The following is a 115343-nucleotide window of genomic DNA, read 5'->3' as shown; positions in this document are numbered from 1 at the left end:
CAATGATCCGGCAACAGCCCATTTAAGGTTTGAGCATATAGCAGCCCCTCGGGTAGCACAACAGAATAAAAATGTATCTCAAATGTACTATGCTAAACAAGGCATTATTACCCCTGAAATGGAGTATGTTGCACTTCGCGAGTCTCTTGGTTTACAAGAGCTTAAAAAAGATCCCGCTTATCAAAAATTACTGAAACAGCATCCGGGCACTTCTCGTGGGGCGAACCTACCAGAGGAAGTAACCCCAGAATTTGTAAGACAAGAAATTGCAGCTGGAAGAGCAATTATTCCTGCGAATATCAATCATCCTGAAGTAGAACCAATGATTATTGGTCGTAATTTTAGGGTAAAAATCAATGGCAACTTAGGTAACTCTGCCGTAACATCATCAATCAACGAAGAAGTTGAAAAAATGATTTGGTCTATTCGTTGGGGTGCAGACACGATTATGGACTTATCCACTGGTGAGCATATTCACGAAACTAGAGAGTGGATTATTCGTAACTCACCAGTACCAATTGGTACTGTGCCAATTTATCAAGCCTTGGATAAAGTGGGTGGTATAGCGGAGAACTTAACTTGGGAAATTTTCAGGGACACCCTGATTGAACAAGCTGAACAAGGTGTAGACTACTTTACAATCCATGCGGGTGTATTGCTGCGCTATGTTCCACTGACAGCCGATCGGATTACTGGAATTGTGTCACGTGGTGGATCGATTATGGCGAAATGGTGTCTCGCCCATCATCAAGAGAATTTTTTATATACCCACTTTAATGAAATTTGTGAAATCATGAAGGCTTATGATGTTTCTTTTAGTTTGGGTGATGGTCTTCGTCCGGGTTGTATTGCTGACTCAAATGATGCCGCTCAATTTGGTGAATTACACACCCTAGGTGAACTCACCAAAATTGCATGGCAACATGATGTCCAAGTCATGATTGAAGGACCGGGTCATGTACCGATGCAAAGAATCGAAGAAAACATGACAGAAGAGTTAGATCATTGTTTAGAAGCTCCTTTTTACACACTTGGACCGCTAATCACTGATATTGCGCCTGGTTACGACCATATTACTAGTGGAATTGGTGCTGCACAAATTGGTTGGTACGGCACCGCTATGTTGTGTTACGTAACGCCTAAGGAACATTTAGGCTTACCTGATAAAGAAGATGTGCGTGTGGGTATCATTACTTATAAGATTGCTGCCCATGGTGCTGATTTGGCCAAAGGCTTGCCGGGTGCTCAGTTAAGAGATAACGCTCTATCGAAAGCACGCTTCGAATTTCGTTGGGAAGATCAATTTAATTTAGGCCTTGATCCAGAGCGCGCGCGTGATTATCATGACGCCACTCTTCCGGCAGATGGCGCCAAGATTGCGCATTTTTGTTCGATGTGTGGACCTAAATTCTGCTCGATGAAAATCACGCAAGAAGTTAGAGATTATGCAAGTCAGTTAGACAAAAACCCTCGTCAGGGTATGGAAGAAAAATCAATTGAATTTAGAAAAAAAGGCAGTCAAATCTATCAATAAATTTTTACGTTGAACACCTTCTCAATTGATTGAATCCAAGTGACTAAAAAACAAGTCATTATTCTCGGTGCAGGGCTCATGGGGCGACTCATTGCCCTTGCCTGCGCTAAAGAAGGCTTTCGCGTTAGTGTTTATGATCAAGGCGGTTCAGAGGTTAAAGATTCTGCCGCCTATACGGCAGCAGCGATGCTTGCGCCTTTAGCCGAGTCGGTCGCCACCGAAAATAATATTATTGAGATGGGACTGTACAGCTTAAATCGATGGCCGGAATTAATTAAAGGTTTATCCAAGCCAGTATTTTTTCAACAAAATGGTAGTTTGATTGTCTGGCATGCCCAAGATCAATCATTGGGAAAACATTTTTATTCACAATTAAATAAAACTCAAAAAATTTTTCCAGCACAATTTCAGCATGAAAAAATTACCCATGAAAAATTAAACCTATTAGAAAATCAATTGGATCATCGTTTTCGTGAGGCTTTGTATTTACCTCATGAAGGACAACTTGATAATCGAGAATTATTAGATGCCTTGTTAATAGATGCCCAACTTTATGGGGCTCAATTTTATTGGTACTCCCCCAGAGAGTTAAGCGACTTTCCAGAGTCAAGTCACTTTAAAATCATTGATTGTCGTGGTTTAGGCTCCAAACAATCGATCACTCCGCTCAGAGGCGTCCGAGGGGAAGTTATTAGAGTCTATGCTCCTGAAGTAAAACTGCAGCGACCTATTCGCTTACTCCATCCACGCTACCCAATCTACATTGCCCCAAAAGATAACGATGTGTACGTCATTGGCGCAACAGAAATTGAATCTGAAGATATGTCAGAAGTAAGCGTCCGTTCTGCCCTTGAATTGCTAAGTGCAGCGTATTCGCTACATAGTGGTTTTGCTGAAGGACGTATTTTAGAGATGAACGCCCAGTGTCGCCCAAGCTTACCGAATAACGCTCCCATCATCCTCAAAACTAATGAACGGATTATTTCGATTAATGGTCTATATCGTCATGGTTTTATGATTTCCCCGGCCCTTTTAGATGCAGCCATGGAGATGATACTGACCGATCAATCTAATTTAGCACAACAATTTTCTATAGAGTCATCCTTACCCCATGCAAGTAATCATTAACCTGAAACCGTTCCAAACCTCAGCAAAACATCTGCAGGAATTATTGGCTGAAATTAGCCCTAAGCGCCCTTTTGGGATTGCCCAAAATGGTACCTTTATTCCTAAAAGTGCCTATGATTCGACACCAGTCGCTGAAGGTGACAAGATAGAAGTGATTTCTCCCGTTACAGGAGGTTAAAAAATGACCATTGATCAGCCTGATTATCTAGAGTTATATGGCCAACAATTTTCTTCGAGATTATTGCTTGGCACTTCGCGCTATCCGTCCCCAAGCATTTTAGAAAGTTGTATTTTAGAAAGTCAGCCAGCCATGGTGACTGCTTCATTACGAAGGCAAGGGGCGAATCCAGAACCTATATCAAGTGGTTTCTGGGAAATATTAAAGAAACTACAGGTCCCGATCCTACCAAATACTGCAGGCTGTCATCGCCCAGATGAAGTGTTTCAAATCGCCCACATGGCACGGGAAGTTTTTGAGACAGATTGGATTAAATTAGAACTCATCGGTGATGATTACACCCTGCAACCAGATACCCTAAACTTAGTCCCTACCGCTGAGCGATTGATTAAAGATGGGTTTAAAGTCCTACCTTATTGCACGGAAGACTTAATTCTCTGTCAACGACTCGTAGATGTTGGTTGCCAAGCGATTATGCCTTGGGCAGCCCCGATTGGAACGGGTAAAGGTCCAATCAATCCTTACGCATTGCAATTATTACGCGAAAGAATTTCTGTACCTATGATTGTTGATGCTGGTATTGGTTTGCCCTCTCATGCCACAACCGTATTAGAGTGGGGATTTGATGCCGTTTTACTCAATACGGCAGTGGCACTTGCGCATGATCCCATCAAAATGGCATCTGCCTTCGCAAGTGCAGTGAAGGCAGGAAGAAGTGGCTATTTAGCAGGAGCAATGCCACAACTCGAGCAAGCGCAAGCGAGTACACCTAACGTAGGAATTCCATTTTGGCATCAAAATTAAATTCACAACTCCCTAAACCTTACCTCACAATACGTGATCAACTTATTGCGCAATATCACCCTCTTCAAATTGAGCAACGAGAACACCACACATTTTGTAATTTTTCAGATACGAATCCCGTTTACCAAATTGTAAAAGAGGCTTGTATCGAGTTAGGCTTCATTGAAATTGATGCGGAGGCCATTGCCCAAGCTTGGCAAAAAAACAATCCATTGATCGATCAATTCAATCATTTGGATTGGCCAGTGACCCCGGATTTATTTCAGATTAAAGGACCAAATTCCGAAACCTCATTCCCAACTTGCCCTAAAAAATTAGGCCTTTATGTGGTTGCACCAACTGCAGATTGGATTGAAAAACTCTTCATCGCAGGTGTCCCCACAGTGCAATTACGCTTCAAATCGGACAATCATCATGCGATTCGACAAGAAGTAAAAAAGGCCGTTGAAATTGCCAAGGAATTTCCAGGTCAACTCTTCATTAATGATTTTTGGGAACTCGCCATAGAATTTGGGGCATATGGGGTTCATTTAGGACAAGAGGACTTAGATACAGCCGATTTTAATGTGATCAAAACAAATGGTCTGCGCTTAGGCATTAGCACTCACGGCGTGGCTGAAATGCAGCGAGCTGATCAAATTTCACCTAGTTATATTGCCCTTGGCGCTATTTTTCCAACGAATTTAAAAATTATGCCAACCGCCCCTCAGGGATTAGCAAGATTAGATTTCTATACAAAACTAGTAGGCTCTTATCCCTTGGTAGGGATTGGTGGAGTCGATGAAACTAATTTAGACGCTGTATTAAAGTGTCGGGTAGGTTCAGTAGCAATGGTTCGATCGGTCATTAATGCACCGGATTATCGAGCGGCAATTAGCCAACTACAAGCAAAGATACAGACGACTCAAGTCGACATTTAGTCAATGGGATATTGCTTAAATGCATGCCATAAAGAGCCATGTCCTGTCCCAAGTTCCTGTTTGGCTACTCGACTAGCAGCGATGATAGCCCTCTGAGTATATTCAACCCCTTGTGCTACCGCATCTTGTAATGGCATTTTGAGGGCTAGTCCACAGGCAATTGCACTAGATAATGTACAACCCGTACCATGAGTATTTTTGGTGCTGATCCGTGGATGATGAAACTCTGTAACAACTGTCTGTTGACCAATTTTCTCGACTAGGACATCCTTTAATAGATCGTTAGATAAATGCCCACCCTTTAACAAGACTGCTTTAGCACCAAGTTTTAATAATGCATGAGCAGCATCTATCATCTCACTCGCTTGAATATCGCTAACATTTAAAAAGGCCTTTGCTTCGATTAAATTGGGCGTGATTAAGCGGCTAATGGGGAATAATAAATTAGCAATCGCATCTTGAATATTGCCCTCTCCGAGGATGGCGCCAGAGCTTGCAACCATGACTGGATCTAACACAATGTTTTGTCGAAGAGGCCCCAACAACTGACTCAACAGTTGAACGGTATGGGTGTTACCAATCATCCCGATTTTTAACGCATCAATTCGGAAATCATTCTCTATGGCTCTAAATTGAGAACTCACCAGGTTCTCTGAAAGTTGTTCAATTTGATCAACCCCTAAGGTATTTTGAGCAGTCACAGCGGTTATCACTGTCATCCCATAACAACCTAAAGAGGTGATGGTTTTCAAATCCGCTTGAATTCCTGCGCCGCCGCTACTATCGGACCCAGCGATGGACAAAACTTTAGGAATATAGCTGTTCAAATGGCAACCCATCATCTTAAAAATGTTTTCAAAACCTTAACATCAGCGCTTTAATCGATCGAAGGATTTACAATAGGCAGATTGAAAGCGTTAAATTTAAAAGGAGACTAAACATGATAAGACATTTATTGAAGAAACAAAACTTCCTCTATTTTCCAATGGTTTTTGTTGGACTTTTACTCTCTTTGATAACGCTCAATAGTGGTTGCATTCAGGCTCAAGAAATATGGCCGACTCGACCAATCACGATGGTCGTACCATTTCCTCCCGGCGGAGTAGCTGATACCGTTGGTAGACCGATCGCCGAAGCCTTAGGCCGACAATTAGGTCAACCCGTTATTATTGAAAATAAAGCTGGTGCTGGTGGCGGAGTCGGTATGGCGGCCGTGTCTAAAGCAAAGCCTGATGGTTACACAATACTAATGACACTTTCTTCAATTTCAATTATTCCTGAAGCTGACAAAATTTTAGGTAAAGAAATTTCCTATCGCACGAATCAATTTGCACCCATTGCCCGCTTCACCGCAGATCCGACCGTCCTTGTAGTAAGAGCAGATAGTCCTTGGAAGAACTATGCTGAGTTTGTCGCTGGCATGAAGAAAACCCCAGGAAAATTCAACTTCGGATCTTCAGGTAATTACGGCACAATGCATATTCCGATGGAAATGATTAAATTAAATAATCAATTTGAAATGGCCCATATTCCTTATACCGGCGCTGGTCCTGCGATTGTCGCATTATTGGGTGGTCAGGTAGATGCTATTGCTACTGGACCAGCTTCTATTGTTCAGCATATCAAGGGGGGCAAAGTTAGAGCACTGGCACATTGGGGTGATGGCCGCCTTGCCAGCCTCCCCGATGTTCCTAGTTTTAAGGAACTTGGTGAAAAAGTTGAATTTGCACAATGGTCTGGATTATTTGTACCAAAAGATACTCCACTGCCAATTGTCGAGAAACTTCGCGCAGCTTCGAAAGCGGCTGTAAATGATGAAAAAGTGAAGATGGTTTTAGAAGGTGCCGGTTCACCAATCCAATTCCTGGACGCGCCAGAATTTCAAAAGTATTGGGACAATGATGCAAAAAAAATGTCTGATATCGTGAAAAAAATTGGCAAAGTTGAATAAGGCATGACGAAATCAATCGATTCATTGAATTGGCAGGACGGGTTCTTGCAACTTGGTAATGCATTTTTTACTCAGTTAAAGCCAACTCCTTTACCGGATCAGTTTTGGGGATCCACCTCAGCAGAGGTCTCAAAACTGATTGGCCTGTCGCCTGATTGGGAACAGGATGAGCAGAACTTAAAAATACTCTCAGGTAATGCCGTTTTAGAAAATAAACCAGCTTATTCAACGATTTACTCCGGCCATCAATTTGGCGTATGGGCTGGTCAATTAGGTGATGGTAGAGCGATTCATCTCGGTACAGTGCAGCATGATGATCAAACGTTCGAAATTCAATTAAAAGGTGCTGGTAAAACACCCTATTCAAGAATGGGAGATGGTCGTGCTGTCTTGAGATCATCGATTCGAGAGTTTTTATGTTCAGAAGCCATGGCCGGTTTAGGTATTCCCACGACGAGAGCGCTTGCTATTACCCACTCTACCGCACCAGTACTTCGTGAAAAATTAGAAACTGCCTCAGTTGTCACTCGAGTTGCACCCTCGTTCATACGGTTTGGACACTTTGAACACTTTGCATCGAATCAACAATATGATCAACTTGCTCAGTTAGCAGACTTTGTCATTGAAACACAATATCCGCATCTCAAAGATGGGGAGGATCCCTATTTAGAGTTACTCAAAGAGGTGATCAGCAAAAGTGCCGATTTAGTAGCTAAATGGCAAGCAGTTGGATTTTGCCATGGTGTTTTAAATACAGACAATATGTCGATTATTGGCCTTAGCTTAGATTACGGTCCATTTAGTTTTATAGATGCCACGGATTTAAAGTTTATCTGCAACCACAGCGATAGTGCTGGTAGGTATTCTTACCTCAATCAACCCAATGTTTTTCACTGGAATTTAGTACGCTTAGCTGAGGCACTTCTACCTCTCATTGCCGCTAGTGATGATGAAGCTGTAATTGATGCTAAAGTCGAAATTTTAAAGGAAATACTTTTTGCCTTTCCGAAAAAGTATGAGCAATTCTATCAGGAAGCTATGCGCTTAAAACTTGGTTTGCCGCAAGTTGAAAATGCGCTAGTGGAAGAACTAGTTTTACTGTTAGACCGAAACAAAGTGGACTACACCTTCTTTTTCCGTGCACTATGTAATGTGGTTGACCGGCCTTCCATTCAAACAATTAGTGTTGTCAAAGATTTGTTCCTCGACCATCAAGGCTTTGACCGTTGGTTACAAAAATACCTGAGTTATATTCCCAGTGAACAAGCTAGTACAATCGCTGCGCAGATGCGCCGCCACAATCCAAAATATATCTTACGTCAATATCTTGCGCAAGAAGTGATAGAAAAAGCCGAACAGGGTGATTTTAGTCTTCTTGAAAAATTGCAGACTTGCCTAAAAAAACCATTTGATGAACAGCCAGAGTTTTCTGAGTTTGCACGCCTACCACCAGACTGGGCTGCTCAAATTAGCGTATCATGCTCTTCCTAACCTGAAAAATAGACTAACTCAAGATGCAAAATAGCCATAACAACATGACCGATGAATATGATGATGAGGACTACGGTCCAAGTAAATCAGAAATTAAACGGCAAATGTTAGCCAGACAAGATTTAGCAAAAACGCTATCTGAGTTGAGTAGTGAACAAATTAAGTCCTTGCCCGTTGATGAAAAAATGAAAGAGAAACTTCTAGAAACGGAAAAAATCAGGTCTTTTGGTGCGATTAAGCGTCATAAGCTTTTTTTGGGTAAGTTAATGAGGGCTTTGGATGAAGAAGAAATTGCTGCTATCGAAGCACGCTTAGAGGCAATTAAAGGCGTAAACAAGGTAGAAATTGCTAAATTTCATCATTTAGAACGCTTGAGAGATGATTTACTTGCTCATGATGCCAGACTAACCCAGTTAATCAATGAGAATCCCAATAGTGACTTACAAAACTTAAGAACGCTGATTAGGAATGCTAGAAAAGAAAAAGCTGACAACAAACCTCCTAAAGCTTTTCGAGAAATATTTCAAATTCTTAAAGCTCTTGAGAACATGAAACAATCTCCACTGGTTGATGAAGACGAGGTTGAAGAATAATGTTTAGTGATTGATCAGCTCCCCATAAACATAATCTTTTCTGCCTCAACCTGAACCCTTAAGGGAATCAATTTTGCCCCCTTAGGACAAGGGCCGTGAACACAGATACCGGTATCGATTTCATACAAAGCATAATGAGTAGAGCACACAATGTGCGAAAAATCCTCATCAAAAAAAATCCCCGGATTCCAGTCCATTTCCATGGGTAAATGTGCACAACGATTTAAATAAGCAACAATGTGTTCATCTTTACGAAGCACAAATGCAGGTAAGTAATCTTCAGGATCAGCATTCATCCCTACAAAAGGCAATATGTCAGAACAACGAATCTGAAAACGCCTTGCTTGATGACTTGGTAAAGCCTCTAAAAGGCAGATCATTTCGCCTTTACGAACGATCAAATCAGTTGGGATCTCACTCATTACTTCCTTTAGCCATAAAGTGGTTAAAATTGTTAAAGTAAAAAAACATTTATTCAGACAACTTATTCTTACTAATTACCATTATGACAAAACAAATTATTCCTTATTTACCGATTGACCTAGTAGAGCCAAAAGAAATTGTCGATGCTGTACGCGCACGTCGCGGCGGTACTTTGCTTAATTTGGACAGAATGCTGCTGAACAGCCCAGCCTTGATTAGAGGATGGAATGCTCATTTAAAAGAAATTCGTGAAAACCTTACACTCGACGATAAATACAAAGAAATTGGTATGTGTGGTGTTGCCATTTTAAATCGTGCTGAGTACGAGTTTATTCATCATGCGCCTGAATTGCTAAAAGCTGGTGGCACTCAAGCTCAAGTAGACGAATTGAGAAAAATTGACACAGCCGCATTCAATACCAGCTTATTTGATGCAACCGAGCTAGATGTAATTGCTTTGACGGTTGCAATGACTAGACATATTGAAGTTCCAGTCGAAGTCATGGAACGCCTACAAAAGACCCTTGGCAATCAAGAAACCGTTGAAATGGTAGCCGTTGTTGCAACCTACAACATGGTTTCTAGATTTCTAATCGCAACAGGCGTATCTCCAGAAAATCATTAATTGGAATCAATTGAATCCTTGTTTTACACTGAAGTACACCACAGCATCAGAGACATTCCGGCTGTGGAGTGGAATCAATTAATCACTGACCCAGACGCCTCACCATTCATTCGACATGAATATTTGGCGGCTCTGGAAATCAGTGAAAGCGTTTCGGTAAAAACGGGTTGGCAACCTTGTCATTTTACTGTTAGAAGCCGCCAGAATGGGGCATTACTCTGTGCTATGCCCGCATATTTGAAAAAACATTCCTACGGCGAGTACGTGTTTGACTGGGCCTGGGCTAATGCTTACCAACAAAATGGCTTGGAATACTACCCAAAACTCTTGAGTGCCATCCCTTTTACGCCCGTGGGAGGCTCACGCCTAATTGGCAGTCATCAGCAGGCACAAGAGATGATCATTGCCAGTGCATTGGCATGGATTAAAGAGCAAAAAATTTCTTCAATGCATCTGCTTTTTCCACTGATTGGAACAGAGGAACTTCTAAAAAAATTCAATTTTTTACGGCGAGAATCCATTCAGTTTCATTGGCAAAATCAGTCCTTAGATAGACCCAATGAACAACTTCAAGATTTCAATGAGTTTGTGTATACCCTCAATAAAAAAAGAAGAAATAATATTCTGCGAGAACGTCAAAGTGTATTAGACGCTGGCGTATCCTTTGAACACAAACCTGGCGCAACACTAGATAGCAAAGATTGGGATGATTTTTATACTTTTTATGAATCTAATTACATTAATCATGGTAATGCCCCCTATTTGACACGATCATTTTTTGAGTTGATTGGTCAATCGATGCAAGAGTACATCCACATCATCTTTGCCATCAAAAATAATCGTCGGATTGCAAGTTCCCTGCTCTTTAGAAACCGTGAAAAATTGGAGAGAGCCTATGGCAGATACTGGGGAAGCACAGAGTATGTAAGTAATTTACACTTTGAAACTGCTTACTACCAAACCATTGAATTTTGTATAGCTGAGAAAATTAGTGTTTTCGAAGGTGGCGCTCAAGGTGAACATAAGATTCACCGAGGACTATTACCTGTCAACCTCTATTCGATGCACTATTTAGTCGATGATCGTTTTGCGAATGCCATTGAAGATTTCCTGCAACGAGAAGGAAACTCGATGCATCGATACCTAAACGAATTAGTAGAACACCAACCTCTTAAAAAAATCTAAATCACTTCATTGGATCCGTCAACGATTAATTAATCAGACTCATCGGGTCTCGCATTCAATAAACGACTATTTTTTGGCAAATTAGCCGCTAAAAACTCCATTTGATCTGCCAGTATATTTCTACCTTTGAGAATCATATCCTCATAGAGGCTAGGAATATAAGGTGCATACATTAAGGACATTCCAGCATTTTCTGGTAGGCGATTGCCCTTTTTTTGGTTACAGGCTCGACAAGCAATCACTAAATTCATCCAAGAATAATGTCCGCCTTTCGAGGCCGGCACAATATGTTCCGCCTCCGCATCGGTCTCATAAACGACACTTGCGCAGTAGGCACACATTCCTTGATCTCGTTTATAAAGCTTTACTTTCGTAATGGCGGGAATGACTTCAAAGAGATTAATGCGAGAACTGCCCTTCGTGGCAATAATGGAGTGCAATTCAATCACCGATTGCTGCCCTGTGAGACGAGAAATGCCTCCTCGCATGACAGCGATGGGTGGCCCTAAAGTCCAAGCAATACTACCTTCTGCATAGTGTTTAGTGGCATCTTCAGCATGAATCCAACTCTGAGGAATACCACTAACGTCAAGCTTCAATATATGGAGCACGTTTAACCTCAATAATTTTTTAAAAAAATCTAGTGTCACGAATCATCTTAATAGAGAATTCATGAAATTGTTAAGATATTTTTAGTTTGCCATTACAGGAGCAAAAAAATTATTGAAGAAATTGGTGCTCCAGCAACTTAACGTTGACCTATTTTGAGTGTTTTAAACACATTTTGGTGCTCCCTAGGCAAACATCTCCAATATTGCGGAGCTGCTTCCACTTGCCCACCAAGGGCTGCGGCGGCTTCCCAAACCCAACGTGGCTTATATAAGAATGCTCTCGCTAGGGCAATTAAATCAGCCTGACCTTGCTGAAGAATCTCTTCAGCCTGAGTTGGCTCAGTAATCAAGCCAACCGCAATCGTAGGTAAACCTGTTTCTGCCTTTACTTTTTGCGCAAAATCAACCTGATAGCCTGGTTTAATCGTGATTTTTTGAGCATTGGATACGCCACCACTAGAAACGTGAATATAAGACACGTCATAGGCCTTTAAGGCATTACACAAAATTACAGTTTCTTCAGGTGTCCAACCATCGGTAACCCAATCACTGGCAGATAGTCGAATGCCTAGAACACCCTTGTAGACATTACGAATAGCCGCAAAAATTTCTATTGGGAAACGCATTCTATTTTCTGATGAACCACCGTATTCATCGGTTCTTTGATTGGCAACGGGTGATAAAAACTGATGAATTAAATAACCATGAGCACCATGGATTTCAATAAAATCGACGCCAATTCTTTCTGCTCTAATGGCAGCTTGCACAAATGCAGCTTTAATCTCTTCGAGACCGGCTTGATCTAGCGCAATAGGAAGCACTTCACCAGGGTTCTGTGGAATAGCGGAAGGTGCTCTAGTTGGCCATCCATTCGGTTGACTTGGTTCAATGAGCGCACCACCCTCCCAAGGAGCTGCACTAGAGGCTTTTCTGCCCGCATGACATAACTGAATCCCCACTTTTACAGCTGGTGCTAATGCTTTTGCCCGATGAAGACGATCTGTAATTGCAGTCTCACAAGCATCGTTATACAAACCTAGGCAATGTGGAGTGATTCTGCCATCGGCAGTAACACCAGTTGCTTCAATAATCAAGGCTGATGCACCACTATTCAGCAGGTTAGTCCAATGAAATAGGTGCCAATCATTTGCTAAACCATCAATTGCCGAATACTGACACATGGGCGCAATCATCGCTCTATTTGCTAAGGTAAAACCACCATTGGGGGCTGGGAGGGAAAACTCTGAAAAAAGTAGGCTCATAATTAATTTTTATTCGTTAGGGTTTTACTAAATTATCTAAAAGTGAATGCAACAAACACAAGTTTAATTGGAATGTTAGTATAAAGGGATTAATCGTTAATTTCGTTAATGCAAACTTTCCCTCTCAATGAATGGTCAGCTTATCCAATGAAAAACACCCCCTCTTCCTCTTTAATTCTCCCTAGTGAGATCACAGATAAAACTTTTTTTGATCATCGTCGCCAATTAATGAAAGTCGCCGCGGTTAGTAGCGTCGGTGCCTCGATGGGAGATTGGTTTACTCGGCAAGCATTTGCCCAAACCCCTGGTAATAAACTGAGTAGTATCCCGAATCCGGCCTTATCGGTGTTGGATAAAAAAACCAGTTATGAGGATGTGACAAGTTACAACAATTTTTATGAATTTGGGATGGATAAAAGTGATCCTAAACAAAACGCAAAAAGTTTGCAAACTACTCCGTGGAAAATCAGTGTTGAGGGACTAGTCAATAAACCAAAGGTTTTCGATTTGTCCGATTTATTAAAACTAGCTCCCATCGAGGAGCGTGTTTATCGGATGCGTTGTGTTGAGGGATGGTCAATGGTCATTCCATGGTTAGGCTACTCACTAGCCAACCTAATTAAGCAAGTCGAGCCTCAAGGCTCGGCAAAATTCGTGGAGTTTATTTCACTTGCTGATAAAAAACAAATGACTGGCCTTGGTAGTGAGGTACTACATTGGCCCTACGTAGAGGGCTTGAGACTAGATGAGGCGATGCATCCACTAACCCTTCTCACCCTTGGACTTTACGGAGAGGTGTTACCTAAACAAAATGGTGCGCCAGTAAGACTCGTTGTACCTTGGAAATATGGTTTTAAAAGCGCAAAGTCGATTGTAAAAATTCGTTTAGTTGAAAAACAGCCCGCCAATAGCTGGTGGTTAGCCAACCCTGGAGAGTACGGTTTTTACTCCAACGTAAATCCTGAGGTGGACCACCCCCGCTGGTCTCAAGCAACAGAGAGAAAAATTGGCGATGAAAAAGGATTTTTTGGTCCAAAACGCAAAACCCTCATGTTTAATGGTTACACGGAGCAAGTAGGATCAATGTATGCAGGTATGGACCTTAAAAAGTACTATTAAAGAATATGGCCGGTATGCCATCTACCTTTTTTGTGCTTTTCCGTTTCTTCGATTACTAGGACTCGGTTTTACTAATTCTTTAACGGCTAATCCGATTGAGTTCATTACACGTTATACCGGTACTTGGGCTATTGTTTTCTTGTGTTGTACATTAGCAGTCACACCGATTAGAAAATTATCGAATATGAATTACTTGGTCCTCTACCGAAGACCTTTAGGATTGACTTGCTTTGCCTATTCACTACTGCATTTTCTTACTTGGTTGGTGCTAGACCACCAATTAGAGTTTTCAGAAATTATTCCTGATTTTTATAAAAGAACCTACATTACAGTTGGTTTAGCGGCATTTTTACTCTTGATTCCACTAGCTTCTACCTCAACCCATCGCATGCAACGACTCTTGGGCAGGAAATGGCAGAAGCTTCACCAATTAATTTATCTGATAGCAATCTTAGCGCCCCTTCATTACTGGCTGCATAAAGCCGCTAAAAACAATTTATTTACAGTCAAAATTTATGTCGGTATTATCGGCACACTTCTAGGCTATCGCTTTCTCAGTTGGCTAATTAAAAAATATCAGCTCTCATTTTCAAAGATGAAGATTCGGTAGAGATATCCTTAAATCCTAAAAAACCATCAAAAACTGATATGATTGAGGGTTTATAGCCTTGAGAATGAGTTGTTTTGACTGAAGCAATTGCTCATCATTCATCCGACTTTCGGATTGTTTTACTAGCAAAGTACTGAACCCATCCAAAACTTTGACTGAAATTCGATTCAAACTCACGATTCAATCTCACTTAACCTTGATGCACCATTAATAGCAAATTCTTGAACTGTTGGCATGACGTCTTTTAAACCTCCCTATACCCCTCTAACAGAATTAACTGACACTCTTTTACAAAGAGGTTTTGCACTTCTAAAAAATCAGGATTTTTATTCTTTTTCACACACTAAGGAGACTCAATGGGACGATTTAAAACCAGAATGGGCCACACTGGAGTCTGATCAATATTTAAAAGATGGTGGTACGTATCGTAAACGTAAGCATGCCAGTGTGATTGTTTGTAATCAAGAAGTTAAATCCGTTAGCTATCGCCCGCATTTCCAACCTATTTCTTATAATGCCCTCCATGGTGGCATGCAACGTTGGTTTACTGAATGTTCCACGAATTTTCTAAAAAGCACACCCTTACACAATTTATTAAGTTCTCTTACACAGTTATTTGACCAAATAGAATCATCTCAAACTAATCAAGTACTGGAACCCAATCGTTGGTTTACCGAAGTTCATCAATTTAGGATTGATACGGCAAACGGCATTGGCAGACCCACTCCAGAGGGCGCACATCGCGACGGCGTTCATTTTGTAGCCGTTCTTTTAGTGGACCGCCACTCAGTCAAAGGTGGTGAATCACGGGTCTTTTCTGCCGATGGTCCCCATGGAGAACGCTTTACCTTGGAAGAGTCTTGGACACTATTAATTCTTGATGATTTAAAAGTTTTACACGAAACCACCCCCATACAACCCCTCGACAGACTTCATCCCGAAAGAACTTGGCGTGACACGCTCGTCTTAACCTTTAGAAAAGATAACTTTTTGGAAGATTCACTAATAGCCCAAAACCTCACACCTTTCAATCAGGACCAGCCACTATGTTAAGTCCATTCTGGATGAGACTTTCCATTTTCTCCATTGCAATCTCCTTTTTCATTCATCTTTTTTTTGGGTTTTATCTAGATTTTTCAGTCGATGAAGCGCATTACGCGCTCTATGGACTGCATTTAGACTGGAGTTACTTTGATCACCCCCCCCTAGTTGGTTGGGTCCAAGCACTACCAATTTATCTGCAATTTTCAGTAGGATTTATTCGACTGCTCATTCCAGAGCTTCTTTGGCTCTTCAGTCTGTTAGTGACAATGTCGTTAACACGACTGATCTTAGATACCTTTTTTTATTTTTCTGGTGATATTCACTTTAAATCTGCCCCCATCTGGTCAGCTTTATGCGTGGTCAGCTCCCCTCTTATCCACGTCTTAGCGGTAGGACTTCTACCCGATACGCTACTCATGTTAATCGTTCCTATGATGATGTGGTTGACGGTGAAGCTCCACCTGCAGATCAGTCAACGATACCCTCGTGACACATTACTTTGGATTGGCTTAGGGCTTGTTTTGGGTCTTGCAGCACTCACCAAATACACATCCCTATTTTTCGCCCTAGCAATTCCAATTTGTTTAATGATTTGGCATGGCGTGAAGATGTTTAAGCGCCCCGGATTTTGGATTAGCATCCTCATTGCAGCCCTCTTGACGTCGCCCATTATTTTTTGGAATATGGAACATGAGTGGATTTCATTTACTTACCAATTTAATCATGGTACGGGTGGAGAGTGGAAATTCAAACGACTCCCGATATTTCTACTAAATCAAATCGTTTGCTTTGGTATTTTGGGTCTTTTAGGTATAACTTGGACCTATCGTCGACACCTCAACACACCGACACCATTATTGTTGTTTTTTATTATTCCATTTTGTATTTTTTTATATTTTTCAGGCGGTGGCTCTAGCTTACCGCACTGGACTACGCCAGCTTGGATTGCCCTCACGCCAATTGCCGGCATTGGGCTTGCGAATGCCTGGGGAATGGGGAAAAAATTCTGGATACGGCTCTTTCTGATCATCCAACTCTCTATCTGCTTACTTGGGTTTTCCTTATTATTAAGTGGCGGCATTCCTCAAGTAGCAATGCAAGACCCACTTGGCAAGAAAAACCCAATTGCAGATTTATACGGTTGGTCAGATGCTGGTGAAAAAATGCTTTCCCTCGCTAAAATCAATCAAATTGAACATCTGGTAGTTCAAAACTGGACCTTAGGCAGTAGGCTCGCCTGGTATGCGAAGCCTCTACCGGTTCATGTTTTAGATGAACGTACCGATCAATTTGATTTATGGTTTGGAGATTTACCAATTGGTTCTAATGCATTACTGCTCAATTGGTCTCAAATGTCCTTTGTACCACCGGTTGGAGATACAGGCTTTCAGAGTTGCGAAAAAATAGATACTATGGTGGTTCATCATTTCGGTCGAGACATCTCTCAATTTGATTTTTTGTTGTGCAAAGACTGGCAAGGATCATTTAGTTCACAAAGAAATGACTTTGACTTTGGAGTACAGACCTCGCCAACATTAAATCCTTCTATAGAGCCAATCGCAGAACCAATTATTTCTGAATCAGAAGTAAAAACAATAAAATGATGCAAATTTAACGTTTTAACCATTTATCATTGCTCTATATCAATCGATTTAATTTATCATTTTGACGAAACCTATCACTAGAACTTGGCAGCAAAAATTCTTCTCTTGGCTAAGAGTCGTTATTTCGCTACTTCTTTTACTCAGAGCCTTCACACTCATCGATTGGCAAAGTATTCAAAGGGCGCTACCGACTATTCAGTTCGAATGGCTTTTCTTAACGCTCCTGTTGCTATGGGTTAGTAATGCAACATCTGGATTACGTTGGGGGAAAATTATGCAAGCGGGTGGTTTCTCAAACCCTTTAATTGAATATGTAAGATGGTATTTCTCTGGTGGGCTCATTAATCAAGGATTACCCACGACTCTAGGGGGTGATAGTTACCGTGCCATCAGTGCCCTTCAGCATACCGAGAGCAATCTCTCTCTGCAGACTAGCCAGACACCCAACCTAAAATCCGCCTTTTACAATGTAGCCTTGGATCGCTCTTTAGGTTTTGCTGGAAACAGTATTTTAGGAGCGATTGGTCTCGGACTTGGTGGTTATATTTTCAATGATTGGCTTGGTACGACGGGTTGGATATTAGTTGGTGTGATGATTTCAGGTGCTGGCTTTATCTCTTTCCTACTTCACTTTAAAGCTAGTAGAACACTCATTCAAAAGACATTGGAGCGACTACAAATTCATCATGGAATGCAAGCCACGATGAATGCATGGGGTTGGCCTAACATCATTGTCCAAATTCCTTTTGCGGTCCTCATTCATGCTTTAACGCTGGCAGCTTATTGGGGATGTCTTAAAGCTTGTCATGTTGATGCCCCCATTGAATCTTTATTGATTGGAATTCCAGCAATTAGTATCTTAATGATTTTACCGATTAGTATTTCAGGATGGGGTTTAAGAGAAACCTCTTTAGCCAGTATCCTAGGTTTATGGCATCTTGATACTAGTCTAGTGATTCTAAGTTCCCTTTTGTATGGTCTGATTACACTCATTACTTTTCTTCCAGGTTTATTCAGATTAGTAGTAAAAAAAACTCCACCTGAGATAATATCCTTATGACTATTCGTGTAGATACTATGCGTCGTATTGACCACCTTGCTGGTGTTCCTTTGTGCGCCATCTTAAGTCCCTTTGTGATTCTTTTTGACTGGTTTCGTTACCAGCTGGGCAAAAGCAATTTATCCCCAAAGAAAGTTTTATTTATTGAACTATCCGAAATGGGGAGTGCGATTCTTGTTGACCCAGCAATGAGAGAAACGATTAAACGAGGCGCAGAAGTCTATTTCCTCATTTTTAAGAGCAATCGAATTAGTCTCGAACTCTTAAATACCGTTCCTAATCATCGAATATTAACTATTGATGCGAGTGGCCTTCTTCCTCTAATAGTGAGTACAGTCAAAGTATTGTGGCAGATTCATCAATTAAAAATAGACACGGTTATTGACCTAGAGTTATTCTCGCGTTTTACTGCACTATTGACAGGCTGCTCCCTTGCTCAACGCAGGGTTGGTTACCACATCTATCATGGTGAAGGTCTATGGCGTGGAAAAATGTTAACGCATGCAGTTCACTATAACCCGCATATCCATATTTCAAAAAACTTTATGTCACTCGTCCATGCGGCATTTAGTCAAGAGCTGGAAATTCCCTTTAGTAAAACACTAATTAAAGACGAAGACATTGTTTTAGCTCAAGCTCAAGTAAGCGATGATCAACGAGACCATGTCAGAGAAAAGATCTTAAATTGTTTGAATGAGTCTTCAATCGATGATGAGTTAAAAAAGAGTTTCCCCAACCCCCTGATTCTTATTAATCCAAACGCGAGTGATTTGTTGCCGCAGAGGCGTTGGGCACCTGCTCGCTTTTCTGAACTAATTACTCAAGCCGCAGAGAAATGGCCTAGTGCAATTTTCCTGATAACGGGTTCTCCAGAAGAGCGACAATATGCCCAAAATGTCATGGATGGTGCTAACTGTACCAATGTCATTAACTTTGCTGGTCAAGTAAAGTTCACAGAATTACCAGCCTTGTATCAATTAGCTGACATCATGGTGACAAATGACTCTGGGCCAGGACATTTTTCTTCAATTACGCCGCTCGCAACGATTGTCTTGTTTGGACCAGAAACTCCTGCACTTTATGGCTCTTTAGGAAATTCTATTCCAATTTTTGCAGGACTAGCCTGCTCGCCATGTGTTAGTGCTGCGAACCATCGTAAGACGCCATGCCTGGATAATGTTTGTATGCAGGCAATCAAAGTACCACAAGTAATTAACGCGATGGAGAAACTATTAAACTCTCCTACCAATGAGGTTGTAGTTAACTTTGAATAAGCCTCCAGAACATACGCATGCAATCAAGGAAAAAATTCCTTTTTCGGCTTGGTATTTAATTTCTTTACCCTTGTTCATTTGGGTCATCTTGTACCAGAACAATTGGACTACTGATGTCTTTTTATTTTTAAATCAACAATTTTCTGTTTTGCCCGATTTATTTTGGACTACCCTGTCTTTAGGTGGTAACGGTTGGTTTATTTTTGTAATTTTATTACCAGTGATCTATGTAGCGCCGAGAGTGATTTTTTCCGCTCTTCTTTCTGGAATCATCACTGGCATTGTTTCTAACCTAGCCAAATCTTTTTTTGATACCCCAAGACCTGCTTTTGTCCTTGACCAAGCTAGCTTTCACATCATTGAATCTCCACTGCTTCACTCGGCAATGCCCTCTGGCCATACCATGACTGCCTTTGCTATCTGTACGTCCATCATTTTTACGATCTCAAGGCAAAATCGTAAATATGTTCATTTACTTTGGTTCTTGGCGATAGGAACTGGCCTTTCCAGAATTGCCGTTGGAGCCCATTGGCCATCGGATGTTTTAATTGGCGCTTCTTTCGGAATTTTTTGCGGCTTAATGGGTACAAGCTTCATCAATAGAATGGCAGCCACAAAATTTAAAACTTATTCGAAGGCTTCCCTTATCGTGAATCTGATGAGCCTAGTTAACCTTTATATTTTGTTAAATCAAAAACTTGATTTTGCAATCAACCAACCGGTCCAATATCTGACGGCTCTCTTTTTAACGGTAAATTTTATTATTTACTTTATTTTCTATTTCAAACATCAGCGCTTATTAAAAAATCATGTTTAGTTATCGTCATGCCTTTCATGCAGGAAATCACGCAGATGTGCTTAAACACATTACTTTATTGTTCGGCCTCAAGTTATTACAAAAAAAAGAGACCGGTATCTGTCTCATTGATACTCATGCAGGTGCCGGCATTTATAGCTTGGATGGGGAATATGCTTTAAAAAGTGCTGAGGCAAATGAAGGTGTTTTACGATTGAGTACTTATTGCTCAGAACATCCAAACGCGATACCAGAGTCTGTCAGTGATTATTTCGCACAAATCGCTTTACTCAACCCACCTAAATCAATCAAAACCTATCCAGGATCTTCTCAATTGATGCTTCAGGTGATGAGAAAACAGGACCAATTAAAGTTAATGGAATTACACTCTACCGACTTTCCTTTTTTGGTTGAAAACATTGCAGTTTCTCAAGAAAACTATCGTCCAAAAAAATCAGTTCAAATCAATCAAAAAGATGGCTTTACTCAATTGAAAGCCTATCTCCCACCACCAACCAGAAGAGGTCTTTGTTTAATTGATCCATCCTATGAAAATAAAGATGACTATCAATTGGTACTAACAGCACTTGGAGAATCAATTAAAAGATTTGCTACGGGCGCTTATTTTATATGGTATCCGATCCAACAACGACGTGATGCTACTGAGCTCCCCCAGCAACTTGCACAATTTTGTGAAGACCACCAATTACCTTACTTACAAGCTGAATTACAGATTAAAAGCCAAATACTGACCGAGGGATTGGCGGCAAGTGGTATGTGGGTAATCAATCCACCATGGCAACTAAAAGAGCAATTGGCAGAATGTCTACCGTTTTTGGTCAAGGCGCTTGGACAAGATGATTACAGCCGCTTTGAATTGAACTCACAAGATTAAGAGACTACACTTTAAGCTTAAATGGGTTAAAGTTAGTTTGGTGATCGAAATAATCCTCATTCTCTTTTTGCTTTAAAAAAGCCACAATCTTGTAAGTTACAGGAACAGCCAAGATTTCCCAGGAGGTTTTCAAAATATATTGGACGATGGCGACTTTGATGACCTGTTCTGTCGGCCAAATCGCGTAAAACGCAAGCATATAAAACAGACTCGAATCCACTAGTTCGCCAAGGGCTGTAGATCCAATCATCCGAAACCAAAGGTGTCTACCATTGAAATAAATCTTCATCTTGGCCAACACATAAGCATTCACTAAACTGCCTGACCAAAAGGCCACAATAGAGCCAAAGACAATCCGCCAAGTATTACCAAAAACAGACTCAAGTCCCTCTTGTAAATGTTGGTTATATTCACCAGGTGCTGGATCAAGATGAATCACAACCTGAGACATCAGCGCAGCAAAAATGAGGGCTGCAAAGCCACACCATACAGCACGCCGATCATAGGCATAACCATACACTTCCGTCAGAATATCGCCAAATGCATAAGATATAGGGAAAAACAAGATCCCCGCACCGAAAACCATCGTTCCTAATATTGGTAATTCAATTTGTGCTGCTTTACCCGCTCCGATGAGATTAGAGCAAAGTAAAACGGTAACAAACCCGACCAACATTAAATCGTAATATTTAAACGACCTTTTTGCAGGTGAGGCTTCTAAAGGAAAAGCCAAGCTAGAGTTTTTTTCTTTAATCATCTTTTTAAATTTAGTCTAAACTAATACGAATATCATTTTTTTATCTTATATAGATTATGTCAAATAAAACAAGATTTCAGTGGGACGACCCTCTTTTAATTGCACAACAATTAACCATGGAAGAGCGCATGATTACTGATGCTGCTCGTCAATACAGTCAAGAACGATTGCTACCGAGAATTCGTGAGTCTTTTCATAACGAAGTTACCGACCCAGCCATCTTTCGGGAAATGGGTGAGCTAGGTTTTTTAGGCTGCACAATCCCCAGTGAATACGGTGGTGCTGGACTGGGATATGTTTCATATGGAGTAATTGCTAGAGAAGTTGAACGGGTTGACTCCGGTTATCGCTCGATGCTATCTGTGCAGTCATCACTTGTGATGTTACCGATTAACGAATTTGGTTCAGAAGAGCAAAAGCAAAAATATCTACCCAAACTTGCCAGCGGTCACTATATCGGCTGTTTTGGACTAACTGAGCCAGATCATGGCTCTGATCCTGGCAGCATGGTTACTAGAGCAAAGTCTGTCCCAGGTGGTTTTGAACTGACCGGCTCAAAAATTTGGATTTCCAATGCACCTTTCGCTGACGTTTTTGTTATTTGGGCAAAAAATGACGAAGGTGTCATTCGTGGCTATATTTTAGAGAAAAACATGAAAGGCCTGTCTGCTCCTATCATGCACGGCAAAATGGGGCTACGTGCTTCGACAACGGGCCAAGTATTTATGGATCAAGTGTTTGTTCCTGCAGAAAACGAATTACCTAAGGTATCTGGCTTAAAAGGCCCTTTTACTTGTTTGAATTCAGCGAGGTACGGAATTGCTTGGGGTGCAATGGGTGCTGCCGAGGAATGTATGCGAATTGCTCGCCAATATACTTTAGATCGTAAACAATTTAATCGTCCATTAGCTTCTAATCAGTTGATTCAGAAGAAATTGGCCGATATGCTTGCCGAAATTAGCCTCGCCCTCCAAGGAGCATTACGACTTGGAAGAATGAAGGAAGAAGGTATTGATTGTCCTGAGATCACCTCCATCATGAAACGTAACTCAACTGGGAAAGCGCTAGAAATCGCTAGAATGGCTCGGGATATGCTTGGCGGTAATGGTATCTCCGAAGAGTATGATGTGATTCGACATTTATTGAACTTAGAAGTTGTCAACACCTATGAAGGAACTCATGACATTCATGCGCTAATTTTAGGCAGAGCAATCACAGGAATTTCTGCGTTTTAAAGCAATCTCAGTTTTAATGCAAATCACTTAAAAGCACTAGGCGAATACCTAGTGCTTTTTTTAGATCTCAATTTTGGCGCCAAGTTCCACCACTCGATTGGTTGGAATCTGGTAAAAATCTGAGGGCTTAGCGGCATTTTGATACATCCAAGCAAAAACTTTTTCACGCCAAATTGCCATTCCAGGAATAGCTGATGGAATGACGGAGTCCCTAGCCAAGAAAAATGAGGTATCCATGCTGTCACACTCAATTCCATAAGCCTTTAAATCATCAATCACATGCAAGACATCTGGCGTTTCTTTAAAGCCGTAAATAGCACGGACTAAATACATTTCACTGCCAAGATCTTTAAAGGTAATTCTCTTTTCCTCTTCAACAAAAGGGACATCCCAAATACTTACCTTTAAAAAAATGACGCGCTCATGCAATATTTTGTTATGTTTTAAATTATGAAGCATGGCAACTGGCACATAATCAACGTGAGCGGTTAAGAAAACGGCAGTTCCTTCTACTCGAAGTGGAGGATGGTTTTTTAAGGAATCGATGAAGCCAAGCAATGGGATACCATTCTCAATCGCTTTTTCTCTTAATAGCTTCCGACCTAAGTACCATGTCATCAGCAAAACAAAACAAACTGCACCAAGGGTTAAGGGGAACCAGCCTCCTTCGGCAATTTTCAACAAATTAGCTGCGAAGAAGGCAAAGTCAACGGTGATAAAAAGTCCAATAATTACAAAAATCAATACCGGATTCCAACGCCAGACAAAGCTCATTACAATTGCAGATAAGATGGTCGTAATGATCATGGTGGTCGTGACGGCAATACCGTAGGCCGCGGCGAGATTAGCCGAACTCTTAAAAGAAACGACTACACAGATCACAATCACTAACAACATCCAATTAATTGCTGGCATGTAAATCTGACCTACTTCTTTTGCCGAAGTATAAAAAATCCTCATTCTAGGCACAAAGCCTAACAAAATTGCCTGACTTGTCATCGAATAAGCGCCTGAAATCACGGCTTGTGATGCTATCACTGTTGCAAAGGTAGCCAAAATCACTAAAGTCAGAGTAAAGGCCTCGGGCACCATCAAGAAAAAAGGGTTACTAATTGCCTCGGGGCGGTCTAACAACATTGCCCCTTGTCCAAAATAATTCAATAGCAAGCATGGCATTGCTATAAAAAACCAAGCGTATCGAATGGGTTTCACACCAAAATGCCCCATGTCAGCATACAGGGCCTCAGCCCCCGTCAGCACCAAAAAGACCGCTCCCAGCACAATAAATGCTTGAAGAGAATGCTCCAATAAGAAACTAACTGCATGTAAGGGATTGATTGCACTAATAATCTGAGGGTTATCGATAATGTTATAAATACCCATCAAGCCAAGCACAACAAACCAAACCACCATGATGGGGCCAAACAAAATCCCTACGGTTGACGTACCCTTCTTTTGAATAAAGAAAAGTAAGATCAAGATGACTAATGTGATGGGGATCACATAAGGTTTAAATTCTTCAGATACAACTTCAATCCCTTCAACAGCCGAAAGTACTGAAATTGCCGGAGTAATTACGGCGTCACCATAAAACATACAGGCACCAAAAACTCCAAGCATGATGATTGCACTAGCTCTCTTTGAGCCTACTGGAGCTGTTCGAAGTGCAAGCGCCATCAGGGCTAAAATTCCTCCCTCACCATTATTATTGGCCCGCATAACGAACATCACATACTTGAGTGACACTACAACCAAAAAAGCCCAAAAGACCATCGAAATGACACCGAAGACTGCCTCCGGTGAAAAAGGAATGCCATGTTCGGGACTAAAACACTCTTTTAATGCGTACAAAGGACTAGTGCCAATGTCACCAAAAACGATCCCAATGGCGGCCAACATCAAGGTTGAGGTATTACCACGGGAATGGTGGGTATGAGATTCAAGGTTAATCGGGCGAAGAATCTTTGATTCTGAAAACTGGGGGTTACTTAAGGACATTTTGTACCTTGTTGGTGATCCATTGGTAAAAATTATATACCTTTAAAACTACTGATACATTAAATTTCTAATGGTTTACCCATCCATGAACCCATTCCTAGTGCATTTTGCTCGATGTCTAATTCCAGCAATTCTTGAATCTTGAAATCACCGAGTTGTGAACCATGATTTCTGAGGGCCTGAAGGTAGATATTCAGTAAGCCCTCTTTTAAAAAGTCATGACGACTTTCGGCTGTTTTCAGTTTTTTTCCCAAGCTCTCCACTTCATCGAGCATCTTTAACATGCCCTCATACATTCTAGCTACTGGCCCTACGCGCCCAAAATGAGTTAAATAAAGACAATCTGGTCTCAAAGCCATGATTTTTTTGAGAGACATTCTTAGTGCTTTGGGGTCGAATTGACTTGGGGTTGTAGCAGGCAAAATAAAGGGACCTTGGGAAGTATCTAATTCTCGATAAGATAAACCAAACGTATCCCCAGTAAAAACTCCTTGAGTGAGCTCATCCCAAATACAAATATGATGTTTCGCATGACCAGGAGTTTCTAAAATAGTTAAGATTCTTCCGGCAAGATTAATTAAAGTACCATCACCAACTTCAAGAATTTTTTTAGGATGGATCGGCACTAATTTGCCATAGTCTTGATTCACCTGACTTTCACCATAAGCAGAAACGGCGCTAGCGCGAAGTGCACGAGGGTCTATCATATGACGAACACCTCTTGGATGAACCACAAGTTTGGCATTTGGACAATATTGCATGAGTAAGCCTGCTCCACCCGCGTGATCCAAATGAACATGCGTCAAAATAATGTAACTCACTTGTTCATAATGACATCCTAAATCTTTAATCGTTGCTAAGATCCTAGGAACTGAAAAATTAGTTCCCGTGTCAATAATGGCTAGTCGATCACCAGAAGGTGCTCTTTGCGAAATAATGTAAGCCGCATCAAATTGAGGGCGAACGAAACCCGTATCTACCAAGACCACTTTATTACCAAGGTCAATTCCGTAGCGAAGGCTTCCATTATTCATTGATTTTGTTCGTTTGATTGGATGAGGACTAATCAATAAATAATACTTGAAACTAAACTAGAATATGTTATTACCCTCAGAAAAAAATCATGAAAAACCCATTCATTGCCTTGCTCAAAAAATTTAATTTAGATGATTACGTTGATTGGTTAGATTTTCTTGTAATCGTTTTTGACATAACGATTATCTTATTTGTCGCTTGGTTCATTTCACGCATTGCTAAAGCGGTCATTCGGGATATTGAAATCAAAATGACAGAGCATACTTCGGAGGATGAAGCAAAAAGAATCAAAACTTTATCTAGAGTGATTCGTTATGTAACCTCCGTAGTAATCTTTTCATTGACCGTAACCACGACTCTCTCTTCTTTAGGCGTACCTGTAGCCCCTTTACTTGCTACTGCTGGTGTTGCTGGAGTAGCAATTGGTTTTGGTGCCCAATCCTTAGTTAAAGATTACTTCACAGGATTTGTGATGTTGCTGGAGAATCAAATTCGGCAAGGTGACATTGTTGAGATAGCTGGGAAAATTGGTACTGTCGAAGAGGTTACGCTTCGGTATATTCGACTCAGGAATTATGAGGGCGTGGTACATTTTGTGCCCAATAATGCCATTTCCGTAGTTACCAACCGCTCAAGGAACTTTATTTATGCAGTCATGGATGTCTGTGTTGCCTACAAGACGGACTTAAATCACTTAAATAGCACGCTTAAAAAAGTAGCAAAGGAACTGCGCGAAGACCCTAGGTTTATGAGTCATATTTTAGATGATCTCGAAATTGCAGGACTTGAGAACTTTGGAGACTCATCCATTGTAGTCAGATGCAGAATCAAGGTTGACACTAACTCTCAAATGTTGGTTAAAAGAGAGTTTCAAGGCAGGCTGAAGTTAGCTTTTGAACAAGAAGATATTGAGATTCCATTTCCACAATTAGTGATTCAACAACAGCCTATTAAGCACCCGTCAATAACATAAATTTTCAAAGGGTTTGCTATTCCCTGTTAAACGTGTTATAGTTTATCTCTTAGTACAGAACAGACGCGGGGTGGAGCAGTCTGGCAGCTCGTCGGGCTCATAACCCGAAGGTCATAGGTTCAAATCCTATCCCCGCAACCAATTAAAGGCTTCTAATTTAACGATTAGAAGCCTTTTTGCATTTCTGGAGTCATGCGTGGGAAATTGCAATCAATTTAAAATTCATGAATTGTTAACAGTATTTGCATTACTTTTGAATAACTTGGTCTTTTTCAATCTGAAACGTCATCAAATCTTCGCCAATCACCAATGGCCCAGAGTAGGTTTTTCTTGCCCTATCAAACACTTCTTTTTCAGTGACCGCGGGTATGCCAGGACCTCCGAGCAACACAAAGTGATAAAAAACTGCAAGTTGAGGTTTAACTTTACTAAAAAGAGTACCAGCCTCCTCTGGAGAAGTGTGGTGATCTAAGATTACTTTAATCGCTGGATTTTTTAGTAAAGCTTCTTTTGCTGCAGCTACTTGGTGAATGATCAAATTAGAACCCATGGAGTATTTGATCAGGTTTTCACTATAACGTGTATCGCCAGAGATTGTGACCGATCGATTGTCATAATCAATACGGTATCCAAACGCAGGTTTTAGTAAGTCACCATGATCGACTTCAATGGCGGTCACCGTGAGACCATCTTTTTTATAGACAACACCCGCATTAACTTCAGTGACGACTGATTTGATGTTTTCTGGTTTGAGTGCTTGATCAGCGATTCTTGCTTTGATATCCCACTCATAGGCTTGTTCCAAGCCATTCATTAATTGTTGACTACCCTTAGGCCCATAAATAACAAAGGGACCATTTCGCTGTGCGTAGTTAGTCTCTAACCATCCTGTAAGCCATATGTCGGGTAGCCCCACCACATGATCAGAATGAAGGTGTGTGATAAAAACTGCATCGATCAAGCCCAGCTTAATACCCAATTGCCAAATACGCTGAGTTGTTCCACGACCACTGTCAATTAACAAATGTTTTCCGCCCGCTTGTATCAAGACACCTGGACCAAAACGTGCCATGGACGGCGTTGGACTTCCAGTCCCTAACAAAGTAACACGAAATTCTTGCGGCTCTAAGGTCGGTAGTTTACTTTGAGCTTGCGCAAAAAATCCGACTAAAGAAAAAAAAAATTAGAGTGGTGCGCAACATTTTGACCCTTTAATTGATGTTCAATAACTTGACTAAAAATAACGAGCTAGGTTGTTATTTTTAAATGGTATGACATGAGAGAAAATTTTAAGCTGTTCATCCATTTTCGGGTTTTCATTCCATGGCATAGGTTAGCCCTCCTCACCATATGCCTTCATCGGTAAAGTATGTCTCAGGTGATACAGACTTCTCATTCTACGAATTAGAAACCTTTAGTCTCTTTTAGACTTAGGAGTTCTCATCATCATTTCACAGCCTAAACAGCACAATCCAATATTCTTTTTCATTCAATTGGATGCAAGCACCATTAAACCATCAAGACCGGTCGAGTAATATCACCTTCTAAATTGAAAAGAAAAACTCTTTAAAGAAATACAAACTGCAATTTTTAGGTTTTTTTAATCATTTAATTTCAAGCCAGACTGCTGAATCAGATTTCCCCATTTAATGGACTCCATTTTCATAAATTGCTTAAAGTCATTGGAACTGGAACCTATAGTTTCCATACCCTGCTGAAAAATGGACTGCCTAATTGCATTGTCCGAAAGTATTTGTTGAACCGCTCGATGAAGATCATTGATCACGGGTAGTGGTGTTGCGCTTGGAGCTACTAATCCAGTCCAACCCTGAATCACAACTTCCGGGAAACCAAGCTCTACTAGGGTTGGCACATCGGGAAACTGCTGTACTCGCACAGGTGATGCAATCGCTAATAAATTTAATTTGCCGGACCTAATATGACTGATGGCAGAGGCCAAAGGTACAAACATTAAATCAGTATGTCCACCCATCACGTCAAGCATACCAGCAGCATCTCCACGAGCAGGAATATGAGTGAATTTAATATTTGCATTCGCAGAAAATAATTCAGCAGCTAAATGTCCTAGATTACCAACACCAGCTGAACTAAAGTTTAAAGGACGCTCATTTTTTTTAGAAAATGAAATAAGATCATTGGCATTTTTGAAAGGAAGTTGGGGGTTGGCGACCAGAGCAAAAACAATCGAAGTGGTTTGAGTAATGGGCACTAAATCCTCTAAGGGTCTAAACGGCATATTTTTATAAACATGTGGATTGACGGTCATCAGACTAGGCACAACCAGTCCCAATGTATATCCATCGGGGGGAGCTTTAGCAACCATATCAATGCCGACAATGCCATTTGCACCTGGTTTATTTTCAACCACCACATTCCATTTAAATGACTCAGACAGACCGGTAGCAATAATTCTTGCCATCACATCTGCAGATGAACCTGCGGTATTCGCAACCACTAGTCGAATCGGTCTAGAGGGATATTTTTCTGCTGCTATTACATTTGATAAAAATAGGACCAACATCAAATAAATACTAAACCGTCGAATAGTTTTCATGTAAGCTACCTCAAAATGACTTCAGGATTAATTAAACGTAAACTCTCTTTGTTAAGATAACGTACTACTTGCTCGAATGCTTCTCCAAAATAAAGTTCGAAGGTATCAATGTCCGCCCAGCCTAAATGCGGCATACAAACGACGTTTTCCATTGATAAAAAAGGGTGATTACCATCCAGAATTGGTTCATTCTCATAAACATCAACACCTGCAAAACCTGGCTGACCCTGTCGTAGAGCTTTCTCTAGAGCGCCCTCTTCTACCAACTCCGCCCTTGCAGTATTAATAAACAATGCCGTTGGCTTCATCAAACTAAGATCAGCATAGGACACTGAATTAGCTGTGTCTTTGTTGTAGCGTAAATGTAGGCTTAATACATCCGCTCGTGTAAATAAATCTGCTTTACTCTGTGCAATCTCATATCCAAGTTCTTTTGCCTTATTTAAAGAAGCCTCTCGACCCCAAACTAGAATTTGCATACCCATTGCCTGCGCAGCTTTTGCCACAATCTGACCAATAACGCCTAATCCATAAATACTTAAAGTCGAACCAGCAAGCCTGTGGGACAGGGTGATAGGGAATTTACCTTCTTTCATTCTGGTTGCCTCAAGTACCACATTTCTCCTTACAGCAAGCATCAGCGCCAAAGTTAATTCAGCTGGTGCTTCTGGTGAAGAAGAAATACCATGCGTCACAGCAACACCATATTTCGTGCAAGCAGCATAATCAATCGTTTTACTATGTCGCCCCACCAAAGAAATTAATCGTAGTTTAGGTAGTTGCCTTAATAATTCTTCATCAATCGAAATACGTTCCCGAATAATGACCAAAATATCGGCATCCTTCAGTCGATCAATTAACTCATCACGATGCTGAACCGGCTCTACATACACTTGCACTTGATGCTCAGATAACGTCGCATAGCAATTTAAATCTTTTACACAATTCTGATAATCATCAGCAATGACTATATTCATAAAATTAATCCAATATCTTTCAAAAACAATTTAAAAAAAATCTATTATTAAACGAGCGCTCACCGCATTACAAAAGGATTCCCACTCACTGCCCCACTATTAATCCAAACGCTCTTGACTTGGAGATATTCCTTGATGGCATCCTGACCATTTTCACGGCCCAACCCGGAATCTTTATAGCCACCAAATGGTGCCATATAGCTGATAGCTCGGTAAGTATTGATCCATACCGTTCCAGCCTTCAATTTTTCAGACATACGAAGCGCCCTACCAATATCCTTAGTCCAAGCTGCGGCAGCTAACCCAAACCGAACATCATTGGCAATTGCAACCGCATCTTCTTCATCCTTGAACTTGATGATGGATAGTACCGGTCCAAACACTTCTTCTTGCGCGATTCGCATATGATTTTTAACATCTCCAAAAATAGTTGGCTCAACAAACCAGCCTTTTTCACAGCCAGGAGCCCTGCCAGGTAAACCTCCAAGCAATAAAGTTGCCCCATCTTTCTTGGCAATTTCAATGTAATCGAGGACTTTTTGATATTGTGGCAAAGTAGTCACTGGACCAACCTGAGTGGTCGAGTCCATCGGATTACCCATTTTTGCTGTTCGCGCAATCTCTAGTAATTTGTCTACCACTTCATCGTAAACACTTTCTTGTACCAATAACCTTGAACCGGCAATACAAGTTTGTCCACTGGCAGCAAAAATGCCAGATACAGCTCCGTAAATAGCCTGTTTAATGTCAGCATCCTCAAAAATAATATTAGGCGATTTGCCCCCTAACTCCATGGAGGTATGCTTTAAATGAGCAGCTGCTTGTTGATTAATGAGTTTGCCCGTTGTATCAGAGCCAGTAAAAGTGATCTTGCTGACCAAGGGGTGTTCAACGAGCGCAGAGCCAACCTCGGAACCAAACCCTGTAATCACATTGATGACCCCTGGGGGGAATCCTGCTTCTTCAAATAGTCTAGCAAACTCGAGAGTAGAAACGGAAGTAAATTCAGAGGGCTTTATAACAATCGTACAACCTGCAGCCAAGGCTGGTGCAATTTTCCATGCGGCTAAAAGTAATGGAGAATTCCAGGGTGTTATGGCTGCGACAACCCCAATAGGTTCATTACGTGTAAAACAAAAATATCCTTTTTTATCCAATGGCAATGTACTGCCCTGAATTTTATCGGCCAAGCCTCCATAATAGTAATACCACTGAGGAATGTAATTTAATTGCGCAGACATTTCAGCAAATAACTTACCATTGTCTTGAACTTCGATCTCTGCCAACTTTGTAGCATCACGAGCAATCAACGTCCCAAGCCGATGCAAGAGCATCCCTCTTTGACTAGCAGTCATCTCTGCCCAGGCACCTTTAGTCAGAGCAACATGAGCTGCATTTACGGCCTTATCAACATCATTGGCCGTACACCTTGGAATCTCAGCCCAAACTTCTCCGTTAAATGGATTTTTACTTTCAATCCAAGCATCGCCAATTGGATTGACCCACTCTCCATTGATTAATAATTGAAATCGTCTCATATATAGTTATTATTGAATTACACCTGACCTTAATAGATTTTTTATTAAAAATTCACTAAGCACCAATAGTACTTTTAAAGTTTTAATAGAAAAACTCAAGTAAGTCTATTGGGGAAAAGCATGAGGAAGACTGTTTATTTTTGATTTTATTCACCATCTTTTGCACTCCTAAGCACTAAGATGATGATTATTAATCAAATATTTATTATTCCGTCGCTTTTTTGTCATCAAACTCCCCTAGAATATAAAAATGACAAAGCAATTTCCAAATATTGATGTAGATGGCGATCAATTGAGATTTGCCAGAGAGGCCAAAGGTCTAACTCTCAAAGAGTTAGGATTAAAGGTTTGCCTATCGCATCAACACATTGCCCAATTAGAAAACAATCAAGCCACTATATTTTTTACACCATCTCACAAAATACAAGTTGCAAAAAAAGTGGGGGCTGCTTTAGGCTTGAAAGAGAATGATTATCTGATTGAGCTTCCCGAAAATAAAGATGAGGTTGAAACACCTTTACCAACAAATAATCAAGCGCCGTTAAGTATTGAGCTATTGACCAAATCAAAGCAAGAAAAAAAATCCGCTTTTGGCCTTCATACTCTAGCGTTCAGTATCCTGATCATTGCTGTTGGTAGCATGATGTTTTTTAATGAGTCAACCAATCTCTATGTAAGACAACTGGTGGGTTCAGACTATCCAATCGTTATTGAACCTATCCCAAGCAACGACAATCTCTCGATTGAAAAAATTGAGACCACTATGCTCACCTCTCAGGAGCCAATAGAAGCACAAAAAGTATCGACAGTTACCGCTGCCAATCCATGTGCTTATGAAAAACAAAACGCAATGACCTATCGCACGGCCAACCCAAGTAAATCAGGGGAGATGGTCTACATGATGAGTAAAGAAACACAAACCATCTGCGTAATTGATAGCCAAAATAAAATGACCACCTTCAACCTGGAAGCTGGTCAATCCAAAACTATTTTTGGACAGGCTCCATTCACGATTGTCAGCTCCGACTTAGAAAAAATTGAGTTGTACTTTCAAGGATGGAAAGTTAAACCTCAAACGAATGAAACAAATATCATTCGTTTGGAAGCCACTGACCTTGCGCAAAACTAGGTAACACTTGCCACCACTGCAGTGAGTCCATCTAGCCCAGCGCAGCTTTAGGATCCGCGCTGCACTTCGTTTCAAATTTTTAATCCTAAAACTCGTACCGCGTTTGCACTAAGAATTGCAATCCGCTCATCGTCAGAAAGATCGGGGGTTTCCATAATATGATTCACCGGCTCTTCAGACCACGGAATCGGATGATCCGACCCAATCATAATTTGACTTGCTCCCACTTGCGCTTTCAAGTGTCTTAGGGCCTCAGAGGTAAACACCAAAGAGTCAAAATATAGTTGATTCAAATACTCAGTTGGTTTTTTCTTCAACACAATATTCGGATCACACATCGTCGGAGATACCAAACAACTATGATCTGAACGTGGTGCGTAGGAGGGTAAATACCCTCCACCATGGGCAGCAATAATTTTAATATTTGGGAACTTGTCTAAAGTTCCATCAAAAATCAAATGTTGTAAGGCAATTGTGGTGTCAAGTGGATTACCAATTAAATTAGAGAGCCAACCATTGCCTTTAAATCTAGAAGCTAATTGAGGGGTACTTTGTGGATGAATAAATAAAGCAACATTTAACTCTTGGGCTTTAGCAAATACGGGATGATACTTAGGATTTGAAAAATCATCACCGTTCACGCTGCCACCGATTGCTGCCCCAACTAAATGATATTTTTTAACGGCTTCTTCTAACTGCTTTACCGCCAAATCAGGGAATTGCATGGCAATGGATGCAAAGCCAGCAAAATGATCAGGATTCTCACCACAGAGTTTAGACATATTGAGATTATTGATCTGGCAAATGGCCTCAGTAGTTTCGCGATCTTTTTTATACCAATAAGGATTAATACTTAACACTTGCATATCGATGCCCTGCGCTTGCATGTTACTTACGCGCTCAGAAACATTAATGAAATTTTTGGTTTGACCTCGAGTGGGTGCTAATACATTCTTACCCTCTGGCCCCATCAAATCAATGGCCTCTTGAAAATAACAATGGGCATGGATATCAATTGCTTTAATTTTCTTACCAGCTATCACTATTGGTGGACGTTTAACCGGAAGATTTTGTGCATTAACGTTACTCAGTAAATGACAAGAACAAAAACTAAGCCCACCAAGGATTGCGCTACTTTGTTTTAAAAAATGACGTCTAGTTGACATGTTCTTCTCCTATCATGAGTGAAATGGATACACAATTTAAAAGTCTCTGAAAATTTTATTTATTTTTATCTAGAGTAACATGTTCGTAAATACTAAATTCAAAGAAATGTTTAATCTACCAAATTTTCAATGACAACCTTAAAAGATCGCTTACTCCTTCTTCTCCTAACAATATGGGTAGGATTTGTATTAAGCTCTTGCAGCTCCATTCAATTAGCCTATAACCAATCGGATTACCTTTTAAAGTGGTGGCTTGATGATTACATTAACTTAACCGATGAGCAAGAGAAAATATTTGATCAAGCATTACCTCTTTTAACCAAGAAACATCGCCAAGAGGAACTGCCAAAATCACGTCAAGGACTCCAACAGATTAGGCACAAACTAGATCAAGCCATCAGTGAAGAAGACGCAATCTTAGTGGTTCAAAAAGTGAAATTTTTATCAAAAGAGTCAATCTATTTAGCACAAGATGATCTTGCCAAATTAGCTGTAACACTGCAACCAAAGCAACTAGTACATCTCGAAAACACCTTCAATAAACTCAATAAGAAATTTCAATCAGATTATCTAAAAGGCTCACCAGAAGATCGGCTTAATAAACGAGTCGAAAAAATTATTGAAAGAACGGAGTCTTTTAGTGGCGACCTCTCTAAATCACAAAAATTACAACTCAAAGAAATCGCCAAAGAGAATCTTTTGGATATGCAACTGGTTTATGAAGCGAGGCTCTACAAACAACAATTAATCTTAAATAGTTTAAGAAAAATTAGTTCAGAGCAACCATCTATTGTGCAAACAAAAGCGATCCTGACCCAACTTTTCAATGATATTGAATTTGGCACTACTCCAGAACAAAAAGAATTTGAGAAAAAAAGAGATGTCCGTAGTGGCATCATTCTTGCCAAAACTACAGCTCTCTTTAATCAAAGCCAGCGGAAAAAAACGCAAGAAAAAATTAAATCCTGGGAAGATGATTTACAAGTTTTAGCTCAACAGAAAGCCAAAGATTAATCATCCTTTGTTTAAATACCAAATTCTCAGGGCTCAATCTTCAGGAATATCACCCGCTTGCAAACCTTTTTCACGAATCTCGTCCCGTGTTGGGATCGCTTTGGTATAACGCTTACCTAGCCAAGCATATTCATTACCATAAAGACGTGCAATTGGAGAGTAGTTCTCCGGGATAACGCGTCTAGTCATTGGATCAAAAATTTCATCCTTAATATGAATGGCTAAAACCTCACCTAATACCAAGGCTCTTCTTTCAGTAAGGTCCTTAATTTCAAAAACTTTGCACTCCAAACTAACTGGCGACTCAGTGATGCGCATCACATCAACCGCTTGACTAGGACTGAGATCAATGCCAGCAAAATCAATTTCACTTTCTTCAGGTAAAAAATCAGCGGAGGCAATATGCATTGCACCAATAATACTTTTATCAATCATGTTCACCACAAATTGTCCACTTGCTCGAATATTGTTGATGGTGTCTTTACTTCTACCGTCGGGACGATGACTGAAACCTAAAACAACTAATGCGGGATCTTCGGAGAAAAGATTAAAAAAACTAAACGGAGCAGCATTATGTTTACCCTCGGCATTTTTTGTAGTTACAAATGCCACTGGACGAGGAATGACTAACGCTGATAAAAATTTATATCTTTCGTATTGGGATAATTCATTAATTTTAAAATCCATTTGGAACCTTGATGTGAATAATTATTTTGTTGATTTTTTAAGAAAGGACAGGTTAATTACATTTTTACTTCAGTCGATGTATTAACTAGATTGAAGAGGCATCGTCGATTAGTTAGCTTGCTCATCAATGAATTGCCAAAGTGGGAGACGGAGATTCTCGGCCTTCCACTGCAAAATAAGTTCTAGTTTGTGCATAGCTGCCAATGACATTTGGTCTCCTAATTTTTTAATTATTGATTTATTTTGCTATCTTAATATAGGAGTTTTTAACTTTTAAAATTTTTGATATTTTTATCATCCTTAATTAAAAATAATAGTGGATAACCCCTATTTTTCCATTCATTAACTTCAATTTCTGATATCGTTTGAGGATAAATTTTTCATAACAAAAAAGAATGAGACAAAAAATGATTGGCAACTCCTCCCTATCCTTTAAAACTATTCGTTCAGTATCCTGTGGCATTATCTCTTGCCTCATACTCGCCATGACAAATGGCGTAACTGCTCAAAATTTAACACCCATCAGAGCGGCTTATGTGCCCGTAGCCACATGGTTACCAGCATGGGTAGCAAAAGAGAAAGGAATCTTCAAAAACAATGGTTTAGATGTAACCTTAACGCCAATTCAAAATGTTTCTTTACTGCCCCCTACCATGGGAAAACAATTTGATGTGGCCGCATCCACCCCACCTGATTTGATTAAAGCGGCAGCCAATGGCATTGATGTAGTTGCCATCACAGGAGGCGTGGTTGAGTCCTCAAGTCATATGAGTATGCAATTTGTTGTGAAGAAAAATGCTGGCATTAATAGCATTAAAGATCTCTCAGGTAAAACGATTGCAACGCCTACCATCGGGTCGATCATGCATTTAGCAACACTTACTTGGTTGAAAAAAAATGGTGTTGATCCTAATTCAATCCGCGCCGTTGAAGTCCCCTTCCCGAATATGGTGGATCAACTCAAAGGCTCTCGAGTTGACGCCTTAGAACTACTCCAACCCTTTGTTGGTCAAATTTTAAGCCAACCGGAATTTATGACGCTCGGCGACCCTTTGTTATCGGTTGATGATCCAACCCTGTTCGTGATGTGGATTGCAAACGGTACTTGGGCTAAAAACAATAAAGAAGCAGTGATGAAGTGGAGCCAATCGATTGCTGAGGCTAAAGAGTTCATTGAAAAGAACTCCGCTGAATCAAGAGCAATTTTAGGAAAATATACCAACTTACCACCTGCCGTTACGGAAAAGATTCCATTGCCTTATTACGATGCCTCCATCAAGTCTTCTCAAATTGAAGTTTGGGTTAAGGCTTTGCGTGACATCGGCGCATTAAATTTACCAGTTGATCCCAATAAAATCGTATTTAAAAATTAAGCCTGCAGTGAATCTAATTTATGAAATAAATGAGCTTTTTCTAGAGCTACCAGTTGGTAAATCAAATGAAAAGCGTTCCATCTTAAAAAATATTAATTTAACGATTGAAGCTGGAAAAATTTATACGATTGTCGGTGCCTCTGGGTGTGGCAAGACCTCTCTTTTGCGAATATTGGGGGGGTTAACCAATAAAAGTACGGGCCAGGTTTTCTTTCAAAATACCGAAGTCACTGCCCCACCAGCGGAAGTGGCCTTTGTCTTTCAAGACTATGCCAATGCATTACTACCGTGGCGTACCGTAGAAAAAAATATCTCTCTACCGATTGAAGATCGTTTAAACCCAGAGGAATGTGCAGCTAGAGTGAAAGAAGCCATTCGTCAAGTCCATTTAACGGGGCGTGAACACGATTACCCCTGGCAACTATCAGGTGGCATGCAACAACGTCTTCAAATAGCACGTGCGCTTGCAACGAAACCCAAAGTACTACTCATGGACGAACCTTTCGCGGCCTTAGATGCTATGACGAAAGCAAGTATGCAAGACGAACTACTAAAACTCAGAGATGAAACAAATCTATCGATTGTTTTTATTACACACGATATTGAAGAAGCTATTTACCTCGGCGATCAGGTATCCATTATGCGGGGTCCCCCAGGGGAAATCTCTCAATCAATCGAAATTTCGTTATCCCAACATCGTGATCAACTAACTACACGTGGTCTGCCTGAATTCTTGGAATATCGTAAGTCCATTCATGAATCCATCAAGGTAAATTAATGACTTTTTTAAAAAAGTCCTCCCTATCAGGGAGGGGACTAGCAGGTGTCTTCATTTTTTTATTACTCTGGGAAGGCGTCATCCAATTTCTAATTAAGTTTGATAATCTGCCAGCACCATCTGCCATCTTTTTTTCATGGCTTGACCTACTCGTATCAAAACAATATTGGGAAGAAATTTTCCATACGCTTTTTGCCGCCTTACTCGGGTGGACAATAGCCTCCTCCCTAGGGGTCTTCATTGGTATCGCTCTTGGTTTATCAAAAACCTTTTACAAATATACCTATACCAGTATTGAGGTAATAAGACCTTGGCCTGGAGTCGCTTTTGCACCAATTGGTTTACTGTTGTTTGGTTTTTCACTACAAATGGAACTGGTTGTCATCGTTCTACCAGCTCTTTGGCCAGTCCTAGTCAATACTATGGGCGGTATCCGCAATATTCCCAACTCGCTATACGAGGTCGTCTCCTCCTTACGATTAAACAAATATTCTAGGATCTATAAAGTTTATTTACCCTCAGCCAAAGCTTCGATCCTAGTCGGCTTACGTATCAGTCTTTCACTATCAATTATTATGGCAGTTGTTGCCGAGATGATTGGAAGCCCTAATGGAATGGGCTATGCCATTGTGCGAGAACAACAAGCCATGCATCCCACAAATATGTTTGCTTACATCTTTACGATAGCGTTATTGAATGTGCTAATTAATTATTTATTAAACAACATCATCAACCAACTAACACCCGGTCAACGTAAAAAAAATACGATTGGAGCGATGACAACATGAGATCTCATCTGCTGCAAACACTCATCAGATGTGTCTTGGGTCTACTGCCCATTGCTATCTTACTTACCCTCTGGCAACTTCTATCCAATGGTCCCTCACCCCACTTTCCGGCACCTTCATTTTGGTTAAGTGCCATCACACAACTCTGGAATAATGGTCAACTTCAAAATGGTATCAAAGAGACCTTTTGGATATTTGGCATCGGTTTATCCATCTCCATCACGATTGGTTTTTTCCTAGGCATCATCATTGGCGTGAGTAAACTATTTAGGGAATGGACCACGTACCTTTTTGAATGTTTTAGAGCGATACCTCCCCCAGTGATTATTCCTATTGCCGTTCTTTTGATGGGCTACAGTGATTCGATGAAGGTATTGATTATTGTGTTTGCTACGATTTGGCCGATCTTACTCAATGTGGTTTCGAGTGTTGACAGTATGAGACAAGGTACTTTAGATATGGGCAAGGCATTACATTTAACTCAAATGCAATTCATTTTCAAAGTGATTATTCCTTCCGTAATACCCAATGCAATTATCGGTATCCGCGTAACCATCCCCTTAGCGATTGTGATTACTCTGCTCACAGAAATGCTTACCGGTAGTAATGGATTGGGCGGACTCATGATTGCAGGACAACGAAACTATAACTCAGCACAGGTTTTTGGCATTTTGATAATCGTTGGGATATTGGGCTTATCGATTAACCTATTGAGTAATTCTTTAGAAAAATATTTGACTAGAAGTTGGCCTCCGAAACAATCACTTTGATTAGTCCTCACTTGCTTTGAAAGTTACCTAGTTATGAATCCATTACAAAACACACAGATTGCAGAGGGGATTACCTCCTTTCCAGAGGGAGTCGTTCTCGATAGAAATCAAGGAGTGATCCTACTCACAATTGATCGGGAAGATGATTTCAATCGGATAAATTGGGATGTTTTAAAGAGAATGGAGTTCATTACTGAGCTCTTGAAAGAAGACCGCTCTGCGAATGTATTAGTAATTACTGGAAGGGGTAAAAGCGTATTTTCATTGGGCCTATTGAATCCAAAATTAAGGGCAGAAATGACGAAGGATTCGGTTGTGCAATTGATCAGATATGCCAATCAAGTATTTAACAACATAGAAACTCTTCCCCAAATAGTTATTTGCGCCATTAACGGGAAAGTGATTGCGGGTGGTTTCGAACTTAGCTTAGCATGCGATTTAAGATATGCTGCTAACCATGTCACGATGCAATTACCGGAAGCTGGTTGGGGAGGATTTCCCGGGGCAGGTGCTCCATTTAGGCTGCCTACCATCGTTGGTGCAGCTCGTGCACTCGAAATTATTTGCTTAGGCAATGAGTTAGATGCCACGGCATTGAAAGATTTAGGCATTGTGCAGAATGTTTTTGCAAGTGATCAATTTCTTGAAAAAGTCATGGAGATTGCCAGTCAGATCAATGAAAAAGGTCCTTTAGCAATTAAAGGGACTAAGAGTATCATTCGAGCAAGAATGCAAAGTGGCTTGGCAGAAGCTGCTGAGCTTTCTAAAGTTTTAAGGCATTCACTCGAATGGAGTGCCGATGTAGATGAGGGCATGAAAGCGCATACGGAAAATCGTAAACCAAAATTCGAGGGGAGATAACATCCGTTAGCTCCTGCCAAATTCGTGAAAAGACTTACTCAGTCAACCTAAAAATACTAAATGAACTGACCACCCAACGCTTGATGAAGTGATATGCGGTTGAGTAAATGGTCGCTTTGTATTCTCAGTAAATTAGCTTGCGAACTGTTGGCATTTAATTGCTGCTGGAGATACTGAAACATATCTCCTTTGCCGACTTCTTTTTGTATCAATGCATATTTTACAGAGGACTGTAACGCCTGTAATTGTGCTTGTAGGATCAGCTCTCTTTGCCGCAGAAGTCGATCATTAGCAAGCCCACTCTCTACTTCAGATAATGCATTTAAAGCTGATTTTTGATATTGAGCAAGACTTTGTGTTTGGCTTGCCGTTTTTGCTTCCACCTGAGCATCTAATTGACCACCTAAAAAAAGTGGCATCAATAATTGGGCGGTCAGTGAAGAGATCGGATTACTAATGGCATTCGACAACTGAATCGCAGAGTTTTCAATATAACCGATTCCACCAGTGATTTTAATGCTTGGTAATTTAGCTCTTTTAGCTGCCTCAACATCTTGGAAAGATGCCTTAAAACGTTCCTCAGCAGCAAGCACATCAGGTCTTCTCGATAGAATTTGGGAAGGAATACCAGCTGGCAATTCACTTACAATTTTAGGGAATGTTTGCCCAGCTTGAATTTGAGTAGAAGGATATCTACCTAAAAGAATTTCTAGAGCACGCTTGGCATTACCTAAAGATTGTTGATTTGCAATTAACTGGCTTTGATAATTCCTCAAGAGTGATTCATTGAGTAATATCTCTTGTTGCGAATTACGCCCAACGTTCAAACCAACTTTCATTAGATCAAGTTGTTGATTAGCGATTGCGACCATATTTTCTGATAATTGAACTTGTTGCATTAATTCACTAATAACGATCCAAGACTTAACCACCTGAGCAGCAATCGACTGCTTCGCAAAGGCCGAGTCAAGTTGCGCAGACATTAATCGTGCTTGTGACGCACTTTGATCTGACCTCACTCGCCCCCACAAGTCAAGATCCCAAGAAGCAATGAGGCCAAAGCCAGAAATAGCGGATGTCGAAGTGGGAAGCGTTGATGTGCCTGTTTGCGCACCTACACCAACATTTGGTAACAAACTACCGCCAACCGACTTTAATACTGCCCTGGATTGATCGATGCGAGCGGATGCAATTTTCAAATCAACGTTGTAAGCAATCGCCTCTTTCATGAGGGCTTGTAACTCAGGGGAAACATCAAAACCGAGTGCCTGCTGGTCAAACTCTCCCGCTGTTTTGGTGGCTTGCCATGCTACTGGTATCGCGGTTTGATTAAATGCATCCGCCACAATTTTTTCTTGCAAGGGCGCAGTCGAAGTGCAGGCATTCATACTTAGCATCAACCAACACGGAAAAGTTACCAAGAGAAATTTCTTCATCATTTCTCTTTTAAGGTAATTTAAAAATTAAATAATTGATCTTCGCATCTAAGCGAAGTACCACCATCCGCAAAAGATGCAAAGGCTTAATATGATCGGTATAAACTGCACCGACACCACGCGCACCCATTGCTAAGTAAGGTGCATCTTCAGCGTCTTCGTGATTTAACTTCAAACGCACTGCATATTTTTGTGGCAAAGGAGCATGGAGGTGTTCCATCGGTGTATTTGGAATAACGCCGGACTGGACAGACTGCCCTCCCCCATTGGCCCAAATAATCGATTCTACTTTTGCATATAATACTTTACCAGGGATGGTTCTCATCGCAATTTCCGCTTTGTCACCTGGTTTGACAAGACGTAATTCGTTTTGATCAAAGAACGCAATAATACGCTGTTCGTTCTCCACAAAACTCATCAATGGTCTAAGCGGCATTGCCACGGCATAATTGCCCGGACGCACCATGACATTAACGGCAAAACCATCCGCTGGCGCACGCACAACACAAGACTCCAAATCATATTGGGCAGCTTCTAATTGAGCTTTAACGCTAGCGACAGAAGCATTATCGTCACCAACTACTGCAGTTAGTTTCGAATTTGCTTTCACTTCATTGGCTTTAGCCGTATTCAACGCAGCTAAAGCTTTTTGTACTTCGGATCGATAAGACTCTACATCGTACTGATTGCCAGCTCCCGCTGTAGCTAATTTGGTGGACTCATCTAAGCGAAGAGTCATTAAATCAAAATGAGCCTTAGCCGATAAGGTGCCATTTTTAGCAGACTCAAGATCTTGCTTAAGATTATTCGCATTCGCCTGTACATCAGCCAATTGCGCTTTTAATTGGTTTACTTTCAGACGATATGGGGTGTCATCAATTTCAACTAAGACATCCCCTTTTTTCAGCATCACATTGCCTTCTACTGCAACGCGTTTAACTGTTCCAGGAACTCTAGTGGTTACTTCTGACACCATATTAATGACTCTGACATCTTCAGAAACAGGGGTAATCACATTTACCGTAAAAATAATCGTTGCGGCTAAAAACAAAGCTCCAGCAACAGCTCCTAACTGAGATTTAATATTCCATGGTAATAGTTTTAGCTTGATAAAAACCAACCAAATGATGGCTCCATAACCGGCAATAATGATCTCAAGCATGATGGTTATCCTTTGTTGGAGTCGAAGTTTGCTCAGAGGATCGAATTTTTTGAATTAAATCGCGTTTTTGGTTCAAGCCTGCTAGCTTTTCTTCTAATTGCATAATTTCATCATTGACAATTGCTAAATCAATCGGCGCACCCGCATGCTCGACCGCATGATGGGTGTAGTATTCATCGGACTTATCAGTACCATAAGCCATTTTATAAAAAACCGGCTTCGAATAAGCCAAGAGCCAAGCTAAAGGCCAAAATAGACCACCAAAAGCAATGGACAGAAAACACAAAACTTTGATAGTGTTAAGGTGCGGGTGGTGAACTTTTTCAGCATATTTTTCAGGAAGAATATGTATCTTCCAATAACCATACAAAAAGGCAATTGGCATCACAATAATAATGAGCCAAACCATTTTGTCTGCAATGGCCTCTTCCATCCCCTCTGGCATGGCAAATGCAGAATTAGAGATTGAACATAAAAAAAGGCCACTAAATAAAGTTAGCCAGATCTTTTTAGTTTGATTACCCAAAATACACCTCGAATGATTTTTTTAATACTTTATACGAGTTTTTAAAAACACGCGAAGTGTTCTTAAAAAAACCGATGAGGACCCTTAAGACGAGCTTAAAGGTCCTAAACGATTACTGCTTAATCGAGATTGATTTTAAGTTTAAATAGGCTTCTAAACCTTCAATCCCACCTTCTGAACCATATCCTGAATCATTAATTCCACCGAAATGCATTTCAGGCCAAGCCATTGGCGGTTGGTTTACCCAAACCATACCAACTTGCAAGTCTTGCGTAATCTGATGGGCATTCTTAAGAGAGGATGTGAACGCGTAACCAGCCAAGCCATAAGCAAGACGATTTGCTTCAGTAATTGCTTCATCTAAATGGGTGAAGGTTTTCACTGCGGCAATCGGTCCGAAAGGTTCTTCATTAAAGACTCTAGACTGCGGTTGAATATTGGTTAACACCGTTGGCGCAAAGAAGTTGCCTACCTCACCAATGCGTTGACCACCAGTGGCAATTTTAGCGCCAGTTTGTACTGCATCTTCAACAAATTGAGTAATAGCATTTAATCTTCGACCATTCGCTAATGGGCCCATCGAGGTACCATCAGCAAGACCATCTCCAACCTTAATCGTGCTAATTTGACCAACTAAAGCTTTTACAAATGAAGCTTCAAGATCTTGATGAACCAAGAAACGGGTAGGTGAAATACAAACTTGACCAGCATTCCGGAATTTTGCACCAGTGATTGCTTTTGCAGCTAATTCAACATCGGCATCCTGCGCAATAATAACGGGAGCATGCCCCCCCAATTCCATCGTGGCACGTTTCATATGCAAACCAGCCATGGCTGCTAATTGTTTGCCCACTGCAGTTGAACCAGTGAATGTGATCTTACGAATAATTGGATGTGGAATTAAATACTCAGAAATTTGTGCTGGATTACCATAAACGAGGTTAATCACACCAACAGGCACACCAGCATCTAAGAAAGTTTGAATTAAGGCAGCAGGTGATGCAGGCGTTTCTTCTGGGGCTTTCACAATAATCGAGCAACCGGTAGCAAGTGCGGCAGCGAGTTTACGAATCACTTGGTTAATTGGGAAATTCCAAGGCGTAAAGGCAGCTACTGGACCCACTGGTTGCTTAACTACACTTTGATTCACACTAAAGTCACGCGGGGGTACCACTCTACCGTAAACTCTGCGTCCCTCTTCAGCGAACCACTCAGTAACTTCAGCAGCCATCACAATTTCACCCTTAGCTTCACCTAAAGGCTTACCCTGTTCAAGGGTCATTAACGTACCAATTTCAGTTGCTCTTTCACGCAACAGGTTGGCTGCTTGACGCATGATTTTGCCTCGCTCTACCGCAGGAACCTTCTTCCACAGGTCAAAGCCAGCTTGCGCAGAAGCTAAGGCGCGGTCTAAGTCAGCAATGGTGGCATGGGCAACACGACCAATTTCAAGTCCAGTCGCAGGATTAACGACGGGTAAAGTTTTACCATCACTGGCATCACACCATTGGCCATTAATATAAAGTTTTGTGTCTACATAATTCATAATTTTTATTCCTGAAGATATAGTTACTTCGATGAAAGAGTTAAGTTAGTTAAAGTACTGCAATGCAAGAGCATCCTTATCAATCTCATTGTTTTCCGATTTAAAAGCCATTACCTAAAGTGCTTAATTCTTGGGGTCTTTTTTTACCAACGATTGTTTTAAAGCCTTGTTCGATGGTAGGACCGGTTAATACCTTGAAAGTGAAACCACAACGATGCGCCATAAACAGGTTTCCATTGGGCTTGAGAATTCGAAAAATTGCCTTTAGCGCTAATGCCACCTCATGCAGATACAAATGTTCAATATTGTGTGATGAAAATACTGCATCAACTGAATCAGCCTCTATAGCAGACATATCAGTTAGGGTTCCAATCAAATCTGGTTTGACTGATGAGTCAATATCAAAGCGAATTTCATGCCAATCAGATGAATCAAAACCCTTTATTTGCAGAATAAATTTTTTGACCCACAACCAATATGTAGAAGTTTTTTCACGATACGTTCAAGTTTATGTTTGGATATCTAAATTTTAGATTGAAAAATATTTCAAAACATCACCTTGACGTATCGCACAAACCACCACATTGATTGTGGGTAATCAATCAATTACTTTAAAACAACTGGGTTGATTGGTGATCCAACACCGCCAGTAATTGGCAATGGAGGGGCAGTAAATAAGAATTCATAGACTTTATCTTCTGCACAATCATCGGCTAATTCTTTCAAATTAAAAATTTCGCCCATGGTCATTCCCATCATTGGAATTACAATCCAGTGCCAAGGTTGACTAACACCTTGAACTTCATTTGGACGAACTTCACAACCCCAAGTATCTAGACAAATGGCGGCAACTTTCTTTTCTTGAATCCAACGACAAGTTTCAAAGCGCACGCCAGGAGCATCACCAGCCGCATAAGAATCCCAGTCTTTTCTAGCAAGACGCTCTTCCATCATGCCAGTACGAATGATGACAAAGTCACCCTGTTTGATCTCTACGCCTTGTGCTTTTGCACAGTCGTCTAAGTCTTGATTGCTAATACCATAGCCGTCAGCCAAGAAATCACCACCTTTAAAACGTGCGATGTCTAAAAGTACGCCGCGACCAATCATCTTGTCTCTCGTCTTTTCAATACCATTCTTCTTGGCACCAGTTGAATCAACCAAAGCTGCATCGTAGCCGTTCCACATTTTGTCACCGTAGAAAATGTGTCCTAAAGCATCCCATTGTGTACCGCATTGCAAAGGCATAGAAACCATATCATCAGCATATCTCAAGCCCATGTGATCTTGGTTACCTGCAACAGCATCAGTACCCGTTGCTAACATGGTGTGAATCGGGTTAAAACGGTTACCCCAGCCTGTAGTCTGTGGTCCAAACATATCAAAGTTCAGTCCTAAAGAAATAGCTTTGCCTTTTTTAACTAATTTAGCGGCTTCAACTAACTGCTCAGGCCCAATATAGTTAAGTGTTCCGATTTCATCATCTGGCCCCCATTTTCCCCAGTTACAAACTTCTTTCGCCATCGCTTCGATGTCGGCTTTCGTTAAATTTCTTGGAATATCATTTGCCGGTACAGCTTTCATACCAGGTGCAGTAGCTTTTTGCGTCATACTAATCTCCTCAGTGAGTTGTTATTATTAAATTGATACAGAATATTTCATAAAATTTACAACTAAAAATTTCAAATAAGTATAAATCTAAATTCAATTTAAATATTTATTTGATGCCCAAAAAATACCCATTAATACAATTAAAACCTACCGTTAAGGGTAAATACCTATTTAAATTTTAATCATTTGATTAAAAAATAGAAGCTATCAAAAGTAATCATAATTTAACAATATCAACATTACTAGATTGATGTGAAATTAGAAAATTGCGAGTGGAGGAGACATGCTATTTTCTGGGATATCTGTATTAACAGATCTCGCAAGGCATTGTTTTCTCGCATCAAAAAGTTTTATTAAAGAAGAAAGCAGATCACTATGACAGCCCCACAGAAAAAAGTAATTGTTACCTGCGCGGTAACAGGTGCCATTCATACACCAAGTATGTCACCATACCTCCCCAAAACACCTAAAGAAATTGAAGATGCTGCTGTAGAAGCTGCAGAAGCTGGTGCCTCGATTGTGCACTTGCATGCACGCCATCCTGTGACTGGTCAACCAGTACAGACGGTCGAAGCATTCATGGAATTTTTACCGAATATTAAAGCACGTTCTAACGTCGTCATTAACATTACTTCTGGTGGTTCACCTGCGATGTCAGTTGAAGAGCGCTTAAGACCTCACTTGACTCTCAAACCAGAAGTGGCCTCTCTAAACATGGGTTCGATGAACTTTGGCTTGTACCCAATGTTAAAACGTAAAAGAGAATATCAATACGACTGGGAAGTTCCTTATTTAGAAGGTTCAGAAGATCGTATTTTCAAAAATACTTTTAAAGATATTCGTTACATCTTAGAATCTTGCGCAGAAAATAATACGCGCTTTGAAGTTGAATGTTATGACATTGGACATCTTTATACATTAGCTCACTTCTTAGATCGTGGACTCATTAAAGCTCCCCTCTTAATCCAATCTGTATTCGGTATTTTGGGTGGTATTGGTACTCATCCAGAAGATGTTCAAATGATGAAACGCACAGCTGACCGACTCTTTGGAGATCAGTATTACTGGTCAGTACTCGGCGCTGGTAGAAGCCAAATGCCGATTGCTAGCATGTCATTGGCCATGGGTGGCAACGTACGGGTTGGCTTAGAAGATTCTTTATGGGATGGCCCAGGTCAACTCTCTAAATCCAATGCTGACCAAGTCAAACGTATCGTTGGCATCATTCATGCACTCAATCTTGAAGTAGCTACACCTGATGAAGCAAGAGAAATGTTACAGCTCAAAGGTGGCAATAACGTAAATTTCTAAGCAGCTTAATATAAAAATGTCCCCTTTACTAACGTATTGGGGACATTTTTATTTCATGGTCAATTATCTAAATGGCAGAAATAACAAATAAGCCAGTAATTGATAACATCCCAACTAACCAGCACAAACTTCTTAGACTCGCTTTGTCCAATAAATAACAAGCAATATAAGAAGCTCTGGCCAGCAAATAAGTAATCGCCAGCAAATTAATATCGACTTGTGGGGCCTTCATATAAGTTGCGACCAAAATAGCTGCGGCAAAAAAAGGAAAGGATTCAAAACAGTTCGCTTGCGCTGCATTCGCACGTGCTCTGAAACCAGTTTGATTGGCTAACCATTGCCTAGGGTTGTTATTGTCGTAATTTTCAAAACCCCATTTAGCAAAAGCTGTTGCAAAATAAGGTAATAAACCTGCACAAAAAATACTCCAAAGTCCTAAAGTCATGATGGCTTCCTTAAAAGATAATTATTTGATTTTATACTTCATTTTGTCGAAAAAAGTCGTATATTGAATAATACGTATCAACCATTTCTCCCAAAAAGGTAATTATGCAATTTCAAGATGCCATTAAAACTTGTTTTAATAAATATTTACAATTCGAAGGCCGTGCCAGTCGCTCGGAGTATTGGTGGTTCTTCCTTTTTATGATTTTAGCGATTATTGTCGCGGAAATCTTAGGTCAAAATATTGGTACGATTGTCGGACTTGGCTTGATGTTGCCGCATTTAACGGTAGAAGTTCGTCGCTTGCATGACATTAATAAGTCTGGTTGGTGGGTATTGTTAAAGTTAATCCCCCTACTCAATTTACTGCTTTTATATTGGTTAATCAAAAGAGGTGATCCAAAAATCAATCAATTTGGCGCACCATCGAATAATCCATTACATGAGGTCAGCTAACCGACATTTTCAGACCATGATCCATCGGCAATTTCCCCGAATTTTCATCTCAAATGAGAAGAAAAAGCCATCCTCAGATCAAAATAAATCAATGCACCGATTTCAGTAGCTTTTTCTTGAATTGAATTCCCCGACTGGGCTTACAATATAGGTACTAATTGTAATTTTGTGATTTTTAATCACTTCAAAGACAATTTAAAATATTAGTAAAAATAAATTTTCGTTGTAAATTTTTCAGGAGAAATCGATGTTAGAAGCTTACCGCGCCCATGTTGCAGAACGTGCTGCATTGGGTATTCCCCCGTTACCATTGTCTGTAGCCCAAACGACCCAACTCGTTGAACTACTCAAAAACCCACCAGCAGGTGAAGAGACAACTTTGGTTGATTTATTAACCTTCCGTATTCCAGCGGGTGTGGACGACGCAGCAAAAGTAAAAGCTGAGTTTTTAGCAAAAGTTACTACTGGTGAGATGACTTCTCCCCTCGTGAGCAAAGTAAAAGCAACTGAGTTGCTTGGCACGATGTTAGGTGGTTACAACATTAAGCCTTTAATTGATCTATTAGCAGACGCTGAATGTGGTTCAACTGCTGCAAAGGCACTCAAAACGACTCTACTCATGTTTGATTATTTCCATGACGTACAAGAGTTAGCTGAAAAAGGCAATGCGAATGCGAAGGATGTAATGCAAAGCTGGGCAGATGCTGAATGGTTTACAAGCCGTCCAGAACTACCAGCAAGTTTAAAAATCACCGTCTTCAAAGTTTCTGGTGAAACGAATACAGATGATTTATCTCCAGCGCCAGATGCTTGGAGTCGCCCTGATATTCCATTACATGCCGTTGCCATGTTAAAAAATGCTCGCCCTGGTATTACCCCAGATGAGCCTGGTACAAAAGGTCCATTGAAACTCATCGAAGAACTCAAACAAAAAGGCAACTTGATTGCTTACGTTGGTGATGTGGTTGGTACTGGATCCTCACGTAAATCAGCAACCAATTCTGTCCTTTGGTATACAGGTCAAGATATTCCATTTGTACCAAATAAACGCTTTGGTGGTGTTTGTATTGGTAACAAAATTGCGCCAATTTTCTTCAACACGATGGAAGATGCTGGTGCATTACCGGTTGAGATGGATGTTAGCCAAATGGAAATGGGCGATGAAATTGAATTACGTCCTTTCGAAGGCAAAGCATTTAAAAATGGACAAGAAATTGCTAGTTTTGCACTCAAGTCCGATGTGATTTTTGACGAAGTTCGTGCTGGTGGTCGTATTCCTCTGATCGTTGGTCGTGGTTTAACGATGAAAGCGCGTAATGCCTTGGGACTCCCGGCATCTACTGTCTTCCGTTTGCCTCACGCACCGGCTGGTGATAACAAAGGCTTTACATTGGCACAAAAGATTGTTGGTCGCGCATGTGGCTTACCAGAAGGTCAAGGCGTACTGCCTAATTCCTATTGCGAACCCCATATGACAACCGTTGGTTCACAAGACACAACTGGTCCAATGACACGTGATGAATTAAAAGATTTAGCTTGCTTAGGCTTCTCTGCTGATTTAGTCATGCAGTCATTCTGTCATACTGCAGCTTATCCAAAACTCGTGGATGTCAAAACACACCGCGAATTACCAACCTTCATGACAAACCGTGGTGGTGTTTCTTTGCGTCCAGGCGACGGTATTATTCATAGCTGGCTCAATCGCTTATTACTTCCAGATACAGTCGGTACAGGTGGCGATAGTCACACACGCTTCCCAATTGGTATTTCTTTCCCGGCCGGTTCTGGTTTAGTCGCTTTTGCTGCTGCTACTGGCGTAATGCCACTCGACATGCCTGAATCTGTTTTAGTACGCTTTAAAGGCACAATGCAGCCTGGCGTTACTTTACGTGATTTAGTGAATGCCATTCCGATGTATGCCATTAAGGCAGGCTTACTCACTGTTGAGAAAAAGAACAAAAAGAATATTTTCTCTGGTCGTGTTCTAGAAATCGAAGGTTTACCAGACCTCAAAGTAGAACAAGCATTTGAATTATCTGACTCATCTGCGGAGCGTTCTGCAGGTGGTTGCGTAGTCCAACTCGGCCAAGAACCAATCATCGAATATATGCGTTCAAACGTTACTCTCATGAAGTGGATGATTGCTAATGGCTATGAAGATGCTCGTACCCTAGGTCGTAGAATTAAAGCGATGGAAAAATGGATGGCAAATCCACAGCTCCTCAAAGCAGATGCAAACGCAGAGTACGCTGCTGTGATTGAAATCGACTTGAACGATATTAAAGAACCGATTCTCGCTTGCCCGAATGACCCAGATGACGTCAAATTTTTGTCTGAAGTTGCCGGTAACAAGATTGATGAAGTATTCATTGGTTCTTGCATGACAAACATCGGTCATTTCCGCGCGGCTAGCAAAATTCTCGAAGGTCGTGATGATTTACCAACGCGTTTGTGGATTGCTCCACCAACTAAGATGGATGCCATGATTTTGACAGAAGAAGGCTACTATAGTACTTTTGGTAAAACAGGTGCCCGTATGGAAATGCCTGGTTGTTCACTTTGTATGGGTAACCAAGCGCAAATTCGTAAAGGATCTACTGCCGTTTCAACCTCTACACGTAACTTCCCAAATCGTTTAGGTTTAGATACTCAGGTTTACTTGGCTTCAGCCGAACTTGCGGCAGTATGCGCTTTGCTCGGTAGAATTCCAACGACCGCTGAATACCTCGAAAAACATCATATTTTGATTAGTCAATCTGCAGAGATTTATCGTTATATGAACTTCGATCAAATCAGTGAGTTCAAAGAGTTAGCTGACACTGTTACCGAGTAAATCAACAATCTTAATTGTTGCTTATAGTAGTTGATGTAATTTCATAGGTTTTGGCATATACTGTATAAATAAACAGTATATGCCATGCCAAAAACTCTCAAATCCGAACTCTATCCCCTTTTTAGTTGCTCTATTTCAGCAGGATTCCCTTCGCCTGCGAGTGACTATATTGACCAACGTCTAGATCTCAATCAGTATCTTGGAATGCATTCTGAAGCGACATTTTTTTTGCGCGTTCAAGGTGACTCCATGCAAGGTGCCGGTATCTTTGATGGCGATTTACTGATCGTAGATCGATCAGTACAAGCAAAATCAGGTAATGTAGTCATTGCTGTTGTTGATGGTGAGTTCACCGTTAAACGCCTACAACGGCGTGGCGGTATCACTTGGTTAAAGGCTGAAAATCCAGCATACCGACCGATTGAATTCAAAGATGGTCAAGAGCTAGAAATTTGGGGAGTCGTTTCCCATGTGGTACACAAGCCATGATCTTTCCGACAAAAAAAGCCATCGCTCTGATTGATGGCAATAATTTTTATGTCTCTTGCGAACGTGTATTCAATCCTAGCTTAGAGAATAAGTCGTTAGTGATTCTCTCGAACAACGATGGCTGCATCGTCTCTCGGAGTCAGGAAGCAAAAGATTTGGGCATTGGTATGGGTATCCCCTTTTTCAAGGTAAAACCTCTCATCGCCAAAAATCAATTGCAATGGCTGAGTTCCAATTACACACTCTATGGCGACATGAGCGCCAGAATGATGGCAACTTTAGCCGAGTTTGCACCTGAGCAAGAGATTTACTCGATTGATGAGTGTTTTTTAAATTTATCAGAAGTGATTAGTCCAGATGAACAGATTCCTTATGGAAAAAAAATTCGGGCGAGAGTCCAGCAGTACTTAGGCTTACCTACCTGCGTGGGGATTGGACCATCCAAAACATTGGCAAAATTAGCCAACCACATTGCCAAAAAAAATCATCAGTTTGCAGGTGTTTTTGCTTGGGCTAGCTTACCCTTCACTGAGCAAATTGACTGGTTACAAAAAATCGCCGTTACAGAAGTTTGGGGGGTAGGTAGAAAAATTGGCGCCAGTTTAGAAAAAATGGGAATTCAGACAGTTTATGACTTACAACAAGCCGATAGTGAAATGATTCGACGTCGATTCTCCGTCGTGATGGCTCGAACCGTCAACGAATTAAAGGGCATCTCTTGTATTGCGATGACCGACATTGTTGACACAGAAAGAAAGCAACAAATTATTTCGAGTAAGAGTTTTGGCTCTCCCGTCCGAGAGCTCTTACATTTACAAGAAGCAGCGGCAAGTTATGTGAGTCGTGCAGCTGAAAAATTACGGTTACAAAATAGCGTTTGTCACTATGTCACCGTCTTTATTCACACGAATCCATTTAAATCGCAAGAACCACAATACCGCAACCAAATTACGGTTCCTCTCTCGATTGCTAGTGCGGATAGTCGACGCCTGATTAAGGCCGCACTATTTGGTTTACAACAAATTTACAGAGCAGACTTTACCTATAAAAAAGTAGGCATCATTCTTTCTGATTTAAGAGATGCAGCGCACCATCAAAACGACTTATTTACGCAGATTGATGAAACGAAATCACACCAAGTCATGCAAACGATGGACTTACTCAACCAACGTTTTGGCGCAAACACATTAGCTATCGCAGGTACCGGCATCATGGCAGCTGGCAATCAACACTGGCGCATGCGTGCCAACCATAAAAGTCAACGCTTTACCACCTGCTGGCAAGAGATACCAATCGCACGTGCTTCCTAATAGCTTCAAGCCAACTACAACTATACTAAGTAATGACTAAAAACGGCTAAAATCAAAGTAATTCTGTAAAAAATGTTAATCCAATTTTTTCGCTAAACTATTTCACTAAATTATTCCTCATAGGACCTACGTAATATGCAATTTTCTGTTATCACTAAAATACTCGGCAAACAGTTCGCTAAACTAAGCCTTGCAGCTCTTGTCGCTGGCAGCCTTAGTTTATCAATCGCCTATGCACAAAGCGCTAAGTCACTCCCACAGGTTCAATTCACAACCAACATGGGGCAATTTACCGTAGAACTAGAGCCAGAAAAAGCGCCTAAAACTGTTGCAAATTTTTTAGCCTATGTAAATAGTGGTTTTTATACGGGTACCATTTTTCATCGTGTCATCAATGGGTTCATGGTACAAGGCGGTGGTTTCACGAAAGAATTAGTACAAAAACCAACACGCGCACCGATCCCAATTGAGTCTGATAACGGCTTAAAAAATACGAAGTACTCCATTGCGATGGCTCGGACGAGTGATCCTAATTCTGCCACAGCTCAGTTTTTTGTAAACGTCAAAGACAATGCGATGCTCGACTACCCAAGTCGTGATGGCTTTGGCTATACTGTATTTGGACGCGTGGTTGCAGGGATGGAAACAATCGATAACATTAAATTTGTGGATACCAATGTACATATTCCAACGCGTATGAGTGACGTACCAGTCAAAGCAATCGTGATTGAGTCAGCAAAAGTAATTAAATAAAAAAGCACATGAAATACTGTTCTCTTTGCGGCAACTCTGTAGAATTTAAGGTTCCACAGGATGACAATCGCTCCCGCTTTATTTGCCAATCCTGTGGTGAGATTCACTATCAGAATCCTAAAAATGTCGTTGGAACGATTCCTATTTTTGAGCAAAAAATTTTACTATGCAGGCGTGGTATCGAGCCTCGCAAAGGTATGTGGACATTACCAGCCGGCTTTTTAGAGTTAGATGAAACCACAGCGCAAGGTGCGCATCGCGAAACGATTGAGGAAGCTGGTGCAGAAATCGAGATTGGCCCTCTCTTTTCCATTTTGAATGTCGCACATATTGGACAAGTCCATTGGTTTTATCTAGCAAAAATGACTAGCCCCCACTTTAGTCCGTTCACTTCTGAAAGTTTAGAAGTCGCGATGTTTGATGAAGAAACAATTCCATGGGACGACATCGCATTTTTGACAGTGAAAACGACTCTTCAATGGTTTTTTGCTGACAGAAAAGCTGGGAAAATTATTTTTTCAGACGCCATGCCAACGCATCAAATTGATTTAAAGCCACTAATTCGCATGAATGAATGAGTATCCAATTTACTTAAGCCCAGATGACCCCTTACCACTGCCAAGGCGCTTTACATCGAATCCTCAGTTCCCTGATGGCTTAATTGCCGTCACTGACTCCATAAGCCCTGAACGACTCATTGAGGCTTACCATAAAGGTATTTTTCCTTGGCCGAGTGAAGACTTTCCTATTCTTTGGTGGTTTACTTCTCCAAGAATGACATTACGTCCAGAGAATATGACGATTCGACGTAGCTTGAGAAAAAAAATTCAACAAGTTTTACACAATGCGGAGTGGGAAATCAAAGTGGATACGGCATTTGAAGAGGTGATCAGCTCCTGTGCTAATAGCCCAAGATACGGACAGAATGGCACTTGGATTACCCCAGAAATCAGAGCAAATTATATTGAACTCTCTCGCCAAGGAATTGCCCATAGCGTGGAAACCTGGTACCGAGGAGAATTAGTGGGTGGCCTCTATGGCATTAATTTAGGTCAGATGTTTTATGGTGAGTCGATGTTCATGAAAATAGCCGATGCCTCAAAAATTGCTTTAGCGGCACTCTGTGCCAAGTGTATCCAAGTGCAAATTCCATTAATAGATTGTCAGCAAGAAACCAACCACCTGACGTCATTAGGGGGCCAATTAATGGATAAAACCTCATTTTTAGATACGATTGAAGTATTAACTACAAAACCATCACCACAGTGGGGGTTTGATAAACAAGTATTGGCATATTGGCTGTAATACTTGGTAAAATCATTTATGACGAATCTTCATGACTTCCCGATTAAATCGTTGCAGTTTTATGCAACGTCCCCTTATGCGTGTAGTTATTTACCCAATTTAGAAGCTAGATCACAAGTCGTCACCCCAGCCCAATTCATTACTACCGAGGTTTATAACAACCTTATTCTCGCAGGCTTTCGTCGGAGTGGTCATTTCACCTACCGACCGTACTGTGACCATTGCAAAGCCTGTATTGCCTCCAGAGTCAGAGTAGATCAATTCAAAGCAACTCGGAGTCAAAAAAGAGCCTTTCATAAGCACCAACACTTAACTGCACACATTCTACCTTTACAGTTTGTTGCCGAACACTTTCAACTGTATCAACAATATTTAGCAACTCGCCATACCCCGATGGACGATCAGACACCACCAACAAGTACGAGTGATGAAGAGGAGCAATATCGACAATTTCTCATTCAATCTCATATAGACTCCTATTTAGTAGAATTTAGAGAGGGCTCTACTCTACGAATGGTCAGTGTCATCGATCAAGTAAAAGATGGTATCTCCTCCGTCTATACTTTTTTCGATACAACGCTCGCACATAGCAGTTTTGGTACGTACGGTATTCTTTGGCAAATTGAATATGCCAAAAAACTCAAGTTGCCCTATGTCTATTTAGGATACTACATTGAACAAAGCAAAAAAATGTCCTACAAAATGCAGTATCAACCCTTAGAGGGTTTAATTGATAATCAGTGGACGGTATTAGCTCATCAACTAGCCTAAATTTATCAGCTTCAAGTACAAAATCCATTACACTAAACACTATGGATCCATATTCGTTTATTCGCCCTATTTTATTTCGTTTTGCCCCTGAAAACGCCCACCATCTCAGCTTAGATAGCTTATCTTTTTTACATCGACATCAACTCTTAAGCCCATTTATTCATCAACCGAGCTCTGTACCTACGAATTTATGTGGCTTACAGTTAGATAACCCGGTTGGTCTTGCCGCTGGTTTAGATAAAGATGGCAAATATATTGATGCACTAGCTGCACTAGGTTTTGGTTTTCTAGAGATTGGTACTGTTACACCGCGCCCACAGGCTGGGAATCCTTTACCTAGGATGTTTCGACTGACTAAATCAAAAGCAATCATTAACCGCATGGGATTTAATAATGATGGTGTAGAGGCTTGTATTAAGCGAGTTGAAGCTTCTTCCTTCTACCAGGAAGGTGGCATTCTAGGATTAAATATTGGGAAGAATGCTACGACGCCAATTGAAGAGGCGCACACTGATTATGTGATTGGATTGAGGTCCGTATACCCTTACGCATCCTACATCACCATTAATATTTCTTCACCGAATACAAAAAACCTTCGACAACTTCAATCAAATAATCAGTTGTACTTTTTGTTAGAGCAAATTTCAATTGAACGAGAAAAACTCATTCAACAATTCGGCAAACGTACGCCTATCTTCTTAAAAATTGCTCCAGACTTAAATCTAGAGGAAATAGATACCATTGCTCAATACATTGAACAATTTCAAATTGATGCGCTGATTGCGACCAACACAACGATTTCGCGCGACAAGATTGCCGGTGAGAAACAACAAGCAGAGGCTGGAGGTCTCTCTGGCGAACCTCTGTCAGAGCTATCCAACAAAATCATTAAACAATTCCACCATTTACTCCACGGTAAAATTCCAATTATTGGCGTCGGTGGAATTATGACTGGCACAGATGCTCTCGAAAAGAAATTAGCTGGAGCGAACGTCATACAACTTTATAGCGGATTAATTTATCGGGGTCCCCACCTCATCCAAGAGTGTATTTCAGCGATGGACCCAAATTAAAGAAAGAACCATCAATACCGAGAATTAATCATTTCAAACTTTTTTATCGTGAGTTGACCTTTCATGATGTGCAATTTTCTATAATGAAGTTACAATAAATGAATGATTAACGTCAACTCAAATTTCAACTATGACTACCGGTAAGACTGCAATACAAGTCATCGAAAGAATGATGAACTTGTTGGATGTTTTAGAAACTTTTGACGAGCCTTGCTCTTTAAAAATTTTGGCTGAATCCACAGGGTTACACCCCTCTACAGCCCATCGAATATTGAATGACATGGTTGCCTGTCGATTAGTAGATCGATCTGAAGGTGGGTCTTACCGACTAGGTTTGCGTCTTCTAGAGCTCGGTACACTCGTTAAGGCACGCTTATCAGTACGGGATGCTGCTCAACTGCCAATGAGAGCCTTACATAAATTAACCGGTCAAACCGTTAACTTGTCTGTGCGGCAAGGTGATGAGATTGTTTACATTGATCGTACCTATAGTGAGCGATCGGGTATGCAAGTTGTCCGTGCAATTGGTGGCCATGCCCCACTACATTTAACCTCAGTAGGAAAGCTATTCTTAGCACAAGATGATACGTCTCGAGTACGTGCTTATGCGACCAGAACTGGACTAGCTGGGCACACAAGAAATAGCATTACTCAGATAGCAGAATTAGAAAAAGAACTGGCTGAAGTCATGAAAAACGGGTCTGCTAATGACGATGAAGAATTGGAATTAGGGGTTAGTTGTATGGCCGCAGGTATTTATGACGATAGCGGTAAGCTAGTTGCCGGGCTATCCCTGAGCGCCCCAACCGATCGACTCCAGCGGGATTGGAATAAACCTTTATTAGAGACTGCCTTACAGATCTCGAAAGGGATCGGATTTAAAATTCGCGACGACAAATAGAACCTAAAAATCATGATAAAAATATATTCTTCAACTGCGTTTAAATCAATACTCCCTACTTTACTCAATGAGTTTGAGAAACAGAACGGTATTTCAACTTCCGTTGATTTTGGCACATCGAACAACATTCTCGACCGCCTTCACCAAGGTGAATCTGCCGATTTAATGATCTTGACGCATGAAGCAATCAATACCCTGATTGACACAGGTTACTGTAAAAAAGGAACCTTGAAAGATCTTTGCAAAACCAGTATTGGCTTAGCAATTGCGGCAGAAGCTAGCACACCAAATATTCAAACTACCGAAGATTTTGTCCAGGCAATTTTAGCAACATCGAGTATCGCTTTTACGACAAAAGGTGCCAGCGGCGTTTATTTTAGAGGTTTAATTGAACGCCTAAATGTTTTAGATCAAATCATACCCAAAGCGATTACTCCTGAAGGAGGCTTAGTTGCAGAACTAATTCTTGCTGGCAAAGCACAGATGGCAATTCAATTAATCAGTGAACTCAAAGCGGTACCTGAGGTTCAACTCGTTGGTCCACTACCTCCAGAGATCAATCAAACCACCGTATTTACGGCTGGTATTGGTATTCATTCAGTTCAAACCGAAGTGCTTGAAAAGCTTTGCGCCTTTTTAACCAATTCGTCAAATCAAACGCTTTTAATTGAAAAAGGCTTACATCCAATTTAAGCTCCATTTGATCTTCAAACACTGGTAGCAAACGCATGGCAGCAGTTGTAACGCATGCCCGCGTTAGTGGTTGTTTTGTAAGAGACTCTCAATCGTCTGATGACTAAACGGCTGACTAGCAGGGGTAGATGTATTCGATAGACTCGGCATCAAACTACTCGAGCCAATGCTTCCACTCCCCTTTAAGGCCAATTTACGCATCGCCTTTACATCTGGCTGATCATCAATCCACTGTTTTACACGAACTGCATCGGCAAAGCGCGACTGACTACCCTGTGAGTCTAAAAAAACCATAATGTAGGGCTTATTATTCACAAATGCTTGCATCACCAAACATCTACCAGCCTCAGAGATGTAACCAGTTTTCTGGAGGCCAATGAGCATATTCCCAGAACGGACTAACCGGTTACTACTAATAAAATCTTGCATGCGGTTATTAATGAACTTCGAATACTCTGGCGTAGTAGAAAATTCCCTGATCATTGGGTACTGTGACGCCGCATGCACCATGAGCGCTAGATCTTCCGGAGAGGACACATTTTTACTCGTTAATCCAGTCGGATCTTGAAAGGAGGAGTGTGACATCCCAATTTCTTTCGCTTTACGATTCAGTGCATCCATAAAGGCATCGATACCACCTGGGTAATTCCTTCCCAAGGTATATGCAGCGCGATTTTCTGATGACATTAAGGCTAATAAAAGCGCTTCTCGACGAGTTAGCTCTGTGCCCTTGACCAAACGTGATTTATGATAAATGGCTACATCTTCATCATTAATTTTTAGGGTTTCGTCTAAATTTAAATGACTATCTAAAACCGTCATCGCCGTCATTAGTTTAGTAATAGATGCAATTGGTAAGATTGCATTTGCATTTTTTTCAAATAGAACTTCTTGGTTCAGTTGATCAACCACAATCGCAGCATTTGATTTAAGATTCAGGACATCAAAATGCTTGCCTAAACCCATGGCAGTGCCTAAAGAAACTCTCTTTGTTAGAGTATTTGAAGTTTCTCGAGGTAATACTGAGGTTCTAACCTCCCTGACATTTTTAGGTCTCTTCTCTGCTTTCTTACGTTCAGTCGACTGTTTTGTATTGGTTACCTGCTTATTTTTAGTTGGCGCAGTATCTTCCGCTGATTTCGATAAACCAGGTATGGGGAAAATTACGGTAAGGCAAACGGTAAGTAGTACAGGAAGGATTAAATATTTTTTTTTCATTCGCTCATCAAATGTATTAAGAAAACTACGGTGCAATTTTAAACGCGAAACAAGATTCTTTTTAAATTTTGTAACGAAATATTCTGATTCACGATTAAAACCCCTAACATGGTGATAAAAGTCCCAATGATAATCAAAATAGAGAGTTTTTCATCAAATAAAACCCAGGCCATTAAAGCAGTAGTAGGCGGAGTTAAATACATTAAGCTACTCACCTTCGTCGCATTCCCCTTTTGAATTAGAAGAAATAACAATGTCATTGCTCCAATCGAAATACAAACAATACCCCACACTAAAGCACCAATCATGGAAACTGTCCAATCAATTTGCCTGGTTTCAAATAAAAAAGCACCGATCGTTGCGAGCAACGCACTGGTTGCAAATTGAATCGTCGAACCAGTCCGCAGATCAAATTGCGGACAAAATTTCTTTTGATACATAGTGCCACCCGTAATGGCTATTAAAGCAACCGCATTAAAGAGTAAATTCATCACGGAAACACCTGCAGTATCAATCTTTGCATAAACCACCAAAAAGACGCCTAATAAGCCAAGCATGAGCCCAACCCATTGGGTTCTGGAAACTTTTTCGGCTAAAAACGAAGCAAAGACAGCCGTTAAAATCGGTTGTAACCCCACAATAAGAGCCGATAAACCAGCAGGCATGCCCTGCCGAACCGACATCCATACACCGCCTAAATAAAAAAATTGGATAAGGGCACCTGCCACCGCAAGATGCCTTGCTTGCTTCCAAGTTGGCCAAGGTGCCTTAAACCACAAGATAAAAGGAACTAAAATCAGCAACACACCAGTAAATCGAAGAGCTAAAAATGTCATCGGTTCTGAGTATGGCATACCGTATTTTGCAATGATAAAGCCAGTACTCCAAATAATAATAAAGACTGGGGCAAACCAATTAGGATTTTTTATTTCCACAAATTTCCAATAGCAAGTTCAATTGTTTTTGTATGTATCGCAACCGTCTCTCTGATTTCTTTACCATAACCTCCGGCCATTGCTACGGCAATTGGCAATGACAGCTCTTTAGCCCAATCGAAAACTAGACGATCTCTCTGCGCCAAACCCTCAAGAGATAAATTTAAACGCCCTAATCGATCTCCAGCATAAGGGTCTGCACCAGCTAAATAAATAACAAATTCAGGACAGAATGATTTTACTTGATGGAGTCCTCTCTTTAACTCACTGAGATAAAAAATATCATTACAACCATCTACCAATGGAATATCTAAATCACTCAACTCTTTTCGAAAGGGAAAGTTTTTTTCACCATGCATTGAAAAGGTAAAGATCGAAGGGTCCTCTTTTAAAATCGAAGCAGTACCATTCCCTTGATGCACATCTAAATCGACGATAGCAACTCGCAAGGCATGCCCCAGCTCATCGGACAGATTTTTTTGCATGACTCTAGCGGCAATCGCGGCATCATTAAAGACACAAAACCCACTACCTTTATCTGCGTATGCATGATGAGTACCGCCAGCCAAATTAGCAGAAACACCGTCATACCAAGCGGCTTGGCAAGCGGCAAGGGTCGCCCCTGCGGATCTTGCCGAACGTACCACCATTTCTGGGCTCCAGGGAAAACCAATTTCACGAATTTGAGCATCAGATAAAGTTCCGCCAAAAACAGCATCTATGTAATGTTCATCATGCGCTAGTGCAATTTGATCTCGCGACGCCAATGGTGCCTCGACCATTTGAATTGGTGATAAATCCTCGACAGATTTGCGCAGTAAAGCATATTTCTCCATCGGGAATCGATGACCATTTGGTAAGGGTAGTACAAACTGATCCGTATAAAAAAGAGAAATTTTGCGCAATGGAGTCGAATTTTAAAGAAATGTTGATAGATAGGATGAAGGTCTTTAGATTATTTTCCCATATTCACGGTTTCAGTATTACACTGAGGTGGTATATAAATCAATCTTGTTATCCTTGTTCATCTAATTTCAAAGGACTTATGATGGTTCTCACGCCAGAACAAATCATTGCAGCGAACAAAGCTAACTTAGAAACGCTCAATAGCCTAACTAAAAATGCTTTTGTTGGCGTTGAAAAACTTTTAGAGTTGAATTTGCAAGTTGTCAAAACGGTGATTCACGAACACCTAGAGCATATTCAAGCAACCGCCAATGTAAAAGATGCACAAACATTACTCAGTATGCAGGCACAATTTCTGCAGCCCTTCGCAGAAAAAATGACGTCGTATAGTCGACACCTTCAAAACATTAGTAATGAAACGCAATCTGCAATGCGATCGACAGCTCAAGAAGAAATGAGGGCACGCTCAACTAACCTTAAAAATTTAGTTTCAGAAATCTCAACGACTCCTCCGACCAGTGGTGAACAGATGGTCGGATCCATCAAGCAAGCGATTGCAAATGCGAATCAAGTGTATGAGTATTCGCAACAGGCGATTCAGCAAGTGATTGAGATTTCGTCTCAACAGAGACAAACATTAAAAGATACGGCCTTCAAAGTAAGCGAAGAGTTTTCCAAATTAACGACCAAAAAATAAATAATTCGTAACTCAAGAAGGTAAAATTTCCAAGCGAATTTGATAGGTAGTTATCGGTAATTGCTCTTTTTCCCAAGGTCGAATATTGTGCCATTGCAAGACATAAATACCCGGGCAATTATTTGCTAGTATTTCCCATTCCTGTAGTCCCGGAGCACCAATTTGTGGGATTGAATGATTACTTGGCGTATCTTTCACAAATACACCATCTCTCAATACAATCAAACAGTTCGCAGCTTTTGGCGGCAAATTTAAGAACCATCGAAAACCTGTTGAAGGATTACTAGGTACTTGAATCACAAGGTGCGATGTTGCAGACAGCACCACGGTTGAGATGCCCGAGCCTAATAATACGGGGCCAGTTGGTCGATACACAAGAGACTTTCTACTATTCTCAAAACTAGAGCATGAGCCCAATAAAACTAGCACAATCAAGCAAATAGTTAGTCTGCTCATGATGTTTTCATTAAACCGATGGCTTTTTGTATCAGTAATCCACGATAAATCATATACCCGCCAGCGAAGGTAAAAACAGTTACAAACAACTGTTCAATGAACATCGGCGATTGAATGACATAAAAATAAATATAAAAAGTGAAGCCAAGAAGGAGAACACCCAAACTTAAATTTAGCCACCAAATGGAACTATGTTGTGAAATGTTTTGAGTATGATTTTTAAAGCTTAATACATGTAGTTGACCATTTTTTTCCGTCCCACAGACAGAAATTTGATCCCCATTTTTAATCATGACTGAATCTGAAAATTCAGCCACAATTTGTTTTCCTTGAATTCGAAATTGAGCTCGATAAGTTGTTCGAATACTATCCATTGTCGACGGATCGTTTGAACTCGGATCTTTTTGAATTTCAATGTCTTCTGAAAAATGATCAACAGTCCCTGAGTAAACTAAAAGAGATGATCCAGTTAAAAGTTCAGGGTTAAAAAATTTCACAAAAATTCCTAATAATGGTAATCGATTTGAAAAACCCTTATTTCAGCATTTAAGGACTTGATGGCTTCACAGTTTGGATACTAGCACTTGCCAATTTAGCAACTTCTCGCGCGCGATCAGTATCCTCGGCACTCGCCAAAGCAACACCCATCCGACGTTTTAAAAATGCCTCTGGTTTGCCAAAAAGTCTAATGGCAACTTTTGGTAAGGAAAGCGCTTTTTCAAGGCCAGAAAAGCCAATCCCTTTTTCATTCATACCACCATAGATTACTGAACTAGCGGCTGGAGTTTTGATTGAAACATCAACTGGGAGACCTAATATCGCCTTCGCATGTAATTCAAACTCACTCTGCGTCTGACTAGCTAGGGTAACAAGGCCGGTATCATGGGGTCTTGGACTCACTTCGGAGAACCATACATCATCACCTTTAACAAACAATTCCACCCCAAATATACCTCTGCCACCGAGATTATCTGTCACCTTTTTAGCAATTTCTTGCGATTTTTTTCTAGCTGATTCAGTCATCTGCATAGGCTGCCAGCTTTCCACATAATCACCATTTTTTTGTACATGACCGATTGGCTCGCAAAATGCAGTAATCGCTTCACCACTCGCATCCAAAGTTCGAACGGTTAATTGTGTAATCTCGTAATCAAAATCAATCATCCCTTCCACAATGACTTTACCAGCATCTACTCGGCCTGCAGAAGCCGCATATTCCCATGCCTTCGCAACATCTTCAGGACCATCTAATTTTGACTGACCTTTTCCTGACGATGACATGACTGGCTTCACAAAACATGGATAACCAATACCGTTGTCAATCGCCTGCTGTAATTCATTGAGACTAGAAGCGAAATGATATGGTGAAGTAGGCAAGCCCAACTCTTCGGCGGCAAGCCTTCTGATCCCCTCACGATTCATCGTTAAAAAGGTTGCTCGTGCGCGAGGAATCACTTCAACCACCCCTTCTGCCTCTAATTCCATTAAAGTTTGTGTAGCAATGGCCTCAATCTCAGGCACAATCATATGGGGTTTTTCAAGCAGAACCAAAGCCTTTAGAGCCTGACCATCAGTCATATCAATCACATGTGAACGATGTGCTACTTGGTGACCAGGTGCATTTGGATATCGATCAACGGCAATCACTTCAATGCCAAAACGTTGCAATTCAATAATAACTTCTTTGCCAAGTTCACCACAGCCCAACATCATTACACGAATAGCATTCTGAGTTAATGGAGTGCCAATGATTGGAAAACGCGGATAGGAATGTTCAGCCATGATATTTCTCATAAAAAAAAGACATGAGGTTATTTTCCCATGTCTTTACTGACAACATTCAATTTTCGAGTACTTCACACCATTTAGAGCACTTATCCGTTGTTATTTCTTCCGAGTTGGTGGTAAATCCGTACAGGAACCATGAGCAACTTCAGCCGCTAATCCCACTGACTCACCCAAAGTCGGGTGCGGATGAATGGTTTTACCAATATCAACAGCATCAGCGCCCATTTCAATTGCTAAACAGACCTCTCCAATGAGATCACCTGCATTGGTACCAACAATCCCGCCACCAATGATGCGATGAGTTGCCTCATCAAACAAGAGTTTGGTGAAACCCTCACTCCGCCCATTTGCAATTGCACGGCCACTTGCAGCCCAAGGGAATAGACCTTTGGTATAGGCAATCCCCTTCTCTTTACATTGTTCTTCAGTTAGCCCTGCCCAAGCCACCTCAGGATCTGTATAAGCCACAGATGGGATTTGCTTGACCTCAAAATAAGACTTGAGCCCGTTTGCAGCTTCTGCAGCAACATGCCCTTCATGTACAGCCTTGTGAGCCAACATTGGCTGACCAACAATATCTCCAATCGCAAAGATATGCGCTACATTGGTTCTCATTTGCTGATCAACTGGAATAAAGCCACGCTCATCAACCAATACGCCGGCTTGATTCGCAGCAATTTTTTTGCCATTTGGCGTTCTACCAACAGCTACTAATACGAGGTCATAACATTGTGCATCTGAAGGCGCCTTATCCCCTTTAAACTGCACCCAAATACCATCTTCTTTCGCGGTAGCAGAGGCGGCACTAGTATTTAACATGACTTGATTAAAACGGCTCAAGTTCATTTTTTCCCAGACTTTCACTAAATCTCTATCAGCGCCGGCCATCAGTGTATTGGATAATTCGACAATATCAATTTTGGCACCGAGGGAACTATAGACGGTAGCCATTTCCAAGCCAATAATTCCTCCACCAATGACTAACATACGCTTTGGAATAGATGAAAGTTTTAAGGCACCGGTACTATCAACCACTCTTGGGTCAACTGGCAAGAAAGGTAACACGACAGATTGACTACCAGCCGCAATAATCGCTTTCTCAAAGCGCACTACTTCTTTCTTCGTTGTTAAATCCCAGCCACTACCTTCAGTGAGAGTCACTTCAAGGTGATTGGCATCCAAAAACACCCCAACACCACGAATCGTCTGTACTTTACGCGCCTTCGCCATCCCAGCCAGACCCGAGGTCAATTGACCAATAACGGCATCTTTATGAGCTCTTAAAGCATCTAAATTCACCTGCGGCTCGCCATATGAAATACCGTGGCTAGACATTGCTTTTACTTCTTCCATTACCGCTGCGGTATGTAATAGGGCTTTGGATGGAATGCAACCAACATTTAAACAAACGCCACCCAAGGTTGAGTAGCGTTCTACCAAAATTGTTTTCATTCCAAGATCAGCAGCTCTAAATGCCGCACTATAACCACCAGGACCAGACCCTAAAACCAGTAATTGACATTCATGCTCAACAGGACCTTGGTAAGCACCAGCTTGAGCTACAAAAGTTGCAACTGGTATAGGGGCAGTAGGCGTTGGCGCAGTCACAGTTGTCGAATTAGGAGTCGCTGTCGCAACTGCCGGTTTACTTGTGTTAGTTGTTGCCTCTTGACTTAAAGGCTCAACATGAACTACCACTGTGCCCTTACTAATTAAATCGCCAATTTTCACATCAATGGATGTCACTTTACCAGCAACATCACTTGGTACTTCCATCGTCGCTTTATCTGATTCAAGCACCATTAAAGGCTGCTCTACTTGAATCAAATCACCGACTTTTACTAATATTTCTATCACCGGTATCTCGGCAAAATCCCCAATATCTGGTACTTTAATGGCGAAAGATTCCATAATGATCCTTATAAGGTAACGCGACGGAAGTCACTTAAGAGTTCAGCGATATAGGCATTAAAGCGCGTCGCTAACGCACCATCAATCACTCGGTGATCTGCGGTCAACGATAGCGGACAAATTAATTTCGGATTAAATTGTTTACCGTCCCAAATGGGCTTCATAGCGGCTTTGCTCACACCTAAAATGGCTACCTCTGGCGCATTAATAATTGGTGCAAAATAAGTACCACCAATACCACCTACCGATGAAATCGTAAAACAAGCTCCCTGCATCTGATCCGGTTTTAACTTACCATCTCTAGCTAATTTCGCCAATTCACTTGTTTCCTGGGCAATTTGCATGACACCTTTTTTGTCTACATCCTTAATCACAGGAACAACTAAGCCATTCGGTGTATCTGCAGCAAAACCAAGATGAAAATACTTCTTCAAAATTAGCTCGTCACCATCTAAAGAGCTATTAAACTCTGGATATTTCTTAAGGGCTTGTACACAAGCCTTCATTAAAAAGGCCAAGAGGGTTACCTTCACACCAGACTTCTCATTGCTCTTATTCGTCTCAACCCGAAAACTCTCGAGCAAAGTAATATCAGCATCTTCGTGATAGGTCACAGCAGGAATCATCGCCCAGTTTCTGGCCAAGTTAGCCGCAGAAATTTTCTGAATTCTTGATAGTGGCTTGGATTCAATTTCACCAAACTTTTTAAAATCAACTTTTGGCCAAGGTAGTAAATTTAACCCTCCAGACGCAGGAGTTGGACTCGTTGCGCTGGTCGTTTTTGGACTTGTTAAAATTTGTTTTATAAAATCTCTTACGTCATTTTGCGTAATTCTGCCCTTTGGCCCCGTACCAGTAATTTGACGAATATCAGCGCCTAACTCACGAGCATATTTTCTAACCGTTGGACTAGCATGACTTACCGTTGCATTCACAACAGGCATAGAAGTCACAGCCGTGGTTCCAGATGTTGCGACTGGAGATGACTGAACTTGCACGACAGGTACTGGCGGCTGGTTAGCTGATGGGTTTGCCACATTCACAGGAGCAATAGTAGGCGCAGGTGCTGCCGAGGTACTAGATGCTGCTGACTCTAAAAGAATTACTACACTTCCTTCGGATACCAAATTACCCAATTGCACTTTCACTTCTTTAACAACCCCAGATGCTGAACTTGGCACATCCATCGTAGCCTTATCAGACTCCAAAGTAATCAGTGATTGTTCAGCTTTGACAACATCTCCAACTTTGACATGAATTTCAATGACGGGAATATCTTTATAGTCCCCAATATCAGGCACACGAACTTCGATTGCTTGATGAGCTGTGGAAGCACTTACGGCCTGTGCAGAAGGCACTGCGACTGGAGCCGCCTGCACGGGAGTTGCAACTTGAACTGTAGCACTTACTTCCTCGAGGACTAACACAACAGTTCCCTCAGAAACATTATCACCAAGTTTGACTCGTAATTCTTTCACAACCCCAGATGCTGAACTTGGCACATCCATAGTTGCCTTATCAGACTCGAGGGTAATGATGGATTGCTCTGCCTTTACAGTATCGCCCACCTTGACATGGATTTCGATCACTGGAATATCCTTGTAATCGCCAATGTCAGGTACTTTGATTTCGGTTAAATTCGTCATGACTATCACTCCTTAAACGGACATTGGGTTTGGTTTACTAGGATCTAATTCATACTTAGCAATCGCTTGCGCCACCACTTTGGCTTCTAGTTTGCCATCATCAACCAACGCCTTTAAGGCAGCGACAGTAATCCAACGACGGTCAACCTCAAAGAAATGTCGTAGATTCTCACGGGTATCCGATCTACCAAATCCGTCAGTTCCCAAGACTGTATAACGTTTACCAGCTTGTTGAATCGCTGGACGAATTTGTTCTGCAAATGCACGAATGTAATCAGTAGCTGCAATCACCGGGCCAGCATGATCCTTCAAACAGGATTCGACATGAGATAACACCGTTGGCTCAGTAGGGTTTAATAAATTGGTTCTAGCGACCCTTTGAATATCTCGTCCTAATTCGGTAAAGCTTGGACAACCCCAAATATCGGCAGCAACGCCCCACTCTTCTAATAACATTTCAGAAGCGAAAATTACTTCTCTGAAAATGGTGCCACTACCTAATAACTGTACCTTTAATTTAGCTTTTGCAGTCCCAGTACTTGATAGGTGATACATACCTTTCAAAATGTCTTGCTCAGCGCCCTTAGGCATTGCTGGATGAGCATAATTTTCATTCATGAGAGTAATGTAGTAATACACATCCTCTTGTTCAGTTAGCATTCGGCGCATACCTTCTTGAATCACCACTGCTAATTCAAAGCTAAAGCTTGGGTCGTAACTCACGCAGTTAGGAATTGTGGCACTCCATAAATGACTATGGCCGTCCTCGTGTTGGAGACCTTCACCATTCAAAGTTGTTCTACCAGCAGTACCACCTAGTAAGAACCCACGTGAACGCATATCAGCCGCAGCCCATGCTAAGTCGCCAATCCTTTGGAAACCAAACATTGAGTAAAAAATATAAAACGGCAACATCGGTACGCCATGAGTTGAATAGGAAGTCGCTGCAGCAATCCAATCGCACATGGCCCCGGCTTCATTAATCCCCTCTTGTAATATCTGTCCAGTTTTATCTTCTTTATAGAACATTAACTGATCACGGTCTTGAGGTTCATATAGCTGACCAATATGACTCCAAATACCTAATTGACGGAACATACCTTCCATACCGAAAGTTCTAGACTCATCCGGGACGATTGGTACTACCCGTTGGCCAATTTCTTTGTCTTTGATGATCATATTCAGCATACGGACAAAAGCCATCGTCGTAGAAATTTCTCTACCCTCTACTGTAGCCTGACACAGCGCTGCAAACGTTTCTAAGGTAGGCACATTCATGGATTCCGCTTTAGAACGTCTTTGCGGTAAATAACCACCTAACTCCATCCTGCGATTACGCATGTACTCCAACTCTGGACTACCTTCAGCAAATTTCAGATAAGGTACGTTTTCTAAATCCTCATCTTTTACTGGCAAACGAAAACGATCTCGGAATGCTTTGACATCTTCCATGCCCATTTTTTTCTGCTGGTGAGCAATATTCATCGCCTCGCCAGAACTTCCCATGCCATAACCTTTGATTGTCTTAGCAAGAATCAAGGTTGGTTGACCTTTATGATTTGCAGCGGAATGAAATGCCGCAAAAACCTTATGGGGATCATGTCCGCCACGATTCAAATTCCAAATATCTTCGTCGCTCCAATCAGCGACTAGTTCTGCTAGCTCAGGAGTATTAAATACCTTAGCTCTTACATAAGCACCATCTTTAGACTTTAAAGTTTGATACTCACCATCAACGATTTCACCGAGTCTTTTCATTAAGATACCCTTTTTGTCTCTTGCAAAAAGCGCATCCCAATGCGTACCCCAAATCACTTTGATGACATTCCAACCGGAACCGCGAAACTCTCTTTCTAGTTCCTGAATAATGCTACTATTTCCGCGGACTGGACCATCAAGTCTTTGCAAATTGCAATTAATCACAAAGATCAAATTATCCAAATGCTCACGACCAGCCATACCAATGGCACCTAAGGATTCAGGCTCATCCGTTTCGCCGTCGCCTAAAAATGCCCAAACCTTACGGCCTTCTGTTTTCGCTAAGCCACGGTCATCCATATACTTCATGAACCTAGCTTGATAGATTGCCATGATCGGACCAAGGCCCATTGAAACAGTTGGAAACTGCCAGAAATCAGGCATCAGCCATGGATGAGGATAACTAGAAATGCCTTTTCCGCCGACTTCTTGACGGAAATTATCTAATTGCTCCTCAGTTAAACGTCCCAACATAAAAGCTCTGGCATACACGCCAGGAGCAGAATGGCCTTGAACAAAAATTAAATCACCACCATGTTGCTCAGATGGAGCATGCCAGAAGTGGTTATAACCGACATCATAAAGAGTTGCTGCCGACTGAAAAGAAGAAATATGACCACCCACATTAGTCGATTTATTAGCCCGCAACACCATCGCCATGGCATTCCAGCGGGTATATGATCGAATCGTATGTTCAATTTCTTGATCGCCAGTAATACGTGCTTGTCGTTCTACCGGAATTGTATTGATATAAGGAGTCTCGGCATGAAAGGGTTGGTCTACACCATTAATCCTCGCATATGAAATTTGTTGATCAATTAGAAAAGCAGCTCGACTGGTACCCTCAGCTTGAATGACCCCCTGAATGGCTTCTAACCACTCTTTTGTTTCTACTGGATCAATGTCAGACTGATTATCAATTGAGCCCAATTGCTCTGGAATTGTTGCCATTTTAATCTCCACTTTAAGTTGTTGAATTAGTCTAAGATTTGGTAAAAAAAAACACAAGAACTATTTCACATTCCGAAGTTATTTTTTATATTATGAAATATAACTATTATTCAATGAAGTTATTCTTTGCATCTTTTGAAAAAAACTTCTCGAAGATTCGCGAATGAAGCAAAATGACTAGATGATATTTAAACTTAAAAAAATACTGCCACTTAGGCTTTGGTCGAAGCGAACAAAATCAACGCAACTTTTTTCACATCAATCCGTAGATTATCTTTACACACCTATTATTGCAAGCATGCTTTTTATGGTTGCGATGTTTACTATTTTGTGGACACTCAACAATCAAGAAACTAGACAAGTAGAAATCACTTTATTTCGAGATGTTGATTATTCAGAACAAAGAATTCAAGTGAACTTTGATGAAAACGAAGAAGAGTTTTTAATCCTCAGTAAGGTATTTAACGAAAACGTCTCCAGTTCAACCATAGAGTTTTATCAACGCACTGGAGATTTACTCTCTAGACATACTGAAATTTTACAAATTAGAGCAATCTCTACTGATAATACGAGCACTCTTAAATACCCAATTAATGGTGCAGCAGATTGGACTACCGGACCTGTAGTCAAAAACATCATCCAAGATAACTATCAGGAAACTCTTCAAGAGGCATTGAAGTCAGGCAATGGGCAATATGGGCATCTATTTAGCCTTGACTCAGTCAGTTCTAATCAAGCGATTAATCGTAATCGTTCATTAGTCTTTTGGTATGTCCAACCAGCTCAAATATTTAGTACTACAAACCACCATATTGCTGTTTTGTATTCTATGCCAGCACTTTTAAACCGTATCATTCCCAAAGATATTTTGAGTCGTCATCGCTTCACGGTGTTGAATGAGAATCGCCAACCGATCTTAAGTTTGTCTGAAAAAAACCTAGCAAAGGTGCATGCCAGTCATCAAGTTCGATTATCTAAGTTTCCAGAAAGTATTGCACTCCAAGCCGAAAGCTACCCCTCTCCAAGTAATATTAATTATCAAATGCTCTATTGGTTGGTGATCGGCTTAAGCGCTTATGTAATATGGAGTTTTTGGTCAATCTGGCGACACATGAAGTCACGGCAGGATATTCAAAAAAACCTTATCAAGGAAACTAATTTTCGACGTGCTATTGAAGAGTCCAACCCTGTTGGGTTAAGAGTACACGACATGGACGGGAAAATTAATTATGTAAATCCTGCATTTTGCAAAATGGTTGGCTGGACTGCAGAGGAACTATCCGGAAAATATCCCCCTTTCCCATTTTGGTCCAGTGAAGAAGAAGTTAGCAATAACATGCTGAAGCTTGATGATGCCTTTAAAAACAAAACTGGCTCGGTAAAAGGAATTGAAGCTACGATTACAGCTAAAGATGGTAAAAAAATTGCTGTCAGAAATTTTGTATCCCCCATGATCGATGCAAGAAATCGTCAAACGGGGTGGATCAATTCCTTAATTGATATTTCTGAACCACAAAGAATTCGTGAAGAATTAGCGATTTCTCAACAACGATTTATTACGGTACTGGAAGGTTTAGATGCCGCCATTTCAGTAATTAATCCTAAAAATGGTGAATTATTATTTACGAATGGCTTATATCGAGAAATGTTTGGTAACTCGGCAAAAGCGCATATGCAATTAATTGGGAATGAGTCGAACCTAATCAACAATGATTTGGCGGATGACGATAGTATTGATATTTATGCTGGCTTACCATCAGTTATGCTGACACCAATTACGGGGGACTCGATTGAAGTTCAACTGCCATCCCATAATGAAAACTGGTATGAAGTACGCAGGCGGTATATCCCCTGGACCGATGGTCATTTAGCTCAATTGCTAATTACAACGGACATTACCCTGAGGAAACAGACGGAAGAAAATTTAAGGAAGCAAGAAGAAAAACTGCAATTCTCTAGTCGTTTGACAACCATGGGCGAGATGGCTTCATCGATTGCCCATGAGTTAAATCAACCTCTCGCGGCTATTAATAATTACTGTATGGGAGTCATTACACGGGTAAAGAACTATGCAGATCCCACGTTTCAGTCAGAGATATTACCCGCCCTCGAAAAAGCTTCCGCACAAGCATTACGTGCTGGGACGATCATCCAACGTATTAGAAATTTCGTAAAAAGAAGTGCTCCGCAAAGAATTATTTGCCGAATCGAAGATATTATTCAACAATCTATTGAACTTGCAGAAATTGACTCCAAAAGGTATAACCTAGAAATTAGGTCACTGTTACCTACTGATTTACCAGACTGTTTTGTTGACCCTGTTCTCATTGAACAAGTCATTGTCAACTTGCTAAAAAATGCGATCGACTCGATGCGGAGTTCAACACCTGTGCATCTGAGATCCATGTCACAACCAATTTATTTAATTGTCGATTTCGATAAGTCATCACCCCATGAAATGTTAAGAATTCGAATTGTCGACAATGGTCTAGGGATCAATTCAGCTTTGATTCCCCGTATTTTCGAACCTTTTTACAGTACTAAAACTGAAGGTATGGGCATGGGCTTGAATATTTGTCGCTCAGTGATTGAGTCTCACCAAGGTCGCCTTTTTGTGGTCAATAATAACGATGAGGCAATTCAAGAGGTTAATTCGGAAAGTTATTTAGCCCGCGAGAGTGGCTGTACTTTTGTGGTGCTCTTACCAACAGAGACTATTTCTTAACAAAAAATACTTCAATGTTTAAGGCTTTAAGTAAATGCAGTTGTTTTATGTGGTGTTTTTTTTAACAATTTTTCAAAATCGTTTTAAACTAAGGTTAAATTCACTCTAAATCATATTAAATATGTCGACAAATGAAAAAACGCGTGAAATCATTTATGTTGTAGATGATGATGAAGCAGTCCGTGATTCCTTAAGCTGGTTACTAGAAAGTAGTGGCTATTATGTAAAGTGCTTTAGTAGTGCTGAGCGTTTTTTACAAACAGTCGTTGGGAATGATCGTGAGATTACTGCTTGTGCCATTTTAGATGTTCGCATGCCTGGCATGTCAGGCCTAGAGTTGCAAGAACATTTATTGGCTGAGTCCATACCAATGCCAATCGCTTTTATTACCGGTCATGGCGATGTTACTATGGCCGTCTCAACGATGAAAAAAGGTGCGATTGATTTCATTGAAAAACCTTTTAATGAAAATGAACTCCATACTTTAGTTGAGAAAATGCTCATTCAGGCACGCTCTTCCTACAAAAACGCGAATTTACAAAAAAATAATCAAAATTTACTGAGTAAACTCACTGGACGAGAAAGACAAGTTTTAGAAAGAATTGTTGCTGGTCGATTAAACAAGCAAATTGCCGATGATTTAACCATCTCAATTAAAACTGTCGAAGCACACCGAGCCAACATTATGGAGAAACTCAACGTGAATACTGTAGCTGACTTACTGCGCTTAGCGCTGTCAGAAAAAACTTCTTAAAAATGAAACTATGCCCGCAAAAATAATAGATGGTAATGCCCTATCGAAACAACTACGCACTGAAATAGCTACAAACTCCGCAATATTAACTGCAAAAGGAACAAAACCAGGATTGGCTGTAGTTCTGGTCGGCAGTAACCACGCAAGTCAGATTTATGTCAGAAATAAAATCAAGGCCTGTCACGATGCCAATATTTATTCTGAACTAATCAATCTTGATGAAAATACATCCCAAGTAGATTTACTCAGAATCATTCATGAATTGAATGAAAATCCCAGCATTCATGGCATTTTGGTACAACTTCCACTTCCGGCTCACATTGACTCTTATTCCGTTCTTGAATCGATTAGCCCCAATAAGGATGTTGATGGCTTCCATGTGGCTAATGCTGGGGCGTTAATGACCGGTAAACCATTATTTATCCCTTGTACACCCTATGGCTGCATGAAGATGTTGGAAAGCATTGAATACCCGATTCGTGGCGCAAGGGCGGTAATTGTAGGCGCTTCCAACATCGTTGGGAAGCCAATGGCAATGTTACTGTTACAAGCTGGGGCAACAGTCACGATCTGCAACAGTAAAACCAAAGATTTATCGGCTCACACCAAGGAGGCAGATATTCTAGTGGTGGCGACCGGCAAACCAAAAATGATTCTTGGTCAGATGGTCAAACCAGGAGCTGTTGTGATTGACGTAGGCATTAATCGTTTACCGGATGGCAAACTTTGTGGGGATGTAGATTATGATGAAGTGAAATACGTTGCTGGTTGGATCACCCCAGTACCAGGTGGCGTTGGACCAATGACCATCACAATGCTGTTACAAAATACGCTTGAAGCCGCTGAACACTTTCATCAAACAAGATAATCACTATGCAAAACCCATTACTGGCAATTGGGCGGGGTGTACCTGCCTATGATCAAATTCTTCCAGAACACATTCAACCAGCTATTGGTGAATTACTGAGTAAAGCTTACGATGTTTTAAAAACAATAGAACATTTAGAAGCAAAACCAACTTGGACAAATTTGATTTCACCCATGGAAGACATCAATGAAGAACTGGGTAGAGCTTGGGGAGTAGTAAACCATTTAACGAGTGTCCTTGACTCACCAGAGTTACGCACAGCCCATGCTAAGATGATCCCTGAGGTGACCGCATTTAGTAGTTATTTTTCCCAAAATTTAACTATTTTTGAAAAAGTAAAATCACTGAAAAACTCATCTGAATGGCAAACGCTTAGCGCAGCCCAACAAAAAAGTATTAACAACACCATCAGAGATTTTCAATTAGGTGGCGCAGAATTAACTGATGATATAAAACCGATTTTTGCAAAAAATTCTGAAGACCAAGCGAATACCAGTAAAGACTTTTCTGATCATGTTTTAGACGCAACTGATCAGTTTATTCATTTGGTCACCAACCCAGATGAGCTAGCTGGACTACCCGACGATGTGTTAGCCGCTGCAAAGGAATTAGCTACTGAAAAAGAATTAACGGGGTGGGCTTTTAGTCTCAAATTTCCGTCGTACTTCCCCGTTCAACAGTTAGCCAAGAACCGCGCTCTTCGTCAAACTTTGTATCAAGCCTATGTGACCAGAGCTTCAGAATTAGGGGTGACTTTTGGGCAAGGCAAAGCGGAATGGGATAACACGCAATTAATGCTCGAAATCTTGAGGTTACGTCAGCAAGAAGCCAATTTACTTGGCTACCCAAACTATGCTGCACTCAGTATCGTTCCCAAAATGGCTGAACATGTTGATCAAGTTAGCAACTTTTTAAACGAGTTTGCAAAGCGTGCACATCCCAAAGCACTATTAGATCTCCAAGAACTGGAACAATTTGCTCAAGCAACTTTTGGGATTGAGCAACTAGAACCATGGGATATCTCCTATGTTTCAGAAGCATTGAAAGAACAAAAATATTTATTTTCAGAAAATGAAGTAAAGCAATATTTTCCAATCGACCAAGTATTGAATGGTCTCTTTAATGTTATCGAAACCGTATTGCAAGTTAGGATTGAACCGATTGAATTGCCTAAATGGCATGCCGATGTGAAGTCCTTTCAAGTTCGTAATGAACGCCAAGAAATAGTAGCGTATTTTTATTTAGATGCCTATGCTAGAACAGGTAAACGTGGCGGTGCCTGGATGGATGACGCTCGGGGACGCCAATTACTTCCGAACGGAACCGTGCAAACCCCAATTGCCTATCTTGTATGTAATTTCCCTGCCCCACTCAAGTCAACCGATGGCATGGTAAAACCAGCCACTATTTCTCATGATGATGTGATTACGTTATTTCATGAATTTGGGCATGGGCTTCACCATATGCTCACTCAAGTCGATACGCTGGGCGTATCAGGCATCAATGGCGTCGAATGGGATGCCGTAGAGTTACCTAGCCAGTTTATGGAAAATTTCTGTTGGGATTTCGAGGTAATTACTAAACTTTCTAAGCATGTTCAAACAGGTGAAACATTACCTAAAGAGTTATTTGAAAAAATGCTCGCTGCGAAGAACTTTCAAAACGGCCTATTCACCCTCAGGCAAATGGTACTCGCCTTATTTGATTGGGAACTCCACGCAAGCTTTGACCCCAATACACACAATGCAACAGATATCCTAGCACTGTCAAAAAATATCAATGAGCAAATTCATGTATTGCCGCAAGCTGAGATCTCGCGCTGGCCAAATACTTTTAGCCATATTTTTTGTGGTGGATATGCAGCTGGTTACTATAGCTATAAATGGGCCGAGGTTTTATCTGCTGATGCATTTGCAGCATTTGAAGAACAGGAAGCAAGCTATGGCTCTGTACTCAACCCTGAAGTCGGAATTAGATATCGACATGAAATTTTAGAAGTTGGGGGCAGTCGATCTGCAACCGAGTCATTCTCTGCCTTTCGTGGAAGAGCTCCAACGATTGATGCGCTATTGAGACATGGTGGCCTAATTTCTGAAAGTGAAGGGTCGTCTCTGTGAATCAATACAGAATTGCCACATGGAATGTAAACTCTATCAAAGTCAGACTGCCACATCTCTTGCAGTGGCTTGAGCAACAATCTGCCAAAAATCAGCCTATCGATATCATCGGCCTGCAAGAACTGAAGCTTACCGAAGATAAATTTCCTTTTGATGAGATTGAAAAAGCTGGTTATTACAGCATCGTATCTGGTCAAAAAACATATAACGGCGTCGCCATCTTAGTTCGTAAGGAAGCGCTTTCTCTGGTAACTCAAGATCGGGAAACGGCCTTCCTCGATTTCCAAAAAAATATTCCGGGATTTGAAGATGAACAACAGCGACTCATTGCCGCAACGATTCACCTAAAAAATATCCAGCCATTGCGTTTTATCTGTGGCTACTTCCCGAATGGGCAAGCGGTTGGCTCAGACAAATTTAGCTATAAATTAAAATGGCTTGAAGCACTTCAGTCCTATTTGCATGCGCAATTATTGCAACATAGTCGCCTACTTCTGGTTGGGGACTACAACATCGCTCCGAAGGATGAAGATGTTCATGATCCCGCTAAGTGGATAGGTCAAAACCTGGTGTCAGATGACGAGCGAAAGTACTTCTTCCAGATGGAAGAAATGGGACTTATCGATAGCTATCGCCTATTCGATCAAATTCCAAAGTCATTTAGTTGGTGGGATTATAGGATGATGGGTTTTAGGCGTAATGCAGGACTTCGCATTGATCATATCTTGATCTCACCCGCTCTAAAAGAAAAAGCAGCATTATGTGCTATCGATAAAACACCTAGGACATGGGAGCAACCATCAGATCATGCCCCAGTCATTATTACGATTAATCAATAACTTCTATACCTTTTTTGAAAATTTTTACGATACAAGTACCACCTTATTCAGGTAGTACTTGTAGAAAATCAATCGGCACCAAAAAAATCGAAGTTAATCTATATTTAATTCCTGCAGTTTTCGAGTGATTGTATTACGACCAATCCCCAAACGCTCAGCGGCTTCTACTTTTCTGCCCCTGGTAACTTCTAATGCAGTTTCAATCAATGATTTCTCAAATTTGTTCAATAACTCCTGATAGACACCCTCGTTATTTGCTTCTAACATTTTTTTGGCAACTGACTTTAAGCCTGTTTCCCAAGGAGTATTCTGCTGATTAATGACCGGAATTGGTGCAGAAGGAACTGGAGAAATCATTTCTGAATGCACATACTCGGTTTTTTGCACTCCAACTGTACTTGGGGGCAATTGATTGAAGTCTTTCGGCAAGTCTTTTGGCATGATTTCTTGGGAAGAAACCATAACCGTTAAACGATGACAAATATTTTGAAGTTCGCGGACATTGCCAGGGAACTGCATCATCGAAAGAATATCTAAAGTGAGAGGATTCAAAATTTTAGGTTTGACGTTTAACTCTCGTGCACTCATCATTAAGAAATGCTGTGTCAAAATTGGAATATCTTCCTTACGATCTCGCAGTGCTGGCAACCTTAAACGAATTACATTCAGCCGATGAAATAAATCTTCTCTAAATTGTCCACTAGCTACCAATGCCTCTAAATTTTTAAAACTAGAAGCGATAAACCGCACATTACATTTCAGCTCTTGCTGACCACCGATACGATAGAACTTGCCGTCCTCAATCAATCTGAGTAGAGTACCTTGTAATTCAAGCGGTAAATCACCCACTTCATCTAAAAAGAGAGTACCTCCATCCGCTAGCTCAAAACATCCACGCTTCATCGTTGGAGCATTGGCAAAAGCACCCCGCTCATATCCGAACAACTCAGCCTCAATCAAGTCTTTTGATATTTTCGCCAAATTAAACTCTATAAATGGTGCAGCTGATCGATCACCATGACGATGCAGAGCTCTAGCAACCAACTCTTTACCCGTTCCAGACTCTCCAGTAATTAAAATACTTGCATTGGATTGGGCAAGTCTACCCACAGCTCTAAAAATTTCTTGCATTGAGGGCGCTTGGCCAATTAACTCTGGTGGCATCGTGCCACTTGCAACCATATTGGGAGCAAATTGCGTCCTGACCACTTCTGAGCTAAGACTCTCATTAATCGCACGAGTAATTAATGCAATCACATCTGCGATGTCAAATGGTTTAGTGATGTATTCAAAAGCGCCACCTTGAAACGCAGAAACAGCAGATTCCATATCAGAGAAAGCCGTCATAATGATGACGGGAATCTTAGGGAAGTCCTGTTTAATTTGTTGCAACAAAGTGATACCACTACCTTTGGGCATACGGATATCAGAAATAATTATTTGGGGTTTCTCTTTTTCTAGAAGATCTAAAACATCATCAGGATTAGAAAAACTTTTATACGGAATTCCCTCTCTTGCTAAAGACTTTTCTAAAACCCAACGAATTGATTGATCATCATCTACAATCCAAACCGCTCTCATTGTGAACTCCTTGAATCAATACTTGTTATAAAATCTGCTGAAGTATACGGAATTTGAATATGAAATTCCGTCTTACCTGGAATACTTTGGACGCTTATAAAACCTCCATGCATCTGCACAAAAGACTGTGCTAACGTAAGGCCTAATCCACTCCCAGAAGGTCTACCGGAGACTAATGGTAGAAAAATTTGGTCAATAATTTCTGAGGGGATACCTGGTCCGTTATCAATAATGTTGATATTTAGGGCCAACTTAAAACGTTTTTTTGCAATCGTAATATTTCTGGAGATACTTGACTGCAGTTGAATTAATGCATCTCCATCACGTATTCGATCTTCAAGTATTTGGGCAGCGTTATGAACAATGTTTAAAACTGCTTGAATCAACAATTCTTTATCACCAATGAAGTCTGGCATGCTCACATCATAAAAGCGCGTAATTTGCAAACCTTTTGGAAACTCCGCTAAAACGATGCTTCGAACTCGCTCTAGAACCTCATGAATATTGACTTGAGTAACTTGTTTTTGCCTTTTCTGAGGAGCCAAAAGACGATCCACCAACAGTTGTAGACGGTCAACCTCTTTAATCATGACCTTGGTATATTCTTTTAATGAAGGGTCAGGTAACTCATAATCAAGTAATTGTGCAGCACCCTTGATACCACCTAGAGGGTTTTTAATCTCGTGCGCTAAATTCCTCATCAAATCTTTATTGGCCCTTGCTTGCATGATCAGACGCTCTTCTCGAACACTTTTATTACGCTGATCAATTTCAAACCATTCCATTAAAAACAAATCCGAACCTTCCATGGGAGCCAAAATCAAATAGGCAAGACATTCCTTTTGATCTAAACGCAGCGATCCGATTCCTAATAACACATCCACCCGTTGAGTAATACCAGTTTTCTGAAAGATTTCTAGGGACTTATAAAAAGCACCATCATCGCCAAATAAATCACGAATTTCAAAACCAATAAATGACTTTCTCGATAATTTAAGGAAGACTTCGGCAGCCGTATTTGCATAAAGCACAGCCATCGTCTTCTTATCAATGATAAGAACCGAGTTAGGCAACTGATCTAGAGCCTCTTGGGGATTAAAAAGGGCAGCCGAAGCTGCCCTAGTCGGTAAAATGCGCATGGGCGCTGTATTCGAAAAATTAAAGTGAATAATACATATCAAACTCAACTGGGTGAGTCGTCATACGGAAACGTGTGACTTCTTCCATCTTGAGTGCAATATATGCATCAATCATTGAATCAGTGAATACTCCACCACGAGTTAAAAACTCACGATCCTTATCAAGATGCTCCAAAGCTTGATCTAAACTGCTACAAACTGTTGGGATCTTTGCATCTTCTTCAGGAGGTAAATCATACAAGTTTTTATCTGCAGCTTCACCAGGATGAATCTTGTTTTGTACACCATCAAGACCCGCCATTAGCAATGCGGAGAAAGCTAAATATGGGTTTGCAAGTGGATCTGGGAAACGAGTCTCAATACGACGGCCCTTAGGATTAGCAACGTAAGGAATACGAATTGAAGCAGAACGATTACGAGCTGAATAAGCGAGTTTTACTGGAGCTTCAAAGCCTGGAACTAAACGCTTATAAGAGTTTGTACCTGGATTTGTAATCGCATTCAATGCACGTGCGTGCTTGATAATTCCACCAATGTAATATAAGGCAAATTCTGATAAACCTGCATATCCATTACCTGCAAAAAGATTAATACCATCTTTCCAAACAGATTGGTGAACGTGCATACCAGAACCGTTATCGCCAACTACTGGCTTAGGCATAAATGTTGCAGTTTTACCATATTGGTGTGCGACGTTATGAACAATATACTTTTGGAGAATTGTCCAGTCAGCGCGTTGAACCAAAGTGCTGAATTTAGTACCTAATTCATTTTGACCTTGACCAGCTACTTCGTGGTGATGAACTTCGACAGGAATTCCTACAGATTCCAAAATCAAGCACATTTCAGAACGCATATCCTGGAAAGTGTCCACTGGAGCAACTGGGAAATAACCACCTTTTTTACCTGGGCGATGACCAGTATTGCCACCTTCAATTTCCAAACCTGATGACCATGGAGCTTCTTCAGATTGGATCTTGTAGAAAGAGCCTTGCATATCAGTATTCCACTGAACACCGTCAAAAATGAAAAACTCTGGCTCTGGTCCAAAATAAGCTGTGTCACCTAAACCTGTGCTTTTTAAATAAGCTTCGCAACGTTTAGCGATTGAACGAGGATCACGATCATAACCCTTGCCATCTGAAGGCTCAACAACATCACAAGTCAACACAAGTGTTGGCTCTTCATAGAATGGGTCTACATAAGCAGTTGTTGGATCTGGCATCAACAACATATCAGATGCTTCAATACCTTTCCAACCAGCGATTGAAGAACCGTCAAAAGCGTGACCGCTTTCAAATTTGTCTTCATCAAATGCTGATACCGGAACGGATACATGCTGCTCTTTACCTTTGGTATCGGTAAAACGGAAATCAACAAAAGTGATTTCTTTGTCTTTTACAAGCTTAATAACATCTGCTACTGCTTTACTCATTTAATTCTCCTAAAAACATTACAACTAGGTTAAATAATTCTTAATCTATTAAAACAAATTAAGGTCTTGCTCGAAACTCCTTAGGCACTATTATCGTGCATATTTAAAAACATGCCCCAAAATCGTACCAGGCTTACTACTCGATATCATGAGTAATGGAATTTAAGGCCTCAACCCCATTCCGCAACTCAATTAAAGATTTTTCTACCAAATCAGCACTTCCCTTGACTCCTAATTCAATATGGCGTGATGCATAAATACCACCTCGAGAAGGATCACCAAGCGAAGGCAAACTAAATACCTTAATTCCGGGATACTTCGCTTCAATGTGCTCCATGACAGGAGTAATCGTAGCTTCAATGGCACCTTGCACAATAAAGCTCTTCTCTACATAATCATCTTTGTGAAACAAATGACTATAGAAGGTGTCCAATACCCAAGTCATCATGGGGTCTGCCATCACTGGAAAACCGGGCATAAAGTAATGCTCTTTAATGTAAAAACCTGGTATTTTATTATAAATATTAGGAATGATATGACTTCCTACTGGAAACTCACCCATCTTGAACCGATGCTGATTGCCTGGTGTGCTCAAATCCGCTTTAACTGGATCCCCTTCCGCCATGTCAATAATTCTTTGCCCAATTAACTCTTTTGCCTCTGGATGCAAGGCCAAGTCTAAATGCAAGGCTTTTGCCACACATGCTCGCGTATGATCATCAGGCGTAGCCCCGATTCCTCCCGTACTAAAGACGATATCAGTCGTTGCAAAGGTACGTTGCAGTGTTTCTACAATCCGCTTTGGATCATCCCCAATATACTCAGCCCAAGACAACTGCAATCCCCTAGCAGATAGATGCTCTACTAATTTAGGTAAATGTTTATCAGTCCTACGACCTGAAAGGATTTCATCCCCAACGACGATTAATCCAATTTTTTTTAAAGCATTACTCAAAGACTTTCTCCTCTTAACTGTCGATCAACTCTTAAAGCGAACAATAAATAATGACCAAACCATAATGATACAAATATAAAAATTACAGAATACACCCACATCATAAACAAAGAAACAAATGGAAATAAGATTAAAACAAAAATTGAAGTTAGCCAGAAAAAAGTAGGAATCGCTCCTAACAAACCAGACACAATCCCCATGAAGAGCAAGCCATAACGTTTTTCATAACAAATCCTAACCCTCTCCTGCCTATCTGCATGCGTGATTAACACGTCGTAACCCATTAATTTTGCAGTAAACCATCCCCAAATACAGGGAGGTATTATCGAAAACAATGGTGGAATCCACCATAATGGAAAGGATACCAACATCAAAAGTAATGCAAAAAAACTTAAAACTACCGTATTCCAAAGACTACCTAGGAAAGATCCTCCTTGGGCTCGACGGATCCCTTGATAACTTTTCTGCCGTTCTAAGAATTTTATGACGGCCGTCATAGATGAATAGGAAACGACAATAATTAATGTAACAACAATCAATGGCATTAATATTGCAACTGCCAGATAGGGGCTTAAAACGGTCCTAACACCTTCCCAACCAACATTCGTTGAGATTTTACTAATCCATAAAGATAACCAAGACTGCGTAATAGTGAATTTTGTCCAATCCAATAAGGGATTCCAAGTAAACCAAAGAATGAATGACCAAAGCACACCCGTGATGACAAAAGGTCGTGTAGTCAACCATAACATCCTAGGGTTCAATATATCTCGGCAAGCGAGAAGGAACGCTCTACTGACATCCCTCATAAGGTCCCTTTTTGACTCAGGCTCTTTTTAATCTCATGCAAACTTCTTTGAAAGAACTGCAACTGCTGTTTCAAAAGATTGTTTGCAGGCTCGATTGAATCCACGCCAGTAGGATGATACGAAGAATCGAAAACGGCAGTTTGAAATAAAAGATCCCACCATGGAAATAACACACCAAAATTACATCCACCTAAAACACCTGGTTTTCCCGGTAATTCATAACCAAGGCGCATTGCATGATGGTATCGATGAAAGCTCGGAGTGACAATTAAATATTTTAAAAAGTGAAATTTACTTAAAAAATAACCATGTTGCCAACTTTGGATTAAATGACTCAAGGCAAGGAGTAGCACAAATTGACTAGGCTCGATACCAATCATTAAGGCGACGCTTGAAAAAACAACGGCTTTGAGTAAATCATCGATTAGGTGGTTTCGATTATCAGACCAAGTGGTCAAGTACCGTTGACTATGGTGTAAGGCATGCAATTGCCACCACCAATTAAAACGATGAGAGAGTCGATGGTACAAGTAGTCCACAAAATCCAAAATAATCAAATAAATTAAAAAACTCAATAAAGGTAAAGAGCTAATTCCAGGAATGAGATTTTCTAGATTAAGACGTTGAAATCTTAAATCATGTAATAAGGAGCCAAATCCAATAAAAATCGGCTCCAAAGTGAGAAAGAAAAAGAGCCGAAACAGCCCTAATCGATGAAAAAAAGAATAAATAATATCGGACCGTATAGCGATTTCACCTCGGCCATCCATACCTGATTGCTTCAACTCTTTTGTTTCTAATGGCCTAAAAATAAAGGCAATGATAATTAGCTGAATCACCCCAAGCATGAACCAGTCAAGCCCTAGGCTACTTTCCTCGATATAGTTCATTAAATCTAAGTCAAAAAAAAGAGGCGCAACAATTTGTTGCATTAACCATTCGTGTAAATCATCATAGAAATTCATCATGATTTCTCGCCAATTTTTTTAAAACAAAATCCCTTACTTTTCAAACCAATAATTAATGGTTCAAGAACTGCAGGTGCCCATGGGTCTTTACGGGACCAAATTCCTAAATGCGCCATGGTGATATCGTTATTCTCTAGATGAGCCAAAGCACGCTGCAGCAAAAAAGGATTCGGGAAATCATCCGAAGGTAGTTCATCCCCTAAAAATCCAGCTTTAGACCAGCCAATGTGATCAAAACCACATGTTTTTCCATACTCGACTAAACGAGGAGATGTTTTCCCCCCGGGGGCTCGCCAAATTTTATCCAACCCCCTACCGGTTAAAGTCCGAAAACGCTGATCCACCGCAGTAATTTGTTGGCAATACGCGTTGTTTTGCATTTGAATAAGTTTATTAGCATCAGGCCCAAATTGAGACTTGACTAAAACTGTATCTTTGCCAAGATCTTTTTGCCAATAGGTATGGTGGAAAGTATGACTGCCAAACGCATGTCCATCTTGTACAAGAGTATTCCAAAATGGTTTCCAAGCATCGTCTAAGGCAAAGTCATGACGAAAAGTCTTCTCATTTGCTAAAAAAAAAGTTGCTTTTACTTGGTGCCGATGCAAAATCTCGGATACCTGCTCAGCGACAGACATATTCCCTGTATCAAAAGTCAAATAAACAGTTTTACTGCATTCACCTGAATAAACAGATTGAGTAACAACTAGCAAAAAAAAACTAAAGAACCCTCTCAATAAGTATTTAAAACCTATTTTGAAACTACTTGAGGGATCAGACTGCTTGCACACGATTAATTCCAAGCTGCATTTGGGGTGAAAAATATTCCATGTGGACTTTTGCCAACTTTGATAGTTGTCTCTAATGTATTGTTGGTAAGATTGATTACGCCAATCTTTTTAGAAAATCGAAAACTTACCCACATTTCTTTTTGATCTGGCGTAATGTCCATACAATCAGGCCCGGCTGGCAAGCCCTTAATATCTGCGACTTTTTCCAGGGTATCCATATCAATCTTACTAATGGTTGAATCAACGCGATTAGAGATAAAAATATGTTTACCGTCCCCTAAAGGCCTAAAGTTATGAGCTCCTCGACCGGTTGTAATCGATTTAACAATCCGTCTTTCGCGCCAATCAATCACCTGCACCCGATCTTCACCAGTTAGTCCCACTAACAAATACTTATTTCCGGGAGTTACCCAAACACCGGCAGGCAATTTACCAACTGGCATTTTCCATAAAATAGTTTGTTGCTCCAATTGAATTGCGACGAGTTCATTGCTATCTTGCAAAGTGACGAAGGCGATTTTGCTATCACTGGTAAAGTTAATATGACTGGGCGTCTTTGGTATTTTCAAAATTTTTGGAGGCTGTTTAATTTCACCATTCACCACGGAGTAAATATCCACGCGATCCAAACGGTTACCGGCCACCACAAACCATTTACTGTCTGGCGAGAATCCTAGTTGATATGGGTCGTAAATATTTGGAATGGTTTGTTTTTTTTCACCAGTCACGGGATTAATCACGACTAGATTATCGCTAGCAGCATTGGCTACTAGCAAGTTTTTTTGGTCAGGAGTCATCATTAAGTGATGCGGTTCCTTACCAACTGGATAATCATCAATTACTGCCCTTTTTTGCATATCAATCCGGCTGATTGAGGCAGAGCCAGAATTCAAAACAATCGCTAATTTAGGAGCCGAAAGAGTACTATTCGTCACCAAAACTGGATTAGGTTGAACGACTGGTTGAGCCATTACCAAGGAAATAGCTGGCAGGCAAAGGAAGCAAATAATCGTTTTGTAGGTAAGATTGAATGTTGTGTTCATAAGACCATTTTACCCCTGAAAACTATTGATAATTTTTTCTACCCTCTTAATAGACATGGGTACTGGAGTCTTTAGTTCTTGTGCGAAAAGAGCTATACGAAGTTCCTCAAATTGCCAACGAATCTCCAGCGTTTTTTGATGCTGATTATTCGTCGCAAAACCCTGATTTTGTTGAATTTTGAGCCATTGTCTTTTTAATTGACTAAAATTTTGCTGATTTTCTTGATCCCTTGCTAAAGCGCCTCGAAGTTTTTCAACGCGCACCACAATGCCTTTCAAATATCTGGGTAAGTGAATCAACTGCTCATAAGGTGTGTTCATCACAAAATCAGGATAAATTAGTTCTTCTAATTGTTGAGATATATCAGTATGTGCTGTGGGCGAAATCAACTTCACTTGAGAGATTTTTTTCTGCACATCGTGGTAATTTTGCAGGCTAGCGCTCACATGACGGGCTATTTCCTGTGCAATTAAAGATAGTTTGGTTTTGCCAGATTGCAGACGTTCTAAGAACTCTTCCTGATTTTTCGGGAGCGGTTCATTAAGGCACGCTCGATTAAGGGCCAAATCAATAATTTGTTGCATTAAATGTTCAGGCGTACCTATTTGTAAAAACAGCAAGCCTAACTCTCTAGCACCAGGTAATTGCTTCTGGAGTGCTTTGATGGAGTCCTTTTGGGCAAGTGAAAAAAGCCTTCTAAGCCCCTTTAAATGAATCGCTCTAGCCTTAACGGGGTCATCGTAAACATTGAGTTCACAATGGGTTAAGTGGTCCTCCAAGGCGGGGTAACCCAACAAAATTTGACGGTTTTTTTGTATTTCCAATATTTCAGGTAGCTCACCAAAGCTCCATTGTGTGATTTTTTGAGAAGCCTCTGCAGGGCTTACAACTTGAAGATTTGTTGGATTTTGTTCATTAGGTAACGATTGTGTAGCGGCTTTCTTGGGTTCTAATTGAGAAGTTGTGGGAGAAATAACCTGCTGCACTACTTGAGCGGCAGCTTTTGAAAAAATTTCTCGAACTTCATTGACATATCGGCCTTGTAAAAGACTTAAATTTCTTTCCAATTCAAGTTGCCGACCATGCTCATCAATTAATCGATAATTCATAAAACAATGAGGAGGTAAATTTTCCGGTCGAAAATCTGCTCGCTGCATAGCAACCTTAGTTATTTCTCTAATATCAGCGATTAATGCATCAATTAACTCCCCTTTGCCAAATGCATTGTTCTCTAAAGCTCGATCAATAAATTGTTTAGCATATTCGGGCAATGGGACACAATGTCGCCTTAATTTTTGTGGCAAAGTCTTTAAATACAAATGTACTTTTTCAACACATAATCCAGGCACCAACCAATCACACTTTCGCTGATCTATTTGGTTCAATAGGGCAATGGGAACGATTAAGGTGACTCCATCCTTTGGGCTCCCAGGTTCAAAGTGATAGCTTAGGGTAAGGTTTGAGCCCATCATCGTAAATGTTTTGGGGTAACGATCATTGGTAATCGCATCTGCGCTGTGTCGCATCAAGTCAGCTTTAGTGAGTAACAGTGCGGCCCCATTTTTGGGATCTTTATCTAACCATGCTTGTAATGTGCTCCGACTGAGGACTGATGTAGGCAAAATCTTCTGGTAAAACTCAAAAATCATCAAATCATCAACTAAAACATCTTGACGCCTTGATCGATGCTCAATTGCTTCTACCTGTCTAATTAGCTGCTGATTTAACCAAAAAAACTTAAACACACTACCAAATTGTTTTTGAATTTGGGCAATTTCTATCGCGCCAAATAACTCTCCCTCAACCATCGCTCTTTGAATAAATAACAACCTCGCTTCATCGGGCTGCATTAAAGCAAAGCGTACTTTTCTGCCGTTATAGAGAGTTAAACCATATAAGGCACCCTGCTCATGGGCCATGATTTCTCCAGTACGCTGATCCCAAAAAGGATCACTCCAACTTTTTATCAAGCGATGTTGACATATTTTTTCTACCCATTTGGGATCGATTTTGGCAATCGTTCTAGCGTATAAGCGATTGGTTTCTATCAATTCAGAAGCTACTAACCAATTGCCAACCTTTTTAGATAAATTGGACCCTGGCCAAATATTTAATTTAATGCCCCTAGTACCATCATAAATTTTTTCCAGCTCAGATTTTTTCGCGATATTGCCAAGTAATCCCGTTAATAGGGAGGTATGAATTTGCTCATAGGTTGCTTCTATTTTATTTTCTCGCCAACCCTGATCAGCTAAAAGGCTCTGCAATTGCCGATAGACATCTAACCATTCGCGCATTCGTCGTGGCGAAATGAATTGTTTCTTACATAAGTTATCCAATGCTCTATGACTTAATTTTTGACTTAGCGCATGTTGATACCAGTCCATCATCTTGATATAGGACAAAAACTCTGATTGATTATCAGCAAAAATTTGATGTGCTTGATCAGCAACTTGAGCTTGCTCTAAGGGGCGATCTCGCGGATCTTGAATTGCTAAGGCTGAAGCGATAATCAAAACCTCCTTTAAGGCTTGATTATCTCTGGCAGCGATGAGCATACGACTTACTTTTGGATCCAAAGGTAATTTAGCTAATTCTTTACCAATCGGGGTCAGCTCAATACTTCTGCCTAGAGAGTTTTCACTCGATTCAACGGCCCCTAACTCCTCAAGTAACTGAACTCCATCACTAATAGCTCGTCCAAGTGGTGGTTGCAAAAACGGAAAATCTTGAATCCTCGACAATTTTAAAGCGGCCATCCTTAAAATAACAGCAGCTAAAGAGCTTCTGAGAATTTCAGGGTCAGTTTGACTAGGCCTTGCTAAAAAATCTTCTTCACTAAACAACCGAATACAAATGCCGTCAGATACGCGTCCGCAACGTCCGGCTCTTTGTTTAGCGGCCGCTTGTGAAATCGGCTCAATTTGCAATTGCTCAACTTTATTCCTATAGGAGTAACGCTTTACTCTAGCTTGGCCCGTGTCGATCACAAAACGAATTCCTGGCACTGTGAGCGAGGTTTCTGCAACGTTGGTGGACAAAATAATTCTCCGACCACCACCATGACCAAACACTTTTTCTTGTTCAGTAATTGACTGTCTTGCAAATAAACTGAGAATCTCTGGCTGATACTTTTGCATTAAACTCAAATCTTTTCGTAAGACTTGTTCGCACTCCCTGATTTCCCGCTCTCCTGGGAAAAAAACCAGAATATCACCCGCCCCTGAAACCCCTGATTGCCATAATTCTAAAATTGCGTCTTTAATCGCCTCGGATTGCTCTTTACCATCTTTCGACTCTCTACCATCTTTAGACAACGTTAAGTCAATCGGACGATAACGTACCTCAACCGGATAAAGCCGACCGCTCACTTCAATAATCGGGACATTGGGATCAATCGCAGAAAAATGCTTCGCAAAGGCACTCGCATCGATCGTAGCGGAGGTTATGATAATTTTTAAGTCGGGTCGCTTCGGTAATATTTGCTTCAAATACCCTAATAAAAAATCGATGTTAAGGCTGCGCTCATGTGCCTCATCAATAATGATCGTATCGTAAGCTAACAGTAGTGGATCGTTTTGAGTTTGAGCCAACAAGATACCGTCCGTCATTAGTTTGATAGATGCGGTAGCGCTGGTTTTATCGCTAAATCTCACTTGGAAACCAACATCTTGTCCTAGCGGTGTTCCTAATTCTTGTGCGATTCTTTTCGCTGTGGCAGTAGCAGCAATTCTTCTCGGTTGAGTATGCCCAATCAGACGATTCGTCTGATTCATCCGCCCCCGACCAATTGATAAACAAATTTTGGGTAATTGCGTTGTTTTACCAGAACCGGTCTCTCCACAGACAATCACGACCGGATGCTCTTGAATTGCACGCGCAATGAGGTGCCTTTGGCCACTAACTGGCAAAAGTTCTGGGAATTCGATGTTTATGTGAGGTTTTTCCAACTTTAAATACTTTTTTTTAGCAATTCAATCGATAAGCATCCTATAATTTTCGCTTATGTTGAATAATTCCACACAAACTTCAAATTCTGACCAGCTAGACAATGCTCAATCAGAACTAGACACCTTCCCTTTCGTGAGCTGGTTAAGGACTGTTGCGCCCTATATTCACTCATTCCACGGTAAGACTTTCGTGATTGCTTTTGCAGGTGAACTAGCCACCGATAGCGAATTAGAAAACTTAGTGGAAGACATCGCGATGTTACATGCAATGGGTATGCGCATTGTACTAGTTCATGGATCGCGTCCACAAATCCAAGAGCAACTAGCACTCCACTCTATTGATGCAAGATATGGTACTGGCCAAATGCTCGGTTATCGGATTACAGACTTAGCAACAATGGAGTGTGTTAAAGAAGCGGTAGGTGAATTACGTCTAGACATTGAAGCTTGTTTTAGCCAAGGATTACCCAATACACCAATGGCTGGTTCAAGAATTTCGGTAATTTCTGGTAACTTTATTACTGCAAGGCCCGTCGGAATTGTGAATGGCGTCGATTTTGTGCACACTGGATTAGTTCGTAAAGTGGATCATGAGTCCATTAAGATGTCTTTAGACCACAATAAAATTGTTTTATTATCGCCACTTGGATTCTCCCCTACTGGACAAGCATTTAATCTAGCTTATGAAGATGTTGCATGTTCGGCAGCGACGGCATTAAAAGCTGATAAATTGATTTTCTTATCCAGTGTTCATGGGCTAAAAGATACATTAGGTGAGCATCTGGCTGAGATCTCTTTACCGCAACTCACGCCAATGCTCGGCCCAGACGGAATGGAGCCAGGTGAACTAAGATCATTACTACATACCGCAGTGAAGGCAATCAAGCTAGGTGTAAACAGGGTTCACATCCTGCCACACAACCGCGATGGAGCATTATTAGAAGAATTATTTACCCATGATGGTATAGGTACCATGATTGTTGCTTCCGATATAGAAAACTTAAGAGAAGCAACGATGGATGATGTTGGTGGGATTCTACAAATCATCTCTCCATTGGAAGACGAAGGTGTACTTGCTCCACGTGGCCGTGATGTTATCGAACGTGATATCTCATGTTTTTCTGTGATTGAACATGACCATGTGATTTTTGGGTGTGCAGCCTTATTTCAGTTTTCCGGTGGCTTAGGTGAACTAGCTTGCCTCGCAGTAGACCCCGAAACTCAAGGTACTGGGGATGGAGAACGGTTATTAAAGCGGATTGAAGCGCGCGCTAGAGAAATAGGTATTAAAAGACTCTTTGTACTGACTACAAGAACGGAACATTGGTTTTTAAAACGTGGCTTTATCAAGAGTTCCGTTGACGAACTCCCCAAGGAAAGAAAATCTCATTACAACTGGGATCGAAAATCAATGGTTTTAATTAAAACTCTTTAAAAAATAATATTGAGGTATATATGTCTAGAATGGTGCAGTGTATTAAATTAGGTAAAGAAGCAGAAGGCTTACAATTCGCTCCTGTACCTGGTGATTTAGGTAAAAAGATTTGGAATTCAGTATCCAAAGAAGCTTGGGCAGCATGGCTCAATCAACAAACAATGCTAATCAATGAAAATCGCTTAAACATGGCTGATGCTAGAGCTCGCCAATACTTGCTGAAACAAACAGAGCAATATTTCTTTGGTGATGGCGCGGACTTAGCAACAGGTTACGTTCCACCAGCTAACAGCTAAATAAAATGATTGAAACTAAAAGCTAAAAATAGCTTTTAGTTATCTTAAGTTCATTTGAAAATGGTTTTTTGCACTTGATCAATTGCTGAAACCAGTAACATATTGGCGGATTGGATGGCAAAAATGCCATTACAAATGACTCCAGGAATTTGGTTTAGTTTAGTTTCGAGGGCTAAAGGATTCTCAATCGCCAAGCCCTTTACGTCTAGAATCCAGCCTTGATTATCTGTAACGAACGGCAAATTTGGATCGACTTTAGAGTTTCTGATTCTAACTTGGCCACCCAACGCTTCCAATACTCTTTGAATTTGGGCGCTCGCCATCGGAATTACTTCAACTGGTAAGGGGAACTGACCCAAGACTGGGACCAGTTTCGTGGCATCACAGATACAAATAAACTGACTAGCTAGCGAGGCAACAATCTTCTCTCTGGTTAAGGCGCCGCCCCCACCCTTCAACATATTTCCATCTGGATCAATTTCATCGGCACCATCAATATAAAGTGGCAGAGATTGCACTGTATTCGCATCTAACACTTTAAAACCATTACTCAGTAAACGTTGGCTGGTAGCATCAGAGCTTGAGACAACGCCCGAAAAATAGTTGGCATACTCTTTGAGCTCATCAATGAGAAAATTTACAGTAGACCCTGTACCCATTCCGAGTAATGAATGCTCTGGAAGTAAATTCAATATTTCTTGTACTGCAGCTTTTGCTACTAATTTTTTTAGTTCGTCCTGAGTCATTCGCATTACCCTCTATATAGTTTTGGTATTTTAACTTTCCTGAATTGGAAATTCATCAATATTAGGTAAAATAGTTTGATGAACTTACTAGACCAACTTAAAAATGTAACTTGCGTAGTAGCCGATACTGGCGACTTTGAGCGTATGAAAAAATTTATGCCCAAGGATGCAACGACGAATCCTACGCTCATTTTAAAAGCAGCCCAATTACCGGCTTATCGCTATCTCATTGATTCGATAATTAAAAAACATCCCAATGCGACTACTGACGAGTTGATTGATCAGTTGCTGGTAGCTTTTGGGGTAGAAATCTTGCAAATTATTCCTGGTCGAGTTTCTACAGAAATTGATGCTGAACTCTCTTTTGATATTCAAGCCTCAGTTACGAAAGCACATCGAATTATTCAACTCTATGAGGCAGTAGGTATTAAGAAAGATCGGATTTTGATCAAAATTGCAGCGACTTGGGAAGGTATTCAGGCGGCCAAAATCCTTGAGAGTGAAGGCATTCACTGTAACCTTACTTTAGTGTTTAATTTGATACAAGCCGTTACCTGTGCTGACTCAAACGTACAATTAATCTCTCCATTTATTGGTCGTATTACTGATTGGAGTAAGAAAAATCTAGCTGAGCAATGGAATGAAGCATCGATGTCTGGTGTGAATGATCCTGGCGTATTGTCGACATCAAAAATTTACAATTACTTTAAATATTTTGATATTTCAACTGAAATCATGGGGGCAAGTTTCAGGAACATTGAGCAAATTCAATCCTTGGCTGGTTGCGACTTACTCACCATTAGCCCTGAATTACTAGAACAACTTCAGCAAACTGAAAGTGATTTAACCACACAATTAAGTGTTGCGACAGCTAAATCCATGTCGTTTGAACCAATAAAAACTGATGAAATTTCGTTTAGAAAAATGATGAATAGTGATGCCATGGCAACGGAGAAACTTGCCGAGGGGATTCGTAATTTTATTGCTGACACAAAAAAATTACGAGAGTTATTAGAGACCTTGCGGTAAAAATAACTCCCGGGGTAATGAAGCGTATTTTTACTTTGGTAAACGTTGACGCAAGGCTTCGTACAAACAAACACCACTCGCAACTGAAACATTCAAACTTTCAACTCCACCAGACATTGGGATATTCACCAATTCGTCACATGTTTCCTTCGTAAGACGTCTCATACCTTCTCCTTCAGCGCCCATCACAATCGCAACTGACCCCGTGAGGTCATGCTCATAAATTGTCTTAGGCGCATCCTCAGCAGTACCAATAATCCACACCCCAAGCTCTTGGAGTTCACGCATCGTTCTAGCTAAGTTTGTTACGGCAATGAAGGGCATTGTTTCAGCGGCACCACTGGCTACTTTACTCACGGTAGCATTAAGTTGTGCGGACCGATCCTTTGGAACAATGATGGCATCTGCACCAGCCCCATCAGCAACCCTTAAACAAGCTCCCAAATTATGCGGATCAGTAACACCATCTAAAATCAGTAACAAAGCCTTCTTATTACCTAGCGAGTCCATCAATTCAGGAATCGTCCGAGCCATGGAAGTTGGCTCTGCAAAAGCCACAACTCCTTGATGACGATCATGCCCAGCTAACTGTCGTAAACGGGCTGTATCGGCCTGATGAAACTTTCTACCAAGTATCTCATTTGCTACTTCGATAAAGTCTTTCATCCTACGATCTCTTCTAGAGAAGTCATAGTAGACCGTCTTAAGACTATCTGGAGCTTGGCGAATTCTAGAAATTACCGCATGAAACCCTACTAAAATTTGCTGACTCATTAACGACGACTCCGTGTTTTACTGGTTGGTGTTGAAGAAGTCTCAGTTTTATCAACTGAGCTTAAGGCTCTTTTGGAATTACTTTTTGATTTTGATTTATTACCGCCCTTCGAAGCAGCGGATTTTTTAGAAGCTTTTGCTCTAACAGGTTGAGGCGCTTTTTCTGGTGGCCTAGTATTTTTAGACGCAGCTTTTTTCTGTGGTTTACCAGAGTCATCCATGGTGAGTACAGGAGAATAACGCCCCCTATCTTGACTATTTTTAACTAAGCTAAACTCAATTTTTCTAGCATCTAAATCAACTCGACTCACCAAAACATGAACTCTATCACCGATTCGGTAGCGAATCCCTGTGCGCTCTCCACGCAACTCCTGCCTTGCCTCATCATACTGAAAATAGTCTCCGCCCAGTTCAGATACATGAATTAAACCTTCGACAAAAAGAGTCTCTAATTGCACAAAAAGTCCAAAGGTCGTTGCACCTGTAATCGTACCGGCAAACTCTTGACCCAATCGATCTCGCATAAAGTAACACTTTAACCAAGACTCCACATCTCTAGAAGCCTCATCAGCTCTTCGTTCATTTGCCGAACAATGAACACCTAATTGTGCCCATGCTGCAATATCGACGCCATCACTTACATTTTTTTTACGGGATTTTGAAGCACCTGCCCCATTAGAATGATCGGTAGCAATTTGTTGCTTCACTTGGGCTACATTCACTCGACCAGGGCCTTTTCTAGGCATGGCTAAATTCAACGGCACCTCTTCAGGAATCGTAGGCTTATAGTTTTTCTTCGCCAAAATAGCTTTAATGGTGCGATGCACTAGCAAATCCGGATATCTACGAATCGGACTAGTAAAGTGGGTATACGCTGGATACGCCAGGCCGAAATGGCCAAGATTTTCTGGTTGATAAACGGCTTGTTGCATCGACCGAAGAATCACCGTTTGCAACATCGAAGCATCTGGCCTAGGTTTAATAGAAAGAATGAGCTTGGCATAATCCATGGGATGAGGTTTTGTCCCCCCCTCTAAATTTAAGCCCGATGATCTCAATACATCTCTTAGAGCGGTAACTTTTTCAATCGTTGGCTCACCGTGAACTCGAAATAGACTTGAGTGATTTTTAGCGCCAATAAAATTGGCAGCACAGACGTTCGCAACTAACATACATTCTTCAATCAAACGATGGGCATCATTACGAATCCTTGGCTCAATTCGCTCAATTTTGCCAAATTCATTACTAATAATCTGCGTCTCCGTCGTATCAAAATCGATTGCTCCACGTTTTTCTCGAGAGCCTTTCAATACGTGGAATAACTTATACAAATTTTGTAAATGCGGCTTTAATTTTGAAAACTTTGTTGCTTCTGGACCACTCGTATTACTTAAAATTTCCCAAACGGTATTGTAGGTAAAACGTTGCACCGAATGCATAACTGCAGGATAAAACTGGTAGGCTAACACTTGCCCTTTATGGTCAATGATGGCATCACTCACCATACACAGCCTATCAACTAAAGGCTTTAAGGAACATAAGCCGTTCGAGATTTTTTCTGGCAACATCGGTATGACCCTTCTTGGGAAATATACTGATGTCCCTCTTCGAATCGCATCTGAATCCAAAGGATGGCCAGGCTTTACATAATGGGATACGTCTGCGATAGCGACAATTAAGCGAAAACATTTTGACCCTTTATAGGTCATAGGCTCACAATAGACCGCATCATCAAAATCTCGAGCATCTTCACCGTCAATCGTCACTAAAGGAATATCTCTTAAATCTACTCTACCTTCAAGATCTTCTTCCTGCACTTCATCCGGCAATGCTGCGGCTTCTTTGGCAGTGGCCGCGGAAAACTCATGAGGAACGCCATATTTACGCACTGCAATTTCAATTTCCATCCCTGGATCATCGATATCACCCAAAATTTCAACCACACGCCCAACCGCTTGTCGGTAACTATCTGGGTAATCAATAATTTCTACGCTAACTACCTGCCCTAACTTGGCATTCATATAGCCTTTAGGTGGGATCAAGATGTCATGAGATATTCTTTTATCCTCTGGAGCAACAATCAACACACCATTTTCATTCAGCAAACGCCCAATGACAAACTGATTTGCCCGTTGTAAAACATCAGAAATTTGTCCCTCAGGTCTGCCTTTACGATCCGTGCCGGCAATTCTGACAATCACTCGATCGCCGTGCATGACTCTGGCCATTTCTCTTTCTGAAAGAAAAATATCAAGCTGACCATCATCTGGAATAACAAATCCAAATCCATCTCGATGTCCTTGGACTATTCCAGTTCGTTCATCTTTTTTTTCTTTTAATGGAGTGGCTTGTTTTATCATGTGTTCCGAGGGTTGAGTTCTATACTATCTACGATGATAACAACTAATTTAACTGATTTCGGAGAAGATTGAAAATTGTCTGAAAAAATACGAATCGTGATTGATACAAACATATTACTAGACATTGTTTATTTCGATGATCCAAAGATTCAAATCCTAAAAAAAGCTCTTGAAAACAAGCAAATCGAGGCTTGGTCTTGTGCCTTGATCTGGGATGAGTTTCTGGATGTCCTTCGACGTCCAGCATTTTATACCGATGAAGTCAGCTACCTAAGAATGATGGCACAAGCTCGATGTTATTTTCAATTTGAAACCAACAATATTCCGCCATCCCCATTTAAATGCAAAGATAAAGATGATCAAATTTTTATTGATTTAGCTGTTTCAAAAGCACCCTGCTGGCTCATTAGTAGAGATCTAGAAGTACTAAAGTTAGCCAGAAGGTTACTTTCGGTAAATGTCTATGTAAGGCAAGTAGAAATGTCTAAACTCTTTTCTACAACACCTTGGTAAAACTTGTATCGATTTCTATGCTTCATCGATACCAAATTAGCTATATACTATTTTCAAGCCTTTTAACGATGATGCAACAACACTTAACAAGATAATTAAAGTTTTTTATGCCAAGAATTCAATGGATTCCAGTAAATTTGAATGACCATAGTCAAGAGCCTATGAACATTACTTATTTTCCTCCTGAACCTGCTTTTGCCTACTATTTAAAGCAACGAAAAGATTCTTTGCTCATGAAGTGCCCAGCTTTTTCAGAGCAACTCAAAAACACCTATGTCATCAAAAGCCCTTACGATATTTCATTCAAGTACGACAAAGAGAGCAAAAAGTTAAAAACCAATAAGGTAAATCAAGAGTTTTACAATGACAACATCAATTTTAGGGTCTCAGAAACGGACCCAATCATTGTCCATTTTTTTCCACGCTACCTGTTTTTAACGGATAGTAAAAACCCGTTACAAATCATTCAAATGCCATTAATTCTTCGACCTACGAAGATTGGAATGGTGACAGGTGCATTTGATATTTCTAAATGGGTGCGTCCGATTGAATTTGCCTTTGAACTTTACGATGAAAATCCGATTCATATCTTACGTGGGGATCCATTGTTTTTAGTCAAATTCATTAGCTCTGATGCTACTCCGATTCATTTAGAAAAGGGACTGATGACTCCAGATATCTTGGCCTTAACTAAAAATTGTATTCGCGTTAAAAAACTAATTCCGCAGATGAACCTAAAAACTCTCTATTCTATGAGTGAAGACTACGTCAATTTAATGCAGGATAAAATTTGGGAAGATAAAAATTAAAATGGAGTTGATGCCGATAAAGGACTCCATAGACAACAAAAAACCCTAAAAGGCAAAATTGCTTTTTAGGGTTTTCTATGTGGCAAACCTTACTTTACTCAGGTTTTTAACTTTTAAAAGGATGTCTCAACAAAATCGTTTCATCCCTGTCTGGTCCTGTAGAAACCATGTCAATTGGAGTCTGACTAATTTCCTCAACACGCTTTAAATAACGCTGGGCTTGGGGTGGTAATAAATCCCAATTAGTAATACCAACAGTACTTTGTGTCCAACCTTCAAAATACTCGTAGACTGGAGTGCAGTTTGCAACTAGTTCTGCACCTCTTGGCAATACATCCCAAAACTTCCCATCAAGATCATATCCAACGCAAAGTCCAATCTGATCTAGGCCATCTAATACGTCTAATTTCGTGATACATAAACCATTCACACCATTAATTTGTATGGAACGTTTCAACGCAGCAGCATCCAACCAACCGGTTCTTCTCGGACGACCTGTTACAGAGCCAAACTCCTTACCGACTTCAGCCAAACGGATACCGATTGGGCTATTCTTTTGTGGATTATCAAAATCATACAATTCGCTCGGGAATGGTCCAGCGCCAACCCTAGTACAGTAAGCTTTGGTAATACCTAAGATATAGTGAAGGCTACTCGGCCCAACTCCAGAACCCGCAGCAGCATTGCCAGCAACGCAGTTACTAGAAGTTACGTAAGGATAGGTACCGTGGTCAATATCCAACATAGTTCCCTGCGCACCTTCGAACAACAAGTTTTTGCCAGCACTTTGTGCCGCGTACAACTCACTCGATATATCTGAAACCATTGGCTTTAATAGTTCAGCAAAACTCATGGCCTGATCATATGTCGTCTGATAATCAACCGGAGCAACGCCATAATACTGCGTTAAGCAAAAATTATGGAACTCTAAAATTTCTTTCAGTTTTTTGGCAAAATCTTTTGGTGAAAATAGGTCTTGAACACGAAGTGCTCTTCTAGCTACTTTATCTTCGTAGGCAGGTCCAATGCCTCTTCCCGTAGTACCAATTTTCTCTACACCGCGCTTTACTTCACGAGCCTGATCAATCGCAACGTGATATGGCAGGATTAAAATCGCTGCTTCAGAAATTTTCAAACGTGAACGAACATTTAAACCTGCTGACTCTAACTCACCGATTTCTTTAAATAAAGCCTCAGGGGATAGAACAACGCCATTACCAATGTAGCAGACCACTTCAGGATGCATGATGCCAGAAGGGATCAAACGTAAGATTGTTTTTTTACCGCCGATGATCAGCGTATGTCCAGCATTATGACCGCCTTGGAAACGAACGACGCCCTGCGCATGATCAGTCAACCAGTCAACTACCTTACCTTTACCCTCATCTCCCCACTGAGTTCCGATTACAACAACGTTTTTACCTAAATTTAACTGTTCCATGTCAAGTCTTTACTCTTTCGTTCGGTGATTGCCATTATTTAATGGCCAATGTTACATTTTACTGTGTTGTACCGCTCATTAGATAGAAACTACTTTCCACTGATCATCTACGAGCACTAGTTTTCGATCAAACTCATAAATTGACTCTGAATTTAACTCATTTGGAAATAATTGAATAACAACCTCTCCAGAGTTTCTTAGCTCACTAATTGCCTGCCTTAAGTCATGACGATTATCCCAAGGTGCTTGAATAGCCTTTAGCACAAATTCCAATTTCGACACATTGCTAAGTGCAAACAAATCTAAAGAGAAACCGGTGGCTGGACGCTTCCTACCAAACGCACTTCCAACCTGATCATATCGACCACCTCTGGCAATAGCGACTGGGTAATCCGCCACATAAGCTGCACACATGAGGCCCGTGTGATACTGAAAGCCATCCAAATCAGCCAAATCAATATTTAACTGAGTTTCAGGTCGAATTTGATGAATCGTCTGACAAAACTGCTCTAAAGCACTCATCGCATCTTGGAAGGCAGAAGTATTGGGCAAGGCCTTACGAGCACGTTCAATCACACTAAATGCTTCACCACTCAAATCTAGCAAAGAAATCAAAGTTGTAAAGTTAGCTTCAGGCCAGTTGGCACAAAGAGCTTGAAGTAATTTTTTATTTTTTGCTTGTAATGCACCATAGAGCGATTGAATATCATCGGCTGACATAGCCACATTCTCTAATAATGCTTTAAGAATCCCAGCGTGACTTAAATCCAAGGTAATTGTGCCTACATTGGCGCAATTTAAAGCATCTAACATCAGAGATAGAATTTCAATGTCAGCTTCAATCCCTTGATGACCGTATATCTCAGCACCAATCTGTAACTGCTCTCGAGAGAAAATACCCGGCACAACTTTCGTCTGTAGAGTAGTACCTGCATAACAAAGTCGACTTACCCCAGACTGATTAAGAATATGAGCATCAATTCTCGCGACTTGAGTGGTCATATCTGTCCGAAGGCCCATCGTTCTTCCCGACAACTGGTCAACCAATTTAAAAATTTGGATATCCATATCACTACCTCCAGCTGTTAATAGAGACTCTAAGTACTCTAACACTGGGGGAATTATTAATTGATAGCCATAGGATTTAAATACGCCAAGTAGAGTAGCTCTTAGGAACTCTACTTTAAAAGCTTCGGAGGGCAAAACATCAGAGATGTTCTCGGGAAGTAACCAACGATTCGTCATTAGATTAAAGTTTTATTATTTATTTTTTTTCATGAATTTTAAAAATTCATTGTTCGGCTCAAGTACCATGATGTCTTTTTTATCATTAAAAGTATTTCTATAAGCTTCTAAGGATCGATAAAACTGAGCAAATTGAGGATCACGATTAAACGCTTCATTATAAATTGCATTCGCCTTTGCATCCCCTTCACCCTTGATCTTTTGAGCCTCACGATAAGCTTGGGCAAGAATGACATCTCTCTGGCGTTCTGCATCTGCCCTAATCTTCTCGGATTCAGCTGCTCCAGTCGAGCGTAACTCATTTGCCACCCTCTTGCGCTCAGCTTCCATACGGCGATAAACGGAGTCACTAATTTCAGCTAGTAGGTCCACACGCTTGAGTCGAACATCAACGATCTCAATACCAATTTCACGAGTATCTTCAATTACTTTTTTCTTAATGCCTTGCATCACTTGTTCGCGTTGCTCGGAAATTAGTTCACGCACAGTTCGCTTTGTAAACTCCTCGTTCAGTGCAGATTTAACCAATTGCGATAATCTATCTTGCGCTAATCTTTCATCACCTTTAAAACTAATGAAGAATTTTCTGGGATCAACAATGCGCCATTTGACATAAGAATCAACTAAGAGATTTTTCTTTTCAGAGGTAATGAATCTCTCTGCCTCAGGGTTATCAATCGTCATAATACGACGATCGAAAAACAAGACATTCTGTAAAGGAGATGGTAGCTTAAGACTTAAACCCGGTTCTTCAATAACGCGTTTAATTTCACCAAAGGCAAACACAACAGCATACTTACGTTGATCCACAACAAACATCATGGAATTAATTAAATACAGTACGCCCAATAAAAGAGCTGAAATCGGAAATAGTTTCTGGTTCATTTTTTATCTCAATTTCTCTCACGATTGCGAAAAAGATCGCGTTTATCTGAATTTAGATTGCCTGGCACAGCAGGTAAACTTCCTGAGGATGGATTATTAGCTGAGTTCAGAGGAACTGTCACAGACCCACTTGGTGGTTGAACAGCTGAATTCGGATTTAATGTACTAGGTCCAGTTGGAACAACAGTATCACGTGGGCTTACCTGTTGAATCAACTTATCAAGTGGTAGGTATAACAATTGATTACTTGAGCGGGTATCAACAATGACTTTCGTCACACTTTGATAAATTTGTTGCATGACGTCAATGTACATTCTGTCACGGGTAATTTGTGGAGCTTTAGCGTATTCCGCATAGATTTGTTTAAATCTAGATGCATCACCTTCAGCAGTTGCAACTACTTTTGCTTTGTAACCCTCAGCCTCTTCAATTAAGCGTCCTGCAGCACCCTTGGCGCGTGGCACGATATCGTTTGCATAAGCTTGGCCTTCATTTTTTTGACGTTCTTGATCTTGACCTGCTTTTACAGCATCATCAAAAGAAGCTTGAACTTGCTCAGGCGGTTGCACATTTTGAACGTTAACACTGGTAATAAAGATACCAGCTTTGTAACTGTCTAAAATTGCTTGAATAGAACTAGCTAAATCTATACCAATACGTTCTCTACCAACGTATAAAACGTCATCCATCTTACTTTTACCGACTATTTCACGGATTGAAGTTTCTGCAGCCTGAACCACTGCAGCATCTGGATCTCGATTCAAGAATAAATAGTCAGTTGGATCTTTTAATCGATACTGAACCGCAAATTTGACGTCAATAATATTTTCATCTTCGGTCAACATTGAAGAGTCTTTTAAATTAGTCGCCTGAATCACAAATGATCTGCCAATTTCTACAGATCGGACATTCGACACATTCACAATCTCATGCGATTGAATTGGATAAGGGACTCTCCAGTTAATACCGGGACGGGTAGTATATTTATATTTACCAAACTGCAAAACAATGCCAGCTTGACCTTCCTGAACGATAAAAATCCCACTAAACATCCACACCACAAAAATACCTAAGAGCACGATCCCTGCACCGAGTTTAGGGAAGATTAGATTAGGCTTTTGACCATTTTTATTAGAGTTATTGATATTTCGCTTAATCCAATCTTGCGCTTTATTACCAATATCTTTCTGATTATTATTTGAATAATTTTGACTTAAAGGCTCAGATCGAGGGGCCTCTGGCTTAGAGTCGCTAACACTATTCGTTGGCTTTTGATTTTTACTGCCAAACATACTACCAAGCTTACGATTAAATTCATTCCACAACTCGTCTAAATCAGGTGGTCCATCCTCGGGACGTTGATTTGATTTCGAGTCGTTATTGGGCTTAGTCGCTTTAGGGGGATTGGATGAATCAGTAGATTGTCCATTGTCCCCCTTATTAGAATCGTTCTCTTGACTCAATAAGGGCAACTGGGGTTTTACTTGCATAAATCTGAACAAGGCCCACAAAAATTGGTTACGTAGCAATAGTATTTTATTCATCAAAGATTCATTTAATTTTTCGTTAAAAGACCACATTATTTATACATCTCTAGGCAGGATGCCCTTACCCAATTCACTGAGGTCATTAAAGTAATCCGCTTCAGCAGGCCTACTTTCCAAAACCTCTGACGCTTCAGCTTCATTTTCCATTAAATCGCTATTAAATGTGATTTTATCAGTGTCTTTAGAAAATTGACTCAGCACATTCCTTAATAATTCTATTCCATCTCCATTTTGAGCGGATAAGTAAATACTAGATACCCTACCATCTTTGTGGTATCTAATTTCAGGTTCACGCCCCACATATTTAGGCAACAGATCAATCTTATTCATCACTAAGATAGTTGGTATCTCACTAGCACCAATCTCCTCTAGAACTTTATTTACCTCTAAGATTTGTTCTTCCCGCACTGGGCTGGCAGAGTCAACCACATGAAGCAGCAAATCCGCATGGACAGTTTCATCTAGGGTGGCCCTAAAAGCCTCCACTAATTGATGAGGTAACTCTCGAATGAAACCAACCGTATCAGAGATGACGGCATTGCCATAATCCGGCAAATAAATTCTTCTAGTCGTAGTGTCAAGGGTTGCAAACAACTGATCAGCGGCATAAGTGCCGGCTTTCGTTAAGGCATTAAAAACAGTAGACTTTCCAGCGTTGGTATAACCAACTAGGGAAATTGAAAAGACATCTCGCTTCATTCTGGAGCGTCTTTGGTTAGCTTGCTGCTTTTGTAATTTTGAAAGTTCTACGGAAAGTCTTTTAAACCGATTCTCGAGCATTCGTCGGTCTAATTCCATTTGAGTTTCACCCGGTCCACCACGTAAACCAATACCGCCCTTTTGTCGCTCTAGATGGCTCCAAGCCTTGACTAATCTCGACATACGATATTTGACGTTGGCTAATTCAACCTGAACTTTACCAATATGGCTTTTTGCTCTTTGAGCAAAAATGTCCAAAATCAAGCCAGTTCGATCGATCACATGGTGACCCAAGGTTCTTTCGAGATTTCTTTGTTGGGCTGGCGATAATGGATCATTGAAGATAGCTATCTCCAAATCGTGCATTTCCATTAATTCTTTAATTTCGGAGGCTTTACCAGAACCGATAAATAAGGCAGGATCAGGCTTTTGGCGTTTAGTGATAACGCTTTCTACAGGAGCAGAACCAGCTGTCTGAGTTAAAAGTTTTAACTCAGACATACTCTCAGGAAAATTATCTTGACCTGAATCAACGCCAACGATTACTGCCCTGACGTTTTCAGTCTGTCGTGGTGTACTAACTTGAAACTTCCTCGTCGGGACGGAACGTTACAGATTTAGCCGGAACAATTGTCGAAATGGCATGTTTGTAAACCATTTGTGTAACTGTATTTCTCAACAGGATCACGTATTGATCGAATGAATCGATGTTTCCTTGGAGTTTAATACCGTTAACTAAGTAAATAGAAACTGGAATGTGTTCTTTGCGCAATGCATTCAGAAATGGGTCTTGGAGGAGTTGGCCTTTATTAGTAAGCATATTGCCTTCTTATAGTTATTTATTGTTAAATTATTTTATTATTTTAAGAGATTGCTCAAGTGTTACAAAAAAAATTTCCATGTCATTGTCGCAATTTAACGATGAGTAATCTTTGGTTCGATGATAAACCAATTTTTAATGAGATTCAAGAAATGGATTCTTACTGGATCGGAATTCAATCCTCAACGGAGTCCCTCTTAATTTAAATTCTTCTCGATAACGCCCCTCAAGATAGCGCTTATAACTATCTGTGACACCCTCCAAGCCGTTACCATGAATAATAACAATCGGTGGGTTTGAGCCACCTTGATGAGCATATCTCAGCTTAGGACGGAATCGACCAACTCTTTTCGGTTGCTGATACTCAACGGCATCCATCATGATTCGGGTTAATTTAGGTGTTGGCATTTTCACCATTGCAGCACCAAATGCCAAATCAACGTCCTTAAATAACTCTTTCAAACCAAACCCTTTGATTGCTGAAATAGTATGGACATTTGCAAAGTCCAAGAATCGTAATTTTCTAGCGATATCGTTTCGACAGGTTTCTTTTTGATGTGCGTCTAGACCATCCCATTTGTTAATTGCAACAACTAATGCCCTACCAGCTTCAACAATAAACCCAGCAATATGGGCATCTTGTTCAGAAATATCCTGTTGAGCATCCAACATCAGTATCACCACATTACAGTCAGCAATCGCTTGCAAAGTTTTAACTACTGAAAATTTCTCGATAGCCTCAAAAATTTTGCCTCTTTTTCTTAGGCCAGCTGTATCAATTAAGGTATAAGGCTTGTTACCTCTGACAAATGGGATTTCAATCGCATCTCTCGTTGTCCCAGGCATATCGAATGCAATCACGCGCTCTTCGCCCAGCAATGTGTTAATTAAAGTAGATTTACCCACATTCGGACGACCAACAACCGCAATCCTGGTTGATCGATCTTTTTCTTGCACTTCATCATCTGGTTCAGGTATTTTTAGGGCATCAAGCGCTTCATCCAACATCGCTCTGACACCATCACCGTGAGCAGATGAAATTGCGATTGGCTCACCGAGTCCAAGTTCAAAGAAGTCCGAGGCAACCACATTCGCAGACATGCCTTCAGCTTTATTGACTGCCAAAATAATTGGTCTACTCGTTTTTCTTAAAAAATCAGCAATCACTCGATCTTGCGGAGCAAGTCCCAAACGTCCATCTACTAAAAAAACGACAATATCGGCTTCAACAACCGCCTGTTTAGTTTGTTTAGCCATTTCGGCCAAAATACCAGTTTTAGCAATTGGTTCAAAGCCACCAGTATCAATACAAATAAATTCTCTATCCCCTAAACGACCATTACCATAATGCCGATCTCTAGTCAGTCCAGAAAAATCCGCTACTATCGCGTCCCTCGATCTAGTTAAACGGTTAAATAAAGTTGATTTACCAACATTGGGACGACCTACAATTGCGATAACTGGTTTCATCAAATGGTGCGAGAAATCCAGTCCTTTTGGGCTGGAAGGGATAGCACGGCTTGCATTGCAAGCCCTTTTTCTCGACTACGTTAGCTATCTTGGTTAAACAAGTACCCATAACCATCTGCACTCTGAATTACCTTGCAGTGCTTATGTGATATACCTTGAATCACTACCATTTTTGGTCGTGATATTAAAACTAGCCGACTCTCAAATAGCAACCTTGCCAAAATAAGAGCCTATCTTTTTACCTTAAATAACTTCGGCTTTCACCTAACCTCCAGTTTGGATGCTTTTGACCATCTATTGACGTCGGCAATAAGCTCTAGCACATCCACAACTTTTTCATTTTGTACTAGCTTAAGCACCACGTCCAGAACATTGAAGGAATAGAGCTGGCTGTTGCCAAATTGGTCACAGATTGAATCTCTGCAATGCCAGCTAAGGTATCAACAGTTTTATGTACTAAGTGTTCTAAACACAGCAATCCTAACAGTTGTTCTCGCCAGTTCCGTCCTTGAAGATGATTTATTGAATCCTGTAAGCCGCTAAAGTTCCACCTTTAGATTGAACGATGATTAAACCGTTTGTCGGGACTGGAGGAGCTTCAATAGGGGTACTATCTACTCTAACTCTTCCTAAAATATTACCATTGTCTTGTCCAAACAGGTGTAAATATCCTTCTGCATCACCAGCAAGAATAACTTTTCCAACAGCTAAAGGCTCTCCAAGATCTCTCCAGACAAGCTTTTCATTCCGCCATAACTCCTGACCATTTAAGGCATTAAATCCGGTTAAGTATGATTTATCATTAACGGCAAAAACAGCATCTGCACTCTGCGTAGTTCCACTGTAGCTAGAAAAATCCTTCGTCCAACTCATCGCAGCATTCTTAATTTCTCCACAGCCAATTTTGCCTTGGTAAGAAACGGCACACATCCTAGATCCAAGCAAGGTTGGTTTAGCAGCAACATCACTTAAACGCTCTATCTCAGACGCACCTTTGGGTGGCGCTAATAAACTTTCCCAAATTAAATTTCCATTTGATAAAGCAAGTAAACCAAACTTACCGCCGGAAAAACCTGTAAAGATCACCTCATTATTGATGGAGCCCATACTGTAGCTTGCTCTCAAGCTTAAAGTAGATTGACCACGTTGATTCACCCACTTACGTTTACCGGTTGAGGCATCAAGCGCTATAAAGCGATTATCAACGGTTCTAATCACGACCATACCAGCCACAACCAATGGCTCAGTAAGGACCTCGGTAGCAACGCTAGTATCCCAAAGGGGCTTGCCCGTCATTGCGTCAAAGGCATAAATAGTCCCCTTAATCGACGGAATAACCACAATTTTGCCATCCGAGCCAGGTCCTGCAGATAAAGTCTCTTTGACGTTTACTTGCCATAAAGATTGGCCATTTTGACTATTAAATTTATAAACCTCACCTGCGGTTGCAGCGGTGTAAATTGCATTACCAACCAATACCGGCTTAAAGTTGTATGGTTGTGACTTACCGATTGATACCGACCAAACTTTTTGCAAGTTGATTGGATTGGCGATTGGCGTGAGTTCAGCTGCCAACCTACGCTTGCTACCAGAGCATGAGCTTAAGGCAACTGTAATTAGCAACAAACTCAGTACACAACTAAAACTCTTCAAAAATTTCATTAAAACCCACCTAAACTATCAATTTTTACTTTTAACAAGCGTTGACTTTCACCAGGATTTCTCTTTTCCATTTCTTTCGTCATGGTATCTAACTCTTTCAAACCAGCCTGCTTTGCTTTTTGAGTATCGAGTAACTCCCAACTCTGAAGATATGCCTTTTTAGCCTCATCAGTCTTATTTTGAACGAGGAATAAGTCACCTTGCCTTTCAGCAGCAAGAGCTTCATATCCAGGGGCTACTTTTTTCTTTAAAAGTTCACTCGCCTTCACCATTGAACCATCATCCTTTTGATCGATCAAAATAGCAACTAACCTCAATCTTGCTAAAGACTGGAAACTCGAGCTTTTAGCTTTTTCTTCTACCCAACGCAATTGGGTACTAGCTTGCTCAACATCACCAACGCTATAAGCCAAATTCGCAGCTACCAATCCGGCCATAGCTGAATAAGTGGTTTGGGCATAATTTTGCTCTAAGCTTTGTGCTTTTTTAAGAACCTCAGGGAAGTCAGATTTGGTCGCAGCTAAGACTAGCTCCTCATACTGCTGAGATGCTTCAAGGGCTACACTTTCTTGATGTTTTTGATAAAACCAATACGCACCATAACCAATGAGGGCAATTAAGATACCAACAGCAAGCCAACGACCATAGTTAACCCAAAAGGATTTTAAATTGGCTAACTGTTCTTGTTCTTCTAAATCTAAATGCATAACAATTTCTTTCGTTGATATTCCAAATTTCTTTAATCATTCTCTGAAACAATGGCATCAATTACTTGGTCAAGTAATTCTTCCATCGGATAACTAGATTGATTGCCGCTTCTTCTTAAATCCTTTAATAAGAAAGAATTTGCTTCTAACTCATTTTCACCAATAATCAATGCAAAGAGCGCTCCACTTGCATCCGCTTTTTTCATTTGTGACTTAAAACTGCTTACTTTGCCATCAGGACTAGCGTGCACCATAACATCGACACCAGCAGAGCGCAACACCTCTGCACCAACCATCGCCGGAATAATTGTTTTGCCGCCTGAGTGAACAACATAGACATCGCATTGTGTTGTCTGCTCATCTGTCAGGCCTTGTTCCTTCATAAGCTCAACAATTCTTTCAATTCCCATCGCCCAACCACATGCAGGTGCCGGTTTACCACCCATACGCTCAATTAAGGGATCATATCTTCCACCACCGGCAACAGTTCCTTGAGCACCTAATTGATCAGTAATCCATTCAAATACTGTTAGATTGTAATAGTCTAAGCCCCTTACCAATCTAGGGTTAATTTTAAAAACAATATTATTGGCTTTTAAGATTTGTTGTAACTGTTCAAAATGGGCTAGAGATTCCTCGCCAAGGAAATTGATTAATTGAGGAGCAAGTTCTACCAACTCCTGCATTGATGGATTTTTTGTGTCTAAGATTCGTAGAGGATTTAACTTTAGACGGCGAACTGAATCTTCATCAAGTAAAGAAATATTGCTTTCAAAATAGGTAACTAAGGCTTGTCGATGTGCGAGTCTCTCTGACTCATTACCTAATGAATTGATTTCAAGTCGCAATCCAGAAATACCAAGGTCATCCCATAAGCGTTGACACATCAAAATAATCTCAGCGTCAATTTCTGGTCCAGCAAATCCTAAAGCCTCAATACCGAACTGATGAAACTGACGGTAACGCCCTCTTTGTGGTCGCTCATGCCGAAACATCGGGCCTATATAGTAAAGTCGGCGTGGACCATCATATAAAAGATTATTTTCAACACATGCGCGCACAACTGCTGCCGTTCCCTCTGGCCTTAAAGTAAGTTGCTCACCATTTAAACGATCTTCAAAAGAATACATTTCTTTTTCTACGATATCAGTTACTTCGCCAATCCCCCTAAGAAATACTCCGGTATGCTCCAGAATTGGAGTACGAATATTTTGGTAACCATAGGTTTTTGCAAGTCCAATGAGACTTCTTTCTAACTTTTCCCAAATGTAGGAATCTGGGGGTAAAAGATCATTCATGCCTTTTACACCAACTAATTTAGAAATTTTTACTGGAGCTTTCTTGATTGGCTCAGGAGCATTTGGAATCAAATCTGACATTCTATCTAACTATTAAATATTTTTAGGTGTGTATCTTTGTTGTACGTATTCTTGAACAATTTGTTGAAACTCACCAATAATGTTATCGCCTCGGAGAGTCTTCGCTTTTTGCCCATCGATAAAGACAGGGGCTGAAGGCGTCTCACCCGTACCCGGCAAACTGATACCAATGTCAGCATGTTTGCTTTCACCTGGACCATTTACTATACACCCCATCACTGCAACGCTCATGGATTCAACGCCTGGGAAATCTTTTTTCCACAATGGCATTTGATTTCTGAGATAGGACTGAATCTCAGATGCTAAATGTTGAAAATACGTACTAGTTGTTCTTCCACATCCAGGACATGCAATGACCATCGGCGTAAAATGACGTAAATTCATTGTCTGTAAAATTTCTTGAGCAACAATCACTTCATTATCTCGTGATGCCCCAGGCTCTGGTGTCAAAGAAATACGAATCGTATCACCAATGCCCTCTTGCAAAAGAACACTAAGTGCTGCTGTGGATGCAACGATACCTTTACTGCCGATACCCGCCTCGGTTAGCCCCAAATGAAGTGGATTGTCACAACGATTAGAAAGCTCTCTATAAACACTAATTAAATCTTGCACTGCGCTGACCTTACAGGAAAGAATAATTTGGCTTAAGGGCATACCAATTTCGACTGCTTTTTGAGTAGACTGCAAAGCAGACTGAATCAGGGCCTCTACCATAATTTCCCGTGAATCTTTAGGGGTGGCAAGTGCAGCATTTGCATCCATCAATTGAGCTAACAAGTCTTGATCAAGACTCCCCCAATTGACTCCAATTCGAATTGGCTTCTCATAGCGAATAGCCGCCTCAATCATCTGAGAAAACTGAATATCTCTCTTTGCGCCTTTTCCAACATTACCTGGGTTGATTCTATATTTTGAGAGCGCTTTAGCACAATCGGGATAATCTTTTAATAAAGTATGACCGTTGTAATGAAAATCTCCAATTAAGGGAACTTTCACATCCATCTTGTCTAACTGCTCACGAATATAAGGAACAGCCGCAGCAGCCTCCGGGGTATTCACTGTAATACGAACAAGTTCCGAGCCAGCTCGCGCTAACTCTTTGACCTGAATAGCTGTACCAACCGCATCCACCGTATCCGTATTGGTCATGGATTGCACACGAATAGGAGCATCTCCACCAATGGTGACGATGTTATCTCCCCAAGAAACGACTGCTTGCTGAGTCTTTTTTCTAATATAGTTGGTTAATTGCAAACTTGAATCACTCATATCAATTAAGTTTATTTTTTTTCCATCCAACGAATTTCACGTTGGGCTAAATTCGTACGATCTTGCACCTCACCTGCTAACTGTCCACAAGCAGCATCGATATCATCGCCACGTGTCTTACGAACTGTAGTGACCATTTTGGCATCTAAAAGTATCTTTGCAAACTGTTCAATTCGAGGTCTTGTTGACTGTTTTAAACCAGACCCCTCAAACGGATTAAACGGAATTAAATTAATCTTACATTTAATTGATTTTAATAACTGAATTAATTCATATGCATGCTTATCTGTATCGTTTACCCCATCAAGCATACAGTACTCAAAAGTTAAAAAATCTCTGGGCGCAAACTCCAAATAACGGCGACAAGAATCCAATAAAACGGCTAATGGATATTTGCGATTAATGGGGACTAACTCATTTCTTAATGCATCATTCGGTGCATGTAAAGAAACGGCTAAAGCCACAGGTAGATCCTGAGATAGCTTATCTATAAATGGCACAACCCCAGATGTTGATAGAGTGACGCGTCTTCTGGAAAGGCCGTAAGCATTGTCATCTAACATCAACTTCATTGCACCTAAAACAGGTTCGTAATTCAATAAGGGCTCACCCATGCCCATCATGACAACATTGGAAATAACCCTTCCATCCAAGTGTTCCAAGGGCGTTTTATCGTATGCATCAATTCTTTTAATCGATTTCGGGTCATTTTTGAGATGATGTTCAGCAAACCATAACTGGCCAATAATTTCAGCAACCGTTAGGTTTCTCGAGAACCCCTGCTTGCCAGTGGAACAAAATCTACAATTAACAGCACATCCAGCCTGCGAAGAAATGCAAAGTGTTCCTCGGTCCTCTTCCGGAATATAGACCATTTCAACCGCGTTACCTTCACCAACATCTAGTAACCATTTGCGGGTGCCATCAGAGGCAGTTTGATCTGAAATAACTGGTAGAGATTTGATTTCAACAATGTCTTCCAGCTGTGAGCGAAAAGTCTTCGCTAAGTCGCTCATTTGATGGATATCAGAAACTCCGCGTTGATGAATCCAACGCATGAGTTGTTTAGCTCTGAAAGGTTTTTCGTTCAGGCCGGCAATAAAGCTTGCCAGCCTGTCCCCGTCAAGATTGAGAAGATTAATACGGGGCTTATTGGTCATCAATTAACGTGTATAAACTTGCATGCCTGGGAAAAAGAAGGCAATTTCAGCTGCAGCAGTATCTGCACCATCAGAACCATGAACAGCATTAGCATCAATGCTTTGTGCGAAATCAGCACGAATAGTACCTTTTTCAGCTTTAGATGGATCTGTAGCGCCCATTAATTCACGGTTTGTCAAAATTGCATTTTCACCTTCTAATGCCTGAATCATTACAGGACCAGAAATCATAAAACTTACCAAATCTTTGAAGAAAGGACGCTCTTTGTGAACTGCATAAAACTGACCAGCTTCTACCTCAGATAAATGAACCATCTTTGCAGCAATCACTTTTAAACCTGCATTTTCGAAGCGACTATAAATTTGTCCGATTACATTTTTTGCAACTGCATCTGGTTTAATAATTGAAAGTGTTCTTTCGATTGCCATGGAAAAGCTCCTGATAAATGATAAAAAACATATTATACCTAGTTAATCAGTTAAAACCCTTACAAAAGAATTAAACTAAATGACAAGTAGATGATTTTCATGTTGATCACTCAAAAAAATAGGGTTTTTAATTAAACCCACACTTGAAATCTGAAATTATGCCTATAATTAATTATCAAGTGTATATAACCACTTTTTTAGGAGAATAATCAAATGAGTGAATTAAATAGTTTTGGTTACAGCAGTCGTGGTGGCTTGTCGGATGCTATTTCACGTAATCGTGTGTTGCGCAATACATTTGCCTTATTAGCCCTTTCAATGTTACCTACGATGCTAGGTGCTTGGATTGGAGTAACAACAGGGTTTTCGTTCTTTAGATCAAGCCCGCTAATGGGAATGGTTATCTTCATGGCAGTAGCATTTGCCTTCTTCTGGGGTATTGAGAAAAACAAAAACTCTGGTACTGGCGTCTTACTGCTACTAGGCTTTACTTTCTTTATGGGATTGATGTTAACTGGATTACTCACCCATACACTTCAATTCCGCAATGGCGGTCAACTAATCATGATGGCCTTTGGGTCCACTGCCCTAATTTTATTTGGTATGGCTAGCTGGGCTGCAACTTCAAAATCAAATTTCGAAGGCCTTGGAAAATGGTTGTTTATTGGCGTAGTGTTGATGATTCTTGCCTCCGTAGCTAACATCTTCCTACAAATTCCAGCTTTAATGCTAACTATTATGGTTTTTGCTGTGGGAATTTTCTCAGCATTTATTTTGGTTGATGTGCAAAGAATCGTGAACGGTGGCGAAACAAACTATGTAATGGCAACTTTGTCTATTTACTTAAATGTTTATAACATCTTCACAAATCTCCTAGCTATTTTCGGCATTGTCGGTGGCGACAGAGATTAATTGATTAGATAACAAGACCTCCAACTAAAAAAGCTGCCTTCTGAACTGACCCATAAAAGTTGGACAGTTTAATTAGGATAGCAGAAGGGATTGATTTCGGTAATTAACCGGACTCAATCCCTTTAACTTTT

105 protein-coding genes and 1 tRNA gene (1 of these 106 running past the window's edge) are annotated in these 115343 nt (G+C 40.7%); 52 read left to right on the top strand and 54 right to left on the bottom strand.

The genetic code is table 11. The features are described 5' to 3' along the window. The 5 genes in view from thiC to thiE are tightly spaced (at most 39 nt apart) and all read left to right on the top strand, a layout consistent with a single transcriptional unit that may run on beyond the window. A protein-coding gene (gene thiC / locus B8983_RS10720) for a phosphomethylpyrimidine synthase ThiC (RefSeq protein WP_084284564.1) crosses the window boundary here: on the top strand, nucleotides 1-1534 show its 3' portion. The gene continues 356 nt to the left of window position 1, outside the view; 1534 of the gene's 1890 nt are visible here — the last part of the coding sequence; its start codon lies beyond the left edge, outside the window; the stop codon is at nucleotides 1532-1534. Nucleotides 1535-1573: 39 nt separating this feature from the next. Next, nucleotides 1574-2662 carry an FAD-dependent oxidoreductase gene (locus tag B8983_RS10715; protein ID WP_369405857.1) on the top strand — a complete coding sequence of 363 codons (1089 nt, stop codon included), beginning with the start codon at nucleotides 1574-1576 and terminating at the stop codon, nucleotides 2660-2662. After that, a complete protein-coding gene (thiS, locus tag B8983_RS10710; protein ID WP_084284563.1) occupies nucleotides 2646-2840 on the top strand; it encodes a sulfur carrier protein ThiS in 195 nt (64 codons plus the stop codon). The genes B8983_RS10715 and thiS overlap by 17 nt, the downstream gene beginning before the upstream one ends. A gap of 3 nt (nucleotides 2841-2843) precedes the next feature. Continuing rightward, nucleotides 2844-3644 carry a thiazole synthase gene (locus B8983_RS10705; protein ID WP_084284559.1) on the top strand — a complete coding sequence of 267 codons (801 nt, stop codon included), beginning with the start codon at nucleotides 2844-2846 and terminating at the stop codon, nucleotides 3642-3644. Then, nucleotides 3629-4564 carry a thiamine phosphate synthase gene (thiE, locus tag B8983_RS10700; protein ID WP_159460890.1) on the top strand — a complete coding sequence of 312 codons (936 nt, stop codon included), beginning with the start codon at nucleotides 3629-3631 and terminating at the stop codon, nucleotides 4562-4564. The genes B8983_RS10705 and thiE overlap by 16 nt, the downstream gene beginning before the upstream one ends. Here the strand turns inward: thiE and thiD are convergent. Then, nucleotides 4561-5391 carry a bifunctional hydroxymethylpyrimidine kinase/phosphomethylpyrimidine kinase gene (thiD, locus tag B8983_RS10695; RefSeq protein ID WP_234987017.1) on the bottom strand — a complete coding sequence of 277 codons (831 nt, stop codon included), beginning with the start codon at nucleotides 5389-5391 and terminating at the stop codon, nucleotides 4561-4563. The genes thiE and thiD overlap by 4 nt on opposite strands. Nucleotides 5392-5504: 113 nt before the next feature. Between thiD and B8983_RS10690 the strand changes: the two genes are divergently transcribed. Genes B8983_RS10690 through yjgA form a run of 3 tightly spaced genes read left to right on the top strand, consistent with a single transcriptional unit; the run spans nucleotide 5505 to nucleotide 8599 of the window. After that, nucleotides 5505-6515, top strand: a complete 1011-nt coding sequence (locus B8983_RS10690) for a tripartite tricarboxylate transporter substrate binding protein (protein ID WP_234987015.1) — start codon at nucleotides 5505-5507, stop codon at nucleotides 6513-6515. Between the two features lie 3 nt (nucleotides 6516-6518). Further along, nucleotides 6519-8006 carry a protein adenylyltransferase SelO gene (locus B8983_RS10685; RefSeq protein WP_084284541.1) on the top strand — a complete coding sequence of 496 codons (1488 nt, stop codon included), beginning with the start codon at nucleotides 6519-6521 and terminating at the stop codon, nucleotides 8004-8006. Between the two features lie 23 nt (nucleotides 8007-8029). Then, nucleotides 8030-8599 carry a ribosome biogenesis factor YjgA gene (yjgA, locus tag B8983_RS10680; protein ID WP_084284535.1) on the top strand — a complete coding sequence of 190 codons (570 nt, stop codon included), beginning with the start codon at nucleotides 8030-8032 and terminating at the stop codon, nucleotides 8597-8599. Nucleotides 8600-8613: 14 nt separating this feature from the next. On the opposite strand, the gene B8983_RS10675 is transcribed toward yjgA, so the two are convergent. Then, nucleotides 8614-9021, bottom strand: a complete 408-nt coding sequence (locus B8983_RS10675) for a Rieske (2Fe-2S) protein (RefSeq protein ID WP_084284527.1) — start codon at nucleotides 9019-9021, stop codon at nucleotides 8614-8616. Nucleotides 9022-9104: 83 nt separating this feature from the next. Between B8983_RS10675 and B8983_RS10670 the strand changes: the two genes are divergently transcribed. Together B8983_RS10670 and B8983_RS10665 are read left to right on the top strand one after the other, a co-directional pair. Then, complete coding sequence (locus B8983_RS10670; protein ID WP_084284524.1) at nucleotides 9105-9647, top strand: carboxymuconolactone decarboxylase family protein; 543 nt, start codon at nucleotides 9105-9107, stop codon at nucleotides 9645-9647. Beyond that, nucleotides 9648-10832 carry a GNAT family N-acetyltransferase gene (locus B8983_RS10665; protein ID WP_084284519.1) on the top strand — a complete coding sequence of 395 codons (1185 nt, stop codon included), beginning with the start codon at nucleotides 9648-9650 and terminating at the stop codon, nucleotides 10830-10832. A gap of 29 nt (nucleotides 10833-10861) precedes the next feature. Here the strand turns inward: B8983_RS10665 and B8983_RS10660 are convergent, their stop codons facing one another. Both B8983_RS10660 and B8983_RS10655 read right to left on the bottom strand, forming a co-directional pair. Beyond that, on the bottom strand, nucleotides 10862-11443 hold the full coding sequence (locus B8983_RS10660; protein WP_084284516.1) for an HNH endonuclease: 582 nt from the start codon (nucleotides 11441-11443) through the stop codon (nucleotides 10862-10864). Between the two features lie 137 nt (nucleotides 11444-11580). Continuing rightward, complete coding sequence (locus B8983_RS10655; RefSeq protein ID WP_084284514.1) at nucleotides 11581-12705, bottom strand: NADH:flavin oxidoreductase/NADH oxidase; 1125 nt, start codon at nucleotides 12703-12705, stop codon at nucleotides 11581-11583. 147 nt (nucleotides 12706-12852) lie between these two features. On the opposite strand from B8983_RS10655, the gene msrP reads away from it, so the two are divergent. From msrP to B8983_RS10615, 8 genes are all read left to right on the top strand, one after another. Then, nucleotides 12853-13824 (top strand): protein-methionine-sulfoxide reductase catalytic subunit MsrP, encoded by a 972-nt coding sequence (msrP, locus tag B8983_RS10650; RefSeq protein ID WP_084284607.1) that lies wholly within the window; start codon nucleotides 12853-12855, stop codon nucleotides 13822-13824. Then, nucleotides 13793-14434, top strand: coding sequence for a protein-methionine-sulfoxide reductase heme-binding subunit MsrQ (gene msrQ, locus B8983_RS10645; protein WP_084284511.1), 642 nt, complete (start codon nucleotides 13793-13795; stop codon nucleotides 14432-14434). Before msrP ends, msrQ begins: the two co-directional genes overlap by 32 nt. 234 nt (nucleotides 14435-14668) lie before the next feature. After that, a complete protein-coding gene (locus tag B8983_RS10640; protein ID WP_084284508.1) occupies nucleotides 14669-15487 on the top strand; it encodes a 2OG-Fe dioxygenase family protein in 819 nt (272 codons plus the stop codon). Further along, nucleotides 15481-17082, top strand: a complete 1602-nt coding sequence (locus tag B8983_RS10635; RefSeq protein WP_084284502.1) for an ArnT family glycosyltransferase — start codon at nucleotides 15481-15483, stop codon at nucleotides 17080-17082. Before B8983_RS10640 ends, B8983_RS10635 begins: the two co-directional genes overlap by 7 nt. Nucleotides 17083-17143: 61 nt before the next feature. After that, the gene (locus B8983_RS10630; RefSeq protein WP_159460889.1) at nucleotides 17144-18142 is read left to right on the top strand and encodes a lysylphosphatidylglycerol synthase transmembrane domain-containing protein; all 999 of its coding nucleotides are present in this window, start codon (nucleotides 17144-17146) and stop codon (nucleotides 18140-18142) included. Next, complete coding sequence (locus B8983_RS10625; RefSeq protein ID WP_200806896.1) at nucleotides 18139-19416, top strand: glycosyltransferase family 9 protein; 1278 nt, start codon at nucleotides 18139-18141, stop codon at nucleotides 19414-19416. Before B8983_RS10630 ends, B8983_RS10625 begins: the two co-directional genes overlap by 4 nt. Further along, the gene (locus B8983_RS10620; RefSeq protein ID WP_084284489.1) at nucleotides 19409-20233 is read left to right on the top strand and encodes a phosphatase PAP2 family protein; all 825 of its coding nucleotides are present in this window, start codon (nucleotides 19409-19411) and stop codon (nucleotides 20231-20233) included. Before B8983_RS10625 ends, B8983_RS10620 begins: the two co-directional genes overlap by 8 nt. After that, nucleotides 20226-21107 carry a 23S rRNA (adenine(2030)-N(6))-methyltransferase RlmJ gene (locus B8983_RS10615; protein ID WP_084284482.1) on the top strand — a complete coding sequence of 294 codons (882 nt, stop codon included), beginning with the start codon at nucleotides 20226-20228 and terminating at the stop codon, nucleotides 21105-21107. The genes B8983_RS10620 and B8983_RS10615 overlap by 8 nt, the downstream gene beginning before the upstream one ends. A gap of 4 nt (nucleotides 21108-21111) precedes the next feature. Here the strand turns inward: B8983_RS10615 and B8983_RS10610 are convergent, their stop codons facing one another. Next, on the bottom strand, nucleotides 21112-21864 hold the full coding sequence (locus B8983_RS10610; protein ID WP_084284479.1) for a queuosine precursor transporter: 753 nt from the start codon (nucleotides 21862-21864) through the stop codon (nucleotides 21112-21114). 56 nt (nucleotides 21865-21920) lie between these two features. On the opposite strand from B8983_RS10610, the gene B8983_RS10605 reads away from it, so the two are divergent. Next, the gene (locus B8983_RS10605) at nucleotides 21921-23099 is read left to right on the top strand and encodes an acyl-CoA dehydrogenase (RefSeq protein WP_084284472.1); all 1179 of its coding nucleotides are present in this window, start codon (nucleotides 21921-21923) and stop codon (nucleotides 23097-23099) included. Nucleotides 23100-23159: 60 nt separating this feature from the next. On the opposite strand, the gene B8983_RS10600 is transcribed toward B8983_RS10605, so the two are convergent. Continuing rightward, nucleotides 23160-24998: a potassium transporter Kup gene (locus B8983_RS10600; protein WP_234987020.1), complete on the bottom strand. Its 1839-nt coding sequence runs from the start codon at nucleotides 24996-24998 to the stop codon at nucleotides 23160-23162. 158 nt (nucleotides 24999-25156) lie between these two features. Further along, nucleotides 25157-26131 carry an MBL fold metallo-hydrolase gene (locus B8983_RS10595; RefSeq protein ID WP_084284467.1) on the bottom strand — a complete coding sequence of 325 codons (975 nt, stop codon included), beginning with the start codon at nucleotides 26129-26131 and terminating at the stop codon, nucleotides 25157-25159. An 89-nt stretch (nucleotides 26132-26220) separates the two neighbouring features. Between B8983_RS10595 and B8983_RS10590 the strand changes: the two genes are divergently transcribed. Together B8983_RS10590 and B8983_RS10585 are read left to right on the top strand one after the other, a co-directional pair. Further along, entirely contained in the window at nucleotides 26221-27105 is an 885-nt protein-coding gene (locus tag B8983_RS10590; RefSeq protein ID WP_084284461.1) for a mechanosensitive ion channel family protein, read from the top strand. Between the two features lie 64 nt (nucleotides 27106-27169). Continuing rightward, a tRNA-Met gene (locus B8983_RS10585) sits at nucleotides 27170-27246 on the top strand. Between the two features lie 106 nt (nucleotides 27247-27352). Here the strand turns inward: B8983_RS10585 and B8983_RS10580 are convergent. The 4 genes from B8983_RS10580 to B8983_RS10565 form a co-directional block, all read right to left on the bottom strand. Then, nucleotides 27353-28207, bottom strand: coding sequence for an MBL fold metallo-hydrolase (locus B8983_RS10580; protein WP_084284458.1), 855 nt, complete (start codon nucleotides 28205-28207; stop codon nucleotides 27353-27355). A 498-nt stretch (nucleotides 28208-28705) separates the two neighbouring features. Continuing rightward, nucleotides 28706-29680 carry a Bug family tripartite tricarboxylate transporter substrate binding protein gene (locus tag B8983_RS10575; protein WP_084284455.1) on the bottom strand — a complete coding sequence of 325 codons (975 nt, stop codon included), beginning with the start codon at nucleotides 29678-29680 and terminating at the stop codon, nucleotides 28706-28708. Between the two features lie 5 nt (nucleotides 29681-29685). Then, nucleotides 29686-30657, bottom strand: a complete 972-nt coding sequence (locus B8983_RS10570) for a D-2-hydroxyacid dehydrogenase family protein (RefSeq protein WP_084284453.1) — start codon at nucleotides 30655-30657, stop codon at nucleotides 29686-29688. Nucleotides 30658-30716: 59 nt separating this feature from the next. Continuing rightward, nucleotides 30717-32195, bottom strand: coding sequence for an aldehyde dehydrogenase (locus B8983_RS10565; RefSeq protein WP_084284451.1), 1479 nt, complete (start codon nucleotides 32193-32195; stop codon nucleotides 30717-30719). 250 nt (nucleotides 32196-32445) lie between these two features. Here B8983_RS10565 and B8983_RS10560 point away from each other — a divergent pair, with 250 nt between their 5' ends. Next, a complete protein-coding gene (locus B8983_RS10560; protein WP_084284448.1) occupies nucleotides 32446-33324 on the top strand; it encodes a helix-turn-helix domain-containing protein in 879 nt (292 codons plus the stop codon). Between the two features lie 71 nt (nucleotides 33325-33395). On the opposite strand, the gene B8983_RS10555 is transcribed toward B8983_RS10560, so the two are convergent. After that, entirely contained in the window at nucleotides 33396-34490 is a 1095-nt protein-coding gene (locus B8983_RS10555) for an amidohydrolase family protein (RefSeq protein ID WP_084284439.1), read from the bottom strand. A 129-nt stretch (nucleotides 34491-34619) separates the two neighbouring features. Between B8983_RS10555 and B8983_RS10550 the strand changes: the two genes are divergently transcribed. Further along, nucleotides 34620-35504 carry a DUF6279 family lipoprotein gene (locus tag B8983_RS10550; protein ID WP_084284436.1) on the top strand — a complete coding sequence of 295 codons (885 nt, stop codon included), beginning with the start codon at nucleotides 34620-34622 and terminating at the stop codon, nucleotides 35502-35504. 33 nt (nucleotides 35505-35537) lie between these two features. On the opposite strand, the gene B8983_RS10545 is transcribed toward B8983_RS10550, so the two are convergent. Further along, nucleotides 35538-36191 (bottom strand): flavin reductase family protein, encoded by a 654-nt coding sequence (locus B8983_RS10545; RefSeq protein ID WP_084284431.1) that lies wholly within the window; start codon nucleotides 36189-36191, stop codon nucleotides 35538-35540. A gap of 395 nt (nucleotides 36192-36586) precedes the next feature. Here B8983_RS10545 and B8983_RS10540 point away from each other — a divergent pair, with 395 nt between their 5' ends. Genes B8983_RS10540 through B8983_RS10520 form a run of 5 tightly spaced genes read left to right on the top strand, consistent with a single transcriptional unit; the run spans nucleotide 36587 to nucleotide 40761 of the window. Continuing rightward, complete coding sequence (locus B8983_RS10540) at nucleotides 36587-37564, top strand: ABC transporter substrate-binding protein (RefSeq protein ID WP_084284427.1); 978 nt, start codon at nucleotides 36587-36589, stop codon at nucleotides 37562-37564. A gap of 7 nt (nucleotides 37565-37571) precedes the next feature. Then, nucleotides 37572-38342: an ABC transporter ATP-binding protein gene (locus B8983_RS10535; RefSeq protein ID WP_084284603.1), complete on the top strand. Its 771-nt coding sequence runs from the start codon at nucleotides 37572-37574 to the stop codon at nucleotides 38340-38342. Then, a complete protein-coding gene (locus tag B8983_RS10530; protein ID WP_084284424.1) occupies nucleotides 38342-39130 on the top strand; it encodes an ABC transporter permease in 789 nt (262 codons plus the stop codon). Before B8983_RS10535 ends, B8983_RS10530 begins: the two co-directional genes overlap by 1 nt. After that, nucleotides 39127-39900, top strand: a complete 774-nt coding sequence (locus tag B8983_RS10525) for an ABC transporter permease (protein ID WP_084284422.1) — start codon at nucleotides 39127-39129, stop codon at nucleotides 39898-39900. Before B8983_RS10530 ends, B8983_RS10525 begins: the two co-directional genes overlap by 4 nt. 33 nt (nucleotides 39901-39933) lie before the next feature. Further along, on the top strand, nucleotides 39934-40761 hold the full coding sequence (locus B8983_RS10520) for an enoyl-CoA hydratase/isomerase family protein (protein WP_084284419.1): 828 nt from the start codon (nucleotides 39934-39936) through the stop codon (nucleotides 40759-40761). Nucleotides 40762-40817: 56 nt separating this feature from the next. Here B8983_RS10520 and B8983_RS10515 read toward each other — a convergent pair whose 3' ends face one another. The 6 genes from B8983_RS10515 to B8983_RS10490 form a co-directional block, all read right to left on the bottom strand. Beyond that, entirely contained in the window at nucleotides 40818-42200 is a 1383-nt protein-coding gene (locus tag B8983_RS10515; RefSeq protein ID WP_084284416.1) for a TolC family protein, read from the bottom strand. A 7-nt stretch (nucleotides 42201-42207) separates the two neighbouring features. After that, on the bottom strand, nucleotides 42208-43359 hold the full coding sequence (locus B8983_RS10510) for an HlyD family secretion protein (RefSeq protein WP_084284413.1): 1152 nt from the start codon (nucleotides 43357-43359) through the stop codon (nucleotides 42208-42210). Then, entirely contained in the window at nucleotides 43352-43885 is a 534-nt protein-coding gene (locus B8983_RS10505; RefSeq protein ID WP_084284410.1) for a DUF3302 domain-containing protein, read from the bottom strand. Before B8983_RS10505 ends, B8983_RS10510 begins: the two co-directional genes overlap by 8 nt. A 112-nt stretch (nucleotides 43886-43997) precedes the next feature. Further along, nucleotides 43998-45440: an NAD-dependent succinate-semialdehyde dehydrogenase gene (locus B8983_RS10500; protein WP_200806897.1), complete on the bottom strand. Its 1443-nt coding sequence runs from the start codon at nucleotides 45438-45440 to the stop codon at nucleotides 43998-44000. A 91-nt stretch (nucleotides 45441-45531) separates the two neighbouring features. Next, nucleotides 45532-45807, bottom strand: coding sequence for a methyltransferase domain-containing protein (locus B8983_RS14125; protein WP_255372809.1), 276 nt, complete (start codon nucleotides 45805-45807; stop codon nucleotides 45532-45534). Between the two features lie 230 nt (nucleotides 45808-46037). Continuing rightward, a complete protein-coding gene (locus tag B8983_RS10490) occupies nucleotides 46038-47042 on the bottom strand; it encodes a cyclase family protein (RefSeq protein ID WP_234987013.1) in 1005 nt (334 codons plus the stop codon). Between the two features lie 375 nt (nucleotides 47043-47417). Here B8983_RS10490 and kce point away from each other — a divergent pair, with 375 nt between their 5' ends. After that, nucleotides 47418-48353, top strand: coding sequence for a 3,5-dioxohexanoate:acetyl-CoA acetone transferase (gene kce, locus B8983_RS10485; protein WP_084284406.1), 936 nt, complete (start codon nucleotides 47418-47420; stop codon nucleotides 48351-48353). Nucleotides 48354-48420: 67 nt separating this feature from the next. Here the strand turns inward: kce and B8983_RS10480 are convergent, their stop codons facing one another. Continuing rightward, nucleotides 48421-48798 (bottom strand): MAPEG family protein, encoded by a 378-nt coding sequence (locus B8983_RS10480; protein WP_084284403.1) that lies wholly within the window; start codon nucleotides 48796-48798, stop codon nucleotides 48421-48423. A 104-nt stretch (nucleotides 48799-48902) separates the two neighbouring features. Between B8983_RS10480 and B8983_RS10475 the strand changes: the two genes are divergently transcribed. From B8983_RS10475 to B8983_RS10425, 11 genes are all read left to right on the top strand, one after another. Then, nucleotides 48903-49253, top strand: a complete 351-nt coding sequence (locus B8983_RS10475) for a DUF805 domain-containing protein (protein WP_084284400.1) — start codon at nucleotides 48903-48905, stop codon at nucleotides 49251-49253. 247 nt (nucleotides 49254-49500) lie between these two features. Continuing rightward, nucleotides 49501-52086 (top strand): bifunctional aconitate hydratase 2/2-methylisocitrate dehydratase, encoded by a 2586-nt coding sequence (acnB, locus tag B8983_RS10470; protein ID WP_084284397.1) that lies wholly within the window; start codon nucleotides 49501-49503, stop codon nucleotides 52084-52086. An 84-nt stretch (nucleotides 52087-52170) separates the two neighbouring features. Next, a complete protein-coding gene (locus B8983_RS10465) occupies nucleotides 52171-52575 on the top strand; it encodes a LexA family protein (RefSeq protein ID WP_084284388.1) in 405 nt (134 codons plus the stop codon). Then, nucleotides 52572-53885, top strand: coding sequence for a Y-family DNA polymerase (locus B8983_RS10460; RefSeq protein WP_084284381.1), 1314 nt, complete (start codon nucleotides 52572-52574; stop codon nucleotides 53883-53885). The genes B8983_RS10465 and B8983_RS10460 overlap by 4 nt, the downstream gene beginning before the upstream one ends. 135 nt (nucleotides 53886-54020) lie before the next feature. Next, nucleotides 54021-54638, top strand: coding sequence for a peptidylprolyl isomerase (locus B8983_RS10455; RefSeq protein WP_084284376.1), 618 nt, complete (start codon nucleotides 54021-54023; stop codon nucleotides 54636-54638). A gap of 8 nt (nucleotides 54639-54646) precedes the next feature. After that, the gene (locus B8983_RS10450) at nucleotides 54647-55216 is read left to right on the top strand and encodes an NUDIX hydrolase (RefSeq protein WP_084284374.1); all 570 of its coding nucleotides are present in this window, start codon (nucleotides 54647-54649) and stop codon (nucleotides 55214-55216) included. Next, a complete protein-coding gene (gene aat, locus B8983_RS10445; RefSeq protein WP_084284371.1) occupies nucleotides 55209-55943 on the top strand; it encodes a leucyl/phenylalanyl-tRNA--protein transferase in 735 nt (244 codons plus the stop codon). Before B8983_RS10450 ends, aat begins: the two co-directional genes overlap by 8 nt. A gap of 18 nt (nucleotides 55944-55961) precedes the next feature. Further along, on the top strand, nucleotides 55962-56714 hold the full coding sequence (locus B8983_RS10440; protein WP_084284369.1) for an arginyltransferase: 753 nt from the start codon (nucleotides 55962-55964) through the stop codon (nucleotides 56712-56714). Between the two features lie 41 nt (nucleotides 56715-56755). Continuing rightward, on the top strand, nucleotides 56756-57787 hold the full coding sequence (locus B8983_RS10435) for a quinone-dependent dihydroorotate dehydrogenase (RefSeq protein WP_084284366.1): 1032 nt from the start codon (nucleotides 56756-56758) through the stop codon (nucleotides 57785-57787). Between the two features lie 130 nt (nucleotides 57788-57917). Further along, nucleotides 57918-58688 (top strand): IclR family transcriptional regulator, encoded by a 771-nt coding sequence (locus B8983_RS10430; RefSeq protein ID WP_084284364.1) that lies wholly within the window; start codon nucleotides 57918-57920, stop codon nucleotides 58686-58688. A 12-nt stretch (nucleotides 58689-58700) separates the two neighbouring features. Continuing rightward, nucleotides 58701-59381, top strand: coding sequence for a substrate-binding domain-containing protein (locus tag B8983_RS10425; protein WP_084284361.1), 681 nt, complete (start codon nucleotides 58701-58703; stop codon nucleotides 59379-59381). A gap of 63 nt (nucleotides 59382-59444) precedes the next feature. Here B8983_RS10425 and B8983_RS10420 read toward each other — a convergent pair whose 3' ends face one another. From B8983_RS10420 to B8983_RS10410, 3 genes are read right to left on the bottom strand one after another with little or no spacing between them, the layout of a single operon-like run. Next, nucleotides 59445-60599 (bottom strand): serine hydrolase, encoded by a 1155-nt coding sequence (locus tag B8983_RS10420; RefSeq protein WP_084284359.1) that lies wholly within the window; start codon nucleotides 60597-60599, stop codon nucleotides 59445-59447. 38 nt (nucleotides 60600-60637) lie between these two features. Further along, entirely contained in the window at nucleotides 60638-61534 is an 897-nt protein-coding gene (locus B8983_RS10415; RefSeq protein ID WP_084284355.1) for a DMT family transporter, read from the bottom strand. After that, a complete protein-coding gene (locus B8983_RS10410) occupies nucleotides 61525-62370 on the bottom strand; it encodes a histone deacetylase family protein (protein ID WP_084284591.1) in 846 nt (281 codons plus the stop codon). Before B8983_RS10410 ends, B8983_RS10415 begins: the two co-directional genes overlap by 10 nt. Before the next feature lie 209 nt (nucleotides 62371-62579). Between B8983_RS10410 and B8983_RS10405 the strand changes: the two genes are divergently transcribed. Beyond that, a complete protein-coding gene (locus B8983_RS10405; protein ID WP_159460888.1) occupies nucleotides 62580-63137 on the top strand; it encodes a phasin family protein in 558 nt (185 codons plus the stop codon). Between the two features lie 12 nt (nucleotides 63138-63149). On the opposite strand, the gene B8983_RS10400 is transcribed toward B8983_RS10405, so the two are convergent. The 6 genes from B8983_RS10400 to aceE all read right to left on the bottom strand — a co-directional run bounded on the left by B8983_RS10400 (nucleotide 63150) and on the right by aceE (nucleotide 71647). Continuing rightward, complete coding sequence (locus tag B8983_RS10400) at nucleotides 63150-63593, bottom strand: protease inhibitor I42 family protein (protein ID WP_084284351.1); 444 nt, start codon at nucleotides 63591-63593, stop codon at nucleotides 63150-63152. Next, the gene (locus B8983_RS10395) at nucleotides 63590-64090 is read right to left on the bottom strand and encodes a hypothetical protein (RefSeq protein ID WP_084284349.1); all 501 of its coding nucleotides are present in this window, start codon (nucleotides 64088-64090) and stop codon (nucleotides 63590-63592) included. Before B8983_RS10395 ends, B8983_RS10400 begins: the two co-directional genes overlap by 4 nt. Before the next feature lie 49 nt (nucleotides 64091-64139). Further along, complete coding sequence (gene purT, locus B8983_RS10390) at nucleotides 64140-65375, bottom strand: formate-dependent phosphoribosylglycinamide formyltransferase (protein ID WP_084284347.1); 1236 nt, start codon at nucleotides 65373-65375, stop codon at nucleotides 64140-64142. Between the two features lie 102 nt (nucleotides 65376-65477). Continuing rightward, nucleotides 65478-67292, bottom strand: a complete 1815-nt coding sequence (gene lpdA / locus B8983_RS10385; protein ID WP_084284345.1) for a dihydrolipoyl dehydrogenase — start codon at nucleotides 67290-67292, stop codon at nucleotides 65478-65480. Nucleotides 67293-67300: 8 nt separating this feature from the next. Then, nucleotides 67301-68938: a dihydrolipoyllysine-residue acetyltransferase gene (aceF, locus tag B8983_RS10380; protein WP_084284342.1), complete on the bottom strand. Its 1638-nt coding sequence runs from the start codon at nucleotides 68936-68938 to the stop codon at nucleotides 67301-67303. A gap of 12 nt (nucleotides 68939-68950) precedes the next feature. After that, nucleotides 68951-71647 carry a pyruvate dehydrogenase (acetyl-transferring), homodimeric type gene (gene aceE, locus B8983_RS10375; protein ID WP_084284341.1) on the bottom strand — a complete coding sequence of 899 codons (2697 nt, stop codon included), beginning with the start codon at nucleotides 71645-71647 and terminating at the stop codon, nucleotides 68951-68953. Between the two features lie 307 nt (nucleotides 71648-71954). On the opposite strand from aceE, the gene B8983_RS10370 reads away from it, so the two are divergent. The 5 genes from B8983_RS10370 to xth all read left to right on the top strand — a co-directional run bounded on the left by B8983_RS10370 (nucleotide 71955) and on the right by xth (nucleotide 78950). Continuing rightward, complete coding sequence (locus tag B8983_RS10370) at nucleotides 71955-74372, top strand: sensor histidine kinase (protein ID WP_159460887.1); 2418 nt, start codon at nucleotides 71955-71957, stop codon at nucleotides 74370-74372. A gap of 121 nt (nucleotides 74373-74493) precedes the next feature. After that, entirely contained in the window at nucleotides 74494-75126 is a 633-nt protein-coding gene (locus B8983_RS10365) for a response regulator transcription factor (RefSeq protein WP_084284336.1), read from the top strand. Nucleotides 75127-75136: 10 nt separating this feature from the next. Further along, nucleotides 75137-75994 (top strand): bifunctional methylenetetrahydrofolate dehydrogenase/methenyltetrahydrofolate cyclohydrolase FolD, encoded by an 858-nt coding sequence (folD, locus tag B8983_RS10360; RefSeq protein ID WP_084284333.1) that lies wholly within the window; start codon nucleotides 75137-75139, stop codon nucleotides 75992-75994. Between the two features lie 5 nt (nucleotides 75995-75999). Further along, complete coding sequence (locus tag B8983_RS10355; protein WP_084284330.1) at nucleotides 76000-78111, top strand: M3 family metallopeptidase; 2112 nt, start codon at nucleotides 76000-76002, stop codon at nucleotides 78109-78111. Further along, nucleotides 78108-78950, top strand: a complete 843-nt coding sequence (gene xth / locus B8983_RS10350) for an exodeoxyribonuclease III (protein WP_084284324.1) — start codon at nucleotides 78108-78110, stop codon at nucleotides 78948-78950. Before B8983_RS10355 ends, xth begins: the two co-directional genes overlap by 4 nt. A gap of 93 nt (nucleotides 78951-79043) precedes the next feature. Here xth and ntrC read toward each other — a convergent pair whose 3' ends face one another. From ntrC to hrpA, 9 genes are all read right to left on the bottom strand, one after another. Then, entirely contained in the window at nucleotides 79044-80531 is a 1488-nt protein-coding gene (gene ntrC / locus B8983_RS10345; RefSeq protein ID WP_084284321.1) for a nitrogen regulation protein NR(I), read from the bottom strand. Beyond that, nucleotides 80528-81670 carry a nitrogen regulation protein NR(II) gene (gene glnL / locus B8983_RS10340; RefSeq protein WP_084284312.1) on the bottom strand — a complete coding sequence of 381 codons (1143 nt, stop codon included), beginning with the start codon at nucleotides 81668-81670 and terminating at the stop codon, nucleotides 80528-80530. The genes ntrC and glnL overlap by 4 nt, the downstream gene beginning before the upstream one ends. 19 nt (nucleotides 81671-81689) lie before the next feature. After that, on the bottom strand, nucleotides 81690-83105 hold the full coding sequence (gene glnA / locus B8983_RS10335) for a type I glutamate--ammonia ligase (RefSeq protein ID WP_084284304.1): 1416 nt from the start codon (nucleotides 83103-83105) through the stop codon (nucleotides 81690-81692). Between the two features lie 136 nt (nucleotides 83106-83241). Next, nucleotides 83242-84060, bottom strand: a complete 819-nt coding sequence (locus B8983_RS10330) for a competence/damage-inducible protein A (RefSeq protein ID WP_234987012.1) — start codon at nucleotides 84058-84060, stop codon at nucleotides 83242-83244. Then, a complete protein-coding gene (locus B8983_RS10325) occupies nucleotides 84057-84869 on the bottom strand; it encodes an EI24 domain-containing protein (RefSeq protein WP_084284297.1) in 813 nt (270 codons plus the stop codon). The genes B8983_RS10330 and B8983_RS10325 overlap by 4 nt, the downstream gene beginning before the upstream one ends. Further along, complete coding sequence (locus B8983_RS10320; protein ID WP_084284290.1) at nucleotides 84866-85837, bottom strand: sterol desaturase family protein; 972 nt, start codon at nucleotides 85835-85837, stop codon at nucleotides 84866-84868. The genes B8983_RS10325 and B8983_RS10320 overlap by 4 nt, the downstream gene beginning before the upstream one ends. After that, the gene (locus B8983_RS10315) at nucleotides 85834-86628 is read right to left on the bottom strand and encodes a polysaccharide deacetylase family protein (protein WP_255372808.1); all 795 of its coding nucleotides are present in this window, start codon (nucleotides 86626-86628) and stop codon (nucleotides 85834-85836) included. Before B8983_RS10315 ends, B8983_RS10320 begins: the two co-directional genes overlap by 4 nt. A gap of 2 nt (nucleotides 86629-86630) precedes the next feature. Beyond that, nucleotides 86631-87671: a YncE family protein gene (locus tag B8983_RS10310; protein WP_234987009.1), complete on the bottom strand. Its 1041-nt coding sequence runs from the start codon at nucleotides 87669-87671 to the stop codon at nucleotides 86631-86633. 9 nt (nucleotides 87672-87680) lie between these two features. Further along, a complete protein-coding gene (gene hrpA / locus B8983_RS10305) occupies nucleotides 87681-91622 on the bottom strand; it encodes an ATP-dependent RNA helicase HrpA (protein ID WP_084284284.1) in 3942 nt (1313 codons plus the stop codon). 55 nt (nucleotides 91623-91677) lie between these two features. On the opposite strand from hrpA, the gene argA reads away from it, so the two are divergent. Then, a complete protein-coding gene (gene argA / locus B8983_RS10300; protein WP_084284277.1) occupies nucleotides 91678-93057 on the top strand; it encodes an amino-acid N-acetyltransferase in 1380 nt (459 codons plus the stop codon). Nucleotides 93058-93077: 20 nt separating this feature from the next. Further along, nucleotides 93078-93353 (top strand): oxidative damage protection protein, encoded by a 276-nt coding sequence (locus B8983_RS10295; RefSeq protein WP_084284273.1) that lies wholly within the window; start codon nucleotides 93078-93080, stop codon nucleotides 93351-93353. 50 nt (nucleotides 93354-93403) lie between these two features. Here the strand turns inward: B8983_RS10295 and rpiA are convergent, their stop codons facing one another. Continuing rightward, nucleotides 93404-94099 (bottom strand): ribose-5-phosphate isomerase RpiA, encoded by a 696-nt coding sequence (gene rpiA, locus B8983_RS10290; RefSeq protein ID WP_084284270.1) that lies wholly within the window; start codon nucleotides 94097-94099, stop codon nucleotides 93404-93406. Nucleotides 94100-94174: 75 nt separating this feature from the next. On the opposite strand from rpiA, the gene tal reads away from it, so the two are divergent. Beyond that, complete coding sequence (gene tal / locus B8983_RS10285) at nucleotides 94175-95128, top strand: transaldolase (protein WP_084284267.1); 954 nt, start codon at nucleotides 94175-94177, stop codon at nucleotides 95126-95128. A 30-nt stretch (nucleotides 95129-95158) separates the two neighbouring features. On the opposite strand, the gene rlmB is transcribed toward tal, so the two are convergent. Both rlmB and rnr read right to left on the bottom strand, forming a co-directional pair. Beyond that, a complete protein-coding gene (gene rlmB, locus B8983_RS10280) occupies nucleotides 95159-95902 on the bottom strand; it encodes a 23S rRNA (guanosine(2251)-2'-O)-methyltransferase RlmB (protein ID WP_084284263.1) in 744 nt (247 codons plus the stop codon). Further along, complete coding sequence (gene rnr, locus B8983_RS10275; protein ID WP_084284260.1) at nucleotides 95902-98262, bottom strand: ribonuclease R; 2361 nt, start codon at nucleotides 98260-98262, stop codon at nucleotides 95902-95904. The genes rlmB and rnr overlap by 1 nt, the downstream gene beginning before the upstream one ends. A 75-nt stretch (nucleotides 98263-98337) precedes the next feature. Between rnr and B8983_RS10270 the strand changes: the two genes are divergently transcribed. Then, nucleotides 98338-98775 (top strand): PIN domain-containing protein, encoded by a 438-nt coding sequence (locus B8983_RS10270; protein WP_084284253.1) that lies wholly within the window; start codon nucleotides 98338-98340, stop codon nucleotides 98773-98775. Between the two features lie 107 nt (nucleotides 98776-98882). Further along, the gene (locus tag B8983_RS10265) at nucleotides 98883-99584 is read left to right on the top strand and encodes a hypothetical protein (protein WP_084284250.1); all 702 of its coding nucleotides are present in this window, start codon (nucleotides 98883-98885) and stop codon (nucleotides 99582-99584) included. A gap of 106 nt (nucleotides 99585-99690) precedes the next feature. Here the strand turns inward: B8983_RS10265 and B8983_RS10260 are convergent, their stop codons facing one another. The 13 genes from B8983_RS10260 to ndk form a co-directional block, all read right to left on the bottom strand. Continuing rightward, entirely contained in the window at nucleotides 99691-101025 is a 1335-nt protein-coding gene (locus B8983_RS10260) for an adenylosuccinate synthase (protein WP_084284248.1), read from the bottom strand. 78 nt (nucleotides 101026-101103) lie between these two features. Then, nucleotides 101104-102270 carry an ATP phosphoribosyltransferase regulatory subunit gene (locus B8983_RS10255; protein ID WP_084284246.1) on the bottom strand — a complete coding sequence of 389 codons (1167 nt, stop codon included), beginning with the start codon at nucleotides 102268-102270 and terminating at the stop codon, nucleotides 101104-101106. 15 nt (nucleotides 102271-102285) lie between these two features. Beyond that, complete coding sequence (gene hflC, locus B8983_RS10250) at nucleotides 102286-103155, bottom strand: protease modulator HflC (RefSeq protein WP_084284244.1); 870 nt, start codon at nucleotides 103153-103155, stop codon at nucleotides 102286-102288. 8 nt (nucleotides 103156-103163) lie between these two features. Next, entirely contained in the window at nucleotides 103164-104699 is a 1536-nt protein-coding gene (gene hflK, locus B8983_RS10245; protein WP_234987007.1) for an FtsH protease activity modulator HflK, read from the bottom strand. Between the two features lie 39 nt (nucleotides 104700-104738). Beyond that, nucleotides 104739-105902 carry a GTPase HflX gene (hflX, locus tag B8983_RS10240; RefSeq protein ID WP_234987006.1) on the bottom strand — a complete coding sequence of 388 codons (1164 nt, stop codon included), beginning with the start codon at nucleotides 105900-105902 and terminating at the stop codon, nucleotides 104739-104741. 76 nt (nucleotides 105903-105978) lie between these two features. Further along, the gene (gene hfq / locus B8983_RS10235; protein ID WP_084284238.1) at nucleotides 105979-106221 is read right to left on the bottom strand and encodes an RNA chaperone Hfq; all 243 of its coding nucleotides are present in this window, start codon (nucleotides 106219-106221) and stop codon (nucleotides 105979-105981) included. 135 nt (nucleotides 106222-106356) lie between these two features. Then, nucleotides 106357-107691, bottom strand: coding sequence for a ribosome biogenesis GTPase Der (der, locus tag B8983_RS10230; protein ID WP_084284234.1), 1335 nt, complete (start codon nucleotides 107689-107691; stop codon nucleotides 106357-106359). Between the two features lie 519 nt (nucleotides 107692-108210). Beyond that, nucleotides 108211-109353 (bottom strand): outer membrane protein assembly factor BamB, encoded by a 1143-nt coding sequence (bamB, locus tag B8983_RS10225; protein ID WP_084284229.1) that lies wholly within the window; start codon nucleotides 109351-109353, stop codon nucleotides 108211-108213. Continuing rightward, nucleotides 109353-110060 (bottom strand): YfgM family protein, encoded by a 708-nt coding sequence (locus tag B8983_RS10220; RefSeq protein WP_084284227.1) that lies wholly within the window; start codon nucleotides 110058-110060, stop codon nucleotides 109353-109355. Before B8983_RS10220 ends, bamB begins: the two co-directional genes overlap by 1 nt. A gap of 32 nt (nucleotides 110061-110092) precedes the next feature. Beyond that, nucleotides 110093-111358, bottom strand: a complete 1266-nt coding sequence (gene hisS, locus B8983_RS10215; RefSeq protein ID WP_234987019.1) for a histidine--tRNA ligase — start codon at nucleotides 111356-111358, stop codon at nucleotides 110093-110095. A 93-nt stretch (nucleotides 111359-111451) separates the two neighbouring features. Next, nucleotides 111452-112711 (bottom strand): flavodoxin-dependent (E)-4-hydroxy-3-methylbut-2-enyl-diphosphate synthase, encoded by a 1260-nt coding sequence (ispG, locus tag B8983_RS10210; protein WP_084284223.1) that lies wholly within the window; start codon nucleotides 112709-112711, stop codon nucleotides 111452-111454. 11 nt (nucleotides 112712-112722) lie between these two features. Next, on the bottom strand, nucleotides 112723-113871 hold the full coding sequence (gene rlmN / locus B8983_RS10205) for a dual-specificity RNA methyltransferase RlmN (protein WP_084284220.1): 1149 nt from the start codon (nucleotides 113869-113871) through the stop codon (nucleotides 112723-112725). A gap of 3 nt (nucleotides 113872-113874) precedes the next feature. Next, entirely contained in the window at nucleotides 113875-114300 is a 426-nt protein-coding gene (ndk, locus tag B8983_RS10200) for a nucleoside-diphosphate kinase (RefSeq protein WP_084284216.1), read from the bottom strand. 213 nt (nucleotides 114301-114513) lie between these two features. Here ndk and B8983_RS10195 point away from each other — a divergent pair, with 213 nt between their 5' ends. Beyond that, a complete protein-coding gene (locus B8983_RS10195; protein WP_084284208.1) occupies nucleotides 114514-115212 on the top strand; it encodes a Bax inhibitor-1 family protein in 699 nt (232 codons plus the stop codon). The last annotated feature ends 131 nt before the right edge of the window (nucleotides 115213-115343 follow it).

Source organism: Polynucleobacter kasalickyi, from assembly GCF_900176405.1.
GTDB lineage: Bacteria > Pseudomonadota > Gammaproteobacteria > Burkholderiales > Burkholderiaceae > Polynucleobacter > Polynucleobacter kasalickyi.
This window is presented reverse-complemented; position numbering and strand designations above follow the sequence as displayed.

What these genes read in the sequence shown, in the direction of transcription:
- B8983_RS10590 (WP_084284461.1), top strand. Translation starts at nt 26,221, where the DNA reads ATGAAAAACCCATTCATTGCCTTGCTCAAAAAATTTAATTTAGATGAT.
- der (WP_084284234.1), bottom strand. Translation starts at nt 107,691, where the DNA reads ATGAAACCAGTTATCGCAATTGTAGGTCGTCCCAATGTTGGTAAATCA.
- aat (WP_084284371.1), top strand. Translation starts at nt 55,209, where the DNA reads ATGAATGAGTATCCAATTTACTTAAGCCCAGATGACCCCTTACCACTG.
- B8983_RS10320 (WP_084284290.1), bottom strand. Translation starts at nt 85,837, where the DNA reads ATGATGAATTTCTATGATGATTTACACGAATGGTTAATGCAACAAATT.
- argA (WP_084284277.1), top strand. Translation starts at nt 91,678, where the DNA reads ATGTTGAATAATTCCACACAAACTTCAAATTCTGACCAGCTAGACAAT.
- B8983_RS10220 (WP_084284227.1), bottom strand. Translation starts at nt 110,060, where the DNA reads ATGCATTTAGATTTAGAAGAACAAGAACAGTTAGCCAATTTAAAATCC.
- aceF (WP_084284342.1), bottom strand. Translation starts at nt 68,938, where the DNA reads ATGACGAATTTAACCGAAATCAAAGTACCTGACATTGGCGATTACAAG.
- B8983_RS10595 (WP_084284467.1), bottom strand. Translation starts at nt 26,131, where the DNA reads ATGAATAATGGAAGCCTTCGCTACGGAATTGACCTTGGTAATAAAGTG.
- B8983_RS10425 (WP_084284361.1), top strand. Translation starts at nt 58,701, where the DNA reads ATGATAAAAATATATTCTTCAACTGCGTTTAAATCAATACTCCCTACT.
- acnB (WP_084284397.1), top strand. Translation starts at nt 49,501, where the DNA reads ATGTTAGAAGCTTACCGCGCCCATGTTGCAGAACGTGCTGCATTGGGT.
- ntrC (WP_084284321.1), bottom strand. Translation starts at nt 80,531, where the DNA reads ATGAGAGCGGTTTGGATTGTAGATGATGATCAATCAATTCGTTGGGTT.
- B8983_RS10490 (WP_234987013.1), bottom strand. Translation starts at nt 47,042, where the DNA reads ATGACGCAAAAAGCTACTGCACCTGGTATGAAAGCTGTACCGGCAAAT.
- B8983_RS10615 (WP_084284482.1), top strand. Translation starts at nt 20,226, where the DNA reads ATGTTTAGTTATCGTCATGCCTTTCATGCAGGAAATCACGCAGATGTG.
- B8983_RS10640 (WP_084284508.1), top strand. Translation starts at nt 14,669, where the DNA reads ATGACGTCTTTTAAACCTCCCTATACCCCTCTAACAGAATTAACTGAC.
- B8983_RS10450 (WP_084284374.1), top strand. Translation starts at nt 54,647, where the DNA reads ATGAAATACTGTTCTCTTTGCGGCAACTCTGTAGAATTTAAGGTTCCA.
- B8983_RS10255 (WP_084284246.1), bottom strand. Translation starts at nt 102,270, where the DNA reads ATGACGAATCGTTGGTTACTTCCCGAGAACATCTCTGATGTTTTGCCC.
- B8983_RS10690 (WP_234987015.1), top strand. Translation starts at nt 5,505, where the DNA reads ATGATAAGACATTTATTGAAGAAACAAAACTTCCTCTATTTTCCAATG.
- ndk (WP_084284216.1), bottom strand. Translation starts at nt 114,300, where the DNA reads ATGGCAATCGAAAGAACACTTTCAATTATTAAACCAGATGCAGTTGCA.
- hisS (WP_234987019.1), bottom strand. Translation starts at nt 111,358, where the DNA reads ATGAATGATCTTTTACCCCCAGATTCCTACATTTGGGAAAAGTTAGAA.
- B8983_RS10515 (WP_084284416.1), bottom strand. Translation starts at nt 42,200, where the DNA reads ATGATGAAGAAATTTCTCTTGGTAACTTTTCCGTGTTGGTTGATGCTA.
- B8983_RS10435 (WP_084284366.1), top strand. Translation starts at nt 56,756, where the DNA reads ATGGATCCATATTCGTTTATTCGCCCTATTTTATTTCGTTTTGCCCCT.
- B8983_RS10570 (WP_084284453.1), bottom strand. Translation starts at nt 30,657, where the DNA reads ATGAATATAGTCATTGCTGATGATTATCAGAATTGTGTAAAAGATTTA.
- B8983_RS10440 (WP_084284369.1), top strand. Translation starts at nt 55,962, where the DNA reads ATGACGAATCTTCATGACTTCCCGATTAAATCGTTGCAGTTTTATGCA.
- B8983_RS10260 (WP_084284248.1), bottom strand. Translation starts at nt 101,025, where the DNA reads ATGGAACAGTTAAATTTAGGTAAAAACGTTGTTGTAATCGGAACTCAG.
- bamB (WP_084284229.1), bottom strand. Translation starts at nt 109,353, where the DNA reads ATGAAATTTTTGAAGAGTTTTAGTTGTGTACTGAGTTTGTTGCTAATT.
- B8983_RS10365 (WP_084284336.1), top strand. Translation starts at nt 74,494, where the DNA reads ATGTCGACAAATGAAAAAACGCGTGAAATCATTTATGTTGTAGATGAT.
- B8983_RS10265 (WP_084284250.1), top strand. Translation starts at nt 98,883, where the DNA reads ATGCCAAGAATTCAATGGATTCCAGTAAATTTGAATGACCATAGTCAA.
- rlmN (WP_084284220.1), bottom strand. Translation starts at nt 113,871, where the DNA reads ATGACCAATAAGCCCCGTATTAATCTTCTCAATCTTGACGGGGACAGG.
- B8983_RS10705 (WP_084284559.1), top strand. Translation starts at nt 2,844, where the DNA reads ATGACCATTGATCAGCCTGATTATCTAGAGTTATATGGCCAACAATTT.
- ispG (WP_084284223.1), bottom strand. Translation starts at nt 112,711, where the DNA reads ATGAGTGATTCAAGTTTGCAATTAACCAACTATATTAGAAAAAAGACT.
- glnA (WP_084284304.1), bottom strand. Translation starts at nt 83,105, where the DNA reads ATGAGTAAAGCAGTAGCAGATGTTATTAAGCTTGTAAAAGACAAAGAA.
- B8983_RS10670 (WP_084284524.1), top strand. Translation starts at nt 9,105, where the DNA reads ATGACAAAACAAATTATTCCTTATTTACCGATTGACCTAGTAGAGCCA.
- B8983_RS10455 (WP_084284376.1), top strand. Translation starts at nt 54,021, where the DNA reads ATGCAATTTTCTGTTATCACTAAAATACTCGGCAAACAGTTCGCTAAA.
- B8983_RS10555 (WP_084284439.1), bottom strand. Translation starts at nt 34,490, where the DNA reads ATGTCAACTAGACGTCATTTTTTAAAACAAAGTAGCGCAATCCTTGGT.
- B8983_RS10530 (WP_084284424.1), top strand. Translation starts at nt 38,342, where the DNA reads ATGACTTTTTTAAAAAAGTCCTCCCTATCAGGGAGGGGACTAGCAGGT.
- B8983_RS10625 (WP_200806896.1), top strand. Translation starts at nt 18,139, where the DNA reads ATGACTATTCGTGTAGATACTATGCGTCGTATTGACCACCTTGCTGGT.
- B8983_RS10520 (WP_084284419.1), top strand. Translation starts at nt 39,934, where the DNA reads ATGAATCCATTACAAAACACACAGATTGCAGAGGGGATTACCTCCTTT.
- B8983_RS10410 (WP_084284591.1), bottom strand. Translation starts at nt 62,370, where the DNA reads ATGGAGAAATATGCTTTACTGCGCAAATCTGTCGAGGATTTATCACCA.
- hflC (WP_084284244.1), bottom strand. Translation starts at nt 103,155, where the DNA reads ATGAACCAGAAACTATTTCCGATTTCAGCTCTTTTATTGGGCGTACTG.
- hflK (WP_234987007.1), bottom strand. Translation starts at nt 104,699, where the DNA reads ATGAATAAAATACTATTGCTACGTAACCAATTTTTGTGGGCCTTGTTC.
- rpiA (WP_084284270.1), bottom strand. Translation starts at nt 94,099, where the DNA reads ATGACTCAGGACGAACTAAAAAAATTAGTAGCAAAAGCTGCAGTACAA.
- lpdA (WP_084284345.1), bottom strand. Translation starts at nt 67,292, where the DNA reads ATGGAATCTTTCGCCATTAAAGTACCAGATATTGGGGATTTTGCCGAG.
- rnr (WP_084284260.1), bottom strand. Translation starts at nt 98,262, where the DNA reads ATGATAAAACAAGCCACTCCATTAAAAGAAAAAAAAGATGAACGAACT.
- hflX (WP_234987006.1), bottom strand. Translation starts at nt 105,902, where the DNA reads ATGTCTGAGTTAAAACTTTTAACTCAGACAGCTGGTTCTGCTCCTGTA.
- B8983_RS10655 (WP_084284514.1), bottom strand. Translation starts at nt 12,705, where the DNA reads ATGAGCCTACTTTTTTCAGAGTTTTCCCTCCCAGCCCCCAATGGTGGT.
- msrQ (WP_084284511.1), top strand. Translation starts at nt 13,793, where the DNA reads ATGCAGGTATGGACCTTAAAAAGTACTATTAAAGAATATGGCCGGTAT.
- yjgA (WP_084284535.1), top strand. Translation starts at nt 8,030, where the DNA reads ATGCAAAATAGCCATAACAACATGACCGATGAATATGATGATGAGGAC.
- glnL (WP_084284312.1), bottom strand. Translation starts at nt 81,670, where the DNA reads ATGCGCATTTTACCGACTAGGGCAGCTTCGGCTGCCCTTTTTAATCCC.
- B8983_RS10310 (WP_234987009.1), bottom strand. Translation starts at nt 87,671, where the DNA reads ATGAACACAACATTCAATCTTACCTACAAAACGATTATTTGCTTCCTT.
- folD (WP_084284333.1), top strand. Translation starts at nt 75,137, where the DNA reads ATGCCCGCAAAAATAATAGATGGTAATGCCCTATCGAAACAACTACGC.
- B8983_RS10325 (WP_084284297.1), bottom strand. Translation starts at nt 84,869, where the DNA reads ATGAGGGATGTCAGTAGAGCGTTCCTTCTCGCTTGCCGAGATATATTG.
- hfq (WP_084284238.1), bottom strand. Translation starts at nt 106,221, where the DNA reads ATGCTTACTAATAAAGGCCAACTCCTCCAAGACCCATTTCTGAATGCA.
- B8983_RS10420 (WP_084284359.1), bottom strand. Translation starts at nt 60,599, where the DNA reads ATGAAAAAAAAATATTTAATCCTTCCTGTACTACTTACCGTTTGCCTT.
- B8983_RS10405 (WP_159460888.1), top strand. Translation starts at nt 62,580, where the DNA reads ATGATGGTTCTCACGCCAGAACAAATCATTGCAGCGAACAAAGCTAAC.
- B8983_RS10540 (WP_084284427.1), top strand. Translation starts at nt 36,587, where the DNA reads ATGAGACAAAAAATGATTGGCAACTCCTCCCTATCCTTTAAAACTATT.
- B8983_RS10605 (WP_084284472.1), top strand. Translation starts at nt 21,921, where the DNA reads ATGTCAAATAAAACAAGATTTCAGTGGGACGACCCTCTTTTAATTGCA.
- thiS (WP_084284563.1), top strand. Translation starts at nt 2,646, where the DNA reads ATGCAAGTAATCATTAACCTGAAACCGTTCCAAACCTCAGCAAAACAT.
- B8983_RS10480 (WP_084284403.1), bottom strand. Translation starts at nt 48,798, where the DNA reads ATGACTTTAGGACTTTGGAGTATTTTTTGTGCAGGTTTATTACCTTAT.
- B8983_RS10295 (WP_084284273.1), top strand. Translation starts at nt 93,078, where the DNA reads ATGTCTAGAATGGTGCAGTGTATTAAATTAGGTAAAGAAGCAGAAGGC.
- B8983_RS10430 (WP_084284364.1), top strand. Translation starts at nt 57,918, where the DNA reads ATGACTACCGGTAAGACTGCAATACAAGTCATCGAAAGAATGATGAAC.
- B8983_RS10510 (WP_084284413.1), bottom strand. Translation starts at nt 43,359, where the DNA reads ATGCTTGAGATCATTATTGCCGGTTATGGAGCCATCATTTGGTTGGTT.
- B8983_RS10355 (WP_084284330.1), top strand. Translation starts at nt 76,000, where the DNA reads ATGCAAAACCCATTACTGGCAATTGGGCGGGGTGTACCTGCCTATGAT.
- B8983_RS10610 (WP_084284479.1), bottom strand. Translation starts at nt 21,864, where the DNA reads ATGATTAAAGAAAAAAACTCTAGCTTGGCTTTTCCTTTAGAAGCCTCA.
- rlmB (WP_084284263.1), bottom strand. Translation starts at nt 95,902, where the DNA reads ATGAGTCAGCAAATTTTAGTAGGGTTTCATGCGGTAATTTCTAGAATT.
- B8983_RS10550 (WP_084284436.1), top strand. Translation starts at nt 34,620, where the DNA reads ATGACAACCTTAAAAGATCGCTTACTCCTTCTTCTCCTAACAATATGG.
- kce (WP_084284406.1), top strand. Translation starts at nt 47,418, where the DNA reads ATGACAGCCCCACAGAAAAAAGTAATTGTTACCTGCGCGGTAACAGGT.
- B8983_RS10675 (WP_084284527.1), bottom strand. Translation starts at nt 9,021, where the DNA reads ATGAGTGAGATCCCAACTGATTTGATCGTTCGTAAAGGCGAAATGATC.
- B8983_RS10600 (WP_234987020.1), bottom strand. Translation starts at nt 24,998, where the DNA reads ATGTTGGCCGCCATTGGGATCGTTTTTGGTGACATTGGCACTAGTCCT.
- msrP (WP_084284607.1), top strand. Translation starts at nt 12,853, where the DNA reads ATGAAAAACACCCCCTCTTCCTCTTTAATTCTCCCTAGTGAGATCACA.
- B8983_RS10370 (WP_159460887.1), top strand. Translation starts at nt 71,955, where the DNA reads ATGGTTGCGATGTTTACTATTTTGTGGACACTCAACAATCAAGAAACT.
- B8983_RS10475 (WP_084284400.1), top strand. Translation starts at nt 48,903, where the DNA reads ATGCAATTTCAAGATGCCATTAAAACTTGTTTTAATAAATATTTACAA.
- B8983_RS10400 (WP_084284351.1), bottom strand. Translation starts at nt 63,593, where the DNA reads ATGAGCAGACTAACTATTTGCTTGATTGTGCTAGTTTTATTGGGCTCA.
- B8983_RS10635 (WP_084284502.1), top strand. Translation starts at nt 15,481, where the DNA reads ATGTTAAGTCCATTCTGGATGAGACTTTCCATTTTCTCCATTGCAATC.
- purT (WP_084284347.1), bottom strand. Translation starts at nt 65,375, where the DNA reads ATGGCTGAACATTCCTATCCGCGTTTTCCAATCATTGGCACTCCATTA.
- B8983_RS10685 (WP_084284541.1), top strand. Translation starts at nt 6,519, where the DNA reads ATGACGAAATCAATCGATTCATTGAATTGGCAGGACGGGTTCTTGCAA.
- B8983_RS10545 (WP_084284431.1), bottom strand. Translation starts at nt 36,191, where the DNA reads ATGGATTTTAAAATTAATGAATTATCCCAATACGAAAGATATAAATTT.
- B8983_RS10565 (WP_084284451.1), bottom strand. Translation starts at nt 32,195, where the DNA reads ATGAGACGATTTCAATTATTAATCAATGGAGAGTGGGTCAATCCAATT.
- B8983_RS10525 (WP_084284422.1), top strand. Translation starts at nt 39,127, where the DNA reads ATGAGATCTCATCTGCTGCAAACACTCATCAGATGTGTCTTGGGTCTA.
- B8983_RS10195 (WP_084284208.1), top strand. Translation starts at nt 114,514, where the DNA reads ATGAGTGAATTAAATAGTTTTGGTTACAGCAGTCGTGGTGGCTTGTCG.
- aceE (WP_084284341.1), bottom strand. Translation starts at nt 71,647, where the DNA reads ATGGCAACAATTCCAGAGCAATTGGGCTCAATTGATAATCAGTCTGAC.
- B8983_RS10575 (WP_084284455.1), bottom strand. Translation starts at nt 29,680, where the DNA reads ATGAAAACTATTCGACGGTTTAGTATTTATTTGATGTTGGTCCTATTT.
- B8983_RS10465 (WP_084284388.1), top strand. Translation starts at nt 52,171, where the DNA reads ATGCCAAAAACTCTCAAATCCGAACTCTATCCCCTTTTTAGTTGCTCT.
- B8983_RS10460 (WP_084284381.1), top strand. Translation starts at nt 52,572, where the DNA reads ATGATCTTTCCGACAAAAAAAGCCATCGCTCTGATTGATGGCAATAAT.
- B8983_RS10560 (WP_084284448.1), top strand. Translation starts at nt 32,446, where the DNA reads ATGACAAAGCAATTTCCAAATATTGATGTAGATGGCGATCAATTGAGA.